Source organism: Thermanaerothrix sp. (assembly GCF_056331585.1).
Genome location: NZ_JBWGPQ010000002.1, coordinates 94,550 through 190,659, shown reverse-complemented (window position 1 = coordinate 190,659; position 96,110 = coordinate 94,550). Strand labels below are relative to the sequence as shown.

Here is a 96,110-nt window from a genome sequence, read left to right as displayed (position 1 = left end):
AACGTCAGATGTGTGTGATTGACAAGTCGGGCTTACCTCACTATAATGGATTTATAACCGAACAGATCATAAAAACGAAGATAAAAAGTACGTGGCGGCGAGGATCCGGATGTCTTATATGGTCGCTTGCCTGATAACTTCAGGCGGACATTCGGGGAGCCAAATAGCGAAACCGGCCCTGGGTCGGTTTTTTATATTCTTTCGAAGGAGGAGGTGTCACCATGACACTAAGTCAACCTGTAGGAGCGGATCTGGATGAGCTTTATGCTGGCCAGCGTTCGCGAGTCATGATTGTTGACGATGATCCAGATACCACCCAATTACTTAAACAGATTTTGCGCTCAGCAGGTTTTGATGTACTAAGCGCTGCGAATGGGGTTGAAGCGCTCAAGAAGTATCATGCCGTTACCCCGGATCTCGTTCTTTTAGATCTGATGATGCCGGAGATGGACGGTTGGGAGGTATTACGCCAATTACGACAATTCAGTCCAACCCCGGTCATGGTGCTGACGGCGATTAATAGCAAAGAAACCTTATTGGACTGTTTTCAATTGGGTGCAGACGACTATCTGACCAAACCATTTTACCGTGGTGAGGTCTTAGCGCGAATTAATGCCGTTCTACGCCGTTCACGGCGTCCTCAGCCAGCCTATCGTTTTGCTTTTCCGAAGATTGGTCTTATTATCGAGAGCCAATCGCGTGAAGTGCGATATAAGGGTGAACGTATCCCCCTCACGGTGAAGGAATTTGAGGTGCTTTCCACTCTAGCCCGGCATGCCCCTGAGGTCGTGGATTACTTGACCCTCTCAGAAGCTGTATGGGGAAAAGATTTGCCTCAGGCGCGCCAGCGCATTAAGTTCTTGATCTACTTGCTGCGTCGAAAATTGGGGCATGTTGACCCTGCCGGTGTCGATTTAATCGTTAACGTGGATCGGTTGGGGTATAAATTGGAAACCGGTGAGGGGTGATTTTTGCGTCAGGGCCAATGAAACTGCATTTTAGATTTGATGGGTGGCGCTTCGGCGGTATCTTATTGCTGCTTGTAGGCGTAATCGGCTTGGGCGTGAGCCTTTATCGGTGGGCGGAGTTGCGGCGCGCTGATCAAGAAGTTGTTGTGTATGAGGAACCATCGTCTCAAAGCGGCTTTGTGCCATTAACGTTGATGAACGTGCAAGAAGGTGCGCCGACATTGGCGATTTCCACGCCTAAGGGCGAGGAATCGGAGCAGGGAATGACTGAGCCGGGGACAAATCAAGCCACGCCCGTCCCTGAGCCAACGCTTACGCCTTTACCCGCAATCCCTCAGCGCCTGATCATCGCCAAAATTGATTTAGATGCGCCAGTTATACCGGTCAAGGCGCGCAAGATCAAAGTGGGTGAGACTATCTACGAACAGTGGCTGGCACCGGATGAGTTCGCCGCGGGTTGGCCTACCGAAACGGCAAGGTTGGGCCAGGTGGGGAATACGGTTCTTATCGGGCATCACAATGTATATGGCAAAGTGTTCGAACGACTTCACGAACTGGAAGCGGGGGATCTCATTGTGATGGAAGGGAGAAATCGGCGTTTCAGTTATCAGATAGTCAACGTGATGATCCTGCCCGAACGAGATGCTGATTTGCAGACCCGCCTAGAGAACGCACGTTGGATTCAGCCCTCTCTGGATGAGCGACTCACCTTGGTCACGTGCTGGCCGGCGAATTCCAATACGCATCGTTTGGTCATTGTGGCACGGCCCATTGGTCAATCTCCCTTGCCGGGCGCCAAACCACAATGAAACAATTCGCTACGACAGCGGAAGTCTTCGTGGTGCCGTATCTTCGGGTTGGGCGATAACAAACAAGCGCCCCCAAGACAGTTCATCACCTTGAGCGATGCAGGTTTGTAAAACCAGGGCGCCTGGATTTTCGTAAATATGCAAGAACAATTCGGTAGCGTTGAGTACCTTTTGTTGAGGATCATCCAGGTTGATAAATTTGGAATAGGGCGAATGGGGCTGTAGGGCTTGGTACCGTTCGATGGTTACAATGCGATAGCGCTTCAAACTGCCATCACCGAAAACCACCCATAAGGTTTGTTTGGGTTGAAGGGCAAAGAAGGCTTGTCCTGCTAAGTGATTATGGGCCAGTAACCCCAAACTACCATAACGTTGAGCGAGGGCAAAGTGGGTGAGTGTGTCCGGTTGGGTGGAAACGAACGCAGGATTAGAGGTGGGCTGCTGCACAATGGGATAAGCCATGATCCCTTCAGCATAAAGGCCAATGGGCTGATCGGCTTGACCATTTAAGGTAAGGCTAGCCCGAAAAGCCTGAAAGGTTTCCAAATTTAGCGATGTAATCATGGATGTGACGACATCGTGTCCGGCGACTAACCCTGGATCTCGTATCGGATGAGAAACAACCACATGTGCTGTTGTGCTTATCCACACCCCAAAGATGAGAAAGAATTTCAACCAGGGTTTTATGGCTCGTGCCAATTGACGTTTGAAGGTGAGGTTGTCCATAGCGCGCTTATTATCCGGAAATTACAGGGGGCTAAGCAAGCGCTATAAGGCGGTTGTAAAGTGTCCTAACAAAAATGAAAGGTTGCCCTTGTGGTATAATCAACCTAAACGGGTGTGGGAATGTGAAACTCTTCGATTAAGGAGTCGGTAGCATGTCTGGACATTCAAAATGGGCAACGATTAAGCGCAAGAAAGGCGCTATGGATGCCAAACGGGGACAATTGTTTACCCGTTTGGCACGTGAAATTGTGTTGGCCGCACGTGAGGGGGGGGGTGATCCTGAAGCCAATGTGCGCTTGCGCCTGGCGATTGAAAAAGCACGTGCCAACAATATGCCCAAAGAGAATATTGAACGTGCCATCAAGCGCGGCACCGGCGAAAGCAAAGAAGGTGGAGCACTGGAGCAAGTCTTTTACGAGGGTTATGCTCCCCATGGTGTGGCCTTGATGATTGAATGCGTGACCGAAAACCGCAACCGAACCGTGGCCGAGATTCGCCATGTTCTAACGCGAGCCGGGGGAAGTTTGGGGGAGGCAGGCTCGGTTGCTTGGCAGTTTAAGCGAGCAGCCTACTTTGCCTTGCAAGGCTCGGAGAAAGATTTTGAGAAGATCTTTGAGGTGGCGGTTGAGGCAGGGGCCGATGACGTCACTATGGATGGGAATATCATCGAAATTGTTGGACCCGTTGAATCGTTCAAGAACCTGTTGGACGGCCTGCGTGGAGCAGGGTATCAGCCAGAGGAAGCCGGATTGCGCATGATTCCCACCCAAGAGATTGAACTAGGCACAGACGAATCACTCCAAGTATTGCGCGCGATTGAAGCCTTAGAAGATTTAGATGACGTGCAGAACGTCTATCACAACCTGCGCATTACTGATGAAGCCTTAATGGCCATTGGCGAAGGTTAACCCCTCATGATGGTCGTGGGTATTGATCCCGGCACCGCCACGACCGGTTATGGAATAGTAGAGGATAAGGGGTATGGTCTGGAAGCCGTAACGTACGGCGTGGTGACCACCGCGCCTTCTTTGCCTTTAGAACAGCGCTTAGCCCAACTCTTTGATGCGCTTAGCGCGCTCATTCAGCGCTTCAAACCCGAAAGTGCCGCGGTGGAGCAATTGTTCTTTCAGCGCAATGTGCGTACGGCCATCGCCGTAGGACAGGCGCGAGGGGTGGCTTTATTGGCACTCGCCAAAGCAGGCCTGAGCGTTGGTGAGTACTCACCACTAGAGGTCAAGCAAGCGGTGACAGGATATGGGGGAGCAGACAAAAACCAAGTTCAGCACGTGGTACAGTTACTCCTTAATCTTCCCGAAGTGCCCCACCCGGATGATGCCGCGGATGCGTTGGCGGTTGCCATCTGCCATTTACATCATTTGCGCACAGCCCGGCAATGGATGGTCTGATTATCAGCCCTGCTAACCCACGGCTTAAATTGATCCGACGATTGCGCGAACGTAAGGTTCGCGAACAGTATGGCTTATTTTATATCGAGGGCATTCGGTTGGTCGCCGAAGCCATCCAGCAAGATTGGCCCATTGAGATGCTGGTGGTAGCGCCACAACGCTTGAGCAGTGAGTTTGCCTGGCAACACGTTGAGCAAGCGCGCCAAAAAGGGGTGCGGGTTGTTGAAGTTAGCGCGAAGGTGTTTGAAAGCCTTGCGCTTAAAGAAAACCCGCAGGGCCTTGCAGCCGTGGCGCGCCAGCGCTGGGCACCGCTATCTATGGTCAATCCCAATGCCGGTGAATTATGGGTGGCGTTAGAAGCCATCCAAGATCCTGGTAATCTAGGCACCATTCTGCGCACGGCAGATGCTGTCGGTGCTAAAGGGGTGATCCTCTTGGAGCACACGACCGATCCGTATGATCCGGCGGCGGTTCGGGCCAGTATGGGGGCGGTTTTCACTCAACGATTGGTCCGCACCACCCAGGAAGAGTTTTTACAATGGTGTGCCCAGGCTCACCCAACCCTGATTGGAACTTCAGACAAAGCCCACCAGGATTACCACGAGTTTATTTATCCTCAGGGTTTAATCGTGATGATGGGCAGTGAACGCGAAGGGCTTTCACCACACTATGCGGCATTGTGTCAGGCGATGGTGGCTATTCCTATGGTAGGGCGGGTGGATTCGCTTAATGTTGCCATAGCAACGGCAATTGTTTTATATGAGATTTTTAATCAACGTCGGCGGCGGGAAAGTCGGCCGGGTTTGGGTGCAAATAAGGAGTAGACAGCATGATCGCGTTTATTGAAGGGGAAGTGGCGCATGTGGGTGATGATCACCTTGTCCTGCGTTTGGGTGGGTTGGGGCTGCAGGTTTTTGTGCCGGCAGCCTTAGCGCGGCAAGCTCAGGTGGGGGTACCCATGTTTCTTCACACCCACTTGGTCGTGCGCGAAGATGGGTGGACGCTCTATGGCTTTGAAACCGAGATAGAACGACATTATTTCACCCTGTTACTTGGGGTGAATGGGATAGGACCGCGGCTGGCGCTGGCGATTCTGAGCGCTTTGTCGGTGGGTTTGATCCAGCAGGCCGTACACGGCGAACAACCTGACCTCCTGGCTCGTGTGCCTGGAGTGGGGCGCAAGACGGCTCAAAAGATCATCCTTTATTTGCAGGATAAAATTGGGCGTGAAGAATCATTCACCGGCTTGGCGGGGTTTAGTGAGGTGGATCATCAGGTATTGGAGGCATTAACGCATCTGGGCTATAGTGTAGTGGAAGCCCAAGCGGCTCTTCAATCCATCCCACGTGATGCCCCTCCGGATGTAGAAGAGCGGTTACGCCTGGCACTACAACATCTCGCCCCTTAACCGCATGAAGGGTTTTTCTGGACAAAGGTGTGTGTTTCAGGTATGATTGTTTCGTGTTTTGTCCTCTTGTGAATTTAAGGCTAAGGCACTAACTTCAATGGATAACTTAGAACATTTCTTCAAGGAGGGCTGATGACCGATCTTATCCAGCAAATTACCACCGAGTTGAAGCAACGCATTGAAGCCTACCAACCGCGGCTGGAAGTCCGTGATGTTGGCACGGTGATTGAATCCGGCGATGGGATTGCCCAGGTAGAGGGATTAACGACCGTACGTTCTCAAGAGTTAGTGGAGTTTGAAAATGGTATCATGGGAATCGCCTTCAACCTGGAAAAAGATAAGGTCGGGGTCATCGTCTTGGGAGATTTTTCGACTATTACAGAAGGAATGCAGGTGCGAACCACGGGGCGTATCGCCTCCGTTCCCGTAGGCGATGGGTTGATCGGTCGGGTGGTCAATGCGCTGGGTGAACCCATAGATGGTAAGGGCCCAATTAGCTTCACGCGCTACCGACCGATTGAACGTATTGCCCCCGGTGTGGTGGAACGGCAAGATGTGGATACCCCAGTCCAGACCGGGATCAAAGCCATTGACGCCATGATCCCGATTGGACGGGGGCAGCGTGAACTGATCATTGGTGATCGTCAAACGGGTAAGACGGCAATTGCGATTGATACGATTATCAATCAGAAGGGCAAAGATCTCATTTGTATTTATGTCGCCATTGGGCAGAAGAAGGCCGCCATTGCCCGTACGATTGCTTTGCTTGAGCAATATGGGGCGATGAACCACACCGTAGTGGTAATGGCCTCGGCAGATGACCCGGCGGCGATGCAGTATATCGCGCCCTATGCTGGGTGTGCCATCGGCGAGGAGTTTATGGAAAATGGGCGCGATGCGCTGGTGGTGTACGATGATCTTTCCAAGCATGCCTGGGCATATCGTCAAATCTCGTTGCTGTTGCGCCGCCCACCTGGGCGAGAGGCTTATCCCGGTGATGTATTCTATCTCCATTCCCGTTTATTAGAACGTGCTGCGCGCCTTGCGACTCACTACGTTATTGTGCCGAAAGATTATCCTCATCCCAAGGCTAAGGCCGAGGATGGTGTGAATGGACAGGTCTTCAAAGGCCCCCGTTCAAAGATGGAGGCCGACGAGGCGCTCAAGGCGATGCCAAACGCCGAAAACTACAAGGTCGTGCCGGTCGAGGGCACTGGCGGATCGTTAACAGCGCTTCCGATCATTGAAACACTACTGGGTGATGTCTCGGCCTATATTCCCACCAATGTTATTTCGATTACCGATGGGCAAATTTATCTTGAGACCAGCCTGTTCAATGCGGGAATTCGCCCGGCGATCAATGTGGGTATCTCCGTATCGCGTGTGGGTGGGGCGGCTCAAACCAAAGCCATGAAACAGGTGGCAGGGCGTTTGCGCCTGGATATGGCAGCCTTCCGTGAGTTGGCAGCCTTTGCCCAGTTTGGTTCTGATTTGGATAAGGCTACTCAAGCGCAACTTAATCGCGGTCTGCGCCTGCAAGAGATACTCAAACAACCGCAATATGAGCCGATGTCATTGGAAAATCAGGTTATTGTGCTCTTCGCCGGGGTTAATGGCTTTGCCGATCAGGTGCCAGTGGAACGGGTTAAGGCCTGGGAAGCGGCACTTCTGCGTTATATGGAATCCTCACATCCTGAAATTGGGCGGGATATTGCTGAAAAGAAAATGATCACGCCGGAAACTGAAGCGCGACTGCGTGAGGCGCTCCAGGCGTTTAGCAATACCTGGCTCTAAGGCGGGGGAAAATAATGGCGTCCATCCGCGAGATGCGTAACCGTATTCGCTCGGTCAAGAACCTGGCCCAGGTGACCAAGGCGTTGGAAACCGTCAGTGCCAGCAAGGTACGCCGGGCTATTGCGGCTTACTCTCAAACCCGTCCATATGCTGAAAAGGCCTGGAAATTATTGTTACATCTGGCACGTCAGCCCGGCGCCGGAAGTCTGCACCCATTACTGACCCAGCGTGCCGGCAATGGTCCGGTTCTGGTCATTCTCGTTAGTTCCGATCGCGGCTTGGCTGGCGCGTACAACGTCAATATTATGCGCCATACCCTGCAGGTCTTTCGTGATTTTGATGCGCCGGTCAGTTACGTGGCGGTGGGAAAGAAGGGAGCGGCCATGCTATCGCGGAGGCGGCGTAGCGTCGTGGCAGAATTTGTAGATTTGCCGGCCACGCCACGTTTTGTGGACTGTGCCCCCATTGGGCAATTGGCAATTGATGAGTTCCTGGCAGGACATTACGATCAGGTTTATATTGCTTATACCGAGTTCATCAGTATGTTGCGCCAGGAACCGCGGGTGCGTAAATTACTGCCTTTGGAACCCCAAATTGTGCCCATGGATGTTCACTCCCCGGAAGCCACGCATCCCACGCATGCCGTTTTTACGTATGAGCCGGGGCACACCGAAATCTTAAATGAGATTTTACCGCGCTTTACGTCGCTTCAAATTTATCGGGCTATTTTATCGGCCATTGCCAGTGAGCATGCGGCACGTATGGTGGCCATGCGGAATGCCACGGAGAATGCACGCGAGTTGATAGCAGCATTGCAATTGGATTACAACAAAGCCCGCCAGCAAGCCATCACCAGTGATATGCTCGATATATCTGCAGGAGCCGAGGCGCTGGCGCAAAACTTGGCTGAACCGGCTCGATGACGTCAGCATATTGGGAGGAGCTTTTTGATGAATCAGGCTAGTGGTCGCATCGTTCAAATCCTAGGTGGTGTCGTTGATGTTGTCTTTCCAGCCGGGGATTTGCCCGAACTTTTCGAGGCACTGGAAGTACTTCGCCCTGAAGGTAAGCCCCTGATTCTAGAGGTTGAACGTCAGTTACCCGATAACTGGGTGCGCTGTATTGCGATGGATTCTACCGATGGTTTGATGCGCGGCTTACCGGTGCGCCGTACTTATGCTCCGATTACAGTGCCGGTAGGGCCGGCAACGTTGGGGCGTGTATTTAATGTGCTGGGGCAACCTGTGGATGGCAAGGGGCCAGTGGTTTCTGATGTGTATTATCCCATTCGGCGACCGGCGCCTAAATTTGCCGAGCAATCCACCCGTGTGGAAGTTTTTGAGACCGGTCTAAAGGTTATTGATCTGATCGCACCGTTTACCAAGGGTGGCAAGACGGGTATTTTTGGCGGTGCCGGGGTGGGAAAGACCGTTATTATCATGGAATTAATCCGTTCCATTGCAACTGTGCACCAGGGCAACTCGGTCTTTGCCGGGGTGGGTGAACGAACCCGCGAGGGCACTCAACTCTACCGCGAGATGCTCGAATCGGGGGTGATGAAGGATACGGTTATGGTGTTTGGGCAGATGAATGAGCCGGCGGGGGTGCGCCTGCGTGTGGCTTTAACAGCACTCTCTATGGCAGAGTACTTCCGTGATCAGGGTAAGGATGTTTTGCTGTTTATTGACAATATTTTCCGCTTTACCATGTCCGGCTCGGAAGTCTCGGCTCTGCTGGGCCGTATGCCCTCGGCGGTTGGCTATCAGCCTACATTGGCGACCGAGATGGGCGAACTGCAAGAACGCATTACCTCTACCCGCCATGGCTCGATTACGTCTATGCAGGCGGTTTATGTGCCTGCTGATGACTATTCCGATCCGGCGCCGGTGACCACCTTTGCCCACCTTGATGCAACGATTGCCCTGGAGCGGTCAATTGCGGAAAAAGGAATCTATCCTGCTGTGGATCCTCTGGCTTCCACCTCACGTATTCTGGACCCGCGCATCGTGGGCGAGGAACATTACACCACCGCACGCGAGGTGCAGCGCGTTTTACAGCGCTACAAGGACTTGCAAGATATTATCGCCATCTTGGGTATTGATGAATTGAGTGAAGAGGATAAGTTGCTCGTCTCGCGGGCGCGCAAAATTGAGCGCTTCTTCTCTCAGCCCATGTTTGTGGCGGAGCAGTTCACCGGGTTGGAAGGCCGTTACGTGCCTTTGCGTGAAACTGTGCGTGGTTTTCGCGAGATCCTTGACGGTAAGTGCGATGACATGCCTGAGCAGGCTTTTTATATGGTGGGTACCATTGATGAGGCGCGTGAGAAGGCGCAAAAGTTGCTTGAAACCACCGCATGAGGGAATAGCGCATGCCGATTCGCTGTGAAATTGTTTCTCAAGACCGCGTGGTTTTCTCGGGGGATGCGGATATTGTCATCCTGCCGGGGGTTGAAGGCGAGATGGGCATCTTGCCTAACCACGCCCCCTTGCTTACGGCGTTGCGCTATGGGATTATTATCCTGCGAAAACAGGGCGAAGAGCAGTATTTCACCGTTGCCGGTGGGGTAGCGGAAGTGCAGCCCGATCAAGTGACCGTGCTGGCCGATGCAGCGGAAAATGTGATGGAGATCAATGTCCAGCGCGCTGAGGCTGCGAAGCGTCGAGCGGAAGAGCGGCTGAAAGCGGGCATTCCTCAGGATTCAGATGAGTATTTCGAATTGCAGGCGGCCTTGCGGCGCTCGAATTTGCGTCTTGAAGCCGTACGACGCTACCGACAGCGGATGCAGCGTGAGCGTCGAGAGTAGGTAAGACGATGCTGGGGAAAGAAAGGAATTAAGTTACTATGCCCCTATTATCGCGTGAATTGGGTATTGACCTGGGCACGTTCAATACCGTTATTGCCGAAGGCAACCAGATTCTGCTTCAAGAACCTACGGTTGTAGCCATCGTAGTGGATGAACAGAAACTGGTGGAATGGGGGCAGGCTGCCAAGGATATGATTGGGCGTGTTCCGGAACGCATTCAAGTGGTTCGCCCGCTGCAGCATGGCGTTATTGCAGAGTATGAGGTAACCGAAATTTTGCTCCAATACTTGATCAAAAAGATTTGTGGCCCGATGCTTTTCTTCCGCCCACGGTTGATGGTCACGATTCCCTATGGAATTACCAGTGTCGAGACACGAGCAGTTCACGAAGCCGGTTTAGAGGCCGGCGGTCGAGAGGTCTACCTGATTCAGCAGCCCTTGGCCGCAGCGCTGGGGTTGGATTTGCCTGTCAATACCCCAAGTGGTAATATGATTATTTCGCTAGGCGGAGGAACAAACCAGGTTGCGGTGTTAGCCCTAAATGATATTGTGGCAGCTGAAACTGCGCGCACCGGTGGGCTAGCCATGGATGAGGCTATCATGACGTATGTACGTAAGAAGTATGGGGTCATAATTGGCCAACCAACGGCTGAGCAACTCAAAATTCGCATTGGGGCCGCGGTACCTCAGGAAGAACAGCAAAGTTTAGAAGTGCAAGGCCAGGATCAGGTTACCGGACTGCCTCGTCCGGTGACACTGACGACAGCAGACATTGTGGATGCCTTGGAAGAACCGCTGGAGGCAATTGTGACCTTAGTGCGGCGGGTATTGGAGAAGACGCCACCCGAATTAATTGCGGACATTATTGACCGCGGGGCGGCCCTATGCGGAGGGGGCGCACTCTTGCGCGGCATAGATACCTACCTCACGAAATCACTGGGCATCCCGGTTTATCTGGTGGATAATCCCACTACCTGCACCGCTCAGGGCGCGGCTAAAGCCCTGGCAATGCGTGACCTGCTGCGGCGCAGTTTGGTTTACGTGTAGTGTCTTCGTCTGATCCCCAAACGCTTCCGCCTCAATCCAAGTAATAGGTCATGTGTTGGAGTTTGAGGATGGGATCAATGTTCTCAACAATGATCCCAGGGGGAACGACAAGGTGAATCGGTGCGTAGTTGAGAATGGCGCGGATCCCGGCTTCAACCAAACAATCGGTGACTTTCTGGGCTTCGGCGGCTGGAACAGTTAGCATGGCGATCTTCACCCCGGTTTGGCGAATGCGTTCCGGGATGGTGGCGCTGTCTTCGATTACAAGATGACCAATGCGTTTCCCAATTTTTTTGGGATCGTTATCAAAGGCCAGGACAATACGGAAACCGCGGTTGGTGAATCCTTGATAACGGGCCAGAGCGCTTCCCAAGTCGCCCACACCCACCAGCGCCAGATCCCACATGCGGTTGAGATTAAGGATTGCGCGCAATTGCTCGATTAAGAATTCCACTGAATAACCGGTGCCTTGTTTGCCAAATTCGCCAAAATGGGATAAGTCCTTGCGAATCTGAGCGGCGGAGATACCGAGTCGCTGTCCCAGTTCCAATGACGAGGTTGTTGTTATGCCTTCAAGACGCATGCGTTCTAGCGCTTGTAAGTAACGAGGTAATCTTCCGATGACAATATCGGGTACACTTTGTTCGGCCATTGCGACCTCTGTTGTGAAAGATTCTACAGATATTATACTGTTTTTAGGACAATCGCATTAATGCAAAATGATTTCTAATAGAAGATTTGTTGGGTCTTTTATGGTAAGTAGAGCTAAAGGAAAAGGAAGATAATGCCCGGCAGGATAATCCCGGTTAGGATCTTCAGGTAGTCCCAACCAGGGCAGTGCGTCTGTGAAAGATGTGATCTCAATGTCGCCCTGGCTTACCTTGATCTCCACAAACCCTTGTCCTAGAACAGCCCAAACAACATGATTGGGAGCAATATGGCTGAGATAGTAACGTTGTGCCCAATGGGGTGTTAGGCGTTGTTCGGATGATACAACGAGGGGCAACCAGAGGTTGCAATTGGAGAAAATCCCACTTAATTCAAGGGTCAGTCCTTTGGGCTGCAGGCAGTACTGCTTTGTTACCCTGTTGGAAGGGTTAGTCAAGGTGAGGCAATAAGAATCCATGGCCGCGACCTGGTAGGGGGTTTCCAGCGGTGGGGAGATGACTGCACCGGGAATCACACCGGGGTCAGCCCAAAGACCATTTTCCGGATTCCACAGGGATGGATCGCTCAAGCCCACCGCTAATTGAGCGCTCGAGGCCACAATGGGGATTGCGTGCCCGGATTGGATCAGGCTGAGGTATGCTAACCGTCCATCTTGGGGGTCAATGATGGCAAATGCGGTAGTGCTACTGAGTATACATTCTGGGTGGTGATCGGCATCCAGATCGCGCTCGCAGGTTTGAAGATCAGTGGGATTCAAAGCCCAGATCAGGGCTTCCCTCAGGTAACCCAATTCACCCTGGTACTGCCTCCGTAGCGCCTGGAGAGCAGTATCGGCAGTAGGATGGCTAAGCAGGGCAGTGGTGAGAATTAAACTGGTGCGAAGTGCCTCAGTGCGCGAAGTTACAGGGGTTTGTTCTAAGGTCTCGATGGTAGCCTTCAACTGCGCCTGCCAGTCTGCATCAACCGGGGTGATAGGAATCGAGGACGCCTTGGTGCACCATAGATCAGAGCAGGGTAGAACGGCTTCGAATGCAACTTTCTGAGCGGGGAAAAACTGAAGGTCATTTGCGTTAAGCACGCGAATCCAAGGATGATTGGCGAGATAGGCCATAGCAGTAAAGACTATACTGCGATCTCCCCAGGGGCTTCCGGGCAGGCTCTCACCTAGGATGACGACATCCGTTTTATCCGGTGAAAGGGCGGAGTTAATCAGCGCTTGTTTGACGGGAAGCGTAAAATCCCTGGTGGAGTCTATTTGGGGATCAACAGGCTGGCTTGATAAAAAACTGGTAGGAAGCGGGATCAAGCGGGTTTGGTTTACCTGAAAAATATGAGGGGAGCCCTTGTAACGAAAGAAGTAAGTCTGGCCAGGGGGGAGATTCGTCACGGAAAAGGCACCGAAGTTTACTGTGGAAGCGCCGAAGTCGAATTTGGCACGATTATCCTGGGCTAGTGAATAAGTCCAAGGAGTTATAGGAGGTGCACCGATGGCAGGTGTAGGCAGGATTAGTGTTCCCTGACGATAAGCGTCTTGTACTACTTTCAGACCCCCGACCGTATCAAGTCCGGCTAGCGAGGTAGGCTGGAGCAGATCGGTCAGGATAATGGGAATATGATAATAAGAAGCGGCTTCGATTAGATGACGTAATCCGTGCCGCTGCCCGTAGGGCCCGGTGTGAGCTCCATCCCAACGGCGCAAGGTCTGGGCTGGGGTTGCGGCGGGTAAGGTATCCCAAAAGACCAGTGCGACTGGTGCTGGCGGTGGGGGTGAAGCGGATAATGCAAATGGACCAATAGAATCGGCAATTAAATCTTGACCTGGTAACGTGCTCCAAGCCATGAATGTAGCCTGATGCTGAGAGCCCGGAAAAAGGTAGCGATTCAGGCGGATGGTCCAGGTATCCTGTTGCGGATCGCGCAGTATGAGGGGTTTTAGGGGGACCAATTCTCCTGAGGGCCATCTCATGGTGGGCTTATGATTGGCTTGGATAATGATTAAGGCATCCCATGCCCTGGGGCTGGTGGCTTGAATAGGCAAAACGAAACTGCCCCCGGGATGCCAATCCATCGCTAAATAGAGATCACAATCTGTTTGACTCAGGCTGTTTAGAAAATCCAGACGAATCTCAAGGTCGGCACGATAGGTACGGGCATAGGCAGCAATAAAATCACATTGGGGTGGGGTTTCTATATCGATGGGATCCAGTTGCCGTACATCTGTATAGCGCCATTGGGGAGGGAGTGGCGTGGTATTCCTGGCGAGCATGTCTATCCCTAAGGCCAGGGGCAACCAGGCCAGGGCGAGAAGTGGCGCAAGGACACGGCGAAGGATTGCGCCAGACAAGTCATGTAGCGCTTTCATGGCTTACGCTATTATAAGGGTTGGCGGAAAATAAAAAAACGGAGCCGAGAAGGCTCCGTTTTGGTTAAAAGGAATGTTTTTATCCTTAATCGCGGCGGCGTCCCATTAAGAGGAAAACGTAGTAAAGCACCGTGGTAATGGCTTGAATGGCTGCGGCAACATAGGTGAGCGCGGCCGCATCTAACACACTGCGCACCCCTTCCATTTCCTGGTTATAGATTATGCCTGAGGTTGCCAGCCACTTCTTGGCTCGATTCGAAGCGTCAATTTCCACTGGCAGGGTGATCAGGGCGAAGAGAGCGGTCAATCCGAACAGTCCCACCCCCAACCAGGCGATGGAATCGGCCTGGAAGAGAAAACCAAGCACAAAAATGATAGGACCGAGCCAGGAACCGATTTGTACTGTAGGCACAATCGCCGTGCGTAGTTGAAGCATGGCATAGGCCTGGCTGTCTTGAATCGCATGCCCGGCTTCGTGAGCGGCTACGCCGGCGGCGGCCACACTGGGGCTGGAGTAGACCTCTGGACTCAATCGCAGCACTTTTGCGCGTGGATCATAATGGTCACTCAGAAATCCTCCTGCTTGTTCAACTCGCACATCTTGCAAGCCGTACATGTCGAGCATGCGCCGTGCAATTTGAGCTCCACTTAGGCCGCTCATAGTGCGCACGCGCGAGTATTTGCTAAAAGCTGCTTGGACCTTGTATTGAGCCCATAAGCCCAAAATCAACGCCGGCAGACTGAAAAGCAGGTACAAACCGTAGCCACCAAATAAGAATGGGTAGTACATTGTCGTCCTCCTTATCCTTGTCTCGCTAATGACATTATAACCAGTTCACTGGAATTTATACCAACAGAATATAAGCGGGGTATTAACATATGAATGAGTTTTCGATGAAGTATTAAAAACAAAAAACTCAAGTGCGCCCGCCGAGACTCGAACTCGGGATTTTACCTCCGGAGGGTAACGTGATATCCACTTCACCACGGGCGCATTGAGTGCCACTCAAATTTTACCACAATTTGGAGAGTCCTTAAGGTTGAGCGAGGAGGTCATGCAACGGCTTGCTGCTCATAAAAGCGAGCAATTTCATCCCGTGCAAAGCGGGGTAAGGGCCGTTCTTGCCCTTGGATGATGAGGAACACCTCCGGTGTGCCAACTTCTACGCGCCCGATAGCGGCGGCAGGAATACCGGCTGAGGTAAGGACCTTTAGAATCTGTGGGGCATCGTGGGGGTGCGCGGTCAGCAGCAAAGCGCCTGAGGCCAGCGTCCCCAAAGGATCAAGGCCAAAAAAGGCACAGATCTTTTGGGCTAACGGTGATATAGGGATGGCACTTTGTTCCACACACAAGCGGACTCCAGCGGCTTCGGCAAGTTCCCACAGCGCCGTTGCTAATCCGCCTTCAGTGGGATCATGCATGGCGGTGACCCGACCAGCGGCAATGGCCAGTTGGGCATCATGTAGTACACTAATGCCTGGCTCGTAAATGTAACGTTGTGCGGTTTGGATTTCTTCAGGGGTTAGGATTTCCTCCAATCGGTGGGCAAACTCTCGGGCAAGAATTGCACATCCTTCGATAGGGATGCCTTTAGTTAGGATAATCACATCTCCGGCTTGAGCACCGCGCGGGGTGATCACGTGCGCTTTCTCGATTTCGCCGATCAGCGTGGTCACAACAATGGGGCGATGCAGATCATAGGTGATCTCGGTATGGCCTCCGATCAAGGTTATTCCCAACTGCTGACAGGTTTGGAAAATTTGCCGTCCAATTGTGCTCACCAGTTCGGGGGTGGTTTTGCCCTCGGGCAAGAGAAGAGTTGTCAGCATCCAACGTGGTAAGGCGCCGGTCGTGGCAATGTCGTTGCTGGCGATTTGCACGGCGTACCAGCCAATCTCTTGTGTAGCAAATGTGATCGGTTCAGTCTTGAGCACCAGGGCAGTCTCTCCCATATCCAAAACAGCGCAATCCAGACCGATTCCAGGCCCTAGTAGAACGCGCTCATGGTGGCTGGGGGCTTGTGCCAGCAAGTCGGCCAGAAGATGATGCGGTAATTTTCCTACCGGTAGCACGGCATTCATGATGAATCTCCATTGCAATAATTTAAGACCTTCTCAATAAAGGGCAGCATACGTTCGTAGTGCGAGCCCTTCCAGTATATCTGACCACATTGGGTACAGCGATCGAATTCATCGTAGTATAACTGCGTCAGCGGTTCCAAACGGTCTAGAATTTCCTGCTTGCTAACCGACTCTAATAACCCGTTGCAGCGCGGACAACGTTGAAAAGGGGTAACCAGGTGTTTGAGGTTGAAGCGTCGAATGATTTCGAAGACTTGGTCGCGAGGATTGTGGGCGCGCACGCAATATCCGCGCCGAACGAGATTGCGCTTGAGCAAGCCGCGATCACGGGTGAGCAGGATACGGTCTTCGCGATTGGCAATCAGTGCCAGGTCGCAATCTTGCCAGTTAGGATCGTATAAGGCATCGAATCCCAATAGCCGTAGGTAATGGGTAAGTTTGCCTAAGTGGTTATCTAACACAAAGCGGGGGTCGAGGGTGAGGGCATCGCTCCCGTTCAGGGTAAAGGGATAGACGTGGATGTCATCGCCATCCTGGACGTGATAGGTAAGAGGTTGAGGGTGGCCGTTGACTTCGACATATCCAACCTCGGGATGCGGCACGCCTAACGTTTCGATGATGTGCTTGAGCGCAGTTTTTTCCTTGACCCAATAGTTGATCGTTTGTTCGCGTTGAGTCACAGGAAGAAAATCGTTTAAGCAACCGTGAAAACGGAGGTAAATCCATCCCATAGCAAACTTACTCAATATACAAACTCACGAATATCGTAGCGGCTAATGTGGGGCGTGCCGCGCTCTTCGCTAAAAACCAAACGTTCTTCAATCTCTTGGCCTTGCATAAGGCGTTCCTCGGGTGAAAGAGGATGCAGACCTGCTTCGTAAGCGTGTTGGACATAAGGCATCCCCTCGCTCTCGATCAATTCCGAGAAGTAAATGATGTCCTCCATATCGAGCGGCATGCTGTTAAGCGCTTGGATCGTATCTTCGACGTGCTGAAGGGCGAAGGTGTGCCCGCCTGCGCCTAATAGGATGATGATCCCGACGGCTACGCCGGCGCTCTTAAGGGCTTCGACTGTACGGATAACATCCTCGGGCTCACCGGGTTTTTGCAAAAAACGTAATAACTCGGCGTTCCCCGATTCCATGCCGATATAGACCCGTTTGAGACCCAGCGCGGCCAATTGGGCAAAATCGGCAGGGCTTTTTTTCTCTCCACTAAAGCCATCCAAAAAAGCGTAAATTCCACCCAAGGCTTCGACATCAAAGTGTTCATGAACGCTCTGGAATAATGGCACCAAGCGCGGCATGGGTACCACCAGGGCGTTGGCATCTCCTAGAAAGATGGTTCGGCGCAGGCTCAGTCCAGGGCCCAGAAAAGCCTTAACAGCCAAGATGTGATTTTGAAATGCGTCGGGCGTTTTGATGCGAAAGGGGCGGTCGCGGTAAAAGTTGCAGAAGGTGCAGGTATTGAAAGAGCACCCTTCGGTGGCTTGTAACACCACTGCCATGTACTGATCGGGAGGCAGGATACCGATGGGTTTATACACATGAAAATACTGGGCTGCATCGGCGGTGGCGCGCTGAGGGTCAAATCCTGCCGCTGTTCTTACCATTTCTGTTTCGTCATCCGAGAGCAGGCGTTCCAGGTGTGCCTCCCCATTTTCAATGGCGGTGAGCAGAGTGCGCATTTGTTGATGCGCACGATATATCCACCCTTCCGCTTCGGTAGGTGAAAGCCAACGCCGTGCTGCCTGATTGCCTGGTTGGCGCCATTTGGCGACAACCTTGCCATCCAGGCCACGGCGAAACGATATCCCGTTTTCGAGCCCTGTCCAGAGGCGCCCAGCGCAGTCATAACCATAGACCGTGGTTTGTCCGGTCTGCTCGAAACTGACGGTTAGGCCACTGGACTTGAAACTTAAGGTCAGTTTATAACCCCTCCAGGTGCCTAGAACAACCATGGACGGATGATCCTTCAAAATGAGGTTATTTGTGTTTCAAGTATAACAGACTGGTGGCTATTAAAAGTGGTTGATCCATTTTCAAATATTTGGTTGCACAAGCGGAAAATTTGTTCTATAATCAAATTGCCATGGACTGGCTTCAGAAACTTGCCTTACTTTCTCAAGACGATGGATTAGAGGTGGATGCGGAGCCTAACCCTGGGGGCCAAGCCCCGCCTGTCTGCCATACGGCGCGATCCACTCAAACGGCTACGCGCCTTTTAGATCATATCAGCCACGTAACCTTGCAGGGTGGGCGGAAAATCCCGGCGCTGAAGGTACTCCTGACCTCGGTGTGTGAATATAACTGCGCTTATTGTCCGTTTCGAGTCGGACGAGATTTTCGACGGGCGACTTTTCAGCCGGAAGAATTAGCGCGGGCATTTCTTCAGATCTACAATGCTGGCCTAGTAAAGGGTTTATTTTTATCTTCGGGGATTGCCGGGGGAGGAATCCGCACCCAGGATCGTTTGATTGCTACCGCGGAAGTTTTGCGCAACAAACTGGGATTTCAGGGCTACTTGCATCTGAAATTGATGCCAGGTGCCGAACCGGCGCAAGTAGAACGAGCGGTGGCATTAGCCTCACGGGTTTCGATTAACTTAGAAATGCCGGGGAACCAATACCTGGAGCACTGGGCGCCGCGCAAAGTACCGCAAAACCGATTGTTAGAACCCCTCCAATTGGCCCACCAGGCGGTGCTTAACCAGCAGTACCGCTCCAACCCACGTTGGATTTCACTCACTACCCAATTCGTGGTCGGAATTGGAGAAACGGATGCTGAATTACTCCAAATCACAGCCCACCTCTACCGCCAGTTAGGGCTTAGCCGGGTTTATTACTCCGCCTTTCGCCCGATTGAAGATACCCCGCTAGAAGATCATCCAGCGGAACACCCACAACGCGCACTGCGTCTTTACCAAGCCTCTTTTCTGTTACGGGATTATGGATTCAGTGTTGATGAACTACCCCTGAACCCAGATGGCAGGTTGGCGCTTGAGGTGGACCCCAAAATGGCTTGGGCGCAACGTTACCTTACCCATCCTCTGGAGGTTAACCGCGCTTCCCGCGAAGAGTTAATACGCGTTCCGGGGATTGGTCCAAGGTCGGCTCTAGCGATCATTCGCGTGCGTCGTCTTTCTCGGCTGCGGGATTTACGGCAGTTGCGCCAATTAGGCGTGAACGTAGAACGAGCGGCGCCCTACCTTTTGCTAGATGGTCGGCAACCCGCGCGGCAATTGACGTTCACATTCTGAGTGTAAAAGATGCTGACGGCAGCAGAAGAATTTCTGCAAACACAACAGATTCCTTATCGCGTTTTCATTCACTCCCAACCGCCACAAGATTTGGCGCAAGCAGCGGCTGAGCGTGGACAGCAGATTACTCAGGTGATCCGCACCTTGCTTTTTCGGATTGCCAAAAATGAATTCGTGGTCGTGCTCATTCCAGGAGGTTATCATGTGCACTGGCCAACCTTACGACACTATCTGGGACATCGGCGGGTGACTTTGGCGAGCGATGAAGAGGTGCTCCGGGTCACGGGATATGCACCGGGTAGTGTATCCCCATTGGGGTTGCCGTTGCACTTACGTATTCTGGTTGATCCCGGGGTTTTTGCTCCAGAAGAGGTTTCGATTGGTTCAGGTTTCCCGGGAAAGGCACTTATCTTAAGGCGAGACGATTTGATTGCGGCATTGGGTAAATTCGAATTAGTGGATCTGAAAGCCATGGAGCATGGCAAAGGCTTCGACGAATAACGCCAATAACGATAATATTTGTTATAATATTCGACATGAAAACGACCCGCAAGACCAAGAAGCAACCCCAATCGCAAGGTACGCGGCGTATTGTACCCTGGGTGTTTATCCTGATCGGTTTAGGATTGATGCTGTATGGAGCGTGGGGGTTCCTGATGCAGAATCAATCACAACCGACAACGACCGTTGGTAATTCCGCGAATATTCCCTACCCAAAGGTTGAGCGGATCACTCTCGAAGAGGCTAGGCGTGTTTATGATGAGGGAAGCGCCGTTTTTCTGGATGTGCGGCCGGCCAGTGCTTATGCTACCAGCCACATTCCGGGTGCGCTCAATATTCCGGTGAATGAATTGCCCCAACGGATCAACGAACTTGACCCCTCGCGCTTGATTATCACGTACTGTACCTGACCGGCTGAAGAATCGAGCGCCCGTGCGGCGCAGTATCTCTTAGATCAGGGCTTTCAGAAGGTGAAACCAATCTTAGGTGGTTTTGCGGCCTGGACTGAAGCGGGTTATCCGGTTGAGCCGTAACCTGCCGAGGAGGGCCTGGGGGAAACCGCTGAGAAAACGGCCCAACGTTGCGTTATAATCAAATCAAGCCCACATTGTGGTGTGGGTCAGTGGTGCATTGGCTGATGGGTGTGGCCATGAGTCGAAGACTAGCGGTTGATTTTGGTACCTCGAATACCATACTGGCTTTCTGGGATACTGAAGTCCAGCAGCCCCAGTTGCTGCATTTACCAGATTACGGGCGTCAACAGGAAAGCGAGGGCGGGGTTATTTCTTATATCCCCTCGGTCATTCATTATAGTAGTGAGCAAGATTACTGGATTGGTCAGCAGGTGTTTGAACGTGGTCTGTATGCGTCACCCTACACGGTGCGCTGGATGAAACGGTATATCAGCCATCGTTCACCGCTACGCCTACGGGTCGGCCAGCGCGACATTCGCCCGGCTGATGCCGGGCGCGATTTCCTGCGCACCGTGTTGTTTTTTGCGCTCGAAGAATTGCACCCCGATGAAGAGGTTGGATTTAGCGTCCCCGTTGAGGCTTTTGAGCACTATGAGAATTGGCTGTTGGTTCTGGCAGAGGAGTTGGGAATTCGTCGCTTTCGCGTTATAGATGAACCTTCCGCAGCGGCGCTGGGGTATGGGTTGAGCCTGCACCCTGGCCAGGTTTATCTAGTGTTCGATTTCGGTGGGGGAAGCCTGGATGTTTCAGTCATCCAACTCGGCGAGTCCGCTGATGCCCGCGGGCGTCATTGCCGCGTGTTGGGTAAGGCGGGACGTGACCTGGGAGGCGCGCGAATTGACCAGTGGCTCTTTCAAGAGATCTTGCGCTTTAATAACCGAAGCGAGGAAGAATCTGCGGTGCGTGAACACAGCACCCAATTGCTGGTTTACAGCGAATACATCAAGGAACGGCTTTCGTTTGAGAAGGAAGCCTCTTTAGATGCCCTGTCCTTATCGGATGGTAGTGTGCTTTCGTTTCGCATTACCCGTGAGGATTTCGAACACTTATTAGATGCGCATGGACTATTCACTGATATTCATCGCACGATTCAACTCGCCCTTAATCAAGCACGTGAGCGTGGGTACGATGAAGACCAGATCCAGGCGGTGCTCATGATCGGAGGCAGTAGCCGCATTCCGGCGGTGCAGCGCTTGCTACGTCAATGGTTTGGGCGTGAGCGGGTTTTGCTGCATCGGCCTTTAGAAGCAGTGGCGTTAGGAACGGCGGCGTTCATTGGGGGTGTGGAACTCTTTGATTACATTCAACATGATTATGCTATCCGCTATATTGATCCTCAAAGGGGAAAGTATGACTATCGGGTTATTGTGCCTAGAGGTACACCCTACCCGACTCCTGAACCGGTGGCACGATTAACGATCAAAGCGGCCTACGAGGGGCAGCAGAGACTCGGATTGGCCATCTTTGAAATAGGCGATTCGCGTCCTCGAACTGAGGAAAGCGTAGAGATCATTTTTGACCCCGGCGGCGCCGTTCGTTTACTTCCACTTAGCCCACAAGAGCAGGAAGCACGAACGTTGTTTTGGATGAATGAAAATAACCCCACGTTTTTGGTCGCCGATCCACCTGCCAGCCAAGGCGAGCCCCGGTTTGAGGTTGAATTCTTTGTGGATGCACAAAAGCGTCTGGTCATTAATGCGCGTGATCTTCTTCATCACCACCGGGTTTTGAATGCGGTACCGGTGGTGCGCCTTACTTGAGTGGTTACACGAGGTTTTGCTCATGTCTCACATATCGCGTTACAAAACCCAATTTGTTGAGAAGCGCTACCTGCTTGCCGCCTTGCGCGATATGGGCTTTGAGCCCGAGGAGGGAGATTTAAAGGTCCAAAGTGTGCGGGGGGAGGAGTTGGCGGTAGAGATTCGAGTTCAACCGCGTTTGAGTTACCCGATAGGTTTTCGTAAGACCAAGGGTGTCTATGAAATCGTGGCTGATTGGTTTGGGGTCATGGGTGTTAAACCTGAGGAATTCAAGCGTCAACTGGCTCAACGCTATGCCTATCACGCCGCCCGCGAGCAGTTGGAAGCCCAAGGGTTTGCATTGGTAGAAGAATCCAATGAAGCAGGGCAAATCCGGTTGTTGCTCCGCCGCATTGGATAGCGAGGTGATTCGAATGAAGATCGAAGAGATTGAGGTGACAATTGACCCGCAAGGGCGTGTTTTGATTCATGTGCGCGGTGTTAAGGGAGAAGCCTGCTTGTCCTTAACCGCAGCCTTAGAAGAGGCTTTGGGCGGAAAGATTATTCAGCGGGAGATGACGGCTGAGGCTTATGAAACGCCTGCTTCCGGTGTTCAACAGGTTGGTCGGGTTGAGGTGGGTAACACCAAGAAATGAATGCGTCTGTCGGTACTCTTCGCGTTCACCATATAGAGCCCATAAGCCGAGCCAACGGACCGGGGTTGCGAACGGTAATTTGGTTTCAAGGATGTACCCTGGGATGTCCGGGGTGCTTTAATCCGCAAACGCATCCGTTTGAGGGGGGCGAGGTGTGGACGGTAGAGGGGTTGTTACAAGCAATTTTGCCCTTTGCCGATCGAAGCGAGGGGCTGACCTTGAGTGGTGGTGAGCCTTTACAACAAGGCGAGGGATTAGTGGATTTCCTGTCACAGGTGCGCCGCAGAACCCCTTGGTCGGTGATATTATTTACGGGCTATACCTGGGAAGAGGTGCAAACCTTGCCATGGGGGCATGCTGTGCGAGACCATGTGGATGTGGTGATTGCTGGACGGTATCAAGCCAAACGGCGTTTAGCCCGTGGGTTGCTGGGCTCGACAAACAAAACCGTGCACTTTCTTACATCACGTTATTCGATGGCGGATTTGGAGCGGGTGCCCGAGTCTGAAGTAATGATTGATTCGAGTGGGGGGGTACACATCTCGGGGATTGACCCGCTGCATTGGATGAGGCTACATCTATGATGGTGACATTGCCTTGGGAGCGTTTACAGCGCTTATTGACTCAACCTTCGCTTTGGTTGGATTCCCCGCCGGAATGGATTGAGCCCCTGATTTTGCGAGGTGCTGTTGCTGTTTTAGAAGAGGCGGACAGTTCGGAGGCCGATGTGGCATTGGGTGCGGCGGTTCGTTATTGTCCACTCGAGGAAGTGCGTACGGCAGCGCTTCAAGCCTTAGCCCGGCGAGCTTCCCAGCAGGGACGCGATTCCAGTTGTACCACGTTGTTTGAATTGGCAGTGAATGCAGCCAATATGGAGGCAGCGGCTATCATCCTTAAATACAACCTGGCCTGTCCGTTTCCTGGCTTGCAAGCCGTATTCAGTTTCTTGTACCAGGATCCGGAAGTCTATGGTCAGTATGATCCTTCGGGCCTTCATATTACCGGTGCTTATCTGGAAACCCAGGATGCAGACTTTCGCGAACGATTAATTGAAGCGGCGCGGCGACAGGGTTGGGAGGAATGGATTGATATTGTGCACGCACTGGAATCGCTCACCGAAGAGGGGCTGGATATTCTGATTAACCGATATACTCGCTTTACCCATTCGCGTGAACGCCAGATTATCCTCTATTATCTGGATAAGTTAGCCCAAGCAGGTAGTGAGATGGCTCAAGAGGCATTATGTGCCTTGTTTCTGAGATATGAAGATGGTCAGGTGTTACAAATCTTGCGTCAACGGGGTTGCCTCCCCCGAGATGCTGTACAACGGGCACTGTTTTTCTTCCTAACCCAACAATGGGAACGTTACGAAGCACTAGACCTTGATCAGCGTTTGTTGGCGATGGCCTATGAGCAGGCATCACCGCTTGTGCGACGACGCCTACTTCACCTAAGCCGTTATACCGGGCGAGTTGGTTGGTTGAGCATCGTCCAGCGGGGACATGTGGTGCGAGGGATACGAGACCTGAGCGATGCCGATTGGCAAACCCTCATGGCCCATCTTGCCGCAGCAGAACGTTGGGTTGAGATGTGGAAAATTGCACAGGTAGCACCGCCTTATTGGGGTGTTCAGATTTTACATCTGCTAAAAGAAAAAGGGTGGCAACCGGATGGCGACGAGGAGCGCGAAGCGTTTCGCATGTTATCTAGCCTGGCCGAAAACTGCCGTCTGAATCCTCCCCAGGTACAACGAATAGCTGTTTTCCGTCCTCCGGTGGCAACCGAATTAATGAGTTTTACGGTTAACCGCGAAGGCACCTGGATGGCAGCAGGAACCACAGATGCAACGCTTTGGATTTGGGATCTGGTGGATTCGAGGTTACCCCCACGCCGTTTGGGAGGTATGTTGGGGCAACCCCGCGTGCTGGCTTTCAGCCCCGAGAGTGATTATCTTATCGGCGGATTCAACGATCACGCTATCCGCGTCTTTCGTATGAGCGATGGAGCGCTGGTAAAAACCCTCAACGGTCATAGAGGGTTGATTCGAGCCTTAGTCATGCATCCCGGCGGGCGAGTGCTGTTTAGTGCCGGATTTGATGGCACTATTCGAGTTTGGCGTTTTCCATTTGGGCCACAACTGCGCTTAATCCCAACCCCGGATGGTGAGGAACTGTTCGGTCTGGGCATAAGCGAAGATGGTGAACGGCTCATCAGTGCCGGTTCAGCAGGGGTGATTCGGGTGTGGCGATGGATGGATGGAGCCTTAATCGCCGAACTTCCGGATCAGGGGGAAACCTTGCTGGCTCTGGCGGTTAGTTCGGGGCAATTAGGGGCTTCGTATAGCCGGGATGGCTGGTTGCGGGCGTGGAATATTGTGAACGGGCGGCGTCTGTGGGAAGTGGCATGCGAGGGGATGCGCTTAAGCCATTTGTGTTTTCATCCTGAAGAACAGTTGTTGTTTAGCACGGATCTTGAGGGTGCGATATCGGCCTGGAATATTTTCAGTGGTAAGGTAATCTCGCGCTTAACGGATCCTGCCTCGGCGGGAGTGGGGTTGTGGATTTATCCTCAGGGACACCGTCTTTTTAGCGCTCATGCCTCAGGGGATATCAATCTCTGGGATCTGGAAACCCTCTTGTTGGCACGTTCGGTGCCTCGTTTTCCGGCGGCGTTACAGATTCCATACCTGGAACAACGGTGGCAAAAGGCGGCGACCGAATCCCCGAGTTTAAAAGCCTGGTTACGTTACCTGCTCGAACTCTATCGCTGGTTAGCCCGTTTTGATGTGGAGGTAACCGAGCCGGTGGTGTTAGAGGTGGGGGAGTTTGATATTCAACTATGATCCAAAGGACTTGGTGTGGTGAGTCTTCGACGCTTTCTTTTTGGTCCACCCGAACTTAGTCCAGTTCAGCGGCGCAACTTTCGTAACGTTGAATTGGATGCAATAGCGGTTGGGTTAGCCAACGCAGCTGCTCCCTTCTTGCCGGTCTTTTTAACGCGTTTAGGGGCATCCAGTTTTCAGGTGGGATTGCTCTCGTCACTGCCGGCATTCACCGGTTTTTTGTTGGCGTTGCCTATGGGGCAATTTCTGCAACGCCAACGCAATATTGTGCGTTGGTTTAGTCTTTCCCGGATGGGTTACATTCTTGGGTATGGGCTGATTGGGTTGGTGAGCCTGGTGCTCCCGCCGTCCTTTCAGGTGGGAGGAATTTTGTTTTTGTGGGCGCTGGCGACCATTCCCCAAACCATGCTCTCGATCACGTTCTCGGTGGTGATGAACGCGGTGGCTGGTCCTAACTACCGCTTCGACCTGATGACACGGCGCTGGTCCATTCTTGGGGTGACAACCTCGGTGGCTGTCCTTCTCATCGGTCAACTTCTGGATCGTATTGCATTTCCATTGAATTACCAATTGGCGTTTATGGGTTTGGGGTTAGCGGGAATCTTGAGTTACTATTTTTCGAGTCAGATTGTTTTGCCCGAAATGCCTGTAGAGGAAGAGCATGGGCCTAGAGGAATCCGAGAACGATTAGCCCGCTATTTACATATCCTTCGCAATGAACATTCATTCTTATCCTTTGTGGCGCGACGGTTTATTTTCTTAACCGGTTCGGCACTGGTAACGCCGCTGTTTCCACTCTATTTTGTGCGGGTGGTCCATGCCTCCGATGGTTGGATTGCGACAATCAACACAGCTCAGACGGCGATTCTGATGGTGGGATATTTCTTTTGGTCAGCGCAATCGCGGCGGCGTGGGACGCGTTGGATCTTGCTGTGGACAACCTTTGGGGTGGGTATCTATCCCATCCTGGTGGCCCTAACTCGGCGCGCGGAACTTATCGCAGTTCTGGCCGGGATGACCGGCATTTTTCAGGCCGGCCTGAATTTAGTTTTCTTCGATGAATTGATGAAGCGCGTTCCGGTGGAATATAGCGCCTCATTTGTTGCCCTGGCACAAGAACTACAGTATATTTCCGCGATGGTTGCCCCGGTGTTAGGAACTTCATTGGCGGATTGGTTGGGGCTTCCGATGGCACTGTGGATCGGTGGCGGGGTTCAACTATTGGGATTTCTCCTGTTTGCGACGATGGATCGGTCTAAAAAATTCGTGGTGATGGAAGGGGCGGAACTGGCCGATTCACAGTAGAGAATCGGGAAGAAAATCCACTCGATTTGTATAAGCCACCCATACACCATCAGGTGTGATATCCAGGCGGGTGATGGCACAATTGCTGAGAGACAACCAGGCGTTACCCATGTGCTCTAAACCCAGAGCGGTAATTAGGAAGGTGTGATAAAAACCGGCGTGGCTGAAGAATGCCACACGATCCTCGGTGTTACCGTGGTGTTCAAGTAGCCATTGCCACAGGCGCTTGGCCCTGAAACGGCTCTCATCTTCGGTTTCAAAGGGGCGATTCCACCACCCTTTTTCACCAACTTCGGAGGGAAGTATGAAATTGGGATAAAGTGCCAATAGGGATGAGCGGGAGAGTCCGGCTTGGATGATAAAGTCATCGGTTTCGGGGTCTTGCCAATAGATTCCCCCGTTCTCGTGGAGATCTAAGTGCCCATAGAGCGGTAGGTTCAAGGCTTGAGCGACTATCGCAGCGGTTTTGACTGCTCGTTTCATAAGACTACAGTAAATGTGGGTAATGCCAAAGCCGTAACGGTTATGCCAATCGGCACCGCGGTTAGCATTCGTTGGAAGTGATCTGGGTGTTTTGAGGAATGAAGCCAGATAAAGAGCTTGGCGTATCCCCTTTTCCGTGAGGTCGGGGTCAGGATGACGTCCATCACTGCTACGAGTGTTTTCCCATAAAGCGTTGTTCTCAGATTGCGCGTGGCGGATGAAATATAATTCCATGAGGCGCTCATCTCGATTATGGGTTTTAGGTGTAGCAGGTAAAGTATACCTTATGGAACGCATTTTCTGGTTGCTTTATCATCCTTTTGCTTGGGCTTACGATTGGGTTGCCCATATTGTCTCTGCTGGACGCTGGCGACATTGGGTTCATACAGTCCTTCCCTTTATCCGCGGGTTGCGGGTATTGGAAATTGGGTTTGGTCCAGGCCATTTGCAGGTCGAGTTACACGCGGCAGGTTTTTCAACTTTTGGGGTTGATGAGAGTATGCCCATGATCAAAATGGCGCGCGACCGTTTGCAACGGGCTGGTTTGGTCTTCAATCTGGTTCGGGGCCGGGCTGAGACGCTTCCCTTTGCTTGCGAGTGCTTCGATTGTGTAGTAGCGACGTTTCCAGGCGTCTTTATCCTGGCGACACCGACCTTGGAGGGTATCTGGCGGATTTTATGCCCTGGTGGTTATTTAGTTATTCTATTGGGAAGTAGACTGGGTGGTAATAGTCCTTATGCGCGTTTTTTACGGTGGTTCTTTCGTCTCACATCGCAAGGCCCCTGGCTGCCTTCTGTGTATGATTCTATTACCGCTCGCCTGCTCGACTTAAATTACGTGAACGTCACTTGGGAAAATAGCGATTATAATGGTGATCGGTTATTGGTTTTGGTGGCCCAAAAACCTTCTGATCTTGCAATTGCAGAAGCAAATGGTCTAGAATAATCAGGCAGGTGGCTGGCGATGGAAATACAAATTGCGGTAGCGAAGGCGACCAAATATGGTTCTCAAGAAAGTGGGGATACCCTTGAAGTAGTAGAACGCCCCAATGGTGGGCTCTCAGTGGTTTTATGCGATGGTCAGGCGTCGGGGCGTCAAGCTAAGGTTGTTTCCAGCTTGGTAGTGCACAAGGTGATAAGTTTACTGGCGGAAGGGGTGCGCGATGGTGCGGCAGCCCGTGCGGCATCGGACTTTCTCTATACCGAACGGAATGGGCAGGCGGCGGTTTATCTAAGTATTTTGAGTGCGGATTTACAAACCCACACACTCGTTCTCACTCACAATAACCCTACGCCAATCTATGTTGCCCATCAAGATCAGGTCGAGTGTATCTCGGGCGTAGATCAACCCATCGGTGTGGCACGGAACATTCGACCGGCCATCACCGAGATTCCGTTGGAAGCGGGTACCACCGTCGTCATGCATACCGATGGAATAAGCAAAGCCGGTAGTCAATACGGGCGTACGCTGGATATTTGCACGGTTCTGGAAGCGATGCTTGAAGAGCAAGATCCTGAGGCTCAGGCTCTAGCTGATATCCTACTTTCTCAAGCCATTTGGTTAGATCATGGTCGTCCGAATGATGACATGAGTGTGGTGGTGTTGCGCGTGGTGCGGCGCGAAAGTGATCAGGTGCGGCGTCTGATAGTGCGTTTGCCCTTGGCTACCGCGGCAGATTATCTATCAGCGACGGATAGTGTCTTACTCTCACAAGATGAGGACGAAGGCGAGTAAATTTGAATCCCCACAACAGCCGGAATAAACCCCGGTTTTGCTCTTGGTATATGGTTGGGGGTGAGGCGAAGCGGAGGCGCATTATTACGTATTATGCGACCGAAAGTACATCACAAGAACTTGTTCGGTCAACTTGTATGACAATCTGGGAGAGAAATAAAGAAATTTACGACATTTGTCACTTTGTAATTGTCTGATATTTCGTTATAATTGGTAATTAGCTGGTGTTCTGCGTCGCCGCTCGCCTTATTGGTAAGTCACCCGCTTTATCGTTTCCCCTCTCGTGCGTTTCAAAAATTTGATCGAAAGGAAGACGATTAATGCCCCAGCGGTTTGAGATTAAACGTACCCTCAATCAAGTCTTTGAGGCTATCCTGCCGCTTTTAGCCGTACCGGTGGCACTGGTGATTGGGGCGCTGATCTTGCTATTGCTCCGTGCCAACCCTGGGGTGGCTTTTGCGGCTTTGGTGCAGGGGGCGGTCGGGAGTACTTTTAGCCTCACTCAAACCTTAGTCAAGGCAACCCCCCTTTTACTAGTGGGGTTGGGGATTACAATCGCTTTCCGTGGGGGGGTCATTAATATCGGCGGCGAGGGGCAGATTATCGTCGGTGCGCTTTCGGCGACGGCGCTAGCGCTCTCGTTAAACCAAGCACCAGGATGGCTTTTACTTCCACTGTGTCTGTTGGTAGGAACACTCAGTGGGGCGTTATGGGGGGCAGTGCCAGGGGTATTGAAGGCTCGCTTGGGAGTTAATGAAATCCTCAGTACAATAATGATGAATGCAATCGCCCTCCAACTCTCTAACTACCTCTTGCGTGGCCCGATGATTGACCCCGCAGAAATTGAGGCGGGTACACGCATAGCACAATCGGCTTTATTACCCCGCCAAGCCTGGTTGCCACGCCTGGTGCCGCAGACACTGTTGCACGCGGGTAGTGTTCTGGCACTGGTGATGGCGATATTGGTCTATGTCTTCCTCTGGCGTACCACCATTGGCTATCGTATTCGCGCGGTGGGGCTGAATCCACGCGCAGCACGCTACGCAGGGATTCCGGTGCCGGTTTACCAAGCCCTGGCGATTATCTTGGGCGGGGCATTCGCCGGTTTAGCCGGTGCCGTCGAGGTCATGGGGGTGCAGCGGCGTATGTTGGAGGGTCTCTCGGGAGGTTATGGCTTTTCGGGTATCGTGGCTGCCCTCTTTGGCAATTTACACCCCTTGGGCACCATACCGGCCTCGGTGCTCTTTGGGGGGCTTTTGGTTGGTGCGGATAAATTACAGCGCGCTGTTCAAGTCCCTTCAGCCTTTGTAGATACACTAATGGGATTGATTGTGTTGTTTGTGGTTAGCAGTCGCATCTGGGCCGTGCGCCGTGCCCGCAGGAGAGAGACCTATGAGTGATCTCTTTACGGTTCCGGTCATTTTGGGGATCATTTATTCGGGCTTAAGGTTAGCAACCCCCTATCTGTATGCTGCAATTGGTGAGGCTTTTGCTCAAAACTCGGGTGTTTATAACCTGGGTGTAGATGGGATTATGCTGATGGGGGCGTTCAGTGGCTTCTTTGTGGGGATGCGAACCGGGAATGTTTGGTTGGGGTTGCTGGCAGCGGCGGCAGTGGGTATGCTGATGGGATTGCTCATGGCCCTGGTGAGCGTAACGCTGAAGGCCGAACAGGGGATCAGTGGCATCGGTCTTTACATGTTCGGGTTGGGCCTTTCTAGTTTGCTGTTCAAGAAGACAATGAGCGGGGTGGAATCCATCAGTGGATTTCAACCGGTGCGAATTCCCCTTTTGGGTAATATCCCCTATCTTGGGGATGTGTTATTTAACCACAATGTTTTAGTCTATGGGGCATTTCTCTTGGTGCCTTTAGCCAGTTTTGTCCTTTATCGGACGCCTTTCGGGTTGATGATCCGGGCAGTAGGACAAAATCCTCAGGCGGCGGATACATTGGGTATCAATGTGGATTTGATCCGTTATATAACGGTAACGTTGGGTGGAATATTGGCGGGGATTGCCGGTGCATCCTTATCCATCTCTCTGATCAACCTCTTTCAGGAGAATATGACCAGCGGCATGGGGTTCATTGCCATTGCCCTGGTTTATTTTGGTAGTTGGCGTCCTTTGGGCATCTTAGGAGGCGCACTCTTGTTCAGTTTTGTCAATGCGCTACAATTATGGTTACAGGTTCTGGGTGTGAATTTCCCCTATGACTTTGCGGTGATGCTTCCCTATGCGATGACGATTCTGGCGTTGGCGATCTCGGTACGCCGTGCGGCGATGCCGGATGCATTGGGCAAGCCTTTTGAGCGTGGTGAGTTCTAATGGAAGGAGGTGGTTTATTCTAATTAGGTAGGAGGAGAAGTCAAGTCGCCTAAGCCGGTATGAATTGGCCCGTCAAACCTTTTTCCGAACCACTTAGGAGGTGAAACCATGAAGTCTGTGTTCTCTCGCTTGCTCATGCTGGTCGTTTTGGTCGCTTTATTCCTCAGCGCGTGCGCGCCAGCAGCGACACCAACCCCAACTCAAGCACCTGAAAAACCACTCCGCGTGGCCATTGTTATGCCCTCTTCAATCACGGATATGGCATTTAGCCAGGGCATGTATGAGGCACTGGTCAAGGTGCAACAAGAAATGGGTGGCCCATCCAAGATGGAAATTGCCTATTCAGAAAACATGTTTAAGGTGCCGGATGCCGCAGCAGCGATCCGTGATTATGCCTCTCAAGGGTACGATATTGTGATTGCTCATGGTTCTCAATATGGAACCTCGGTGGCACAGATTGCGCCGGAATTCCCTAACACAAGTTTTGCCTGGGGTACGGCAACGGATACCTTTGCGGATCAAGGGATTAAGAACGTTTTTGCTTACAACCCGGCCGCGGAACAGGGTGGCTATGTGTTGGGCACCATCGCTGCGTTGATGTCTAAGACCGGCGTTCTCGGCGTGTGTGGCCCGGTAGAGGCCGGTGATGCCAAGACCTATGTGGATGGTTTCAAGTACGGAGCCGAGCAAGCACGACCGGATGTGAAGGTTCAGGTGACGTACACTGGTTCGTTTTCGGATGTTTCGCTGATGGCTGCGGCGGCGGAGACCCACATTGCAGCGGGTGCGGATATGCTGACCGGCTCATCACAATCGGTGGTGGGTGCCATTGGTGTGGCAAAGGAGAAAGGCGCCAAGTGGTTCGGTCAGCAATGGGATCAGACCAGCCTTGGTCCGGATATCGTCGTTGCCAATCAGGTCTATGATTACACTGGCATCATCAAGGACATGATCGCCAAGCGCAAGGCTGGCACGTTGGGTGGTGTGGCTTACACCTTGACCCTTGCGAATGGTGGTTTGACCATCAAATACAATGACCGCGTGCCGGTGCCAGCAGAGATCAAGGCGAAGGCTGACGAAGTGATCAAGGGCATCATTGACGGTACAATCAAGCCGTTGCCCTACTAAGAGGTTTTGTCGTCGTGCGGGTGCGACCTCTCCAGGGTCGCACCCGCCCCGGGATTAAAATGAAATGGATTGCGGGTGAGGATGAGCACTCAGACGATTGGTCTTGATGGTCGTTTGCCCACAGGCCATGCGCGCATTGAGGAAATGCGCATGATTGGTATTGTCAAGCGCTTTCCGGGCGTGCTGGCTAATGATCATGTGGATTTTGACGTTCGCGCGGGCGAGATTCATGCCTTGCTGGGTGAAAATGGCGCGGGTAAAACCACACTAATGCGCCAATTATATGGGTTGTACCGCCCTGATGCGGGCAAAATTCTGATCAACGGGGTGGAACAACATTTTAATTCCCCCCAAGACGCAATCCGCGCCGGAATAGGCATGATCCACCAGCACTTTATGCTGGTGCCATCATTGACGGTAGTTGAAAACGTTGCCCTGGGTTTGAAATCTTCGCGCGGCATTTTGTTAGACCTGGACCGCGTAGAAAAACGCATTCGTGAGTTGAGCGAGCAATACGGCTTAAAGGTTGATCCCAAGGCCTATGTGTGGCAATTGGCAGTCGGAGAGCAACAGCGTGTGGAGATCATCAAAGCCCTCTATCGCGGCGCGGCGTTGCTGATCCTTGACGAACCCACGGCAGTGCTCACACCTCAGGAAGTCGAGGATCTCTTCCGCACCTTGCGCCAGATGGCTCAGAATGGGCATGCATTGATTTTTATCTCGCACAAACTGCATGAGGTATTGGCCATCAGTGATCGGGTGACCGTATTGCGGGATGGGCGAGTGGTGGGATTGCGTCCTACCAAGGAAACCAATAAAATTGAATTGGCCCAAATGATGGTCGGTCGTCCGGTCATTTTGCAGTATGAACGCCCGCCAGCACAGTTAGGTGAGGTGCGGTTGGCAATCGAGAATCTTGTCGTGGGTGGCGATCGCGGGCAAGACGCCGTGCGCGGCATCTCGCTTGAGGTGCGTTCGGGTGAGATTTTGGGATTGGCCGGGGTTTCGGGCAACGGTCAGCGCGAATTGGCGGAGGCGTTAGCAGGGTTGCGCCCAGTTAAAGCAGGGCGCATTTTGCTTTGCGGGCAGGATGTCACCCATGAACCACCCGGAGTGCGGATTGCATTGGGCCAATCTTATATCCCGGAAGAGCGACTGCGCGATGGCACCATCAAAGAGTTTAGTGTAGCCGATAATTTGATCCTGGAGGACCACCATAAACCACCGTTTTCGCGCAACATATTTTTGAACTTTAACGCCATTCGTGAGGTTTCAGGTCGGCTGGTCAATGAATACAATGTCAAAACACCCTCGGTGGATACCCCGGTCAAGAACCTTTCGGGTGGAAACATTCAAAAACTTATTTTGGCCCGCGAACTCTCGCGGCGGCCTAAGGTGTTAATCGCCTCACAGCCCACGCGTGGGGTAGATATTGGCGCCACCGAGTATATTCACCAACGTTTGCTTGAGCAACGTCAGACAGGGACGGCGATTCTTTTGATCTCGGAAGACCTGGATGAAATTCGTGCCCTTTCGGATCGCATTGCGGTCATCTATGAAGGCGAAATTGTTGGCATCGTGGATGGTTCAAGTGCGACCGCGGAACAATTGGGGCTGATGATGGCCGGCGTGCGTGAAGGAGGGCAGCACCATTTGGAGAAAATTCGTCTATAATAGAAAAAACAACCCTAAATCTCAGGAATCGGTGGTCGGCAGTCTCTCGGGTGGCTGTCGGCGTCGGGCTGGTGAGCCCGTCGAAAAGTGCCGCCGTCAAACGAAAGGAGTCCACCGATCCTATGCGCTTTTGGAACAACTATGTTCTGGTTTATTCGATTGAGGAAGCCTTACACGTCCTGAGTAGTGCTCCCGAGCCCGCCCTACCGGTGGCGGGTGGAACTGACCTGCTGTTGGAAATCCAGCAGGGGGAGCACGAGCCGGTTCACACGTTGGTTGACATCACACATATCCCCGAACTGAAAAGGCTGGAAGAAAGCAAGGAATATCTCTTCATTGGAGCTGCGGTACCGGTGAGCCGGATCGCCGAATCACCGCTGGTGCGTTATCATGCGCTGGCGGTAGCGGAGGCATGCGGTCAAATCGGCGGCCCACAGGTGCGTAATTCGGCTACCTTAGGGGGAAATGTAGCCCACGCCCTGCCGGCGGCAGATGGCATGATCGCTTTGCTGGCCCTGGATGCGCGGGCTGAGGTTGCCAGCCTGGAGGGGCGACGCTGGGAGCCTTTGGAAAATCTTTTTAAAGGGCCGGGAAAAACCGCGTTGGATTTGCGGCGGGAGATCCTGGTTGGGTTTCACGTCCCTCTACGCCGACCGTATCAGGCATCGGCCTTTGGGCGGGTGATGCGACCTCAAGGTGTGGCGTTACCTATTCTTAATACTGCCGTTTGGATTGAGCGGGATGAGGATATCGTCAAGGATATTCGGATTGCCATTGGTCCATCCGGCCCGGTGCCACGGCGTGCCGTGGCAGTGGAGGATGCCTTCAAAGGGCGGCAATGCGATGAGGAAGCGTTTGCTTTAGCCCGACAGGCGATCCGGGAGACGATTCGATTTCGCAGTAGCCCAATGCGCGCCAGCGCAGAATACCGTTATCACCTGAGTGGTGTCTTATTGGAAGAAGTGGTCACGAAAGCTTGGCAACGCACCCTGGAACCTTCGGTGGTGGAGGCGCTATGAACGAGCGGTTACGTTTATGGGTAAATGGGCAAGAAGTGGATCTGCCCATTGTGCCGGGAGAGATGCTCTCGGACTTGTTGCGGTATCGCCTGGGTTTGACCGGCACCAAAATCGGTTGCAATGAAATGGAATGCGGGGCATGCACGGTGTTGGTGGATGGGGAGCCGGTGCTCTCATGTTCCTATCCGGCGGTACGTGTGCAGGGCAAGCATGTCCTAACGATTGAAGGCCTGGTCAAGACAGGGAATTGGGGGCAAGAATTGCCCTCAGAAGAAGCGCTTCATCCCCTCCAGGAAGCCTTTATCAAGTACGGCGCGTTGCAGTGTGGTTTTTGTACCCCGGGTCAGATTATGACATCTTATGCCCTGCTTCTGCGCAAGCCCGAGCCCAGTGATGAGGATATCAAAACGGCGCTTAAAGACACATTGTGCCGCTGTGGGGCTTATCCAGCTATTCTTCAAGCCATTAAGGCGGCGGCTAAGGCAATGAAAACCGGGACCCCAGTAGAAGCGCCGCAGATTCCCCCTGCTGCGAAGCCGGGCAAGTATGTGGGCAATGTTCACCCACGCCCAGATGCCGTGGCCAAAGTTACCGGGCGAGCGAAGTACACCGATGATTTGCAGTTCGAGGGGATGCTCCACGCGCGCGTCAAGCGGGCAATGGTGCCCTCGGCTATTGTCAAACGCATTGATGTGAGCAAAGCCAAGGCTTTGCCCGGCGTGGTCGCGGTGCTGACGGCGGAGGATATCCCGGGTGAGCGCAATCACGGCTTGGTGATTTATGATTGGCCGATAATGGTGGGGGTAGGGGAACAGGTGCGTTACGTGGGGGATGCGATTGCGATAGTGGCCGCCGAAACCCGCGAAATTGCCACCCAGGCCTTGGATCTCATTGAGGTGGAATTTGAGCCGTTACCGGTGATCACAGGCCCGGTGCAGGCTGCTCAACCAGATGCACCCAAGATTCACCCCAATGGTAATCTCCTCAAACACATCAAGGTGCGTAAAGGGGATGTTGAACAAGGATTTGCCGAAGCGGATGTCATCCTTGAGCACACCTTTTTCACCCCGATGCACGATCATGCTTTTTTGGAGCCAGAGTGCAGCATTGCCCGTCCGACCCCGGATGGACGGATGGAAGTGTATGTGGGTTCTCAAATTCCCTATGCGGATCGTCAGCAGATTGCTCGTGCGTTGGGCTGGCCGGAATCACGGGTACGTGTGGTTGGTCAATTGATGGGGGGCGGCTTTGGCGGTAAGGAAGATATTGCGGGGCAAATTCATGCTGCACTTTTAGCCCATGCCACTGGCCGACCGGTTAAATTGCTCTTTGATCGCCACGAATCACTCATCGTTCATCCCAAACGCCATGCCACCCAGATTCGGGTCAAAGTGGGAGCGAAATCAGATGGACGGTTAACGGCTGTGGAAACCGAACTCTACGGTGACACCGGGGCTTATGCGTCGTTAGGCGAGAAGGTGATGACGCGAGCGACCACGCATTCCTCAGGGCCTTACGAAGTCCCCCATGTTAAAGCGGATTGCTATGCCATGTACACGAATAATCCCCCCGCCGGGGCGTTTCGCGGTTTTGGGGTGATGCAGTCGGCATTTGCGATTGAGAGCATCATGGATATGTTGGCCGAACGCTTGGGGATAGACCCAGTCGAATTGCGGCGCAAAAATGCCTTGCGGGTCGGCAGTGTTACCAATACCGGCCAGGTATTGCGTCAGAGTGTGGGGTTGTTAGAATGCATTGAGAAGGTTGAGGCAGAAATGCGCCGCTTAGGTGGTCCCAATCCTTTTGCGCCCAAACCGGTGCCGGGTGCACCCCATTTGGTGCGGGCGTGGGGGTTTGCGGTAGGGTATAAGAACACCGGTCTGGGCGGTGGTGCTCCGGACAAAGCCGGCGCTGAGGTGGAGTTATGTCGTGATGGCACATTCCAGGTGCGTACCTCATCGGCAGAATTGGGACAGGGCCTTCCAACGGTATTACAATTGATCGCCGCCGAAGAATTGAACCAATCGCCCAAGCGCGTTGATGTGCTACTTATGGATACCGATTTGACACCAGATGGTGGACCAACGACAGCCTCGCGTCAGACCTTTGTGACCGGTAATGCCGTACGCTACGCGGCGCGTGCGCTCAAGGAATTGCTAACCAGTGAACTTTCTGAGCGCTACGATGTGCCACCGGAGCAAATTCGCTTCGTTGAGGGGCTGGCTCAAATCAATGGTCACACCCTGTCTTTGCAGCAAGTAGCTGAGGAAATGCTGGCGAGCGGTCGGCCGCCGGTCACATCCTACACCTACTGGGCTCCTGCGACGCGCCCGCTGGGTGAAGGTGGGGATATGCACTTCGCCTTCTCATTTGCGGCGCAGGCGGCGGAGGTTGAGGTCAACACCCGCACCGGCGAGGTAAAGGTGTTGCGCATGATCGTCGCCAATGACGTGGGGTATGCTATCAACCCCTTGGGCTTGCGTGGACAGATTGAAGGGGGTGCGATCATGGGCATTGGTCATGCCCTGACCGAGAACTTTATCGTCAAAGAAGGACACGTTGTGACGGATCGCTTGGCGCGTTATCGTACCCCTTCCATTGTTCATACCCCTGAGATTATCTCGTTTGTGGTGGAGCATCCTGTGGAAGAAGGCCCTTATGGGGCCAAGGGGGTGGGGGAAATTGTGTTGATCCCAACACCTGCTGCCATCACAAACGCCATTTATAATGCGGTGGGTGTGCGGGTGGATCGCTTGCCGGTGGATCAGGAAATGATTTGCAAAGCCCTCAATAACTGTTGACGTAACTAGTGGGCACACTGAAGGCGGGTCAGGCATAAACCCTGACCCGCTTTATGTTGAAGATCCCGGAGTTTGAGATGTGTACAACCTTGATCGCCCTGATGTACTGCTCAAAAGGGTAAAATCTTTGCATGGCATCTCATCTGACATCGGACGTTATGAAAGCGTATGATTATGTCATCCTTGGAGCAGGTGCGGCGGGGTTATCGCTGGCTTATCATATGGTGCAGAGCCCGCTCAGAGATCGGCGTATCCTGATCGTGGACAGGGAAGAAAAAACCCGTAATGATCGCACGTGGTGTTTTTGGAGTCGCCGTACCGAGGTGTTTGAGCCGATTTATTTTCATTCTTGGCCGCGATTGAGCGTGACCCATTGGAAGGAACAACTAGACTTGGACCTGGGCGATTATACCTATCGCATGATTCGCGGCGCAGATTATTATCGTTTCATCCTCTCTGAACTGAGAAAGTATGCTAACGTGACATTTATTCAGGGTGAAATTGAGGCAGTCAACCAGGACGCCGATGGGGTCTCGGTGGTAGTTGAGGGACGGGAGCATCGGGGTGGGTGGGGCTTTGATAGCACGTTTTCACTCTCGTCCTGGAAGCCCCAACCCCAGCGCTATCATTATCTGTGGCAGCACTTTAAGGGCTGGGTGATTGAAACGGATCGAGCCATCTTTGATCCAGGCCAGGGAACGCTGTTTGATTTTCGCACCCCGCAAGACGGTGCCATGCGGTTTATGTACGTCCTGCCCTGGAGCACCAACCAGGCTTTGGTGGAATATACGCTCTTCTCTGCTGCACTATTGGACGATCAGGCTTATGAGGAGGCTCTGCGAATGTATCTCCAAGAGGTGCTCCGGGTGCAGGGCTATCGCATCCTTGAGCAGGAGCGAGGGGTCATCCCGATGACCGATCACCCTTTTGCGCGCAGGGTCGGGCATCGTATCTTGAATATTGGTACCAAAGGTGGGTTGGTCAAGCCTTCCAGTGGTTATGCGTTTATGCGCATCCAGGCTGATAGCGCAGCCATTGTCCGTTCACTGATTACCCGTGGTCATCCCTTTGCGCTTTCCCGAGTACCAAGGCGATTTCACGTCTTTGATCGGATTATGCTGCAGGTTATGTCGCGTCATGGCGATCGAATGGCGGATATCTTCATGCAGTTGTTCCGCAATAACCCGGCTTGGAGAATCTTTCGCTTCCTGGATGAGCAAGCCAGTTGGGGGGAGTGTTTGCAGGTGTTGGCTTCCTTACCGTCTGGGCCATTTTTACAGGCATTGTGGCGGGTGTATATCGCACAACGTCTCTAACAGCTAGAGCCAACCTTGAAGGCAATAGATCAGCAAACCCAGGTACTCCTTGAGACTGCTAGTGGTTAATCCTAAGTTATCGGCGGTGGGCAACAAGTTGATCAACAGACTGGGTGGGTCAAAGCGCCAGAGATCGCGCCAGGTGTTTTCGGTCACGTTGAAATCGGTGGGGGCAGGGATGACCTCAAAACCCTGGTGCTTAAATAAGGCTACCGAGCGCGGCATGTGCTGGGCGGAAGTGACTAAAATGATGCGGTGAATGCCTTTTTGGCGCAAGATTTCAGCCGAGAAGACAGCATCTTCGTGGGTGTTCTGAGAACGGGGTTGCAACCATAAAGCCTCTGAGGGGATACCTATCAGGGTCATGAGATCGGCCATCTCTTCCGCTGGAGTGCTACCGCGCTGGCTCAGCCAGGTGATATAGCCGCCGCTGAGCAAGATGTAGGGTGCTTTCCCTTGTTTGTAAAGGCGGGCGGCGAAAATAACGCGGTCACCGGCGCCATTGACCTCGACAAACAAACGGGGATAAGATGGGGCTTCGGTGCCGCCGCCCAGAACGACAATGGCTTCAGCTGGGGGAATCTCGTCTGGCGGCAAGTAGCGCCATTCGAGGGAACGCGCCAGGCTGTAGGCAACCCAGCGGTTGCCACCTAACCAGAGGAGAATAAGTGCAGCGGAAATAAGGAAGGACTTTATCCGCGTTGATGAACGGATGAGTGCCAGGATCAAGAGTATACATGCCAGTCCAAGCGGGTAAACAAAAAGGGGTAGAAACTTTGAAAGGAAAACAAACATGATAAGCCCTTATTCGCAGGTCGTTCTGAGCCTTGATTGTAATCGAAATCGGTGACGAATGTGGATTTAGGGCCGTCAAGAGAAAAGAATCGCGGTAAAATCTAAGCCAATGGCTTGGTTTTTGAAGTATAATTATTTTGTGTGAATTTTCACGAGCAATTACAGGGTGCTTACCCTAATCTTAGGCCGGAAAGGAGAGGTGTAGAAATGGAGAATCTAGTACTCGTCCGTCATGGGCAGAGCGTTTGGAATATGGAAAACCGTTTTACCGGTTGGACCGATGTTGACCTGACCGAGCAGGGAAAAGAAGAAGCACGCTGGGCCGGGCGGCAGTTGCTGGCGGAAAAATTTGAGTTTGATATTGCATTCACCTCGGTGCTAAAGCGTGCCATTCGCACCTTGTGGATCATTCTGGATGAGATGGACTTGATGTATTTGCCCTATGAAATTGCCTGGCAGTTGAACGAACGGCACTACGGGGCATTACAGGGTCTGAACAAAGCCGAGATGACTCTTAAATATGGCAAAGAGCAGGTCCATCTCTGGCGCCGTAGTTATGATGTTCCTCCGCCACCTCTCGATTGGGATGACCCACGGCATCCTCGCTTTGACCCGCGCTATAAGCATGTGGATCCAAAACTGCTGCCGGCATGCGAATCCCTGAAGATGACCCTTGAGCGTGTACTACCTTACTGGCACGAGAAAATTGCTCCACGCCTTCAGGCAGGTCAGCGAGTGTTGATTGTGGCACATGGCAACAGCCTGCGGGCACTGGTGAAATATCTGGATAACATTTCCGACCAAGATATACCTGAACTCAACATTCCCACCGGTATTCCATTAGCCTATTCCTTGGATAAAGACCTCAAGGTCATTTCGCGGCGCTACTTGGCCGATGAGGAGACCGTGCGCGCCGCGGCGGAAGCGGTGGCTAAGCAAGCCGAAGCCAAACAGCAATAACGGTGGCGGTGAGGTAAGAGGAGAAAAAAGGCGAGGCATTGAGCCTCGTCCTTTTTATTCTTGTACCGGAACAATACGCTCTACATCCTCTTCCAAAACCGTCGCCTGGGCTTGACCACGCGTGCTGGTTTCGATAAACCTCAGAAAGGAGGTGATGCCATCGTGGGGAATAGCTAAGGTGAGGTGTACTTTAGTCGTGAATTCTCTGGTTAAGAGATGAGCGTTGAAGTGGGGCAGTTGCTTCTCAACGTGATCATACCAGGAGTAGGGAATATCCATGCTTAGGATGGTAGCGCGTATTTTCTGCCCCAAGGATGCAATCTCCAAAACCTGAAAGGCGGCCTCGCGATAGGCGCGCGCCAATCCGGCGGTGCCCAGTTTAATACCACCAAAGTAACGGGTCACGATCAAAACCGCGTCTTCCACCTCGCGGGATTTCAATGCCTGTAAGATCGGGCGACCGGCGGTGCCTCCGGGCTCCCCATCATCCGAGGAATGTTCCTGGTGGATAGCGCCGCCCAAAACATACGCGTAAGGATGGTGGGAAGCCCCTGGGAGTTCGGTGCGTATCTTGGCCAAGACTGTGCGCACCTCACTTTCAGAGTGGACGGGGTAGAGCGAAGCGATGAAGCGGGATTTCGAAATCACCAAATGGGCGCGAGCCGGCTCAAGCGGTACCCGCATGGCTCACCCCTAATTGTTTGAGGATGAAAGAGACAATCTGCATGGCACCGTTGGGAGAAATGGAGGGCGGATCGCGGCGGGGTAACGCCAGTAACTCTGGTAGATGTTTGACCCAAGTACCGTCTAAAAACTCGGAGGTGGGGATGGGAAGGGAGGGCATGTTCTGGCGAATGAATTCAGCCAGGGGCGCGGATTCACGAAAATGCTCGCGGATGGCGTAACCAAATGGAATGCCGGCGTGATAGGTCTCTGCAATGGTGCTATATCCCACCTTACCGATGACAACATCGCTGGCGAAGAGCAAATCAGGGTGATAAAAACCACTTCGATGGGGTAGAAGAATGAGGTTATCCTCGTGGGTTGGGCGAGTAGCACTTCCTGGGATGATAAACGTGACCTTTGGGTATTGCTTGAGCGCTGCAAGAGCATGGTAATGATGCTCGATCCCCCCCATTGTGATCAACACGGTAGGGGCTTGCTCCGGGATGTTCAAAAGCGCGCGTATCTCGGCTCGGGAATGTTTAGGGCTGCGGCTGACCGGTGGCGTGCGTAGGTGGCAGGGGCGCAGTTCGCACACTGGAATGGTCTGAAGGTGGTAACTGGCGCGTGAAAACCAGGTGCGAAAATGCTCAATGAAGGGGGCAAAGCGCGGCTCTTGGTCCAAATAACCCTCTAGAATCCAATCCCAGGTGAAGTTTTCGATCAGGAAGGAGGGCAATTCTGCTCTCTCGGCCACTGCAATACCCAATGGCGCAATATCGCAGAGTATGGCTTGACACCCCACATCACGAACCTGTTCACTTAGAAGGGTGACCTCGTCAATTGGGAAAGGAAGGCGCTGTGAGAGCATGGTGAGAGTTGCCGATAGATCCTCTTCCCAGGGTGACCGTTGGACAACGCCGATGTCTGCAGCGTAAGCGTGATAGGTGAACCCATTGCCTAACGTGTCGGCAAAAAACCACTGCGGCACATGGGTGAAGATATCAAAGTGAGTTTCGGGACAAATGGTTTTTATTCTTTCCATGACCGCTGCGGCGCGAGCGGCGTGACCGAATCCGTGCGAAGAAATAAAATAAGCCAGCCTCAATGAAGCCATTCTGTGATCACCTGTTAGGATTGTGATGGCTCAATTTTACCTGATATCGCGTTGAAACCCCGTTCGATGGGGTTTCAACGCGATGAGGAGGAAGAAGCCGGTATTCAGGCGTTTCTCTCCAGTCGCCTCAAAATCTCTTTAGGATCCAAAGCATTCAGCCCCGAGATAACCAGATCGGCTTTGCCCACCCGCTCGTGGGGACCAATGCCGATAGCGCGCATCCCGGCGGCGCGGGCGGCTTCGATCCCGGCTTCAGCGTCTTCCACTACCACACAGGCTTCGGGCAGTTCACTGAGCAGTTCTGCGGCTTTGAGAAAGAGATCTGGTGCGGGTTTGCTCCGAACAACCATAGTTCCGTCTACCAGAACATCTACCCAGGGGAGCAGATTGAGGCGCTCAACCACGAGGCGCGCATTCTTGCTTGAAGAGGCGATGGCTCGCTTCAGCCCGGCTTTTTGGAGTGCCTGGAGAAATTCCACAGCACCGGGCAAAAGGTTGCGCGGGGTAATCTGATTGATCAGTTCGAGGTAGTAGCGATTCTTGCGTTCGGCCCATTCCTCAAACTGTTCAGGAGGCAGAGTCCGTCCCTTCAGAAGCAGACGGAGCGATTCGTGCCGCGACACCCCGCGCAAGGCTTCGTTGTCCTCACGGGTAAATGGGATGCCCTCTTCATCCGCTAGGCGTTTCCAAGCCAAATAGTGAAATTCAGAGGTATCGGTCAGCACACCATCCAAATCGAAAATGAAGGCGCGTATCATAAAATCACCCGGTGAATTGAAGGTGGAGAGTGCGGTGTTATCTCAATACAAATGGATTGTCCATGCCACATAAATTTGAACGCCACGCGCTTCCAATGGGATGGCAAGGCCGGTTTGAGGCTCCATCCGGTATCTGAAACCTGCAATCCGGCGAAACCAAATACAACCGCCTGCCAAACCCCACCAGCAGAGGCACCGTGAATTCCATCTTCAGCGTTGCCGCGCACATTGTCTAAATCGGCACGGGCGGCGCGCATGAAATGCTCATAGGCTTCATCAAGGCGGCCGACACGGCATGCCATAATGGCCTGGATGGATGGCCCGAGCGAGGAACCATACGTGTGGTCGGTGCGCGGCGTGTAGTACTCATAATTGGCTTGTACTACCTCAGCGTTGAAGGGTTCGGGCAATAGGTAGAGCAGCATGAGCACATCGGGTTGCTTGATCGCTTGGGTTTCGTTGGCGCCCTCGATTCCAAAGAGTACCTGAATGGAGACATTCCGCGGTTCCAGGTCAGCGAGCCGCACATCTTTACGTTGGAAGTAGCCCTCAAACTGCTCGATCAGACCGGTTTGGGGATCGAAGGGACAGTACAACTTGTGAATGACGTCCTGCCAGTGGGTAAGTTCGGCAGGGGTCAGTTCTAAACGGTGAACCAGGTCAGCGTGACGGTCGGGGGCGTGATCTCTCAGCCATTCTAGAATATTGAGGGCAATTTGTAGATGCCAGCGTGCCAGGTAGTTTGTATAGGCATTATTATCTACATGATCATGATACTCATCAGGACCAATGACATCGGTATATTCGTAGCGGTTCAGGTCGGGATTCCACTCCGCACGGCTGGCCCAGAAGCGTGCAGTATCTAAAATTATTTCAGCGCCTCGGTCGCGCATGAACGCATCGTCGCCAGTTGTGCGCCAATATTGGTAAATGGCATAGGCGATGTCGGCTGAAATGTGTATCTCAATATCCCCGGTCCAAATGCGGATCAACCGGGTGGGGTCGGCGTAATGGGGCACCCAGGTGGGGGTGACCTCGTCTCCAGTGGCTGCGCTTTCCCAAGGGTACTGGGCGCCTTTATAACCGTTGCGTTGAGCCTTGCGTCGCGCCCCTTCTAGGGTGTGCCAGCGATAAGAGAGGAGATTGCGGGCAATTTCAGGGCGGGTGTAGGTGAAGAGGGGGAGCATAAAAATTTCGGTATCCCAAAAGACATGCCCCCGATAACCGTAGCCACTGAGGGTTTTGGCTCCGATGCTGACTTTCTCGTCCTGGCGTGGTGCGGCAATCAGTAACTGGAAAATGCTAAAGCGAACCGCACGCTGTGCTTCCTCGTCCCCTTCGATGATGACATCACAGGCATCCCATTCGCGCTCCCAAGCCCGAGCGTGTTCTGACCACGCCTGTTCCCATAAGGGCGCACGAGATTGAGCCAGACGGGATTGTACCATGTCTTGAGGGTTGGGGGCTTCTCGACCGCTGTAGATATAGACGATTTTTTCGCCGCTGATCAGGTTTTCAGGTGAGGCCAACGTGCGGGCTACTAACACCGGGTGATTGCGCACATCCCAGTCGGCGCGCTCAACGGCAGTGTGACTCTCAACGTGAAGATGGGCTCCCAGAGCAATCGGCAGGTTAGTTTTGCGGGTTGAGCATACCAGCCAGGCTTGTTGCGGAGATGTTGCTTGGGCTTGCCAATCCCAATGTTTATACTGAAGGTTATCCATCTCGCCGTTGAGACCCGCTCGAACTTCAATCTCACCTTGATAATCCAATGGGTGAATGGAAAAGCGAATAATCATTAGGTGAGGATCGGCAAGGCTGATAAAGCGGGCGAAGTAAAGCCGGGTGGTGCGCCCCCGGGGACTACGCCAGTGAACTTCGCGTTCCAACAGTCCGGTGCGCATATCCAACCAACGATGAAACGTCAATATTTCACCTTGTTCCAACGAGAATCGTTCGCCATCTAGAAAAATCTCCAATTCTAACGCATCGGGAAGGTTGACCAACTCGGTAAAGTGCACGGGGACGTCATCGAAAATTCCGTGCATGAAGGCGGCGCGTTCCTCCCCGCGGTAGCCTTCTTCAAACACGCCACGGGTGCAGAAAAGCCCGTTGCCAGTGGTGAAAACGGTTTCCCAATGACGTTGGGTCTGAGGGTCAAAATGGGATTGTTCGATGCACCAAAGGGGGTGAAATGTGGATGTTTGCATGCTTGCTTATCCCTCTTTTAAGCCACTACCGGCAATGCTTTGGACAAAATAACGTTGGAAAATAAAGAACAAAACGAGGATAGGAAGAGTATTGAACAGCGACCCAGCTAGTACCTTGGAGATCAAGGTATAGTACTCACCGCGGAACCAGTTTAATCCTAATGGAAGTGTGAAGTTTTCAGGAGTGCGCAGGATGATCAAGGGCCACATAAAGGCATTCCACTCGCCTTGGAACGTTAAGAGCGCCAGGGTCAAGAGTTGGGTCTGGCTTAGGGGGAGGACAATGCGGAAGAAAATGCCCCAGCGTCCCAGCCCATCCATCATTGCCGCTTCTTCTAGTTCACGAGGCAGGCTTTTATAGAACTGGGTCATCATAAATACCCCAAAGGCGGTGACAATACCAGGCAGGATGACCCCACCTAGGTTATCTATTAATCCAAAGCCGGTGGGGAGGGTGATATCACCTAGTTTCAATCCGCCACGGATGATGCCCGGGCCGACCACCAGGAAGGCAGGGATCAGCGTTACCTGTCCCGGGATCATCATTGAGACCAGCATGGCATTGAACAAAAAGCCTTTTAGGGGGAACTCCATGCGCGCAAAGGCGTATCCACCCATTGCGCAGAAGAAAATGCGCAAGATCGTCACGGCGAGCGATACGATCAGGCTGTTGAGCAACCAGCGCGGGAAGAGTGGAAGCGCACCGATGACATCGCGGAAGTTTTCCAAGGTAAAGGGAATCGGCCAGAAGAGTGGCGGATCATAGGCATTTGCCACAGGCTTTAGGCTGAAGACCAGCGTGAAGTAAAGTGGTGCGATACAAATAATCGCCCACAGGATTAAGATCAGGTAGAAAAGAGGCGTCTTAAGGCGATCGTACCACAAAATCAAGCGGTCGCTCCACGAGAGCATATGAGGTTGGGCGTGACTTATCGTTGCCATGGCTCATTCCCTTTACTGGTTAACACTGCCGCTTCCTTCGATGACGCGACGCTGGAGCATGGTCACAACGAAAATAATAAGGGCAAGAATGAATGCCAGCGCTGAGGCCTGGCCCATTTTAACCGTGGTATCCCGGAATGCCCATTTATAAATAAGATAAGCGATCGTGGTGGTGGAGTCGAGCGGCCCACCGGCGGTCATCACATAAATTTGATCAAAGACCTGAAAACAGCCAATGATGCCTACGGTGACAACGAAGAAAATCACCGGGCGCAACATGGGAATGGTGATATAGCGGAAGACCTGGAACTTATTGGCTCCATCGATGGCAGCGGCCTCATAAAGGGTGATGGGAATGTCCTGTAAACCGGCTAGAAAGATGAGCATTAACGTACCGCTGGTAGTAAAGATGTTCACCATCATAATGGTGTAAAAGGCGTAGCGGGGATCGTTGAGCCAGTTGATCTTCAGATGAAAGATTTGATTGATCACCCCCAGCGGGCTGAATAACCAAACAAAGATGAGTGAGATAACCACCGACGACGTGACCGAGGGCAGATAGAAGATAGTGCGAAAGAGGCGGCGAAAGCGGATCTTCTGATCCATGGCGAAAGCCAGGACCAGGCTGATCAGAGTCTGTGTTGGTACGACGATAGCGGTGTACTTGAAGGTGTTTGGCAGTGCCTTGCGGATGAAGAGATCATCGCAGACTGGCTTGGGAGCATTTTCAGGGCGTGGAAACCAGGATTCAACGCACAGGACGCGGCGATAACCCTCCAATCCCCACCATTGGGGTGGGCTGAGAAGGTTATAGCGGGTGAATGAGAGATAAAAGGCATACCCGATAGAGAAAACGGTGAAAATCAGAAAGATGAAAAGATACGGCAAAAGAAAGGTATAAGCCGTTAAGGCTTCGCGGCGCCGCCGTGCTTTTTGACGTGCGGTTAATATCACCGAGGTGGTTGAGGGCGTGGTCATCCCGGAATCCCTCCTGGATATTAGGGGGGAGGGGATAGGAATGACGATCCCCTCCCCATACCATCACTATTTCAATTCGGCCAGTTTCTGACGGATGGCTTCGGCGGCTTGTTTGAAGGACTCTTCAACCGACATGTTTTCAAGATAGACGCGCTCCAGGGCTTTGGTCATTTGATCGTTCACATCCGAGCCGGCCAGCCCCCACATGAAGGGGCGGGCACCCTGTAAGGCGCCGCGGAAGATCGCGGCTGAAGCTGGATTGGTTTTAAGGTAGTCGCTTTTCTGGAGTGAGAGACGGGTGGGCAGGGCAAAACCGCTTTCCATGACTTTCTTCTGAGCGGCTTCACTGGTTAGGTAGTTGATCACACGCCAGGCAGCCTCGGGGTTCTTACTGTTCTTGGAAATGACGTAAGCCACGGTGAAGATCAAATTGCCCTCGCCTTTAGGACCGGCCGGAGGTGTGACCACGCCGTAATTGATGTTGGGGAACTGTTGCTTCAGATAGGGGATGAGCCACCCCCCTTCGTAGACCATAGCGAACTGCCCTTTGCCGAAAACAGTCCCCTGCCATCCTTCCCCGACATCGGCGGGGATGGCGCCGATCTTTTCAGCACGGAATGAGGTGTAGAATTTGCCGGCTTCGATGGCCTCAGGTGCGTCTAACCGGGTGTCCTGAAAATCGGGGGTCATGATGGAACCGCCGTTTTGGAAGACAAAGATGGGGAAGCGTCCAGCATCCGCCGGTACGCCCAAGCCATACACGTTGTTGGCCGGATCAGAGAGTTTTTGAGCAGCGGCTTTCAGGTCATCCCAGGTCCAATCATCGGTGGGTTCGGCCAGACCGGCTTTGGCAAAGAGATCTTTATTGTAAAACAATCCCAGGGTATTGAAGTCCTTGGGAATGCCATACACTTTGCCGTTCGCCGAGAAGGCATCAATGAGCGAGGGGATAAAATCCTCTTTCTTGGTACCAGTCTTGGCCATGAAATCATCCAACGGCAGCATGACATCATCCTGGACGAAAGCCGGAAATTGGAAGATATCCATGTAGTAAATATCCGGTTCGGTCCCGGCGGCAATCGAGGTCTTCAGCGTAGCCCAAAAATCTCCCGTGATGGGCTCATACTTGACCACAATGTCAGGATTCTCGGCGGTGAAGTCCAAGAGCAAGGATTGAAGTAGGGCTGTCTCCTCGGGGCTGGCAGCCCAACCGGAGAGGCGAACGACGGCCCGTTCTGCGGGTACTTCCTTGACCACTTCTTGGGTCACCACAACCTGTTTCTCAACCTCGACTGTCTTTTCTATCACCTGGGGGGTGGCCGGCGCACAGGCGGCTAATAACAGGGCTACTAGCGCCGTTATAAACAGGGTCAAACGAAAGCCTTTCATGGTTCTCCTCCTCAAAAATTTTGCGACCTGGTAGTTTATTTGAGGGCATGGTTGTGTTATACTCAAACCCACAAGCCGGCCTATGCCGTGCTTGCGGGGGCCACCCTGACGAGCCCTGGCAGGGAGAAGGGTGGCTCCAGTTCTATAAATTGAGAAACGCGGGCAAAATGAGTTTGTCTAGCGGCTGATCACCTCCTTTTGAGTTGCAGTTCTGGAGAAGGGACTGGCTTTAACCTTTGGATCGGTTGAAGCACGCACAATTAAAGTGGGGGGAACAAGCAGACATTGGGGTTCAGGGGTTTGTCCGTTTTCAATAATGTCTATTAGGCGTTGAATCACATGTTGGCCAATTTCCCAAATCGGCTGGCGAATTGAGGTCAAAGGGGGTGTGAGATAGCGCGCAAGAGGAATGTCGTCAAAACCCGAAATGGCGAGATCTTCGCCGATCCGCATTCCCTGTTCTTGTGCGGCTTGCATGGCGCCGATAGCCATATAGTCATTAAGCGCTACAATGGCCGTCGGACGTTGGGTGAGGGAAAGGCTGAGTAACCACTGGGTGGCACGATAACCAAAATCCAATTTTCCCTCACCCCGTAGGATCAGGTTTTCATCTATCGGAATAGCAGCTTCTGCCATTGCTTTGAAATAGCCCTCAAGGCGGTTATTTCCGACCCGTGATTCGCGCGGCCAGGCCAGGACGGCAATACGGTGATGTCCCAAGGCGATGAGATGCTTAGTGACCTCATACAACCCTTGTCCACCATCCACATCAATACACGGAAAGGCCCACTCGGGATTGGACCTTCCGAAGGCTACAAAGGGAAAATTGCGTTCTTGTAGATATCGAATGCGCGGATCGTCGTATTCAACACTAGAGAGGATAAAACCATCCACGCGTCCGGCGTCAATCAAGTCGGCGTAGGCGGCAATTTGTTTCTCGACTTCATAATGATAGGGAAACATCAAGAGATAATATCCACGCGCCTCAGCGGCAACGAACATGCTCTGGAGGAATTGATCGAGGATAGGGTTGGTTTCATCCGGTGGGGAAGGAGGCCAAGAGTACCCAATGGTGAAACTGCGTTGGGCACGCAGGCTGCGGGCATTGTAGTGTGGTGTATAGCCAAGGTCCCGAATGGCTTGCCAAATGCGCTGCTCGGTCTCTTCGGCAAGGCGGATCTGCCGGTTGATCAATTTGGATACGGTCTGATACGAGACCCCGGCGCGCTGGGCAACATCTTTGAGTGTAACCCGATTCTTGGCCATGGGAGGAATTCTCTGGGGTTTTAATGCGAACGTTCGCGCGAACGTTCGCATTTATTGTAACAGGTTCAGGCAACAAAGTCAAGCAGTTGAAAAGAAATTACCGGGGTGAATTGATGACGATTGGGTTCAAATACCTACCCTAATTTAAGTAAATCAAATCCATTGACATAAATAGTAATCTGTTATATATTTTTGCCAAGTTTTTTAGATAACGGGTGAGTATTTTATATGTCGGTACGCAATGCTATTTTGGGATTGCTCAGCCAGCGCAGTCGTTATGGTTATGAACTGCTGCAGGCATTTCAGGCCTTGGCCGGTGGGCGTGAAACCTGGAGTCTGAAACCTGCGCAGGTATATACCACCTTGCTACGGCTTAAGGAAAGCGGTTTGATTACCGAAGATGAAAGCGCTGCGGGCGAGACTCCAGAAAAGCGCCGTTATGCGATTACGCCGGCCGGTCAAGAAGAATTGCAACGTTGGTTTGAATCACCAGTTCGAACAGAACCTCAACGGGATGAGTTTTTCCTCAAATTAATGCTTGCCTTAGCTACCGACCAGGCAGATCCGCGCCGTCTGATCTACACCCAGCGCGCTAGTCTCTTTCAGGAATTGCACCGTTTGACTGCCTTGCGAATGACGCTGGATCCTTCCACCTCACTCGCTCATATTCTTTTGCTAGATCAGGCGGTTATGCATCTGGAAGCCGATTTGCGTTGGTTAGAAATGATAGAAGCCAGGCTGGATGAGGTACGCAAACAACCCATCCCAGAGCCAGAACTCCGGCCACGCGGCCGACCCACCAAGGGCGAGAAATAAAAAAATAAGTAAGGAGGAATTTATTATATTATGGAACCCATTGTGTTGACTCAAAATCTGGTCAAGATTTACGGCCAAGGCCTAACGGCGGTCCATGCGCTGAAGGGGATTAACCTCACCATTCAGCCGGGGGAATTTGTTGCAGTGATGGGCCCAAGCGGCTGTGGAAAATCCACTCTGCTTCACCTAATTGGTGGTCTAGATCGTCCTACCTCAGGCACGGTGATTGTGGACGGCGAAAATTTGACCCAGTTAAGCGATGACCAGGTCACTGCCTTACGGCGGCGTAAGATGGGCTTTATCTTTCAGTTTTTCAACCTTATCCCGGTGCTCAATGCGCTGGAAAATGCTGCTTTACCGATGATCCTGGATGGGACGCGGAGTGATGAAGCTCTCAAGCGCGCTCGAGAGTGGCTGGAACGGGTGGGATTAGGGCAACGCCTCAATCACAAACCCTCTGAGCTCTCCGGAGGTGAACAACAGCGGGTTGCTATAGCGCGTGCGTTAGCCAGTGATCCGGCAATCATCTTGGCCGATGAACCCACCGGTAACCTCGATTCGCGGGCTTCCGAAGAGATCGCTATGTTGCTGCGGCAGATTTCCTCGGAATGGGGGCGCACGATCTTGTTGGTCACTCACGATCCCCGCATCGCCGCGTATGCGGACCGAATTGTATTCCTCAAAGATGGTCAGATTGTGGACGAAACGGTGATGGAACGCCGTAATGGCGAGCAGGTGGATTTGGTTGTCGGCAAGATGAAAGAAATCGGTGATTAATTCGGTGGCAAAAAGGAGTGCAACATGAACCTGCCAATTAAATTAGCCCTGCGCTACTTAAAGGGACGAAAATTACGCACCGCTTTGACCACCCTGGCTGTCATGTTCGGTGTGTTGGTCATCTTTGGGATGAACACCTTCATGCCCACCTTTGTTCAGGCGTTTCAATCCCAAATGATGGCAGTAGCCGGGCAGATTGATGTGACCATTACTCATAAAACGGGAGAAGCCTTTGACCCCTCGCTTTTAGAGAAGGTACGTGGTATTGAGGGAGTCAAGGTGGCAATGGGATCATTGGAGCGCTTGATCAACCTTCCGGCGGATTATTTTGACCGCGATCCTCAAACCCCCGATCGAGTTTCCACGCTGGTGCTTAAGGGGATTGATCCTGAGATGGCACGGCAGATGATCGCTTACAACGTGGTTGAAGGTCGTTTCCTTGATCCTCAGGATACCCATGCAGCGGTAATTACCCGCTCTCTAGCGCGCGAGTTAGGGGTTGGCGTAGGAGATAAACTGGCTCTACCCACTGCCATTGGTGTTACGGATCTTGAGGTTGTTGGCTTATTGCCAGAGCGTGCGTTGCCTGGGAATGAAGAGGTGTTGGTGACCCTTGGTGAAGCCCAATATCTGCTCAACTTGCCGGGTAAAATCAATGTCATTGATGTCAATTTGACCACCTTAGACGAAGCCCAGCGGGCAGAGATTCGGCAACGGTTGATGACTGTAGTAGGCGATCACTACAAAATTGGCGCGTTGGAAAGTGGATCTGAGATTTTGACCAATATTCGCAATGCCCAACTCATCTTCAATCTAATGGGCTTCCTGGCACTGTTAATGGGTGGTTTCATTATTTTCAACACTTTCCGCACCGTGGTGGCAGAACGACGCCGCGATATCGGCATGTTGCGCGCGTTAGGAGCCAGCCGGGCCACCATTCGTAACCTGATCCTTGCGGAGGGGCTGATCCAGGGTATTGTGGGGACGGTGGCAGGGTTGATCTTAGGTTATCTTTTTGGTTGGTTCATTTTGCAGTTAATTGTTCCTGTAGGGAAACAATTTTTGAACATCAAAGTGGGGTTACCGGCGGTTTCTCCTTCATTGGTGATCACGTCTTCATTATTGGGAATTGGGATCACCGTGTTAGCGGGATTATTACCGGCGCAATCAGCAACACGGGTTACGCCCCTAGAAGCTCTGCGCCCCTCCGTCGGACAAGTGAGTTTTCACCGTCTAGCCGGTCTTTCATTCTGGACAGGCGTGGTGCTCATGATATTGGGTGTAGCAATCTTGATCAGCGGACAAGCCGCCTTGCTCGGGATAGGGGCGATTCTATTTGTTGGTGCCCTCATTCTGATGGCGCCGACTCTGATCAACCCGATTGCGGTTCTCTTCGGTAATTTACTGGCATTGCTCTTTGCGCGCAACGGCACAGCCCAACTAGCTGAAGGCAACCTCAGCCGTCAACCAGGGCGGGCAACAGTGACGGCTTCGACCACCATGATCGCCATGGCGGTGGTTATCATGGTGGCCAGTGTACTTTCTTCGGTGACCCTAACGTTTACTAAGGTGCTAGAAAAGAGCCTCGGCAGTGATTTTCTTATTATGCCTCCCACCGTAGCCGTATGGGGTTCGAACACCGGGGCTGCACCTGAATTGGCTCAGAAATTGCGTGAAATCCCTGGGGTTGCTCTGGTCAGCACCTTACGGTTTGCTGGCAGTCAGGTCAAGGATGTTGCCGTTGGCCTATTGGGGATAGACCCACAGGCTTATCGCCAACTGGATGCGTTAACGATCACGGAAGGAGATCCTGAAATAGCCTTGCGTGCGTTAGAAAATGAACGCGCTATTATTATCAACGGTGTGTTAGCGGCCACGGCAGGGATCCGTGTGGATGATGAGATTAACCTGCTTACGCCTAGCGGCGAAAAGACATATCGTGTCGTGGCGATTGGCATTGATTACCTTAATGCCAAAACTACCACCGGCTATATTTCCCAAGCGAATATGGCAACCGATTTTGGCCGTACTGAAGATGTCTTCTATCAGGTTAATTTGAAGCCAGGCGCCGATCGCGCAGCCGTTGAGACGGCGATCACCCAACTGCTCAAATCCTATCCCCAGTTCAAATTGTTTAGCGGCAAGCGTTATGTAGAGGAAAATCGGCGCTTGTTCGATGTGGTGCTTCTCAGCATGTATGCGGTTGCTGCGTTCCTGGCGATCCCCTCTTTGATTGCCATGGTCAACACCCTGGCTATTGGGGTCATCGAGCGGACGCGCGAGATCGGCATGCTCCGCGCGGTTGGGGCCACCCGTCGCCAAGTGCGCACAATGATTCTCTCGGAGGCGCTAATCCTTTCGGCCATTGGCACGGCTTTTGGCATCTTGGCCGGGTTGTACATGGGTTATATGGCGGTGCGCGCTTTTGAGGGCTTTGGCTTCCCGATGGAGTACCTCTTTCCCGGTTCGGGGATTCTGGCAGCGGTAGCGATTGGGATCCTGTTCGGCGCTTTGGCCGCAACGGTCCCAGCGCGCCAGGCGGCACAGTTGAACGTGGTGGAAGCCTTACGCTACGAGTAAACTAAAAAGAGGACGTGCGCATGATGCATTGACGTTTTGGGGCTGGTTGAAAATGAACCAGCCCCAAAATCTTAAGCAAGATAAACCCTGTCCAACGGGGCAGTCTAGCAGATACGTGGGAGCAGTTCGCCACTTAATGTTTCAACAACGCGGTGCGTGCCGAGCGTTGTGCGCAAAATGACGCGACTGGTGGGCTGGGCTTCTACAATGCCAATGCGAGCGGCCTCGGCACCATAAGGGTGCTGACGCATGACGGCCAGGGCGGTTTCGGCTTCCTCAGGAGGAACAATGACGATGACCTTGCCTTCGTTAGCAATATAAAGTGGATCCAAACCCAGCATTTCGCAGGCGGCACGCACGGCTGGGCGCACCGGTATGGCGGCTTCCTCAATACGGATACCTACCTGGCTTTGCTGGGCAATTTCGTTAAGAGTGGTTGCCAGTCCGCCGCGGGTGGGATCGCGTAAGACATGGGTGTGAGGGGCGGCTTTGAGCACGGCCTGGATGAGGTGGTTCAAAGGGGCTACATCGGATTTTACCTCGGCTTCAAAGCCCAGTTCACCACGTGCACTGAGTACGGCAATGCCATGATCTCCAATCGGCCCCGAGAGCAAAACAACATCGCCTGGGCGTGCCTGTTCCCCACCTCGAAGATGGTCATGGGAAGGCAGCCAACCTACTCCGGTGGTGATGATAAACAAACTATCGCCTTTGCCTTTCTCCACGACTTTGGTATCGCCGGCCACGACGATCACCCCCGCCTCGTCCGCCGCTTGTCGCATAGATTGGACAACCCGTTCAAGAGTTTCAATGCTTAGCCCTTCTTCAAGAATGAATGCGGCGGTGAGATAGAGAGGGATAGCACCGCTCATGCTAACATCATTGACGGTGCCACAAATAGCCAGCCGTCCAATATCACCTCCGGGGAAGAAGAGAGGGGAAATAACGTGAGAATCGGTTGAGAGGATCAGATGCCCTTCCAGGTGGGGTTCTATCCCGAGAGGCAAGCGAGCAAAATCATTACCAGCCTCCAGATAGGGGTTTCCCAAGTGAGCCTGAAAAAGGGTGCGGATCAGATCACGAGTCATTCGTCCGCCACTGCCGTGACCGAGGACAATGCGTTCGGTATGAGACAGTGGTAACGGGCACATGGGACCTTCAAATGCAGGCAAACCGGTTGTTGTGGTCATGGCTATCCCTCTGAGGTGGCGCGGTTAGATTGCTCGAGTCCGCGCCCGTAGCGATAATAGGCCGCGCACGCCCCTTCTGCCGAGACCATTGGTGCACCTAAAGGGGCTTGAGGAGTACATTGCGTAGCAAAAGCCGGACACTCATGGGGTTTTTTGATGCCTTGCAGGATCTGACCGGCAATGCAGAGGGGGGATTCTTGGGTTTTAATCGGGCCAAGATCAAAGCGTTTTTCTGCATCAAACTCAGCCCATTCGGGGCGCAACCCCCAACCGCTCTGCGGGATTAGGCCGATACCTCGCCAATTTCGATCGCAAGGCTCAAAGACGTGGTTGATGATCTGCTGAGCGGCACGGTTGCCATCACGGGTAACGGCGCGGGTATAAGCATTTTCTACCCCAACTCGCCCTTCTTCCAATTGCTCAATGGTTTTAAGGATGCCCTGTAGGAGATCGACTGGTTCGAAGCCGGTCACGGTCATGGGGACACGATATTGGGAAGCGATGGGTTCGTATTCCCAATAGCCCATGATGGTGCACACATGGCCCGCCAGGAGGAAGCCCTGGACACGATTAGTCGGAGCGCTCAGGATCGCGTGCATGGCAGGGGGCACGCGCACCTGTGAGACCAGAAGGGAAAAGTTTTTTAACCCTAAGGCCTTCGCCTGGAGCAGGCTCATGGCATTGGGTGGGGCAGTGGTCTCAAATCCGATGGCAAAGAAAACAACTTGACGATCCGGATGTTCCTGCGCGATGCGCACAGCATCCAGGGGGGAATAGACGACATGCACCCGCCCACCAGCGGCTCTCACGGCAAAGAGGTCGCGTTGTGAACCGGGGACGCGCAACATATCCCCATAAGAGCATAAGATGGTGTTGGGCAAAGACGCGATGGCAATGGCTTTATCAATCAACTCCAAGGGCGTGACACAGACTGGGCAGCCCGGGCCGTGTACCAACTCAATCTCTGCGGGGAGTAATTGATCCAGGCCATATTGTAAGATAGCATGCGTTTGACCGCCGCAAATTTCCATGAGCACCCACGGATGGGTGACACGGCGGCGGATTTCGGCGGCGAGTTTATGTACTACGTCGGCGTTACGAAACTCTTGTAAGACCTGCATAGGTGATCCCGTCTCTTCAAGACTCTTCGTTCAGTGCGCCGATCTCGCGCAGAAGTTGCAGGGTTTCCAAGGCTTCGCTCTCGCTGAGGCGATTCAGCGCAAAACCGGCGTGAACAATGACATAATCTCCTTCTTTGACTTCGGGCAAAGTTTCGATGCAGGCTTCGCGAAAGACGCCGCCAAAATCTACTTCTGCCATCCGTAGACCGGCCTGGTGATAGATACTAACGATTTTACCTGGAATGCCCAAACACATGATTAGCCTCCCAACTCGTATTCGGAATAATTTTTTCCTTCGATCCACGCTGCGGTTACCATGGCCTGCCCAAGCGCTAGACCGCCGTCATTGGTCGGCACTTGGCGATGGATCAAAACCTCAAAACCTGCTTGTTGCAGTTCCCGAACCGTGCGGTGAAGCAAGATTTGATTTTGCCAGACCCCGCCACTCAGGGCAACCCGGCGTATGCCCTCGACATCGCGGATATACTGGGCAACTTCAAGGCATAGGGTGACAATGGCGTTGTGAAAGCGCGCAGCAATACGAGGGATAGAAATGCCATGGCGCAGGTCATTGAGCAGGGCTTCCCACAGCGGATGCGCGTCCAGGTAGGGCCATTCTATCCGGAAGGAATAAGCCGCGGCTTCGTGCATATCTACCGCTTGTTCCAGTTCAATGGCTGCCTGCGCTTCGTAATTCACCGTGGATCGCAGCCCGATCAGTGCGGCTACGGCATCAAAGAGCCGTCCCATGCTTGATGTTAGAGGGGTGTTGATGCCTTTCTCTAACATGGCGTAGAGCAAACTACGTTCATCGGCACATAAAGCCTGCACGGGCGGTAAGTCCTCCTCCCAGGGCAAGCCATTCGCCCATAAATGGGCAAGCGCCATACGGGCGACCTGATGGACGGCGCGGTCGCCTCCAGGCAGGGGCACCGGTTTGAGATAAGCATAACGCCGATACCCTGCGTAGCTCCCGATAAACACTTCACCCCCCCAAATTGTGCCATCACTACCGTATCCAGTACCATCAAAAATCAGTCCAATCACTGGATCTGGGTCGTTGATTCCATTGTCAACCAGGCAAGCCGCTAGGTGAGCGTGATGGTGTTGCACATACAATAGGGGCTTGCTTTCAACTTGGGATCTATTTTGAGCGTATCGGGTGGCTAAATAATCGGGGTGTAAATCTGTTGCCAGCCATTCGGGTTGAGTGCGGAACAGCGTCTCATAGTGCCGTATGCCTTCCTCGAAGGCTTGCAGGGTCTCGTAATTTTGCAAGTCCCCAATATGGTGGCTGAGGAACGCGTAATGCTTGCGGGTTAGGCAAAAAGTATTTTTTAGTTCGGCACCTACGGCTAAGATGGGCGGTACCTCACGCGGCAGGTGAATGGGATCGGGGGCAAACCCGCGCGCCCGACGCAGAAAATAGGGAGCGCCATGAACAATTCGGATCACCGAATCATCCACACGAGTGTAGATAGGGCGGTTATGGGTCAAAATGCCATCGGCAAGCGATGCCAAGCGGTCAAAAACCTCATGATCAAGGTAGGCAATGGGCTCCTCACTTAGATTGCCGCTGGTCATAACCAGCACCTCGGGAAAGCCTGGGGAAGGTTCGAGCAAAAGAAGGTGCAGGGGCGTGTAAGGGAGCATGAAACCCAGGGTGTGCTGGCCGGGGGCAACCTCCGCGGCTATCGGTGAGCGGGGGAGTCGTTCTAGGATGACGATAGGGTGAGAGGGAGAGGTGAGCCACTGTTGTTCTGCTTCACCCAGGTGGGTGTGGCGAGCAATGGTGCTGACATCAAACGCCATCACCGCAAAAGGTTTATCACTCCGTTGTTTGCGTAACCGTAGTTCACGCACACTTTCTGCGCGCGTTGCATCGCAAGCCAGGTGGAAACCTCCCAATCCCTTTATGGCTAGAATGCGCCCTTCTGCCAGCCATTGGCGCGCGAGTTGTAGTGCATCTTCTCGCTCAGCCAGGGTCTCACCTTGAGGGGTCAAAAATTGAAGATGTGGACCACACACGGGGCAGGCAATCGGTTGCGCATGAAAACGGCGGTTGCCCGGGTCGTGGTATTCTGCCTCACAGTCTGGGCAGAGGGGGAACCCAGCCATAGTGGTATTGGGGCGGTCGTAGGGGATGGCGCGAATGATGGTGAAACGAGGGCCGCAATTGGTGCAATTGATGAAAGGATAACGATAGCGCCGATCCCGGGGATCGAATAATTCGCGCCGGCAATCCGCGCAGATGGCTATATCCGGCGAGACCGGAAGAAATTCGTGACTCTCGTCTTGACTTTCGATAATCGTGAATGTTGTTGCGTGATTGGGCGGGATAGATACTGCTTCGAAGGAATCAATGCGTGCCAAGGGGGGAGGATTGGTTTTCAATTCTGATACAAAGGCTTGTAGAGCCTCTGAGTTACCGCTGATCTCAATTTCTACGCCTGCGGCAGAATTGCGTACCCACCCATTTAGCCCATAACGCGTGGCAAGGTTGTAAACAAAGGGACGAAACCCAACCCCTTGAACAATGCCTCGAATTCGGATGTATAACCCATAAGAAGAGACGCTCATTTTTAGCGCGTTGTTATCTCGGCGCGTAGCCAATCCAACCATGGTTGCAACCCTTCCCCACTCTTGCAGGAAAGCGGGAAGGTCAGGAGTCCCGGGTTGAGAAGTTCAACTCCGCGACGGAAATACTCCATGTTGAACTCAATATAGGGTAACAAGTCAATCTTATTGATGACCAAAACATCCAAGCCCCGATACATGTTGGGATATTTATAGGGTTTGTCGTCGCCTTCAGGGATACTGGCGACCAGGATGTTGCGATGCGTCCCGAGTTTGAAGGTAGCGGGACAAATCAAGTTACCCACATTCTCAACGATGATGAGATCTAACTCGGTGAGCGTCAATTGCGCCAATCCGGCGCGCAGCATGACTGCGTCGAGATGGCAATCTCCTCCGGTGTTAATCTGGACGGCGGGGATGCCCAAAGCACTGACTTTATCTGCATCAATGGTAACCGGAGCGGTGTCGCCTTCGATCACGGCAATGCGAAATTCGGTACTCAGTGCGCGCAAGGTTTGCAGGATCAAACTGGTTTTACCCGCGCCTGGTGATGCCATGATGTTAATCGCCAACACCCCGGCCTCATCAAGTAGGCGGCGGTTGAGTTCGGCTACCTGATCGTTGGCGTCTAAAAGTTTTTCGACCACTGGCACTTTAATTGGATTACCCATTGTTTACTCCATGACTATGTCGACGTTAGCGTTCTATTTCGATACTTTCCAGATAGAATTCGTCTCCTGAGAGCAACGTCAGGTTAGAACTATTGCACACAGGGCAAGGGTGAAGGATGTCGTTGATTTCAAATTCGTGCTGACAATCCTGACAGCGCATGCGCGGCGTCGGGCGTTGAAAATGGAGCCGTGCGCCCTCACAAATGGTGCCTGCACTGATCAGATCCCAGTAAAACTGCACCGAATCATCCACGATGCTAGAGAACTTGCCCAGAACAATATGGATATCGGTGACACGCTGAGCCCCTGCTTCCTGGGCATGCTTAAGTGCGATAGAAAGAATGCTTTCGGTAACCGGTAACTCGTGCATGGGAGCTTAAATTATACCTGTAATAGTCCATTTTATCCTATGGCTTCGCGCGAAGAATTCATGAGTATTTCCATCAGATGCAGGCGGGTGACCAGCAACTGACTGGCCACAACATTGGCCAAGCGACGGGTAATAATATAACCGAGATGTGGGTCTATCTCACACTGTTGTTGCAAGGCTTTGCCTTCAAGAGCTAGCAATCGCATGGGAGTGAGAGCCCGCACTGTAGTAGTACGCTGACGCACAACAGGGGTCAAAACCGACCATCCCAAGATATCCAGAGGTTCAGCCTGGAGGATGCGCACAGAACCATGGCCAGGTACGCTAATCTCGACACTGGCGCGACCATCCAGCACGAGGTAGAGAAAATCGGGTTGATCGCCCTCTTGAAATAGCACTTCACCCGGCGCCAAATATCGCTCATGGGCTAGGCTAGCCAGAGTTTCTAACTGGCGCTGGCCGAGTTCGATGAACCATGGGATACTCTTCAACAGGGCCACCAGGTTGGCTTCCATGTTCTACCACCTATAACAACGTTTAGACCAGAGTCTTGTATAGTTTTTATCATCTTGCAGGGGTGGGGTTATAGTGACCTCTGTAATCATTGCAGATGCAAATTGTCATCAAATCCTACCCCTGCTGAAGGAAAGGTGTTAACCATCGGAGCAAAGGATTCACCACAGAATCCAGCAGTCTCTGAGTTCGTTCCGATAATTGGCGTGAGAAGCCGAATTCATACCCGCGCACAGAAAGCAAGAATCCGGCTGGGGAGCGCCCGTATAGCGCCTCAACCAGGGCTAAGCAGGACTGAGGGGTCAGATGATGACTCAGCGGTGAGGGTTGAAACCCGGCTTGCAAGGCCTGCCAGCAAATTTCATTGGGGAGGGCGCCGGTATGTGCATCCACAAAACAAACATGCGTGTAGGCGGCAAGATCTTCGGCCATCTCCGGTCTCAGTTGCAAATCAGTGCATAAAGTGAGTCCCTCATTCACGGGAAGGATCTCTCCGATGTCTAACACCTTTGGATAGCCCCAGGAGGTTGCAAGGCGGTTAACGAGATGCCACGCAAGGCCATCATCCTGGCGATCCGGGTTGCCGATGCCCAGGATGAGCAGGCGCGGGGAAAGGGAAACCGCTTCCTTCCCCCATATGTCGAGGGAAGGGAGCGGCAGGTCTGAGCAAGCGAAACTTTCACTCATGCAGACGAGCCAGAGTTTGCCGCAATTGACCTTGGGCGTCCAGGATTTCAATCACCATGGGCATTTGCCCCACGGCGTGGGTGGAGCACGAAAGACAGGGATCATAAGCGCGGACGGCAGCTTCGACGCGGTTGAGTAGTCCTTCCCGAATCTCCGGCCCGGTGATGTAGGTCTTAGCAACATTGTCCACGGCTTCACTCATGGCCCAGTTGTTGTGGCCAGTAGCGACAATGAGATTGATCCGTTCAAGTTGGCCGTTGGGTTTAGCCCAATAGTGATGGAAGAGGGTGCCCCGCGGGGCTTCGAGCACCCCGACTCCTTCACCACGGATCTCTTGGCGGGTGTTAAGGATATCGGTGCTGAGGATGTCGGGGTCATCGAGAAGGACGCGCACGTTTTCCGCCGCGTAGAGGGCTTCGATCAGGCGTGCGTAGTGGTAATAGAGCGTTTGCTCTACCGGCTTGCCATTATTAATGGCTTTGAACTCTTTCAGCGCGGCATCAGCTAAAGGCGTGGCTATACGGTCAGCAACGTTGAGCCGCCCCAACGGCCCAACGCGGTAAACTCCAGCTGGCCAACCCATCTTCTTGTAGTAAGGGAATTTCAAGTAAGACCAGGATTCAACATGCTCGGCAATGTAATTCAGGTACTCCCGCCCATCGAAGTGCTCTAACTCTTGACCGTTAGCGTCAATAAGCCGCAATTGACCATCGTAGAGTTCAAGCGTGTTGCCGGGCTTGACCATACCGAAATAACCGGTGGAGAAGACGGCAAAACGATTGATATCTTCCTGGTTGGCTTCGGCCCAATCTTTGAAGATCTTCAACCCTAGTTGGATCGTTTCGATGGCATCATCTAGACCTACCAGAATCTGGTCACGTTCACTGTGGGTCAGGGCTTTATTCACGCCGCCGGGAACGGCAAAAACTGGGTGGACGCGCCGACCGCCCAGAATGTGGATAATTTCCTGACCGAATTTGCGCAGGCGAACCGCACGCAGGGCTAGGTCAGGGTTCGCTTGAATCAGGCCCACCACATTGCGGATGGCGGGGTCGGCATCAAAACCCAATAAGAGGTCCGGGCCGGCCAATTCAAAGAAGTGCATGCCATGGCTTTGGATCACCTGTCCCATGTGCATGAGTTCGCGCAGTAATTGGGCTGGTCGGGGTGGGGGGCAGCCGTACAGATCATCGCAGGCTTTGGCTGCAGCAAGGTGATGCGAGACCGGGCAAATGCCGCAGATGCGCGGGGTGATCACCGGCATTTCAAAGGCCATGCGTCCCTCGCAGAATTTCTCAAAGCCACGGAATTCATTGATGTGCAAATAGGCGTGTTCAACTTTGCCTGCTTCATTCAACCGGATGGTGATCTTGGCATGCCCCTCGATGCGCGTTACCGGCTCAATGGTGATCTTTTGGGGGGTTACGGTAGCCATAGGTGTTTCCTCCTTGTTTTGTTGCACCCTACCACTAATGCCATTGGAGACGCTCATCTTTGAGCACGGGGATGCGCCCTTGTGCCAATTCGCTTAGCACGTAATAAATGATATCTGCATTGGGTGGGCAACCCGGGACAAAGACATCCACTTTTACGACCTCGCTCACAGCACGAACTCGGGTGGGTTTTGCCAGTTCGGGGTCATCCGGGATTTTGCCATCAGCGTCGGTGCTTTCCGTTTCGATATAGGCGCGGCGCAGGGCATCCTCGATCTTAAAAAAGTTACGCATGGCCGGCACCCCTCCAAACACCGCGCAATCACCCAGCGCTACCAGGATCTTGCAACGTTTACGCATTTTATGGGCAACTTCTTCGTTGGCGGTATTGTTAATTCCGCCTTCCAGAACGCCCACATCCACACCGCTGGGGTCGGGCTCTTTGAGGTCGGTGATGGGAGAAGAGCGCAAATCCACCAATTCGACCAAATTAACAATGCGTTCGTCTATATCCAGAAACGACATGTGGCAACCGGCACAGCCGGCTAGCCAATCGGTAGCAACTTTGGGTTTACTCATGGCATCTCCTTTCACTTTGACCAGTAATTATCCTACACAGCAATGGCGACTGGTGCAACACGCTGAGTGAGTGTAGCCCGCCAATCTCCGTTCACCTCAATCCCGAGGGCAGAGGCTAAAGCGCGCAGAGCGGTTTCATTGGATTGGGCCCGCTCCGGTGCAGATAGGCACGAATGAGCTTCTTGCAAGCGGCCTTCTAGGTTAAGGTAATGGCCGCTTTCTTCAGCCCAGGTGTAGACCGGTAGTACCACATCGGCGCGGGCGGTGAGTTTCGATTCACGGCTGGCTTGGACGATTAAGTAAGGTGTCCGCTCTAATGTGGCGATCAAGGCTTCGCTGGGGAGTTCGTCCCCCAGTGCCACAAAGGCTACTTCATACGTGCCTGGGCGCAGAGGCTCAGTCAAATCGAGTTGCGCCGCGGCCAGGCTGTTAGCTTCCCCTTTCGGGCTGATCAAGGTTGCCCCAATCATCCTGGCTAACCGCACCAGGGCTTTGATGGCGACTGCCTCTTTGAGCGCGGCGGGATCATAAACGATGACTGGCTTTTCGCCGCGTGTGATCTGGTAAGCGGCCTTGAGAAAATCATCTGTTGCCAATCCAGTTGACTTAGCTGCATTAGCCAGATTGGCAACAGCATCTTCAGCATATTCGGTGCGGTTCAAACCCAACCGGGCGACCGCGGCTATCAGCCCTTCAATAACCGCTGACTGGCGTCCCTCTTTGAAGCGCAGCGTGACTTCTGCAAGGTGTGAGAGATGATTTTCCCGGCTATCGGCGATCACAATGTGCGTGCCACGATTGAGAGAGCGCCGTACCATGAATCCCAGAACTTCATGGTTATTGGCTAAATCGGCTTGCATGACCAAGATGGAAGTAGCGCGATCTAAATCTGCAACACTTCCTTCAAAAGGCTCGCCAAGATCATCCAAAGCCTCTACCAAGGGTCGCACAGCATCACCGTTCAAGGTGGTTGCCAGAGGGCTTTGCAACCCTTCTGTGAATACCTTGCGGAAGAGATATAGGGCTTCAGCCGTCAGACGGGCGGATGCCAGTGCGAGGCTGTTGGCGGCATGACGTTTGAGAGTGCTAGCAACGGTGTCCAAGGCTTCTTCCCAGGTTGCCGGTTGAAGCTCGCCGTTCTTACGCACAAGGGGTTGGGTCACCCGTGGACGATCATCGTCCAGTGGGTAGTACCGTCCCACTTTGCACAAGACACCCTGATTTACTGGCGCATCCCAGTCACCGTAAATGCTCAAGATACGGTTGTCGGTGATCAGCACGTCCAGACCACAACCCAGACTACACCCTGTGCAAATGGTAGTCACATGGTTGGCCTCAGATTTTTTCCCTTGATAAGCGCTTTTACGATCAATCATGGCGCCGGTGGGGCAGACTTGAACGCACATGCCGCATGACACACAGGTGCTCTCACCTAAGGGTACTTCGAAATCAGCGATGATGAACGTGCGTGCCCCGCGATTCGCCACACCAAGGGTGTTGACACCAACCAGTTCATTACAGGCACGGATGCAACGACGGCAGAGGATGCAGCGGTTGTGTTCAAGGATAATATAAGGATGAGACGCATCCACCGGGAAGGGTTGCCAATTGGGTTGCAGCGGCCAGTGGGTCATTCCCAAGCGATAGGCCGCGTTTTGCAGTTCGCAGTCCCCTCCGCTAACCTGGCAGTAGGGGCAAAAGTGGTTGCGTTCGCTAAAAATGAGCGAAAGAGCAAATTCGCGTGCTTTTTTGACCTTTTCGCTCTCGGTATGGATCACCATGTTGTTCGATACCGGGATAGTACAGGCGGCTTGCAGGGTGCGAAAACCCTCGATCTCCACCATGCACAGTCGGCATCCTCCATAGGGCGTCAGGTGAGGATGATCGCATAGGGTGGGAATGAAAATCCCTAATTGCCTAGCTGCTTGTAAGACGGTGATTCCATCGGGGACTTCATAGGTTTGCTGATTGATTGTAATTGTGGCCATCCCTGCTCCCTTCTAGTGAATGCAAAATTATGGCAGATTTAGGTAGTGTGGTAGGCTTCTACTCTGACCGCCGCGACTTTATACTCGGGAATTTTTGAAATCGGGTCTAGCGCGGCGAGGGTCAGTTCGTTAACCGAAGCTTCGGGGAAGTGGAAGTTGCCATAGACCAAACCAGGCGGCACGCGATCGGTGACCCAGGCTTCGGCGACAATGCTACCGCGACGCGAGGTGACTTTGACCTTACGAACACCATTGAGGCCGATGCGTTGAGCGTCCTCAGGGCTGATCTCAATCAGGGGCCGGTCATAAACCTCTAACAATCCTTTGGAGCGGCGTGTCATTTCACCGCCATGCCAGTGGTAAAGCACCCGCCCGGTTGTCAATACCATAGGATAATCTTTATCGGGTTGCTCTGCCGGCGGTACATGGACAGTGGGATGGAATTTACCTTTCCCTCGGGTGAATTGCCCCACGTGGAGAATGGGCGTGCCGGGGTGATCTTTGCCACGCACCGGCCATTGCAAACTTTCACCTGCTTCAAGTCGGGCATGGCTAACACCGGCGTAAATAGGTGTCAGGGCTGCCACTTCATCCATAATTTGGGCTGTATTGGTGTAATTCCAGTCGGCAAAGGGGGCTTCTGGATTAACCTTGCGTTGGCCTTGGCTCAGAATGCGCTGAGCCAGATCGCAAATGATCATCCAGTCAGGGCGCGCATCACCAAGAGGCCGAATGGCCTGACGTACGCGCTGAATACGGCGTTCAGTGTTGGTGAAGGTGCCATCTTTTTCGGCAAATGAAACCCCCGGTAACAAAACATCGGCGTAAACTGAGGTTTCAGAGGGAAAGATTTCTTGAAGTGCCAAAAATTCCAGGCGCTCCAGGCAATGACGGACGTGGTTGGTATCGGGATCGCTCATCACCGGATTCTCACCCAGGATATACATGGCTTTGATCTTGCCTTCACCCGCCGCTGGGATCATCTCGGTGACAGCCAGTCCTACCTTATCGGAGAGAGAGGCTCCCCATGCCTGTTCAAATTTTAGCCGTGCCTCTTCAGCAGTTACGCGCTGATAGCCGGGATAGACATCCGGCAAGCCGCCCATATCACAGGCGCCCTGAACATTGTTCTGACCGCGGAGAGGATTTACCCCACCGCCGGGGATGCCCATGTTGCCCAAGAGCATCTGGAGGTTGGCCAAAGTTAGCACGTTCTGAACCCCGACAATGTGTTGGGTGATTCCCATGGCCCAGATGACGGCCATGGGGTGATATTTACCCATGATTTCAGCTGCTTGATAAAGTTGTTCCACCGGTATACCGGTGATTGCGGCAACTCTTTCGGGAGTGTAGTCGCGCAGATTTTCAACAAAGGCGTCGTAATTTTCGGTACGTTCGGCAATAAAGGTCTTATCTTCCCAGCCGTTTTGGACAATAATGTGCATTAGCCCGTTCAAAAGAGCAATGTCTGTCCCGGGCCGCTGTTGAAGATGAAGGGTGGCAAACTCGGTGATGTCAATGCGCCGCGGATCGGCCACGATCAACTTGGCGCCACGTTTAAGTACTGCCTGGCGAATCATGGCGCCAAAGACGGGATGCTGCTCGGTGGTGTTTGAGCCGATGATAAAAATAGCCGCAGCTTTTTCAGCCACATCCTTCATGGAGTTGCTCATTGCACCGGAGCCGTAAGCCATAGCCAAACCGGCCACTGTGCTGGAGTGGCACAGGCGGGCGCAGTGATCAATGTTGTTGGTACCGATGACCTGCCGTGCCAGCTTGTTCATCAGATAATTTTCTTCATTGGTGCACTTTGCTGAGGTCAAGATACCCACACTGTCCGGGCCGTAAGTATCACGAGTCTCGGCGAGTTTACGGGCGACGATGTCAAGGGCGGTTTCCCAATCCACCTCGACCCAAGGGCCGCGATCACCATTGGCAGGGCGTTTTTCACCCTTTAACAAGTAAGCGCGGACCTTGGGCTTGAGCAAGCGGTCAGGATGATGGATGTAGTCGTAGCCATAACGTCCTTTGACACACAAATGCATGCCATTGACCGGCGCATTGGGATTGGAGACAACGCGGATGATACGGTTTTCTTTGGTATTGATGTGGAGGTCAAACTGACAACCCACGCCACAATATGCACAGGTTGTGGTCACCACTTTGCCGGGTGCACCAGCGCCGACAGAGGGCTTGTTATCCAATGCGCCGGTGGGGCAGTAAGCAACACAGGCACCACAGGACTCGCACCGTGCTTCGAGCATGGTTTCATCCATCCCGGCCACAATGCGAGTATCATACCCTCGCTCGGCTAATCCCCATACGAAGCGTCCCTGCACCTCGGCGCAGGCACGGATACAGCGCCCACACAGAATGCACTTATTTAAATCCACCCAAACAAAGGGATTAGGATCACTATTGATCGGATAGCGCGGCGCCTTTGCCATGAGCGAGGCAGGCTCTAGATCATAGGCTCGTGCCCAGTGTTCGAGTTCATTGAAACGACCATCTTCGCTAGCGTAACCTGCATCATGGTAGGTCGAGAGCAGAAGTTGTAAAATGGTGCGCCGCGATTCACGTAAGGCCGGGGACTCGGTGGTAACTTCCATGCCATCGCTAACCGGTAGAGTGCAGGAAGCCAAGGGGGTACGTGCCCCTTTGACTTCAACCACACACAGGCGGCAACCTCCATGAGGGCTGAGATCCTTGTGATAACACAGGGTGGGGATCGTAATCCCTGCCTGTGCGGCGGCTTCCAGTACCGTCATTCCTTCGGGTACCTCTAACTTTTTTCCGTCAATGATTACCGTGACCATGCTCACCTCTCCCATAACTCAACACCAACCAATTCACGAGCGGTGATGTCGCAAGTAAATGAACCAATAGACCAAACCAACCATGAAAGCACCACCGATGATATTGCCAATGGTCACGGGCAGTAAGTTGGCCAGGAAGAAGTTGCCCCAGGTCAGGTTGGCATAACTTTCGAGCGTTTTTCCGGCGTCAACCAGAGCCTGCAGTTTCCAGAATGACGCCGGTGCCCATTCTTTGATAAAAAGACCTATAGGGATGAAGTACATGTTGGCAATGCTGTGTTCAAATCCGGCGGCCACAAAAGCGGAGATAGGCGGGATGATGCTCAGGATTTTATCAGTGGTGGTGCGGGCGCTGTAACATAACCAAACGGCCAGACAGACCAGCGCGTTACACAGGATGCCCAAGGCAATCGCTTGCACAAATTCCAGATTGACTTTTGCGTTGGCAATATTGAGCGCATTTAAGCCAACCGCACCGTTGCCGAATTTATACTGCCCGCTGAGAAAGACCAATAGGGCAGTAGCAACCGAGCCAATGAAATTCCCAATGTAAACGATGATCCAATTACGCAACAAGGCGCCTAGGGTGACCTTTCCACTGGTAAAGGCCATAATGATCAGGTTGTTGCCAGTGAAGAGTTCAGCGCCACCGACGATGACCAGGATCAGACCCAAGGTGAAGACGAGGCCGGTCAGCAAGCGGGTTACACCATAAGGCAAGGTGGATCCGGCGCTCACCGTGGTGGCAAAGATTGCCCCTAAGGCAATAAATGCCCCGGCTAGAACTGAAAGCGCCAGCATAGACCAGAAGTCTAAATTTGCTTTTTTAACCCCAATGGCTTCGGCTTTCTGTGCCATCTCTGGGGGCATCAGAGCATCAATGGTGAAACCATTATTGATCGACATACGGATAAAACTCCTCTAAAGGTTGGGATATGATGTAAAGGATTATGCGAAGGCTTTGATTTTACAAACTCCGGCAGGGCAGACCTGAAGCGTGATATGAGCTTCGACCTCGGCGCGGAAATGCTTGAGCATATCTTTGATTGGTGTGCCGGCAGTTTGACCCAGCCCGCAGTTAGAAAGCAGATACATGTTGTCACTTAGCCAAAGTAGATGGTCCAAGTCTTCCATCTTGCCACGGCCTTCGGCAATAGCACACATGATCTCATAAGCCCGCTGGGTGCCGATGCGGCACGGATTGCACTTGCCACAGGACTCTTTGCGGAAGAAGTTCATCAAGACTTTGACTAAATCCACAACGCAGGTGTTCTCATCACAGATTAGCAAGGCCCCTGATCCCAAGGCAACGCCGGCTTTGGCGTAGGAATCAAAGTCCATGGGCGTGTCTTGGAGTGAGGCGGGGATCAATGATCCACTAGATCCGCCGGTTTGAGCCAGTTTGAACGCAGCGCCACCTTTCATACCTTTGGCGTAAATGTTGATAACCTCGCGCAGGGTGATGCCCATCGGCACTTCAATGACGCCGGTTGCATTGACGTTACCCAGAATAGTGTAAACTTTAGTGCCGGGGCTGCTGGGTGTGCCAAAGCGCCGGTACCAGTCGGCGCCGTTGAGCAAAATGGGCGGCACATTAGCCAGGGTCTCGACGTTGTTGACCACAGTGGGTTTACCCCATAAGCCATGGGTTGTGGGGAAGGGGGGACGAGAGCGAGGCTGTCCACGCTTGCCCTCGATAGATTCAATCAGCGCGGTTTCTTCGCCGCAAATATAGGCTCCTGCACCGGTATGGATATGAATGTCAAAATTGAAATTGGTACCAAAGATGTTCTTCCCCAAGAAACCCATTTCACGGGCTTGTTCGATGGCACGGCGCAGCCGTTCCTGGGCTAAGAGATATTCACCGCGCACATAGATATAACCCTCATCCGCTCCCACCGCATAACCGGCAATAGCCATCGCCTCAATAATGCTGTGAGGATCGCCTTCAAGGATGATGCGATCTTTGAACGTGCCGGGTTCGCTTTCATCTGCATTGCAAATGATGAATTTTTTCTCGGACTTCTCACGCGCCACAAAAGACCATTTAACACCGGTGGGGAAGCCTGCTCCCCCGCGACCGCGCAAGCCGGATTTTTTGATCTCTTCAATGACCTCATTGGGGGTCATCTCGGTAAGGACTTTTCCCAATGCGCTGTAACCATCGTGGAGGATGTATTCTTCAATATCGTCGGGGTTAATCAGCCCAACACGGCGTAAAACAATGCGCTGTTCCGCCGGAAGTGTTCCTTTACGTGCGGCAACCCAGGCGATGCGCCCGGAGAGTTCACGCACTGGTGCGAGTAAATCGGTGGCAACGCGCCCTTTGTAAAGATGTTCCTCAACCAGGTAGCGCACGTCCTCAGGGCGAACAGGTCCGTACACCACAGCCTCGGGGTAAACGATGACCATGGGGAGGGCGTCGTGACGGCCTACATCGCCGATCATCATAACTGAGACCTCATCGCTAAGCCCAAAATCCTGCACGGCTTTCTGAAGGACCTGGAAGACCTGCTCGGCGCCGCGCTCCAGGCTGATAGCATCGCCGGAAACCAAAACCATTGAACGGATCATTTTCATGGCGTTCCTCCTTTGCGGCTTAGCGATAACGGGCTAAAATCTCGGGCACCCGTTCGGGCGTTACGTTGCCATAAACGTCTTCATCCACCACGATTACAGGCCCAACACTGCACAATCCCAGGCAGGAAACGGTAACCAACGTCCACTGTCCGTCCGGACTGGTTTCGCCCGCTTCAAGGTGCAGGTGTTCTTGCAGCGCTTCCCACACCTCACGCCCTCCCACGACGTGGCAGGGAGCGCTTTCGCAGAACTGCACGACGTGTTTGCCGCGCGGTTTGGTGGAGAGCATTTGATAAAAACTGGCGACTGACATCACCTGGCTATGCGGCTCTTTGAGCCGCTTGGACACCTCGTTCAGTGCCTCTGGCGGTAGATAACCCAGGGTGCGGTTGATGTCACTCAGGATGGGGATCAATTCCTCCCGCCGCGCGCCATAGCGTTCCAGGGCGGCTTCTACCGCGGCCAGAATTTTCTCTCGTTTACCATTGTCGTTTTGGGGTCTCATGCCTCTCCTCCAACCGGCTGGTGAAAACAGTTACTGAATGACGACAGCGTTGAAGTTACAGACCTGCATGCAGATGCCACAGCGGATGCAGATGTCCGGGTCAATCACGTGGGTCTGGCGGCGCTCCCCGCTAATCGCACCCACCGGGCAATTGCGGGCGCATACGGTGCATCCGGTGCAGGCTTCAGGCAGAATCTCATAACGGATCAGGGCACGGCAGACTTTGGCCGGACAGCGTTTCTCATAAATATGAGCTTCGTATTCTTCGCGGAAGTGCTTGAGGGTGCTCGCTACCGGGTTAGGCGCGCCTTGACCCAGGCCACAGAGGCTATTGGTGCGAATCTGTTCGCATAGGTATTCCAGAGTCTCGATATCGCCGTCTTGTCCTTTGCCTTCGCAGATACGGGTGAGAATCTCCAGAATGCGTCGGGTACCGATGCGGCAGGGGGTGCATTTACCGCAGGACTCATCCTGGGTGAATTCCATGAAGAAGCGGGCGATATCCACCATACAGGTATCTTCATCCATGACAATCATGCCCCCTGAACCCATGATGGATCCAGCGGCAGTTAGAGATTCGTAGTCTACCGGCAAGTCCAGATAACTGGCGGGCAGACATCCTCCCATTGGGCCGCCGGTTTGGATGGCCTTAAATGCCTTGTCATCGCGAATCCCGCCCCCCACGTCATAAACGATCTCGCGCAGGGTAATGCCGAAGGGCACCTCGATTAAACCGGTGTGGTTGAGATCACCGGCAAGGGCAAAGGTCTTGGTGCCCTTGCTCTTTTCGGTGCCCATGCTGGCAAACCAATCGGCGCCTTTGAGAATAATTTGAGGCACGTTCGCATACGTTTCCACATTGTTGATGTTGGTGGGTTTGCCCCAGAGACCGCTTTGAGCCGGGAAAGGCGGGCGCGGACGTGGTTCGCCCCGCCGCCCTTCGATCGAGGCGATCAAGGCAGTTTCCTCACCGCAGACGAAGGCACCGGCACCTTGACGCACCTCCAGGTCAAATGAGAAATCGGTGCCGAGGATGTTTTTACCCAACAGGCCGAAATTGCGCGCTTGCTGGATGGCAATATTGAGGGTTGAGACGGCCAACGGATATTCGGCGCGGCAGTAGATATAACCTTGCGAGGCACCGATGGCATATGCGGCAATGATCATACCCTCGATAACCGAATGCGGATCGCCCTCGAGCACGCGGCGATTCATAAAAGCGCCGGGGTCACCCTCGTCGGCGTTGCAGATAATGTACTTGGGTTCGCCTTTTGCGGCGCGGGTGAGTTCCCACTTGCGTCCGGTGGGGAAACCGGCACCGCCACGACCTCGCAACCCCGAGCGTTTGATCTCCTCAATAACCTGCTCCGGGGTCATTTCGGTGAGCACTTTTGCCAGCGCCTGGTAGCCATCTTCGGCGATGTAGTCCTCAATGTTCTGGGGGTCAATCTTGCCGCAGTTGCGCAGAACAACCCGCACCTCCTTAGGGGTAGGGGCACTCAGTTCCTCATCCACAAATTTGGGCTTGGTGTAGAGGAATTTTTGAACGACCCGCCCCTTGAGGAAGTGTTCTTCCACCAAGTAGGGAATGTCATCTACCGAGAGGCCGACATAATGGACGCCTTCAGGGTAAACCATCAATTCGGGTCCCTCACTACAGGCTCCAATGCGTGAGGTCTCCAGTACCTGTACCTCATCAATCAACCCTTGGGCGACCAGTTCATCTTGGAGGGCGTCTTCTATATCATGAGCCCCTCGACTTAAGCAATCAGGATCTACACAGACCAAAACGTGTGACCGGTAGTATTTCATATCGCAACCTATACCTTCGCTAAGGTGTCTGGAAACCTGTGGTTTAGAGCGGAACGACGTGCTCTTGTACGACTTGTCCCTTTAGCACGTGTTCTTCCAGGATGCGGCGTGCCACCTCGGGAGTCACTTTTCCATAAGTTACCTTGGGTTGGTCCCCAACCGTAACCTGCACGATGGGCTCGCGTTCGCACAAGCCGATACAGCCGGTTTGGGTTACGATGATCCCTTCCAGGTTTTTCTCCGCGATGGTTTCGAGGATGGCTTTCATGGTGTCGCGGGCACCGGCGGCGATACCGCACGTTCCCATCGCCACCGTGATCTGGACCTGTCCGGAGGTGGTTTTGGCTTTCCGCTTGGCCAGGGCTTCTTCTCGAATGCGCTTTAGATCGTCCAAACTTTTGATCGTAGGCATGGTTAAACTCCTTGAGAGGCTTTTTCCAGGGTTACGGGTTTCTGAACTTGGCGGATACCTTCTTCTAATTCATGATGGAGGTAGGATAAGACCGTCGGTTCGGTCAAAGGCATCCCTTGCAATACTTCAAGCACGGGTGCGCTCTCGAATGTGTATACACGCTCGTCCACCTGATAAATAAACGTCCAATTGACGTGAGGATTGCCCACCAGAAGGGTGAGGAAGGTGCTGGCCAGGTCTCCCAACGGCATGCGGTCAATGTGACTGCGTTGAAAAACCACGCGCACGCAAGTGCCTTTTCCTACCTCAGACTCAATGGTCAAATAACCATTGCAAGCCTCGGCGGCGGCTTTAAGCAGGGGGATTCCCAAGCCTACCTTGCGGGTTGTGCGCGAGGTTACAAAGGGGTCTACGACGCGGGCAACCATTTCGGCATCCATACCTCTGCCATCATCACGCACCTCCATGGTCAGGCGGTCGTTCTGGGTGTCCTCAATCACCTTGATGGTGATATGGGATGCCCCGGCCGCCAGGCTGTTTTCAGCAATATCCAGGAGGTGTAGCGCAAGTTCTTTCATAGTAGTTGACAGAATTTACTGCGATTGCAACGGGCGCAGAATTTGCGGGAATTTGTTTGGGCGCACTCGTCCCACGATTTGCTCATCCACCACGACTACCGGGGCTTGACTGCAGGCACCCACACAGCGGCACAACTCAAGCGTGATGTTGCCGTCCGGTGTGGTTTGGCCCGGTTCAATCCCCAGGAGGGATTTAGCTTTTTCGATCAATTGGGGCGTGCCGCCGACATAACAGGCTGTACCCATGCAGAATTTAATAGTGTGCCGACCGCGTGGGGTGGTGGTGAAAAAGGAGTAGAACGTTACTACGCCATGCACCTTGCTGACTGGAATATGCAAGGCGTCGGCTACATATTGTTGCATGGGGTTCGAAATATAGCCAATGCGGGATTGTAATTCATTTAAGATCACCATCAATGCCCCCGGGAGATCCTTGTTCTTTTCAAGGATCTCGTCAATCAAGTGTTTCTTTTCCGGGTCGGCGAGTGGATCGTTGGGTGGAATTTTGGTTTTCTCTGCGATTGGCAGGCTCATGGGAAACTCCAATAGACAAATCGGATATAAAAAACCTTAAAAATTTTCCTCTACTGTGATGAGTTTACCGAGTTTCCCCCCTGATCAGAATTACCAAATGTCATTATCTTATCATGAAAGGTGTAATAATGTGAAAAAATTAACAATCCGTCCCGCCGGGAACGGTAGCGGTGGAAAGGATACGACAGGAACGCCCTTTCTTTCCCTGCAGTGCCATACGGATCTCGTTAATGGTCGGGGATTCGATCTCAAAAAACGTGCTCCCCAGAAACTCTTCCAGGCGGTGTACATCACCACTTTGAATGAGGGGAAAGCCGCTGATTTGAGGCAAACGCGAAGGGATTTGGTGGGGTTTAAGATGACGTGAAATTTCGAGGGCTTCGATGGGCAGCGTGGTGGGAACGAATCCCAGGGTCTCAATAAGACCGAAGGTTTTACGATCCACATGAGCGGGGATGAAGAGACCGCCCAATTCTGTGACCCTTTGCCAGGCTTCCTCGAATGAAAAGGAAGTGGCCACCAGTAGCAAACGCTCCTCACGGGCAATAAAATCGCCTTCTTTATCTACGATTAGTTGATCGCCAAAATGTTCAGGTTGGTTCTTCAGAGGAGGCAGGGCCTGATCCACCAGGGTTTGCCAGGCTTGAGCCTGCTCGAGCGTATCAAATAGGCATAGGACGTGAATATCCTCACGGGTTTGTAACTCCATGCCAGGTAGGACCGTCAACCCGCTGCCTGCGGCGGCTTCTTGCACGGCGCCGATGTTGGCGGTTCCGTTATGGTCGGTAATAGCGATTAGCGTAATACCACGCTCTAACGCCTCGGCGACAATGAGAGGAGGGATCATTTCTATCTCGGCACACGGCGAGAGCACTGTATGCACATGCAGGTCAGCGCGAAACGTGGCCAACGCACCCAGCTCCAATTCGTCAGGGAGTGGTTTCTGGGTTACGAATCCCCAATTCCCACAGTTTCCCGACCACTGTGTAGGTGGGGAGAGGAGTTGAGAGGAGGACGACACCCTCTTGTTCAGCCTTTTCCAGAGTAGCCGGATCGGGTTGGGCACCTTCGGTAATGATGATGGCCGCCAAATCCAACAGAGCCGCCACCGCAACAATGTTCAAGTGCGATTGAAGGGTAACCCACACATTGCCACGCTGTGCGCCACTCATCACACAGGAGAGCAGATCTGAGGCATAGCCTCCGGTGGGCTCGATTTCTTCTAAGCCGATTGGTTGGGTCAAGATCTTAAGATGGAGCGCATCCACGATTTGTTTTAGATGCATTCAAACCTCCTTACGTGGTTACGGATATCATTGGCCAGAGGGATTCTCTTCCTCCTTATGAGTATGCGGTGGTGGCAGGTAGATTTTCATCCTTAAGCGCGTTCCCTTGCCCCATTCCGATTCGAGTTTCATCCAGTCCACGCACCGCTTGATGTTGACCAGTCCCATGCCGGCGCCGAAGCCCATCTCACGCACCTTTTCGCTCGCGGTTGAATAACCGGGCTGCATGGCCAGTTCCACATCGCGAATCCCGGGACCATAGTCATAGACATCAATTGAAATCTGGTGTGGTTCAATCTCGGCGCGGATGACTCCTCCCTCAGTGGTGTGAATGATGAGATTCATCTCGGCTTCGTAAACGGCAATCCCGCAGCGGCGAGCAATTTGAGGCGAAGCGCCTAAACGGAGAAGTGCGCGTTTGATCTTGGCGGAGGCTTCCCCACCATGCTCGAAATCGCCCTGTTTGATGTTATAGCGTAAGATCAGGCTGGTGCGTTCGGATTCGATATCCTCGAACAGGTGACTGGCACGGTAACGGCGGACCTCTTCCGATTGATAATCGCGCTCTAGGGCGCGTAATAAACCGCGAGTGATATCGCCTTTGGTAAGAATGCCGATCAGATGACCAGTGTTATCTACGACCGGGAGACGCCCAAATTTTTTACTGACAAACACTTTCAGGGCTTCAATGACCGAGTCATCCCCTTTAACCACTACAGGGTTAAAGGTCATGTATTGCCGAACCGGTGCGGCCAAATCCTGTTTGAGAAGACAGCGGATGAGGTCTTCGATGCTGACCAAGCCGATTAGATTGCCATCCTCCAGCACGGGTGCCCCTGAAATGCGTGCCTGTCGAAACGTTTCAAGAACGGTTTGCATCGTATCATCGGGTTGCATGGTGATGACCTGACTGGTCATTACCTCGCGCACCCGGATTTCATAAGCCAGTTCCTCGACGCGGCTAATGTTCTCTGCGACTTTGTCGGTGATCACGCGGGAGGCCGAAAGTAAACTCTCGTTCATACTTTTAACTCAATCACCATTATTTGCGATAATGAAGATATCCATCCTATTCACTGTTGACCGGACGCTCCAGGCAGGGTAATCCGGCTTGGAAGAGACGGCCACAAGCCTCAAACATGCCATAACGGGTCGAAATGATGGGCACCCCTTCGCTCTCGGCTAATTGTAAGGTCTCCGCGGGAGGACGTTTGCCGCGCACAAGAACGATGGCAGTGACGTCCGCCATAACTGCTGTCCGAACGACCTGGGGGTTACACAGCCCGGTGAGTAGAACGGCTTCGGGCTGGGTTGAAGAAAGAACGTCGCTCATCAAGTCGGCCCCGACCCCACCTTTGACCTGACGGCTAAGATTGGCTGAGGGCGTTAATACGTTTCCGTTCAGGATTTCAATCACTTGCTTGAGTTCCATGGCTCGTGCCTCTTTGTTTCATCTTGGGATTATTTTCACAAACAGGCTCAATGATTTCAAACACACAGGTTGCAATCAATAACATTGTATCATCGAGCTGGTAAAAAGGGACTCTTGTCAGGTTATCACAATGGGAAGGGAGAGGAAAAGCGCAGAGTATGCTAAAATTCGAGACACACGAATTTGTGCAAGAAGGGTTAACGTCATGGGAACGGTAGTTTCAGCGGTCAAAGGTACCCGAGATTTCTATCCTGAGGCTATGGCGATACGCGCCTGGCTGTATCGGGTTATTGGAGAAGTTTCGGCTTCGTTCGGTTATCAAGAATATGATGGGCCTTTCCTGGAGCGGCTGGAACTCTATGCCGCAAAATCAGGCGAGGAACTGGTCAAGGAACAGGCTTTTGTGTTTCCAGATCGCGGGGGTGAACTGATTACCTTGCGCCCAGAGTTAACGCCTACGCTGGCCCGGATGGTGGCACAGCGCCAGAAACAATTGGTTTATCCCTTGCGGTGGTGGTCGTTTGGTCCCTTCTGGCGCTATGAGCGACCGCAGAAAGGGCGAACGCGGGAATTTTTCCAGTGGAACGCCGATTTGATCGGGGCAAACTCTCCCGAAAGTGATGCGGAATTAATTGCGCTTTGTGTGGCGTTCTTCCGCCGGGTAGGATTGACCCCCAATCAGGTGGGAATCTTCGTCAATGATCGCCATTTAATGGAAAACCTGTTAAACGGTCTAGGGATTGAGCCTGAGCGCCATCGTGAGGTTTTTCGTTTAATTGATCGGCGTGACAAGATGACTGCTGGGGCTTGGGAGGAATATGCCCTTTCTTTGGGCATACGAGCAGCTCAATTAGATGATCTTAAGCGAGTTCTGGATGATAGAGAGTTGTGGCGTGAGTCTTCTTCGTTACAGAGGGTGTTTGCGGCGTTGGTGGCTTATGGCGCGGCAGAGTATGTCCATTTTGATGCTCAAATCATTCGCGGTTTGGAGTATTACACCGGCACGGTGTTCGAAGGGCGTGACATGGATAAAGAAGGCCGCGCCATTTTAGGGGGTGGCCACTATGACAACCTGGTTGCGGATGTGGGAGGTGAACCGTTGCCGGGGGTTGGTTTTGCTATGGGGGATGTCATGATCACGCTGATTCTCGAAAAATATGGCTTGCTCCTACCCTGGAATCCGGCCCCGGCAGACGTTTTGGTAACGGTGTTCGATAACGAACACCTGCTTAAGTCCTTGGAGATCAGTCAGGCTTTGCGTGAGGCCGGGTTGCGCGTGATCGGCTATACCGAGGCGGTCAAACTTGACAAACAAATGCGGTATGCCCACCGTGCTGGCATTCGCTATGTGGTGATTGCGGGTCCTGATGAATTGGCACAGAACAAGGTGGCGCTAAAGGACCTGAAAACCGGAACTCAGACCTTGCTTTCGTTGAACGAGGTCGTAGCCACGGTGAACGCCCAGGCTTCGGTGGGATAAAGAGATGCGTGGGTTGGGTTTTCCCTTGACCAATCGCTCTAACCCATATAAAATCATCCTCGCTAACACCCCGGACTGGGGTGATGATTTGTTGCGTTAAGAAAGCGAAGTTGTACAGGATCTGGTTTCATGTTTGAGGCGCTAACGCAAAAATTGGAAGGCATCTTTAAGGAATTGCGCCGCCGTGGCAAACTCACCTCGGCAGATGTGGATGCCGTCATGCGTGAGGTGCGCCTAGCCCTCTTAGAAGCCGATGTTCATTACAGTGTAGTGAAGGATTTTGTCGCCCGAGTACGTGAACGGGCGGTTGGGCATGAGGTCTCACGAGCCTTAAATCCGGCGCAACAAGTAATCAAAATCGTTCATGAGGAGCTCATTGCTACCTTGGGGGAACCGGCGCGCCTGAATCTCAGTGGCCCTAAACCGCGGGTGATCATGCTGGTGGGGTTGCAGGGTTCCGGTAAGACCACTGCCGCGGCTAAACTGGCAGCGCAATTGCGCTCTCAGGGCGAACGGGTCATGTTGGTAGCAGCTGACCCTTACCGTCCGGCGGCGATCAAGCAATTGCAGACGTTGGGTGAGCGTGTTGGGGTGCCGGTTTATTACGAGTCCGGCGTCAAACCTCCGCAATTGGTGGCGCGGGCGTTTGAACAGGCTCAAAAAGGCGGGATCACAGTCCTCATCGTTGATACCGCCGGGCGTTCACAGTTGGATGAGGCCCTGATGGATGAGTTGCGCGCCATCACTCAGAAGGTTACTCCTAATGAAACCTTGCTGGTGGTAGACGCCATGATCGGGCAAGAAGCACTCAATATTGCTACCGGTTTCCAGCAGGCTATTCCGTTGACCGGCTTGATGCTTACCAAGATGGACGGCGATGCCCGCGGTGGGGCGGCGATTTCTATCCGTGCGGTGACGGGGGTGCCAATCAAGTATCTGGGTACCGGTGAAACACTTGATGCCCTAGAAGCCTACGACCCGCGCCGATTGGCTTCGCGCATTTTGGGCATGGGTGACGTCATTGGACTGATTGAGCGAGCCGAAGCCGCTTATAATGAACAAGAAGCCCAAAAGCAAGCCGAGCGCATGCTTTCGGGTCAATTTACCCTGGAGGATTTTGCCCAGCAATTGCGCCAGATTCGCAAGATGGGTCCATTGCACCAACTGCTGGAGATGTTACCCGGCGGTATGGGACAAATGGCGCGCGCCATATCTCCAGAAGAAGCCGAACGCAACCTAAAGATTACTGAAGCCATTATTAACTCAATGACGAAAGAAGAGCGTTTGCACCCGGAAATCCTCAATGCCAGTCGGCGGCGGCGTATTGCCCGTGGCTCCGGTACGGATGTTCAGGATGTTAACCGGGTGCTTAAGCAATTCCGAGATGCACAACGACTGTTCAAGACGCTGCAAAAGACAGGCGGGAGGGGTCTCTCGCGCCTGTTGGGATAGAGGAGAGCCGAAAAGACTCGCGCTTCCTTCCGCGCCCCTCACTTTTCGGTGACCTCTGATGATAGAATAAGATGAATGTAATAATGAAATTCTAAGTTCAACAACAAAGAGGAGAGATTTCTCACATGGTTAGAATTCGTTTGCGTCGAGTTGGTGCTCGTGGTCAACCCAGTTATCGCATTGTGGCGGCGGATAAAGAAATGCCGCGTGATGGACGCTTTTTGGAGATTTTGGGCTTTTATAACCCGCGCACTGAGCCCTTTACCATCCAGGTAAATGAAGATCGAGTTTTTGACTGGATGAACAAGGGCGCTCAATTAAGCGAAGCGGTGGAAAAAATTTTCCGCAGTGTGGGCTTGCTGGATCGCTATGCACGTTATAAGGCTGGTGAGTCGTTGGAAGCCTTGCTGGCCGAGGCTGAGGCTTACTATGCCAGCCGTAAAGTGAGCCCGAAGACGAAATCCGTTATTACATCACGCGCCTAAATGGATGCAGAGAGGGGATTAACGTGAGAGACCTGGTGGAATACATCGCCCGTGCGCTTGTAGATGACCCTTCCCAGGTGGAGGTCAAGCAAGAACGGCTTGGGGCTAACCGGGTACGGGTTGAACTGCATGTTTCTAAGCAAGATATGGGCCGGGTCATCGGTAAAAATGGACGCGTAGCCAATGCGATGCGAATTCTCTTGCGCGTCGCCGCCGCTCGGGAAGGAAAACAGGCCACTTTAGATGTCGTAGACCCGCGGTGAGAAAGAATCCTTCCCATCTTCGTAAGCGCCAATTACAAAGGGACAACACAGGCTCGCTCCCTTTAAGCGAGCCTGTGTTCTTGGCGGTAGGTTACATCCGTCGTCCGCACGGGGTGCGCGGTGAGATGGTAATGGACCTGCTGACCGATTTTCCGGAGCGCTTGGTGCCTGGCAAACGGCTATACTTAGGAGAAGAGCACCTGCCGGTGCAAATCCGTTCGGTGCGCCCGGCATTGCAGGCAATGTTGATTGCGTTTGAAGGGTTTGAAGACCGCGATCAAGTCGCCGCCTTTCGCAATCAGTACCTCTATGTACGGGCAGATGAATTGCCCCCCTTGCCTGAAGGAGAGTACTACCATCATCAGTTATTGGGTTTAACGGTATTGGATCAAGAAGGGCATTCCTTGGGCGTGCTGAGTGAAATTTTGGAAACCGGCGCTAATGATGTTTATGTGGTGCGTGACGAGCAGGGGCGTGAGGTTCTTCTGCCGGTGATCGAGGGGGTTATTTTAGAGGTAGATCTGAAAACTCATCGCCTCATCGTCAATCCTCCTGAATGGCTATAGGCCCGATGGACGCGCGAATTTATTGGGTCGCATTTAATCATGTTAAGGGCATTGGGGCAGTTCGGATGCGAGCGCTTTTGGACTATTTTGGCGATTTGGAACGCGCTTGGAAAGCCTCCCCCGATGCTTTGCGGGCCGCAGGTTTACCCCCGCGTCTGGTTGAAGTTACGCTGCAAACTCGAAGAACTCTAAGCCTCGAAAAAGTGGCAGAAACACTTTCCCAAAAAAGCATCCGGGTGATGATCTGGGAAGATGACGATTATCCATTCTTGTTAAAAAACATCGATCAACCGCCACCGGTATTATATGTGCGAGGGAGGCTTTCATCCGCTGATCAGGTGGCGGTGGCTGTGGTCGGGACACGTCAGGTGAGCGCTTATGGGCGTAAGGTGACTGAGCAACTAGCTGTAACTTTAGCTCACCATGGGGTAACGGTGGTCAGTGGTTTAGCAAGGGGAGTGGATGCTCTAGCCCATGAAGCAACCCTCAACGCTGGGGGGCGTACGCTGGCTGTTCTGGGCAGTGGTGTGGACGTTATTTACCCGGCAGAGCATCGGCATTTGGCGGAGCGCATTCTTCAGCAGGGGGCGTTGATCAGCGATTATCCGCCCGGCACGCCCCCGGAAGCGAATAACTTCCCCCCGCGCAACCGTATTATATCCGGCTTAGCCATGGCAACGGTGGTGGTCGAGGCGGGAGAAAAGAGCGGCGCATTGATTACAGCGACCTTTGCGGCGGAGCAAGGGCGTGAGGTCTTTGCGGTGCCCGGAAATATTAACTCCCCGTCCTCTAAAGGGACGAATCACCTGATTGCAAACGGCGCCCGTCCACTATTGCAGGTAGAGGAAGTTTTGGACGCATTGGATGTTGCCCAAGTGCAGCATCAACAGGTGGTACGGGCTTTGTTACCTGATAATGACGTAGAAGCCACCCTGCTCAGTGTAATAGGAGATCAGGTCTTATCGGTGGATGAGATTTGCTTTCTCTCCGGCTTGGGGGCCGAGAAAGTCGTGGCTAATTTGGCGATGATGGAACTGAAAGGTCTGGTGCGCAATTTGGGGGGTGCAAATTTCACGGTCTTACGCGAAGATGGTGGGTTCTATGCGGGAGGATAAGACATTTATGCAGGATTATTATGCCGTTATTATGGCGGGGGGCGGTGGCACACGGTTGTGGCCACTCTCTCGCCAGACTCGACCGAAGCAAATGTTGCGCTTAGGAAGCGACCGCACGTTGTTCCAACAAGCCGTGGAGCGTTTGGAAGGACTATTTCCCCCAGAGCGCATCTTGGTCGTAACAGCGCGGGATCAGGCGCCTCAGTTGCAGGAACAAGTAACCTATCTGTTGTCTGAGAATTTTCTGCTAGAACCATTGCCGCGGGGAACCGCCTCGGTGGTAGGATTGGCAGCCACGGTGCTGGCCCGGCGAAATCCTCACAGTGTTATGGCAGTGTTGACGGCAGACCATGTCATCCAGAATATTCCCCATTTTCAGCGCCTGTTACAGGCGGCATATAACGTTGCCCAGGAAGGTTACCTGGTAACCCTGGGGGTGTTTCCCACTTTTCCGGCTACAGGCTATGGATATATCCAACGTGGTGAGCTGCTGGGCGAACAGGACGGTTTACCTTACTACCGGGTGGTGCGATTCAAAGAGAAGCCCGATGCGGCAACCGCCCAGGCTATGTTGGAAGAGGGTGGCTTTGACTGGAATTCGGGCATGTTCATCTGGCGGGTGGATCGCATTTTAGAGGAATTTGAGCGCTTCATGCCAGAGTTGGCTGTGTTATTGCGTCAAATTGGAGAGAGATGGGGAGAAGAGGATGGGCAGGCTATCCTCGAGCACTTATGGCCGCAGATTAAGCCTGAGACAATTGACTACGGCATTATGGAACGCGCGGATCGCGTAGCGGTTTTGCCGGCGAAGGAACTGGGGTGGAACGACGTAGGTAGTTGGGATTCCCTATTTGATGTGCTATCCGCAGATGAGGTCGGCAATCTGGTTTTAGCCGACGAGACCCTGCTCTTGGAAACGCGCAATTCATTGCTACTCTCAGATCAATCCAAACGATTGATCGCGACTATTGGGATAGAAGATTTAGTTATCGTGGATACTTCCGATGTGTTATTGATCTGTAAGCGTTCCCAAGCCCAAAAAGTGCGCGAAATCGTTAAAATTCTCTCTCAAAACGGGAAAACTCATTACTTGTGAGGAGTGAACCTTGGAGGCCTATTGTGTTCGCTGCAAAACAAAACGCGAAATGAAAGATCCTCAACCTGGATTTAGCAAAGCCGGGCGACCGGTGACGACGGGCGTATGCCCGGTTTGTGGAACGAAGATGACCCGCATGGGGGCTACGGAGATGCACGCTGGTCTTGATCCAGCTCCCGCCCCCGCACCGCGACGGAACGGCAAACTAGTGATCGTAGAATCGCCAGCCAAAGCCAAGACGGTGGGGCGTTTTTTAGGCAAAGGCTATACCGTAAAGGCTTCGGTGGGGCACGTACGGGATCTTTTGCGTTCTGAACTGTCGGTGGATATTGAGAACAATTTCAAGCCCAAATACCGTGTGCCCAACGAAAAACGGGCGGTGGTCAAAGAGATCAAAGCCTTGGCCAAAGAGGCAGAAGAAGTTTACCTGGCGACCGATCCCGACCGCGAGGGCGAAGCCATTGCCTGGCACTTGCTTGAAGCGGCTGAGATTGATCCGAAGATTGCCAAGCGGGTCGTGTTTCATGAGATTACCCAACCAGCGATTCAGGAGGCTTTCGCTCATCCCCGTGGGATTGATATGAATCTGGTCAATGCTCAGCAAGGGCGACGCGTGCTAGACCGGTTAGTTGGTTACAGTTTGAGTCCGTTGCTTTGGGAGAAAGTGCGCAGCCGTCTCTCGGCAGGACGGGTGCAGTCGGTGGCTTTGCGTTTGGTGGTGGAGCGTGAGCGCGAGATTGAGTCGTTCGTCCCCCAAGAGTATTGGACAATTCGGGCCGAATTTTTACCCGAGGGGTTACACCAATCTTTTACGGCTCGCCTAGTGCGCATAGACGATCAAGAGGTCAACCTTCCCAATGAGGCCGAAACTCAGAAAGTTGTAGCGCAATTGGAGCAGGCAGGTTACACCATCGTAAGGATTAAGCGCGGTGAGCGCCGCCGCCGCCCATCGGCGCCTTTTATCACTAGCACCTTACAACAAGAGGCTTCACGGCGCTTAGGATTTACGCCCCGTCGAACGATGATGATCGCCCAACAACTTTATGAAGGTTTGGACGTCGGCGAGGGCGGTTCGACCGGTTTAATCACCTATATGCGCACCGATTCGACCAATGTCTCGGAACTGGCACAGCGCGAAGCGCGCGATTATATTCGCCAGGTCTTTGGTGATGTATTTCTCCCCCCATCACCGCCGCATTATCGCACTCGAGCGGTGGCGGCGCAGGAAGCTCACGAGGCAATTCGTCCTACCTCGGTCTTTCGCACGCCCGAGAAAGTCAAACCCCATTTGACGCCGGAACAATTTAAACTCTACCAGTTGATTTGGCAGCGGTTTGTAGCCTCTCAGATGGAATCAGCGATTCTGGATACCCTAGCAGTGGAAGTTGAGGGAAAAAACGAAAATCATCTCTTCCTTTTCCGTGCCTCGGGTTCTAGCGTGCGTTTTCCCGGGTTCCTGGTGCTATATGAAGAAGCCCGTGATGAAGATCAGAAGGAAAGCGAAGACGATGAGAGTGTGCGTATTCCGGCGGGGATTCAAGAAGGCCAACCCCAACGTCTAGTGCGTGTATTGCCCGAGCAGCACTTTACCCAACCCCCGCCGCGTTACACCGAAGCATCGCTGGTTCAGGCTTTAGAAGAATATGGCATTGGCCGTCCCTCGACCTATGCGCCTATTCTTTCAACTATCCAGGAACGAGGCTACGTGGTGCGCGAAAATAAGCGTCTAATCCCCACCGAAACGGGACGGCTGGTCAATGATTTATTAGTACAGCATTTCCCGGATATTGTGGATATTGGCTTCACAGCAAGAATGGAAGAAGATTTGGATGAAATTGCCTCGGGGCAGCGAGCATGGACGGATGTCATTCGAGCCTTCTATGATTCATTTGCCCCCCAGGTCAAAAAAGCCCAGGCGGATATTCCGGTGAGTAAGATGGATCTGGAACCGGTAGGGCGGGACTGCCCCCGATGCGGCCATCCGCTGGTCGTTCGTTATGGGCGTTTTGGAAAATTCATTAGTTGTAGTAACTTCCCTACTTGCCGTTATACTGAACCCTGGTTGGAGAAATTAGGCGTGCTTTGCCCGGAGGATGGAGGCGAATTGGTGATCCGCAAGACGCGGCGGGGACGGGTGTTTTATGGGTGCTCGAATTACCCACAATGTCAGTTCACGTCGTGGAAACGTCCCTTATCTACGCCGTGTCCGGCTTGTGGAGGGTTACTGGTTGAGGCCAACAAACGCGAAGCGCAATGTATCCGTTGTAACGAGACTTTTTTACTGGAAAGACTTGGGGAAAAAGCGGCTGAATCGGCATGAATCTTGCATCGAAAAGCTACAAATCCCGAAATCAGGTTCGGCGGTGGTTGCATTATTCTAGAGCTTGACCTACAATAATGGCAAGCCGGCCACCGGACTGAATTAGCCCGCTAGTAGGAGAGAAGATCATGATGGAGATGCTGCGTGAGCGTTTGAAAAACCCCATTGTTGCCGCCGTGAGTGGTTTTGTCCTGGGCTTGATCATCGGACTACCGATTCTGGGATGGTGGCTTTGGCCAGTACGGTGGATTAACGCCGAACCGCGCCATTTGCGTCCTGACTTGAAGACGGATTACTTATGTATGGTCATTGATTCGTATGTCAAGAACCAGAATCAGGTTAATGCGAGGGCGCGCTTTGAACTTTTAGGGGAAGAGGGTGAGGCGTTGCTAGCCGCATTGAAACCCGGTCAGTGCAACCTGAGCGAAAGTGATATCAGTCAGTTCCGCGCTGCACTCCAAGGACCGGTACTGCCGTTGCCAGCGGTTACCCCAGGCACGGAAAAACCTACTGCCGCCCCGCGTACGTCGGGGATGGGGATGGTCATTGTATTGTGTCTGGTGACCCTGGCTGTGGGTGGGATTCTGGTGTATTTGCTAGTTTTCCGCCGTCAACGGGGTGGCCCGACAACACCCTCGGTGGTGAGTCGGGCCCGCGAGTACAGCCGCCAGACTGGGCCTACAGATTTCGCGGCTCAAGGGCAGCAACCGCCGCTCTCCCAATTCATGACTACCTATGTGATCGGGGATGACCTTTATGACGACTCGTTCAGTATTGATTCTCCGGCGGGAGAGTTCCTCGGGGAATGTGGTGTGGGTATCTCTGATACCATTGGTGTAGGCGAGCCCAAGCGCGTCACAGCATTGGAAGTGTGGTTATTTGACAAGAATGACTATCAAACGGTCACTAAAGTCTTGATGACCCCTCATGCTTATAATGATCCGGCCATTCGTCAACGTCTTGAATCCAAGGGTGAATTGATTCAGGTTGAGCCTGGCCAGCGGATTACGTTGGAAGCCAACACTCTGGTTATGGAAGCCCATGTGGCGGATCTGGTATTGGGCGGTGGGGCATTACCGCCAGATAGTTACTTCGAGCGTATCACGATTGAACTTTCGGTGTGGCAGAAACAAGCCTGATTTTCCCCCCACTTTTTGGATCGCCGGATAAAAAGAGCCCCCTTGAATTTGGGGGCTCTTTTTATTATTCAGGTTTATTCAATCTTAAGGATCTTCAGACGAATTGTCCCCCCTGGGGTTTCTGCAATCACTTCGTCACCTACTTTTTTACCCAGCAAAGCTTTGCCGATAGGCGACTCGTGGGAAATGCGCCCGTTAAGCGGGTCGGCTTCTTTAGGGCCAACGAGGTGATAGGTTTCAGGGGGAAAATTCCCCTCTTGGACGGTCACCACATGTCCAATGCTTACTTCATTTGCTTTTTTCTCAGTGTGGTCAATGATGACGGCATTGCGTAAGACCTGTTCCAATTCTTGGATACGTCCTTCAACGAAACCTTGTTCCTCTTTGGCCGCAATGTAGTCAGCATTTTCTGAAAGGTCACCTTGCTGGATTGCGGCGCGTAATCGTTGCGCTAGTTGCTGACGGACGGTTGTCTTCAGATATTCTAATTCTTGTTGCATCCGTTGATAGCCTTCAGCCGTCAAATAATGCACCTCGGACATGGCTAAACACCTCTCCGCTAAAAATTCATTGCACAATAACTTTTTCGGGTTGATCGCTTTTGTAACCGCTCTTCCTTATGGAAGGGTGAGAGGGGCGAAAAGTTTCTGATACTCCTCTATAGCAAAGCGGTCGGTCATGCCTGCAATATAATCACATACTGTCCTTTCTAACCCGCGTTGTTCGATCAACTGCTGGATATGGCCGGGCAGAATGGTGGGCTCAGAACAGTAGGCATTAAAAAGGTCGCTGATTAACCGTTCTGCCTTTACGGCCATACGGACAACACGGTAATGGCGATACAAATTAATGAATAAGAAATCCTTTAACTGACGGTTGCGACGAATGAAATCCGCGCTGAAACTCACTACATTATAAGACAAACGTTGGAGTTCGTCTACGGATTTAACGCCACTCTCAACCAGCCGTTGGTGAGTGGCGTGTACTAAATCCGAAACCTCTAGGCCGATTAAACGGCGAATTAGACGGTGTCGCGTCATTTCATCCAATCGTTTGCCATCCCAACCGATGCTGTGTTTCAGTAACTCCCATAATTCAAGGCCATCAAGCATACTTGGGGTGATTAAACCTGAGCGCAATCCGTCGTCCAAATCATGGGCAGTGTAAGCCAGTTCATCGGCGGCATTTGCGATTTGGGCTTCTAAGTGCCCGCGCAGTTCAGGATTGAAATTCCGGGCTTCGGCTTTGTCATATTCTGTCTCGTGCTTGACGATCCCTTCAAGGACTTCCCAAGACAGGTTGAGCCCAGGAAAATCGGGATAACGCCGTTCTAGTTCGGTGACAATACGGAACGACTGGCGATTGTGATCAAAACCGCCATGATCTTTCATCAAGCGAGCCAGAGTAGTCTCTCCTGAGTGGCCGAAAGGGGGATGCCCAAGATCGTGTGCAAGGCAAATGGCTTCGGTGAGGTCCTCGTTAGCGCCGAGTGCTCGTGCGATGGTGCGTGCAATTTGGGCTACTTCGAGGGTATGGGTGAGACGAGTACGATAGTAATCACCTTCGTAGGTGATGAAAACCTGCGTTTTGTACTCGAGGCGTCGAAAGGCAGTAGTATGAAGGATGCGATCGCGATCGCGCTGAAATATCGTGCGATACTCTGGCTCGTCTTCGGCGTAAAAACGCCCGCGGGAATACTTACTGCGAAACCCATAAGGGGCGAGATTGCGGTCTTCAATCTCTTCTAACATCTCACGAGTTAAAAGCATGACGGCCTCCTTATCGAGTAATACGTGTGCCTATCGGGTAACCATGAAGCGCTTGTTCCAGGCTGTTCGGTTGCTCACCAGAGAAAATAACCGCTTCCAGGTCAGGATATTTTCGGACGACCTGGAGCATCAAGTTCACTTTAGCAAGCATACCGCCGGTCACGTCAGGGGCTTCAGAGCCGGCTAAGGCTGGCAAAACTTCGGCCAAATTATCTGGGGTGAGATGTGAAATCAATTGCTGGCGCAGAGGAAAATCTGCCCATACGCCTTCTTCTTGCCCGCAGAGAAGAAGGCGCGTGGGCTTCAAGTGAGGAATGAGTTCGATAAACAGGTGTTCGGTGGAGAGAATGGTTCCCCCAAGTTTGGTATCAAAAACCACATCCCCGTAGATGACAGGGATAAGGCCGGCACCAATGGCGCGTTGAAGTGGCTCAATTTCCCATCGCACGACCCGCCTATTTTGGCACAGAATAGTTGAGGAAGGTGGAAAGGCGATCACAGGGAGACCGGCTTGTAACAGTGCCTCAACTACTAAAGTATTGAGTGCCCGGGCTTGCCACCAGACTTCCGAAAAACCCCGCCATTGTTCGGGGGTGGCTACTCCAAGATGGGTGTTATGCTTTTTAGCGGCGAAGTGTCCAAATGAGCCTGAACCATGTCCAAGGACAAGGCATAAGGCGGGGTTCTCTGACCGCGCTTGGGCAATTTCGTATGCCAGGCGCCGAATAACATCCAGACGGGGGGTAGAGGCGCGGTGTTTCTCGGTAATCAGCGAACCACCCAGTTTGACGAAGTAAAGTGTATCCATAGGGTGCCATCCGTTAATTGGCTTGGGTGGGGCGGATAACCACGGAAAAAACATTGGCAGCGCCAGCCCGACGCAGTGCTTTTTCGACGTGTGAACTGTTCTCAGGGTGCACTAACGCGATCATGACCCCCCCTTGGCCACCCCCTGAGAGTTTGGCGCCGAGAGCCCCTGCCGATAGTGCTGCTTGAACGAGACGGTCTAATTCGGGCGACGAGACGCTAATCTCAACGAGTAAGCGGTGGTTTTCAACCATCAATCTACCGACCTCGTCTATTTGTCCCTCGATTAGGGCTCGTTTGGCTTGCCGTGTGAGTTCGCCGATTGCCCTAAAGCGATCATCATACCAGGTGGGGTTTTGCTCCCTCCGCTGACGAACGCCGGCCACAGCTTCGCGGGTTAATCCTTTCATTCCCGTATCGCCGATGATCAAATAAAGAGTTATAGGGAATGTGAGAAACTCAATGGGTTGGCCACGGATAAAGAAGATAGGGCGGGCGTAGGTAATAACGGTATTGTCAATGCCTGAGGGTGTACCATGATGGTGCTGTTCAAGGCGGAAGGCTAGGTCGCAGACCTGGGGGGCAGGTAAAGGGTGTCCTACAAATGCTGACAGAGCGCGGATCAGGGCTACAGCCGTCGCGGCGCTTGAGCCCATACCCGATGCCACCGGGATGGATGATGTGAGACGGAGGTGCAGAGCTGGCCAGTGATCGAGTTTCAAGGCCTCTGCGACCAGGTTAAAGGCAAGCGCGATGGGATGCTCTGAAGGAAGATGGTCTAAGGTGGTCTTCAAACCAATCTGGGGGGCTTCGATGACGGGTGGTGTAGAGCGCCCAGGTTGGGCGGTGATCGTCACGCGCGCTTCTAATCCGGTAACCGGGGCTGCGATTGCCGGATAGCCATAAACAACCGTATGTTCTCCAAAAAGGATAACTTTTGCCGGAGCAGTGGCTGAAATGGCAGGCATAGTCTCTCACTTAACCGGAAAGGCGTAAAAAATAACCAACACCGCAATTCCCCAAAGCAGTATCGTAATTTGGAGGGGGCGGTCGGTTAGCAGTAGATCCTCTGGCGAGCCCCCTGAACCTTCAACCTGAACCAAGTAAAGATAACGCAGAATTCCATAAAGAACAAATGGAATTGTAAGCATCATAAGGTGATTGGAGGGCAGATTAGGTGCTGAGAAGGTGTATAAACTGTAGGCAATAATGGTGCTGCTGGATACAATGGTGATGGACTGATCCAAAAAGGGGAGAGTGTAACCATCCAAGACGCGGCGATGTGTATTGGCTTGCTCAGCCAGTTCGGTAAGTTCGGCACGGCGTTTACCAAATCCTATATAGAGAGCCAGAAGGGTGGTTACCACATAGAGCCAAGGCGAGAACCGCTCCACTTGAATTAAGGAAACACCGCCAGCCACCCGTAAAACAAAACCAGCGGCAATGATCAGCACATCCAGGATGGGGATGTGTTTTAACCACCTCGTATAAGCCAGGTTGAGCAAAAAATAACCACTTAGAATAACTCCAAATCCAATCGAAAGGTAAAAGGCGAAAGGGATAGTTAAGACGATTAGGCCAATGGCGGTAGCACGAGCAACATGAATGGGGAGTGCTCCTGAGGCAATCGGACGCAGACGCTTCTTAGGGTGGTGACGATCTGCTTCGGCATCTGCAATATCGTTGAGAATATAAACGACACCTGAAACAAGGCAAAATAACATGAACCCCAGTAGGGTTCGTAAGGTGGCTGGTACATTCGTTAACTGGCGATCAAAAACCAGAGCAGCCAGCACAAAGGCGTTTTTCGTCCATTGGCGAGGGCGCATGGTTTGGAATAACGCCTTGATCATGTGCATAATCATATCATAACTCTTTAAACCGGGTAAAATACCCCACGTGAAAGAACGACTGGACGTCCTCATGGTTGAACGGGGACTGGCAGAGAGCCGCGCTAAGGCCCAGCGATTAATTATGGCTGGGCAGGTTCGGGTTGAGGGAGAAACGGTTCTGAAACCCGGCACTTTAGTCTCGGAATCGGCACAAATTGAAATCGTTGAAGGAATGCGCTATGTTTCGCGGGGGGGAGAAAAATTAGAGGCTGCTTTGGATGCGTTCAAATTAACCCATCTTGAGGGTTGGGTGTGCGCCGATGTGGGCGCCTCCACAGGTGGGTTTACAGATTGCTTGCTGGCTCATGGCGTGGCTCGGGTTTATGCGATTGATGTGGGGTATGGCCAATTACATTGGAAACTGCGCCAGGATCCGCGTGTGGTTGTCTTGGAACGAACAAATGTACGTTATCTGACAGATCTTCCCGAACACGTGGATTTGGTCACGATTGACGTCTCGTTTATTTCGCTAAAACTGGTGCTACCAACAGTCAAGGGTTGGCTAAAACCAGAAGGGAAGATTATCGCCCTCATCAAGCCCCAATTTGAGGCCGGCCCGAGCGAATCTGCTCGTGGTAAGGGGGTTATCCGTGATCCCCGAGTTCACCACCATGTGCTTGAAGAGGTATTGGCATTTGCGGTGACGATAGGATTAATGCCTCAGGGGTTGATCCGCTCCCCGCTTTTAGGCCCGAAGGGAAATGTTGAGTTCCTAACTCTTCTCACTCCTGGCCCCAAGGGAAGTAAGACTTCGCACCTGCGCTCAATGATCAACGCCGTGGTCAGTCCATCTCACTGAAAGATACGCTCGATGTAATCGGAACCCTTTTTACATTCTGGGCTTATGAGTCCGGATTTAAGGCTTTCCCATGTGAGGAATAAACCGTTTTGGTTTACGTATTGGACGGCTTTCGACGTGCACCCGGGGCCCGTGTGATAGTTTACCAGGGTGAATTTCCAGAGGTCGACATAATTGCTCACTTGGCCCGGCGAACGTTGGTAAACATTATAGATGATTTGGGCCGTCTGGGCACAGTTTGCGCGCAGCACTTCGGCGAAAATGGCAACGCTTTCCTTGGCGCGGGTTACGTCAATACCAGCGGGGCAATCGGTGCAGGTGGCGTTTACGCGCTGAACCAGATAACCGCGCAGCATCAACTGTTCTTCGTTGCTCAGGTTTGGATATCCCATCTCACAGCGGTTTGGGTGAAGGGTGTCATTGCACAGTCGTTGAAAAAATGGTGGATTGTAAAGGAGGAGAGTATCTGCTCCCGACTGGTTAAGTTGCCCCAAACCGATTTCGTAACCGTTGCCATAAGTGCCGGGCCAGAACTGGGATTCAATGGCAAATAGTTGTTTTAAAAGCCTTGGGGGTACGCCAGTGTTCTTAGATGCCTGGATGATTTCAGCGTCGTACATATTTTGCCATTCAGCAAGGACAAAACGAGCTCGCTCCACCCCGCACGTATTGGCCACATAAGGGGTTTGCAACCCACCTCTTGGACAGTCCTGCGCATCAACGACCTTGTTGCGAATTAACATAGCGACCAGATAGTAATAGGGAGTATTTGTATTGAGTTCATTAGGAGATACGGATGGCTCCAGAATTGGGGGGACATAAGGAGGACGCTGATGAATGCCCCAAATTTCACCACATGTCAGGGCTGTACTATAAAGGATATAAACCGGTTGAGTGCTTCCTTCATCAGGAGTTGTTGCGGCAGGCAAGGAGTTGGAACTTAAAGTGGGGTTAGGCTGAGCAAAAGGGATGATCTCTTGGGGTAGGTGATCTGGGTGATCGAGGACGATGCTAGGGGGTGGAGCAAAGGCAATCAGCCTCCAAACTATGGTGGTCAATGCCAGGACATAGCGCTTTATTTTAGTTTCCCCCATCCTATCTTGTCCTTTTAGGCTTCTTCGCCCTCAACGTTCTCCTCGTAAACGTAGGCCCAACCTGTACCTTTACATACTGGGCATACATTATAGACATAACCATCGCGACAGAGACCGCCTCCATTTCCAGCACAAAAGGCACATTTTTTAGGTGCTTGAGCCACTAGGACTGTTCCCACCCCTTTGCAAACCGGGCAGATGTCGTAGGTGTTGCCGTCACGGCAACGCCCAGCGCCATTGCCACTGCAAAATGCACAGGTTTCAGGGGCATAATGGATGAAGGGTTGGGCTTTTATACGCATAGTGGTTCTCCAGCCAGATAGTATGAACTAAGACGTAAATCACGCTTTTGGGGGATACTCTTGGGTATCCTGTATGGCTTCGGCAAAGGCTTCAACCACTTCCGGATTGAACTGAGTACCCGCTGCCTCGCGAAGTTTATCAAGAGCTTCTTGGGAGGTAAATCCATTTCGATAAGGAAGATCTGTGGTCATTGTAGTATAGGCCTCCGCCACAGCAATAATGGCCGAAGCCGGCGGTATTTCTTGTTTGCTTAACTGTTCAGGGTAGCCAGTGCCATCCCAATGTTCTTGATGATGGTAGACCCAAGGAACAATGCGTGAAAAAGTATTCATCTGCTTGACGATTTGTGCCCCATAGTAGGGATGCATCTGGATCATTTTCCATTCCTGAGGGGTGAGGGGCTTGACTTTTGTTAGAATGACCTCGGGGATTGAGATTTTCCCAATATCGTGTAAAAGGCCAGCAATCTCGATGAACTCCAAATCCGAGCCCGACCAGTTCATGCGTTTGGCAGTTTCAACAGCGTAGCGCGCAACGCGCTCAGAATGCCCAACCATGAAGCGATCACGTTGGTCAATAGCCGCGACGAGAACACGGGCTAAGTTGATAAGGGGAGAGAGACCAGCTGCTCCCGGGAATACGGTAGGGGATAACGATTGAGTGAAACCGGGGCGCCGCCGTTCTCCAATTGCTACTTCTAATTCAACTGTATTTTCGTAAAAGTTCAGAAAATTCTCTACGCGTTCGAGCATAACTTTAAGTTGCTGGTACTGCCCCGTTGCCCAGAGCGCCGGGATTTGTTCGTACATAATGGTTGAAGCACGGGCAATTTCGGCCTGTGGAATGATGCGTTTCCCGTAAGAAGATAGTAGATCATGGTAGGCAATAAGCCGTGAAAAGCGCTCACCGACGCGTTGTACTTGTTTAGAGAGCGCAGGATAATCCCGTACACTTTCTTCTAGAGCACGCAAGCGAACCAGAAGATCCTCAACTTCTGTAGACTCTTGATTGCGCTGTTGTAAAATTTCGTTTAGGATTTGTTCCCATAATGTCCGGGCATCTTGAAATGTGAGCACCTCATTGCCAAAAAGCACTGGATCGTCGTTTTTGCACTGACTTTCAACGTAACTGATGACCTTCTTAACCGATTCGGTGGCGGCTTCAAGGCGTGCTGCGTTTTCACGTCGCCGAATTTCCTCCAACCGTTTTTTCTCGCGCATAACTTGCATTCGGTTGTAGAAATCCATGCGCTTGGGTGCAGCGGCAAGTTTATCCATCAGAATGTCTTGTTGGGTATGTAACTCGTCCCAGGCCGCCTTTATGCTCTTAAGTTTAGGGGTGGGATAGATGAAGAGTGGAATCTTGTGGCTTTTTTGCTCGAGATTGGTGATTGTTTCGTATACTTGATGGTAAAGGTCTTGTAACTCCTCCTCAATTTTTGGCGCTTTAAACGTGAGGCTGGCATAAGTGACCCGGTAAGCCAGAAAAGCAGCCTCAATATCCTTGAGACGCTGACGGGCTTGCTTAGGATAGGCCCGGATTTGCTTTTGCAAATCCAGCCATTGGCGTATCGAGCCTATTGTATTTTGGAAGACTGAGTTGGGGCGTGGGAAACTAGGCTCAGAAGTCTTTACGCCTTCCAAGAGAGAGGGGGAGCTCTGATCTTTTGGCGTTACTTCTGAGAAATCTGAACCCGCAACAATGTTTTCAATTGTAGGCTTTTCTGTTGCGGATTCGTCAAGCCGTTCGGTTTCCATAACCCTTTCCTTCCAATCCCATTAACCGGCTCTACTTTTTACTGCACAGCAAACGGAACATCAAACGTTGCAATCTCCCCTGTGGAGTTACTGTAAAATTAGTTGTATTA

General features: G+C 52.7%; 91 protein-coding genes, 1 tRNA gene and 1 pseudogene. 44 read left to right on the top strand and 49 right to left on the bottom strand.

Annotated elements, in window-relative coordinates; translation table 11 throughout:
• Positions 1-221 precede the first annotated feature (221 nt).
• A complete protein-coding gene (locus AC01YT_RS01820; protein WP_476672493.1) occupies positions 222-968 on the top strand; it encodes a response regulator transcription factor in 747 nt (248 codons plus the stop codon).
• A 17-nt stretch (positions 969-985) separates the two neighbouring features.
• Entirely contained in the window at positions 986-1,777 is a 792-nt protein-coding gene (locus AC01YT_RS01815) for a sortase (RefSeq protein WP_476672491.1), read from the top strand.
• A 9-nt stretch (positions 1,778-1,786) separates the two neighbouring features.
• Here the strand turns inward: AC01YT_RS01815 and AC01YT_RS01810 are convergent, their stop codons facing one another.
• The gene (locus AC01YT_RS01810) at positions 1,787-2,503 is read right to left on the bottom strand and encodes a sortase family protein (protein ID WP_476672489.1); all 717 of its coding nucleotides are present in this window, start codon (positions 2,501-2,503) and stop codon (positions 1,787-1,789) included.
• 152 nt (positions 2,504-2,655) lie between these two features.
• Here AC01YT_RS01810 and AC01YT_RS01805 point away from each other — a divergent pair, with 152 nt between their 5' ends.
• From AC01YT_RS01805 to mreB, 9 genes are all read left to right on the top strand, one after another.
• Entirely contained in the window at positions 2,656-3,411 is a 756-nt protein-coding gene (locus AC01YT_RS01805; protein WP_476672487.1) for a YebC/PmpR family DNA-binding transcriptional regulator, read from the top strand.
• Positions 3,412-3,417: 6 nt separating this feature from the next.
• Complete coding sequence (gene ruvC, locus AC01YT_RS01800) at positions 3,418-3,909, top strand: crossover junction endodeoxyribonuclease RuvC (protein WP_476672485.1); 492 nt, start codon at positions 3,418-3,420, stop codon at positions 3,907-3,909.
• Positions 3,897-4,733 carry a TrmH family RNA methyltransferase gene (locus AC01YT_RS01795; RefSeq protein WP_476672483.1) on the top strand — a complete coding sequence of 279 codons (837 nt, stop codon included), beginning with the start codon at positions 3,897-3,899 and terminating at the stop codon, positions 4,731-4,733. The genes ruvC and AC01YT_RS01795 overlap by 13 nt, the downstream gene beginning before the upstream one ends.
• Before the next feature lie 5 nt (positions 4,734-4,738).
• Positions 4,739-5,317: a Holliday junction branch migration protein RuvA gene (gene ruvA, locus AC01YT_RS01790; protein WP_476672481.1), complete on the top strand. Its 579-nt coding sequence runs from the start codon at positions 4,739-4,741 to the stop codon at positions 5,315-5,317.
• A 132-nt stretch (positions 5,318-5,449) separates the two neighbouring features.
• Positions 5,450-7,111 (top strand): F0F1 ATP synthase subunit alpha, encoded by a 1,662-nt coding sequence (gene atpA / locus AC01YT_RS01785; protein WP_476672479.1) that lies wholly within the window; start codon positions 5,450-5,452, stop codon positions 7,109-7,111.
• Positions 7,112-7,125: 14 nt separating this feature from the next.
• A complete protein-coding gene (atpG, locus tag AC01YT_RS01780) occupies positions 7,126-8,034 on the top strand; it encodes an ATP synthase F1 subunit gamma (RefSeq protein WP_476672477.1) in 909 nt (302 codons plus the stop codon).
• Between the two features lie 27 nt (positions 8,035-8,061).
• Entirely contained in the window at positions 8,062-9,468 is a 1,407-nt protein-coding gene (gene atpD / locus AC01YT_RS01775; protein WP_476672475.1) for a F0F1 ATP synthase subunit beta, read from the top strand.
• Positions 9,469-9,479: 11 nt separating this feature from the next.
• The gene (locus AC01YT_RS01770) at positions 9,480-9,914 is read left to right on the top strand and encodes a F0F1 ATP synthase subunit epsilon (protein ID WP_476672473.1); all 435 of its coding nucleotides are present in this window, start codon (positions 9,480-9,482) and stop codon (positions 9,912-9,914) included.
• Positions 9,915-9,952: 38 nt separating this feature from the next.
• Entirely contained in the window at positions 9,953-10,960 is a 1,008-nt protein-coding gene (gene mreB, locus AC01YT_RS01765) for a rod shape-determining protein (RefSeq protein ID WP_315624205.1), read from the top strand.
• A gap of 31 nt (positions 10,961-10,991) precedes the next feature.
• Here the strand turns inward: mreB and AC01YT_RS01760 are convergent, their stop codons facing one another.
• The 7 genes from AC01YT_RS01760 to AC01YT_RS01730 all read right to left on the bottom strand — a co-directional run bounded on the left by AC01YT_RS01760 (position 10,992) and on the right by AC01YT_RS01730 (position 18,033).
• On the bottom strand, positions 10,992-11,612 hold the full coding sequence (locus tag AC01YT_RS01760) for a redox-sensing transcriptional repressor Rex (protein WP_476672471.1): 621 nt from the start codon (positions 11,610-11,612) through the stop codon (positions 10,992-10,994).
• Between the two features lie 57 nt (positions 11,613-11,669).
• Positions 11,670-13,991 carry a hypothetical protein gene (locus tag AC01YT_RS01755; RefSeq protein ID WP_476672469.1) on the bottom strand — a complete coding sequence of 774 codons (2,322 nt, stop codon included), beginning with the start codon at positions 13,989-13,991 and terminating at the stop codon, positions 11,670-11,672.
• An 85-nt stretch (positions 13,992-14,076) separates the two neighbouring features.
• Complete coding sequence (locus AC01YT_RS01750) at positions 14,077-14,781, bottom strand: zinc metallopeptidase (RefSeq protein ID WP_476672467.1); 705 nt, start codon at positions 14,779-14,781, stop codon at positions 14,077-14,079.
• A 132-nt stretch (positions 14,782-14,913) separates the two neighbouring features.
• Positions 14,914-14,985 (bottom strand) — tRNA-Arg (locus AC01YT_RS01745).
• Positions 14,986-15,044: 59 nt separating this feature from the next.
• Positions 15,045-16,073, bottom strand: a complete 1,029-nt coding sequence (locus AC01YT_RS01740) for an AIR synthase family protein (protein WP_476672465.1) — start codon at positions 16,071-16,073, stop codon at positions 15,045-15,047.
• Positions 16,070-16,819, bottom strand: coding sequence for a Mut7-C RNAse domain-containing protein (locus AC01YT_RS01735; RefSeq protein ID WP_476672463.1), 750 nt, complete (start codon positions 16,817-16,819; stop codon positions 16,070-16,072). The genes AC01YT_RS01740 and AC01YT_RS01735 overlap by 4 nt, the downstream gene beginning before the upstream one ends.
• A complete protein-coding gene (locus AC01YT_RS01730; protein ID WP_476672461.1) occupies positions 16,816-18,033 on the bottom strand; it encodes a radical SAM protein in 1,218 nt (405 codons plus the stop codon). The genes AC01YT_RS01735 and AC01YT_RS01730 overlap by 4 nt, the downstream gene beginning before the upstream one ends.
• Before the next feature lie 110 nt (positions 18,034-18,143).
• On the opposite strand from AC01YT_RS01730, the gene AC01YT_RS01725 reads away from it, so the two are divergent.
• The 9 genes from AC01YT_RS01725 to AC01YT_RS01685 all read left to right on the top strand — a co-directional run bounded on the left by AC01YT_RS01725 (position 18,144) and on the right by AC01YT_RS01685 (position 26,847).
• A complete protein-coding gene (locus AC01YT_RS01725; RefSeq protein WP_476672459.1) occupies positions 18,144-19,331 on the top strand; it encodes a radical SAM protein in 1,188 nt (395 codons plus the stop codon).
• Between the two features lie 9 nt (positions 19,332-19,340).
• A complete protein-coding gene (locus tag AC01YT_RS01720; protein WP_476672457.1) occupies positions 19,341-19,832 on the top strand; it encodes an aminoacyl-tRNA deacylase in 492 nt (163 codons plus the stop codon).
• 35 nt (positions 19,833-19,867) lie between these two features.
• Positions 19,868-20,242 (top strand): rhodanese-like domain-containing protein, encoded by a 375-nt coding sequence (locus AC01YT_RS01715; protein WP_476672455.1) that lies wholly within the window; start codon positions 19,868-19,870, stop codon positions 20,240-20,242.
• A 239-nt stretch (positions 20,243-20,481) separates the two neighbouring features.
• Positions 20,482-22,065 (top strand): Hsp70 family protein, encoded by a 1,584-nt coding sequence (locus AC01YT_RS01710; protein WP_476672453.1) that lies wholly within the window; start codon positions 20,482-20,484, stop codon positions 22,063-22,065.
• A gap of 22 nt (positions 22,066-22,087) precedes the next feature.
• Positions 22,088-22,465 carry a DUF1257 domain-containing protein gene (locus AC01YT_RS01705; RefSeq protein ID WP_315624193.1) on the top strand — a complete coding sequence of 126 codons (378 nt, stop codon included), beginning with the start codon at positions 22,088-22,090 and terminating at the stop codon, positions 22,463-22,465.
• A 13-nt stretch (positions 22,466-22,478) separates the two neighbouring features.
• Positions 22,479-22,700 carry a DUF2997 domain-containing protein gene (locus AC01YT_RS01700; RefSeq protein ID WP_476672451.1) on the top strand — a complete coding sequence of 74 codons (222 nt, stop codon included), beginning with the start codon at positions 22,479-22,481 and terminating at the stop codon, positions 22,698-22,700.
• The gene (locus tag AC01YT_RS01695; protein ID WP_476672449.1) at positions 22,697-23,284 is read left to right on the top strand and encodes a 4Fe-4S single cluster domain-containing protein; all 588 of its coding nucleotides are present in this window, start codon (positions 22,697-22,699) and stop codon (positions 23,282-23,284) included. Before AC01YT_RS01700 ends, AC01YT_RS01695 begins: the two co-directional genes overlap by 4 nt.
• Positions 23,281-25,542 (top strand): WD40 repeat domain-containing protein, encoded by a 2,262-nt coding sequence (locus AC01YT_RS01690; RefSeq protein ID WP_476672447.1) that lies wholly within the window; start codon positions 23,281-23,283, stop codon positions 25,540-25,542. The genes AC01YT_RS01695 and AC01YT_RS01690 overlap by 4 nt, the downstream gene beginning before the upstream one ends.
• Before the next feature lie 18 nt (positions 25,543-25,560).
• Entirely contained in the window at positions 25,561-26,847 is a 1,287-nt protein-coding gene (locus AC01YT_RS01685; protein ID WP_476672445.1) for an MFS transporter, read from the top strand.
• Here the strand turns inward: AC01YT_RS01685 and AC01YT_RS01680 are convergent.
• Positions 26,839-27,564: a histidine phosphatase family protein gene (locus AC01YT_RS01680; RefSeq protein WP_476672443.1), complete on the bottom strand. Its 726-nt coding sequence runs from the start codon at positions 27,562-27,564 to the stop codon at positions 26,839-26,841. The genes AC01YT_RS01685 and AC01YT_RS01680 overlap by 9 nt on opposite strands.
• A 52-nt stretch (positions 27,565-27,616) precedes the next feature.
• On the opposite strand from AC01YT_RS01680, the gene AC01YT_RS01675 reads away from it, so the two are divergent.
• The 9 genes from AC01YT_RS01675 to AC01YT_RS01635 all read left to right on the top strand — a co-directional run bounded on the left by AC01YT_RS01675 (position 27,617) and on the right by AC01YT_RS01635 (position 39,328).
• The gene (locus AC01YT_RS01675; RefSeq protein WP_476672441.1) at positions 27,617-28,276 is read left to right on the top strand and encodes a class I SAM-dependent methyltransferase; all 660 of its coding nucleotides are present in this window, start codon (positions 27,617-27,619) and stop codon (positions 28,274-28,276) included.
• 18 nt (positions 28,277-28,294) lie between these two features.
• Complete coding sequence (locus AC01YT_RS01670; protein ID WP_476672439.1) at positions 28,295-29,065, top strand: SpoIIE family protein phosphatase; 771 nt, start codon at positions 28,295-28,297, stop codon at positions 29,063-29,065.
• A gap of 320 nt (positions 29,066-29,385) precedes the next feature.
• On the top strand, positions 29,386-30,465 hold the full coding sequence (locus tag AC01YT_RS01665; protein ID WP_476672437.1) for an ABC transporter permease: 1,080 nt from the start codon (positions 29,386-29,388) through the stop codon (positions 30,463-30,465).
• On the top strand, positions 30,458-31,390 hold the full coding sequence (locus tag AC01YT_RS01660) for an ABC transporter permease (protein WP_476672435.1): 933 nt from the start codon (positions 30,458-30,460) through the stop codon (positions 31,388-31,390). The genes AC01YT_RS01665 and AC01YT_RS01660 overlap by 8 nt, the downstream gene beginning before the upstream one ends.
• A 108-nt stretch (positions 31,391-31,498) precedes the next feature.
• Positions 31,499-32,518: a BMP family protein gene (locus AC01YT_RS01655; RefSeq protein ID WP_315624182.1), complete on the top strand. Its 1,020-nt coding sequence runs from the start codon at positions 31,499-31,501 to the stop codon at positions 32,516-32,518.
• A gap of 81 nt (positions 32,519-32,599) precedes the next feature.
• Positions 32,600-34,192, top strand: a complete 1,593-nt coding sequence (locus AC01YT_RS01650; RefSeq protein ID WP_476672432.1) for an ABC transporter ATP-binding protein — start codon at positions 32,600-32,602, stop codon at positions 34,190-34,192.
• A gap of 122 nt (positions 34,193-34,314) precedes the next feature.
• Positions 34,315-35,211: an FAD binding domain-containing protein gene (locus AC01YT_RS01645; protein WP_476672430.1), complete on the top strand. Its 897-nt coding sequence runs from the start codon at positions 34,315-34,317 to the stop codon at positions 35,209-35,211.
• Positions 35,208-38,012: a molybdopterin-dependent oxidoreductase gene (locus AC01YT_RS01640; protein ID WP_476672428.1), complete on the top strand. Its 2,805-nt coding sequence runs from the start codon at positions 35,208-35,210 to the stop codon at positions 38,010-38,012. Before AC01YT_RS01645 ends, AC01YT_RS01640 begins: the two co-directional genes overlap by 4 nt.
• Before the next feature lie 158 nt (positions 38,013-38,170).
• Positions 38,171-39,328: a lycopene cyclase family protein gene (locus AC01YT_RS01635; RefSeq protein WP_476672426.1), complete on the top strand. Its 1,158-nt coding sequence runs from the start codon at positions 38,171-38,173 to the stop codon at positions 39,326-39,328.
• 3 nt (positions 39,329-39,331) lie between these two features.
• Here the strand turns inward: AC01YT_RS01635 and AC01YT_RS01630 are convergent, their stop codons facing one another.
• A complete protein-coding gene (locus tag AC01YT_RS01630) occupies positions 39,332-40,123 on the bottom strand; it encodes a YdcF family protein (RefSeq protein WP_476672424.1) in 792 nt (263 codons plus the stop codon).
• A gap of 207 nt (positions 40,124-40,330) precedes the next feature.
• Between AC01YT_RS01630 and gpmA the strand changes: the two genes are divergently transcribed.
• Positions 40,331-41,083 (top strand): 2,3-diphosphoglycerate-dependent phosphoglycerate mutase, encoded by a 753-nt coding sequence (gene gpmA, locus AC01YT_RS01625; protein ID WP_315624176.1) that lies wholly within the window; start codon positions 40,331-40,333, stop codon positions 41,081-41,083.
• Positions 41,084-41,137: 54 nt separating this feature from the next.
• Here the strand turns inward: gpmA and AC01YT_RS01620 are convergent, their stop codons facing one another.
• From AC01YT_RS01620 to AC01YT_RS01585, 8 genes are all read right to left on the bottom strand, one after another.
• Entirely contained in the window at positions 41,138-41,767 is a 630-nt protein-coding gene (locus AC01YT_RS01620; protein ID WP_476672422.1) for an IMPACT family protein, read from the bottom strand.
• The gene (locus AC01YT_RS01615; RefSeq protein ID WP_476672420.1) at positions 41,751-42,863 is read right to left on the bottom strand and encodes a hypothetical protein; all 1,113 of its coding nucleotides are present in this window, start codon (positions 42,861-42,863) and stop codon (positions 41,751-41,753) included. Before AC01YT_RS01615 ends, AC01YT_RS01620 begins: the two co-directional genes overlap by 17 nt.
• Positions 42,864-42,967: 104 nt before the next feature.
• On the bottom strand, positions 42,968-43,621 hold the full coding sequence (gene pgmB, locus AC01YT_RS01610) for a beta-phosphoglucomutase (RefSeq protein ID WP_476672418.1): 654 nt from the start codon (positions 43,619-43,621) through the stop codon (positions 42,968-42,970).
• Positions 43,618-45,831: a glycoside hydrolase family 65 protein gene (locus AC01YT_RS01605; protein WP_476672416.1), complete on the bottom strand. Its 2,214-nt coding sequence runs from the start codon at positions 45,829-45,831 to the stop codon at positions 43,618-43,620. Before AC01YT_RS01605 ends, pgmB begins: the two co-directional genes overlap by 4 nt.
• 6 nt (positions 45,832-45,837) lie before the next feature.
• Positions 45,838-46,773, bottom strand: a complete 936-nt coding sequence (locus AC01YT_RS01600; RefSeq protein WP_424911955.1) for a carbohydrate ABC transporter permease — start codon at positions 46,771-46,773, stop codon at positions 45,838-45,840.
• A 12-nt stretch (positions 46,774-46,785) separates the two neighbouring features.
• Positions 46,786-47,751 (bottom strand): carbohydrate ABC transporter permease, encoded by a 966-nt coding sequence (locus AC01YT_RS01595; protein WP_424911956.1) that lies wholly within the window; start codon positions 47,749-47,751, stop codon positions 46,786-46,788.
• A 66-nt stretch (positions 47,752-47,817) separates the two neighbouring features.
• Entirely contained in the window at positions 47,818-49,140 is a 1,323-nt protein-coding gene (locus AC01YT_RS01590; protein WP_424911957.1) for an ABC transporter substrate-binding protein, read from the bottom strand.
• Between the two features lie 177 nt (positions 49,141-49,317).
• Positions 49,318-50,406, bottom strand: coding sequence for a LacI family DNA-binding transcriptional regulator (locus AC01YT_RS01585; protein WP_424911958.1), 1,089 nt, complete (start codon positions 50,404-50,406; stop codon positions 49,318-49,320).
• Between the two features lie 228 nt (positions 50,407-50,634).
• On the opposite strand from AC01YT_RS01585, the gene AC01YT_RS01580 reads away from it, so the two are divergent.
• From AC01YT_RS01580 to AC01YT_RS01570, 3 genes are read left to right on the top strand one after another with little or no spacing between them, the layout of a single operon-like run.
• Entirely contained in the window at positions 50,635-51,222 is a 588-nt protein-coding gene (locus AC01YT_RS01580; protein ID WP_424911959.1) for a helix-turn-helix transcriptional regulator, read from the top strand.
• 30 nt (positions 51,223-51,252) lie between these two features.
• Positions 51,253-51,999 carry an ABC transporter ATP-binding protein gene (locus AC01YT_RS01575; protein WP_424911960.1) on the top strand — a complete coding sequence of 249 codons (747 nt, stop codon included), beginning with the start codon at positions 51,253-51,255 and terminating at the stop codon, positions 51,997-51,999.
• Positions 52,000-52,023: 24 nt separating this feature from the next.
• Positions 52,024-54,579, top strand: coding sequence for an ABC transporter permease (locus AC01YT_RS01570; protein ID WP_476672411.1), 2,556 nt, complete (start codon positions 52,024-52,026; stop codon positions 54,577-54,579).
• Between the two features lie 104 nt (positions 54,580-54,683).
• Here the strand turns inward: AC01YT_RS01570 and hypE are convergent, their stop codons facing one another.
• The 23 genes from hypE to AC01YT_RS01455 all read right to left on the bottom strand — a co-directional run bounded on the left by hypE (position 54,684) and on the right by AC01YT_RS01455 (position 77,663).
• Complete coding sequence (gene hypE, locus AC01YT_RS01565) at positions 54,684-55,730, bottom strand: hydrogenase expression/formation protein HypE (protein WP_476672505.1); 1,047 nt, start codon at positions 55,728-55,730, stop codon at positions 54,684-54,686.
• A gap of 41 nt (positions 55,731-55,771) precedes the next feature.
• A complete protein-coding gene (gene hypD, locus AC01YT_RS01560; protein ID WP_476672409.1) occupies positions 55,772-56,890 on the bottom strand; it encodes a hydrogenase formation protein HypD in 1,119 nt (372 codons plus the stop codon).
• 16 nt (positions 56,891-56,906) lie between these two features.
• Entirely contained in the window at positions 56,907-57,146 is a 240-nt protein-coding gene (locus tag AC01YT_RS01555; RefSeq protein WP_476672407.1) for a HypC/HybG/HupF family hydrogenase formation chaperone, read from the bottom strand.
• A 2-nt stretch (positions 57,147-57,148) separates the two neighbouring features.
• A complete protein-coding gene (gene hypF / locus AC01YT_RS01550) occupies positions 57,149-59,512 on the bottom strand; it encodes a carbamoyltransferase HypF (protein ID WP_476672405.1) in 2,364 nt (787 codons plus the stop codon).
• Complete coding sequence (hypB, locus tag AC01YT_RS01545) at positions 59,473-60,138, bottom strand: hydrogenase nickel incorporation protein HypB (protein WP_476672403.1); 666 nt, start codon at positions 60,136-60,138, stop codon at positions 59,473-59,475. Before hypB ends, hypF begins: the two co-directional genes overlap by 40 nt.
• 25 nt (positions 60,139-60,163) lie before the next feature.
• On the bottom strand, positions 60,164-60,508 hold the full coding sequence (gene hypA, locus AC01YT_RS01540; RefSeq protein ID WP_476672401.1) for a hydrogenase maturation nickel metallochaperone HypA: 345 nt from the start codon (positions 60,506-60,508) through the stop codon (positions 60,164-60,166).
• A 32-nt stretch (positions 60,509-60,540) separates the two neighbouring features.
• Entirely contained in the window at positions 60,541-61,023 is a 483-nt protein-coding gene (locus AC01YT_RS01535) for a cyclic nucleotide-binding domain-containing protein (RefSeq protein ID WP_476672399.1), read from the bottom strand.
• Positions 61,024-61,138: 115 nt separating this feature from the next.
• A complete protein-coding gene (locus AC01YT_RS01530) occupies positions 61,139-61,708 on the bottom strand; it encodes a hypothetical protein (RefSeq protein WP_476672397.1) in 570 nt (189 codons plus the stop codon).
• Positions 61,701-63,143, bottom strand: coding sequence for a Ni/Fe hydrogenase subunit alpha (locus AC01YT_RS01525; RefSeq protein ID WP_476672395.1), 1,443 nt, complete (start codon positions 63,141-63,143; stop codon positions 61,701-61,703). Before AC01YT_RS01525 ends, AC01YT_RS01530 begins: the two co-directional genes overlap by 8 nt.
• Positions 63,144-63,177: 34 nt before the next feature.
• Entirely contained in the window at positions 63,178-63,720 is a 543-nt protein-coding gene (locus AC01YT_RS01520; RefSeq protein ID WP_476672393.1) for an NADH-quinone oxidoreductase subunit B family protein, read from the bottom strand.
• A gap of 32 nt (positions 63,721-63,752) precedes the next feature.
• On the bottom strand, positions 63,753-65,708 hold the full coding sequence (locus AC01YT_RS01515) for a molybdopterin-dependent oxidoreductase (protein WP_476672391.1): 1,956 nt from the start codon (positions 65,706-65,708) through the stop codon (positions 63,753-63,755).
• 38 nt (positions 65,709-65,746) lie between these two features.
• Positions 65,747-68,530 carry a formate dehydrogenase subunit alpha gene (gene fdhF, locus AC01YT_RS01510; RefSeq protein WP_476672503.1) on the bottom strand — a complete coding sequence of 928 codons (2,784 nt, stop codon included), beginning with the start codon at positions 68,528-68,530 and terminating at the stop codon, positions 65,747-65,749.
• Positions 68,531-68,557: 27 nt separating this feature from the next.
• Positions 68,558-69,430, bottom strand: a complete 873-nt coding sequence (gene focA, locus AC01YT_RS01505; RefSeq protein WP_315624149.1) for a formate transporter FocA — start codon at positions 69,428-69,430, stop codon at positions 68,558-68,560.
• Positions 69,431-69,472: 42 nt separating this feature from the next.
• Complete coding sequence (gene nuoF, locus AC01YT_RS01500) at positions 69,473-71,104, bottom strand: NADH-quinone oxidoreductase subunit NuoF (protein ID WP_476672389.1); 1,632 nt, start codon at positions 71,102-71,104, stop codon at positions 69,473-69,475.
• A gap of 19 nt (positions 71,105-71,123) precedes the next feature.
• Entirely contained in the window at positions 71,124-71,609 is a 486-nt protein-coding gene (gene nuoE, locus AC01YT_RS01495) for an NADH-quinone oxidoreductase subunit NuoE (protein ID WP_476672388.1), read from the bottom strand.
• A gap of 30 nt (positions 71,610-71,639) precedes the next feature.
• The gene (gene nuoF, locus AC01YT_RS01490) at positions 71,640-73,421 is read right to left on the bottom strand and encodes an NADH-quinone oxidoreductase subunit NuoF (protein WP_476672387.1); all 1,782 of its coding nucleotides are present in this window, start codon (positions 73,419-73,421) and stop codon (positions 71,640-71,642) included.
• 43 nt (positions 73,422-73,464) lie between these two features.
• Positions 73,465-73,833 carry a (2Fe-2S) ferredoxin domain-containing protein gene (locus tag AC01YT_RS01485; RefSeq protein ID WP_315624145.1) on the bottom strand — a complete coding sequence of 123 codons (369 nt, stop codon included), beginning with the start codon at positions 73,831-73,833 and terminating at the stop codon, positions 73,465-73,467.
• A gap of 2 nt (positions 73,834-73,835) precedes the next feature.
• Complete coding sequence (locus AC01YT_RS01480) at positions 73,836-74,411, bottom strand: ATP-binding protein (RefSeq protein WP_476672386.1); 576 nt, start codon at positions 74,409-74,411, stop codon at positions 73,836-73,838.
• A gap of 15 nt (positions 74,412-74,426) precedes the next feature.
• Positions 74,427-74,945 (bottom strand): NADH-quinone oxidoreductase subunit NuoE family protein, encoded by a 519-nt coding sequence (locus tag AC01YT_RS01475; protein WP_476672385.1) that lies wholly within the window; start codon positions 74,943-74,945, stop codon positions 74,427-74,429.
• A 139-nt stretch (positions 74,946-75,084) separates the two neighbouring features.
• Positions 75,085-75,855 (bottom strand): PHP domain-containing protein, encoded by a 771-nt coding sequence (locus AC01YT_RS01470; RefSeq protein WP_476672384.1) that lies wholly within the window; start codon positions 75,853-75,855, stop codon positions 75,085-75,087.
• A gap of 19 nt (positions 75,856-75,874) precedes the next feature.
• Positions 75,875-76,231 (bottom strand): DRTGG domain-containing protein, encoded by a 357-nt coding sequence (locus AC01YT_RS01465; protein WP_476672383.1) that lies wholly within the window; start codon positions 76,229-76,231, stop codon positions 75,875-75,877.
• A gap of 27 nt (positions 76,232-76,258) precedes the next feature.
• Complete coding sequence (locus tag AC01YT_RS01460; RefSeq protein WP_476672382.1) at positions 76,259-77,254, bottom strand: CBS domain-containing protein; 996 nt, start codon at positions 77,252-77,254, stop codon at positions 76,259-76,261.
• A gap of 46 nt (positions 77,255-77,300) precedes the next feature.
• Positions 77,301-77,663, bottom strand: coding sequence for a DRTGG domain-containing protein (locus AC01YT_RS01455; protein WP_476672381.1), 363 nt, complete (start codon positions 77,661-77,663; stop codon positions 77,301-77,303).
• A 205-nt stretch (positions 77,664-77,868) separates the two neighbouring features.
• On the opposite strand from AC01YT_RS01455, the gene hisS reads away from it, so the two are divergent.
• From hisS to AC01YT_RS01405, 10 genes and pseudogenes are all read left to right on the top strand, one after another.
• Positions 77,869-79,143, top strand: coding sequence for a histidine--tRNA ligase (hisS, locus tag AC01YT_RS01450; protein WP_476672380.1), 1,275 nt, complete (start codon positions 77,869-77,871; stop codon positions 79,141-79,143).
• Positions 79,144-79,272: 129 nt separating this feature from the next.
• The gene (ffh, locus tag AC01YT_RS01445; RefSeq protein WP_476672379.1) at positions 79,273-80,595 is read left to right on the top strand and encodes a signal recognition particle protein; all 1,323 of its coding nucleotides are present in this window, start codon (positions 79,273-79,275) and stop codon (positions 80,593-80,595) included.
• A gap of 125 nt (positions 80,596-80,720) precedes the next feature.
• Positions 80,721-81,080, top strand: a complete 360-nt coding sequence (rpsP, locus tag AC01YT_RS01440; protein ID WP_476672378.1) for a 30S ribosomal protein S16 — start codon at positions 80,721-80,723, stop codon at positions 81,078-81,080.
• Positions 81,081-81,103: 23 nt separating this feature from the next.
• Complete coding sequence (locus tag AC01YT_RS01435) at positions 81,104-81,343, top strand: KH domain-containing protein (protein WP_476672377.1); 240 nt, start codon at positions 81,104-81,106, stop codon at positions 81,341-81,343.
• An 80-nt stretch (positions 81,344-81,423) separates the two neighbouring features.
• Positions 81,424-81,909 (top strand): ribosome maturation factor RimM, encoded by a 486-nt coding sequence (rimM, locus tag AC01YT_RS01430; RefSeq protein WP_476672376.1) that lies wholly within the window; start codon positions 81,424-81,426, stop codon positions 81,907-81,909.
• Positions 81,910-81,914: 5 nt separating this feature from the next.
• A complete protein-coding gene (gene dprA, locus AC01YT_RS01425) occupies positions 81,915-83,024 on the top strand; it encodes a DNA-processing protein DprA (RefSeq protein ID WP_476672375.1) in 1,110 nt (369 codons plus the stop codon).
• Positions 83,011-84,120 carry a mannose-1-phosphate guanylyltransferase gene (locus AC01YT_RS01420; RefSeq protein WP_476672374.1) on the top strand — a complete coding sequence of 370 codons (1,110 nt, stop codon included), beginning with the start codon at positions 83,011-83,013 and terminating at the stop codon, positions 84,118-84,120. The genes dprA and AC01YT_RS01420 overlap by 14 nt, the downstream gene beginning before the upstream one ends.
• A 10-nt stretch (positions 84,121-84,130) precedes the next feature.
• Positions 84,131-84,247 (top strand): annotated as a pseudogene (locus tag AC01YT_RS01415) (DUF5679 domain-containing protein); the annotation flags it as partial.
• A gap of 24 nt (positions 84,248-84,271) precedes the next feature.
• Positions 84,272-86,440, top strand: coding sequence for a type I DNA topoisomerase (gene topA / locus AC01YT_RS01410; protein ID WP_476672501.1), 2,169 nt, complete (start codon positions 84,272-84,274; stop codon positions 86,438-86,440).
• 128 nt (positions 86,441-86,568) lie between these two features.
• A complete protein-coding gene (locus tag AC01YT_RS01405) occupies positions 86,569-87,579 on the top strand; it encodes a hypothetical protein (protein WP_424911675.1) in 1,011 nt (336 codons plus the stop codon).
• Positions 87,580-87,653: 74 nt separating this feature from the next.
• Here the strand turns inward: AC01YT_RS01405 and greA are convergent, their stop codons facing one another.
• From greA to AC01YT_RS01380, 5 genes are all read right to left on the bottom strand, one after another.
• A complete protein-coding gene (gene greA / locus AC01YT_RS01400; RefSeq protein WP_424911674.1) occupies positions 87,654-88,121 on the bottom strand; it encodes a transcription elongation factor GreA in 468 nt (155 codons plus the stop codon).
• A gap of 75 nt (positions 88,122-88,196) precedes the next feature.
• The gene (locus AC01YT_RS01395; RefSeq protein WP_424911673.1) at positions 88,197-89,348 is read right to left on the bottom strand and encodes a deoxyguanosinetriphosphate triphosphohydrolase; all 1,152 of its coding nucleotides are present in this window, start codon (positions 89,346-89,348) and stop codon (positions 88,197-88,199) included.
• A gap of 10 nt (positions 89,349-89,358) precedes the next feature.
• Positions 89,359-90,156, bottom strand: coding sequence for an isopentenyl phosphate kinase (locus AC01YT_RS01390; RefSeq protein WP_424911672.1), 798 nt, complete (start codon positions 90,154-90,156; stop codon positions 89,359-89,361).
• A 13-nt stretch (positions 90,157-90,169) separates the two neighbouring features.
• Complete coding sequence (mvk, locus tag AC01YT_RS01385) at positions 90,170-91,123, bottom strand: mevalonate kinase (RefSeq protein ID WP_476672373.1); 954 nt, start codon at positions 91,121-91,123, stop codon at positions 90,170-90,172.
• A 6-nt stretch (positions 91,124-91,129) separates the two neighbouring features.
• Positions 91,130-92,020: a decaprenyl-phosphate phosphoribosyltransferase gene (locus AC01YT_RS01380; protein ID WP_476672372.1), complete on the bottom strand. Its 891-nt coding sequence runs from the start codon at positions 92,018-92,020 to the stop codon at positions 91,130-91,132.
• A gap of 25 nt (positions 92,021-92,045) precedes the next feature.
• On the opposite strand from AC01YT_RS01380, the gene AC01YT_RS01375 reads away from it, so the two are divergent.
• Positions 92,046-92,846, top strand: a complete 801-nt coding sequence (locus tag AC01YT_RS01375; protein WP_476672499.1) for a TlyA family RNA methyltransferase — start codon at positions 92,046-92,048, stop codon at positions 92,844-92,846.
• On the opposite strand, the gene AC01YT_RS01370 is transcribed toward AC01YT_RS01375, so the two are convergent.
• From AC01YT_RS01370 to AC01YT_RS01360, 3 genes are all read right to left on the bottom strand, one after another.
• On the bottom strand, positions 92,840-93,775 hold the full coding sequence (locus AC01YT_RS01370) for a hypothetical protein (protein WP_476672371.1): 936 nt from the start codon (positions 93,773-93,775) through the stop codon (positions 92,840-92,842). The two genes, AC01YT_RS01375 and AC01YT_RS01370, sit on opposite strands and share 7 nt — an antisense overlap.
• Positions 93,776-93,954: 179 nt before the next feature.
• Positions 93,955-94,242, bottom strand: coding sequence for a hypothetical protein (locus tag AC01YT_RS01365; RefSeq protein WP_424911667.1), 288 nt, complete (start codon positions 94,240-94,242; stop codon positions 93,955-93,957).
• A gap of 39 nt (positions 94,243-94,281) precedes the next feature.
• Entirely contained in the window at positions 94,282-96,000 is a 1,719-nt protein-coding gene (locus tag AC01YT_RS01360) for an HD-GYP domain-containing protein (protein ID WP_424911666.1), read from the bottom strand.
• Positions 96,001-96,110 lie beyond the last annotated feature (110 nt).

Bases quoted from the DNA above. Each gene is read 5' to 3' on its own strand.
- hypF (WP_476672405.1), bottom strand. From the start codon at position 59,512: ATGGTTGGATTGGCTACGCGCCGAGATAACAACGCGCTAAAAATGAGC.
- hisS (WP_476672380.1), top strand. From the start codon at position 77,869: ATGGGAACGGTAGTTTCAGCGGTCAAAGGTACCCGAGATTTCTATCCT.
- AC01YT_RS01705 (WP_315624193.1), top strand. From the start codon at position 22,088: ATGTCTCACATATCGCGTTACAAAACCCAATTTGTTGAGAAGCGCTAC.
- AC01YT_RS01635 (WP_476672426.1), top strand. From the start codon at position 38,171: ATGAAAGCGTATGATTATGTCATCCTTGGAGCAGGTGCGGCGGGGTTA.
- hypB (WP_476672403.1), bottom strand. From the start codon at position 60,138: ATGGGTAATCCAATTAAAGTGCCAGTGGTCGAAAAACTTTTAGACGCC.
- AC01YT_RS01405 (WP_424911675.1), top strand. From the start codon at position 86,569: ATGATGGAGATGCTGCGTGAGCGTTTGAAAAACCCCATTGTTGCCGCC.
- AC01YT_RS01820 (WP_476672493.1), top strand. From the start codon at position 222: ATGACACTAAGTCAACCTGTAGGAGCGGATCTGGATGAGCTTTATGCT.
- AC01YT_RS01730 (WP_476672461.1), bottom strand. From the start codon at position 18,033: ATGGTTGTTCTAGGCACCTGGAGGGGTTATAAACTGACCTTAAGTTTC.
- AC01YT_RS01475 (WP_476672385.1), bottom strand. From the start codon at position 74,945: ATGAGCCTGCCAATCGCAGAGAAAACCAAAATTCCACCCAACGATCCA.
- dprA (WP_476672375.1), top strand. From the start codon at position 81,915: ATGGACGCGCGAATTTATTGGGTCGCATTTAATCATGTTAAGGGCATT.
- ffh (WP_476672379.1), top strand. From the start codon at position 79,273: ATGTTTGAGGCGCTAACGCAAAAATTGGAAGGCATCTTTAAGGAATTG.
- AC01YT_RS01595 (WP_424911956.1), bottom strand. From the start codon at position 47,751: ATGACCACGCCCTCAACCACCTCGGTGATATTAACCGCACGTCAAAAA.
- AC01YT_RS01670 (WP_476672439.1), top strand. From the start codon at position 28,295: ATGGAAATACAAATTGCGGTAGCGAAGGCGACCAAATATGGTTCTCAA.
- AC01YT_RS01520 (WP_476672393.1), bottom strand. From the start codon at position 63,720: ATGAGTAAACCCAAAGTTGCTACCGATTGGCTAGCCGGCTGTGCCGGT.
- AC01YT_RS01360 (WP_424911666.1), bottom strand. From the start codon at position 96,000: ATGGAAACCGAACGGCTTGACGAATCCGCAACAGAAAAGCCTACAATT.
- mvk (WP_476672373.1), bottom strand. From the start codon at position 91,123: ATGCCTGCCATTTCAGCCACTGCTCCGGCAAAAGTTATCCTTTTTGGA.
- AC01YT_RS01680 (WP_476672443.1), bottom strand. From the start codon at position 27,564: ATGGAATTATATTTCATCCGCCACGCGCAATCTGAGAACAACGCTTTA.
- AC01YT_RS01620 (WP_476672422.1), bottom strand. From the start codon at position 41,767: ATGCGGGTACCGCTTGAGCCGGCTCGCGCCCATTTGGTGATTTCGAAA.
- AC01YT_RS01690 (WP_476672447.1), top strand. From the start codon at position 23,281: ATGATGGTGACATTGCCTTGGGAGCGTTTACAGCGCTTATTGACTCAA.
- AC01YT_RS01485 (WP_315624145.1), bottom strand. From the start codon at position 73,833: ATGCCTACGATCAAAAGTTTGGACGATCTAAAGCGCATTCGAGAAGAA.
- hypA (WP_476672401.1), bottom strand. From the start codon at position 60,508: ATGCACGAGTTACCGGTTACCGAAAGCATTCTTTCTATCGCACTTAAG.
- AC01YT_RS01650 (WP_476672432.1), top strand. From the start codon at position 32,600: ATGAGCACTCAGACGATTGGTCTTGATGGTCGTTTGCCCACAGGCCAT.
- AC01YT_RS01750 (WP_476672467.1), bottom strand. From the start codon at position 14,781: ATGTACTACCCATTCTTATTTGGTGGCTACGGTTTGTACCTGCTTTTC.
- topA (WP_476672501.1), top strand. From the start codon at position 84,272: ATGCACGCTGGTCTTGATCCAGCTCCCGCCCCCGCACCGCGACGGAAC.
- AC01YT_RS01700 (WP_476672451.1), top strand. From the start codon at position 22,479: ATGAAGATCGAAGAGATTGAGGTGACAATTGACCCGCAAGGGCGTGTT.
- AC01YT_RS01465 (WP_476672383.1), bottom strand. From the start codon at position 76,231: ATGCATCTAAAACAAATCGTGGATGCGCTCCATCTTAAGATCTTGACC.
- AC01YT_RS01530 (WP_476672397.1), bottom strand. From the start codon at position 61,708: ATGAGTGAAAGTTTCGCTTGCTCAGACCTGCCGCTCCCTTCCCTCGAC.
- AC01YT_RS01770 (WP_476672473.1), top strand. From the start codon at position 9,480: ATGCCGATTCGCTGTGAAATTGTTTCTCAAGACCGCGTGGTTTTCTCG.
- AC01YT_RS01460 (WP_476672382.1), bottom strand. From the start codon at position 77,254: ATGAACGAGAGTTTACTTTCGGCCTCCCGCGTGATCACCGACAAAGTC.
- atpD (WP_476672475.1), top strand. From the start codon at position 8,062: ATGAATCAGGCTAGTGGTCGCATCGTTCAAATCCTAGGTGGTGTCGTT.
- hypE (WP_476672505.1), bottom strand. From the start codon at position 55,730: ATGTGCCCGTTACCACTGTCTCATACCGAACGCATTGTCCTCGGTCAC.
- nuoE (WP_476672388.1), bottom strand. From the start codon at position 71,609: ATGAGACCCCAAAACGACAATGGTAAACGAGAGAAAATTCTGGCCGCG.
- AC01YT_RS01585 (WP_424911958.1), bottom strand. From the start codon at position 50,406: ATGGCCAAGAATCGGGTTACACTCAAAGATGTTGCCCAGCGCGCCGGG.
- gpmA (WP_315624176.1), top strand. From the start codon at position 40,331: ATGGAGAATCTAGTACTCGTCCGTCATGGGCAGAGCGTTTGGAATATG.
- AC01YT_RS01710 (WP_476672453.1), top strand. From the start codon at position 20,482: ATGAGTCGAAGACTAGCGGTTGATTTTGGTACCTCGAATACCATACTG.
- focA (WP_315624149.1), bottom strand. From the start codon at position 69,430: ATGTCGATCAATAATGGTTTCACCATTGATGCTCTGATGCCCCCAGAG.
- AC01YT_RS01590 (WP_424911957.1), bottom strand. From the start codon at position 49,140: ATGAAAGGCTTTCGTTTGACCCTGTTTATAACGGCGCTAGTAGCCCTG.
- AC01YT_RS01515 (WP_476672391.1), bottom strand. From the start codon at position 65,708: ATGGCCACAATTACAATCAATCAGCAAACCTATGAAGTCCCCGATGGA.
- AC01YT_RS01395 (WP_424911673.1), bottom strand. From the start codon at position 89,348: ATGCTTTTAACTCGTGAGATGTTAGAAGAGATTGAAGACCGCAATCTC.
- rpsP (WP_476672378.1), top strand. From the start codon at position 80,721: ATGGTTAGAATTCGTTTGCGTCGAGTTGGTGCTCGTGGTCAACCCAGT.
- AC01YT_RS01615 (WP_476672420.1), bottom strand. From the start codon at position 42,863: ATGGCTTCATTGAGGCTGGCTTATTTTATTTCTTCGCACGGATTCGGT.
- atpA (WP_476672479.1), top strand. From the start codon at position 5,450: ATGACCGATCTTATCCAGCAAATTACCACCGAGTTGAAGCAACGCATT.
- AC01YT_RS01420 (WP_476672374.1), top strand. From the start codon at position 83,011: ATGCGGGAGGATAAGACATTTATGCAGGATTATTATGCCGTTATTATG.
- AC01YT_RS01715 (WP_476672455.1), top strand. From the start codon at position 19,868: ATGAAAACGACCCGCAAGACCAAGAAGCAACCCCAATCGCAAGGTACG.
- atpG (WP_476672477.1), top strand. From the start codon at position 7,126: ATGGCGTCCATCCGCGAGATGCGTAACCGTATTCGCTCGGTCAAGAAC.
- hypD (WP_476672409.1), bottom strand. From the start codon at position 56,890: ATGCAGGTCTTACAAGAGTTTCGTAACGCCGACGTAGTACATAAACTC.
- AC01YT_RS01365 (WP_424911667.1), bottom strand. From the start codon at position 94,242: ATGCGTATAAAAGCCCAACCCTTCATCCATTATGCCCCTGAAACCTGT.
- AC01YT_RS01740 (WP_476672465.1), bottom strand. From the start codon at position 16,073: ATGAATGCCGTGCTACCGGTAGGAAAATTACCGCATCATCTTCTGGCC.
- pgmB (WP_476672418.1), bottom strand. From the start codon at position 43,621: ATGATACGCGCCTTCATTTTCGATTTGGATGGTGTGCTGACCGATACC.
- AC01YT_RS01645 (WP_476672430.1), top strand. From the start codon at position 34,315: ATGCGCTTTTGGAACAACTATGTTCTGGTTTATTCGATTGAGGAAGCC.
- AC01YT_RS01570 (WP_476672411.1), top strand. From the start codon at position 52,024: ATGAACCTGCCAATTAAATTAGCCCTGCGCTACTTAAAGGGACGAAAA.
- AC01YT_RS01580 (WP_424911959.1), top strand. From the start codon at position 50,635: ATGTCGGTACGCAATGCTATTTTGGGATTGCTCAGCCAGCGCAGTCGT.
- AC01YT_RS01640 (WP_476672428.1), top strand. From the start codon at position 35,208: ATGAACGAGCGGTTACGTTTATGGGTAAATGGGCAAGAAGTGGATCTG.
- AC01YT_RS01795 (WP_476672483.1), top strand. From the start codon at position 3,897: ATGGATGGTCTGATTATCAGCCCTGCTAACCCACGGCTTAAATTGATC.
- ruvC (WP_476672485.1), top strand. From the start codon at position 3,418: ATGATGGTCGTGGGTATTGATCCCGGCACCGCCACGACCGGTTATGGA.
- AC01YT_RS01665 (WP_476672437.1), top strand. From the start codon at position 29,386: ATGCCCCAGCGGTTTGAGATTAAACGTACCCTCAATCAAGTCTTTGAG.
- AC01YT_RS01390 (WP_424911672.1), bottom strand. From the start codon at position 90,156: ATGGATACACTTTACTTCGTCAAACTGGGTGGTTCGCTGATTACCGAG.
- AC01YT_RS01810 (WP_476672489.1), bottom strand. From the start codon at position 2,503: ATGGACAACCTCACCTTCAAACGTCAATTGGCACGAGCCATAAAACCC.
- AC01YT_RS01455 (WP_476672381.1), bottom strand. From the start codon at position 77,663: ATGGAACTCAAGCAAGTGATTGAAATCCTGAACGGAAACGTATTAACG.
- greA (WP_424911674.1), bottom strand. From the start codon at position 88,121: ATGTCCGAGGTGCATTATTTGACGGCTGAAGGCTATCAACGGATGCAA.
- ruvA (WP_476672481.1), top strand. From the start codon at position 4,739: ATGATCGCGTTTATTGAAGGGGAAGTGGCGCATGTGGGTGATGATCAC.
- AC01YT_RS01805 (WP_476672487.1), top strand. From the start codon at position 2,656: ATGTCTGGACATTCAAAATGGGCAACGATTAAGCGCAAGAAAGGCGCT.
- AC01YT_RS01660 (WP_476672435.1), top strand. From the start codon at position 30,458: ATGAGTGATCTCTTTACGGTTCCGGTCATTTTGGGGATCATTTATTCG.
- AC01YT_RS01815 (WP_476672491.1), top strand. From the start codon at position 986: ATGAAACTGCATTTTAGATTTGATGGGTGGCGCTTCGGCGGTATCTTA.
- AC01YT_RS01630 (WP_476672424.1), bottom strand. From the start codon at position 40,123: ATGTTTGTTTTCCTTTCAAAGTTTCTACCCCTTTTTGTTTACCCGCTT.
- AC01YT_RS01525 (WP_476672395.1), bottom strand. From the start codon at position 63,143: ATGGCTACCGTAACCCCCCAAAAGATCACCATTGAGCCGGTAACGCGC.
- AC01YT_RS01695 (WP_476672449.1), top strand. From the start codon at position 22,697: ATGAATGCGTCTGTCGGTACTCTTCGCGTTCACCATATAGAGCCCATA.
- AC01YT_RS01755 (WP_476672469.1), bottom strand. From the start codon at position 13,991: ATGAAAGCGCTACATGACTTGTCTGGCGCAATCCTTCGCCGTGTCCTT.
- AC01YT_RS01605 (WP_476672416.1), bottom strand. From the start codon at position 45,831: ATGCAAACATCCACATTTCACCCCCTTTGGTGCATCGAACAATCCCAT.
- AC01YT_RS01555 (WP_476672407.1), bottom strand. From the start codon at position 57,146: ATGTGTTTGGGCATTCCAGGTAAAATCGTTAGTATCTATCACCAGGCC.
- AC01YT_RS01575 (WP_424911960.1), top strand. From the start codon at position 51,253: ATGGAACCCATTGTGTTGACTCAAAATCTGGTCAAGATTTACGGCCAA.
- nuoF (WP_476672387.1), bottom strand. From the start codon at position 73,421: ATGAAATACTACCGGTCACACGTTTTGGTCTGTGTAGATCCTGATTGC.
- AC01YT_RS01535 (WP_476672399.1), bottom strand. From the start codon at position 61,023: ATGGAAGCCAACCTGGTGGCCCTGTTGAAGAGTATCCCATGGTTCATC.
- nuoF (WP_476672389.1), bottom strand. From the start codon at position 71,104: ATGAAAATGATCCGTTCAATGGTTTTGGTTTCCGGCGATGCTATCAGC.
- AC01YT_RS01480 (WP_476672386.1), bottom strand. From the start codon at position 74,411: ATGAAAGAACTTGCGCTACACCTCCTGGATATTGCTGAAAACAGCCTG.
- AC01YT_RS01600 (WP_424911955.1), bottom strand. From the start codon at position 46,773: ATGGCAACGATAAGTCACGCCCAACCTCATATGCTCTCGTGGAGCGAC.
- AC01YT_RS01675 (WP_476672441.1), top strand. From the start codon at position 27,617: ATGGAACGCATTTTCTGGTTGCTTTATCATCCTTTTGCTTGGGCTTAC.
- AC01YT_RS01380 (WP_476672372.1), bottom strand. From the start codon at position 92,020: ATGATTATGCACATGATCAAGGCGTTATTCCAAACCATGCGCCCTCGC.
- AC01YT_RS01655 (WP_315624182.1), top strand. From the start codon at position 31,499: ATGAAGTCTGTGTTCTCTCGCTTGCTCATGCTGGTCGTTTTGGTCGCT.
- mreB (WP_315624205.1), top strand. From the start codon at position 9,953: ATGCCCCTATTATCGCGTGAATTGGGTATTGACCTGGGCACGTTCAAT.
- AC01YT_RS01760 (WP_476672471.1), bottom strand. From the start codon at position 11,612: ATGGCCGAACAAAGTGTACCCGATATTGTCATCGGAAGATTACCTCGT.
- AC01YT_RS01720 (WP_476672457.1), top strand. From the start codon at position 19,341: ATGCTGACGGCAGCAGAAGAATTTCTGCAAACACAACAGATTCCTTAT.